This is a genomic window from Parasphingorhabdus sp., from assembly GCF_039982395.1.
Taxonomy (GTDB): domain Bacteria; phylum Pseudomonadota; class Alphaproteobacteria; order Sphingomonadales; family Sphingomonadaceae; genus Parasphingorhabdus.
In genome coordinates, this window is record NZ_JBDWYO010000006.1 from 977,144 (window position 1) to 1,089,824 (window position 112,681).

Annotated in this window: 120 protein-coding genes and 1 pseudogene (2 of these 121 cut by a window edge); 37 read left to right on the plus strand and 84 right to left on the minus strand. The window is 52.7% G+C overall.

What is annotated here, in order from left to right; all coding sequences use genetic code 11:
- The 5 genes from ABJV08_RS14715 to ABJV08_RS14735 form a co-directional block, all read right to left on the minus strand.
- Positions 1–190, minus strand: the start of a protein-coding gene (locus ABJV08_RS14715) for an alkene reductase (RefSeq protein ID WP_348037347.1). Its footprint begins 878 nt before the window's first position; 190 of the gene's 1,068 nt are visible here — the first part of the coding sequence; it begins with the start codon at positions 188–190; its stop codon lies beyond the left edge, outside the window.
- A 90-nt stretch (positions 191–280) separates the two neighbouring features.
- On the minus strand, positions 281–1,360 hold the full coding sequence (locus ABJV08_RS14720) for a Rieske 2Fe-2S domain-containing protein (RefSeq protein WP_348037345.1): 1,080 nt from the start codon (positions 1,358–1,360) through the stop codon (positions 281–283).
- A 167-nt stretch (positions 1,361–1,527) separates the two neighbouring features.
- Positions 1,528–1,995, minus strand: coding sequence for an Lrp/AsnC family transcriptional regulator (locus tag ABJV08_RS14725; protein WP_348037343.1), 468 nt, complete (start codon positions 1,993–1,995; stop codon positions 1,528–1,530).
- Complete coding sequence (locus tag ABJV08_RS14730; protein ID WP_348037341.1) at positions 1,992–2,471, minus strand: Lrp/AsnC family transcriptional regulator; 480 nt, start codon at positions 2,469–2,471, stop codon at positions 1,992–1,994. The genes ABJV08_RS14725 and ABJV08_RS14730 overlap by 4 nt, the downstream gene beginning before the upstream one ends.
- A 10-nt stretch (positions 2,472–2,481) precedes the next feature.
- A complete protein-coding gene (locus ABJV08_RS14735) occupies positions 2,482–3,252 on the minus strand; it encodes an SDR family oxidoreductase (protein WP_348037339.1) in 771 nt (256 codons plus the stop codon).
- Positions 3,253–3,354: 102 nt separating this feature from the next.
- Between ABJV08_RS14735 and ABJV08_RS14740 the strand changes: the two genes are divergently transcribed.
- Positions 3,355–4,143 carry an SDR family NAD(P)-dependent oxidoreductase gene (locus ABJV08_RS14740; RefSeq protein ID WP_348037337.1) on the plus strand — a complete coding sequence of 263 codons (789 nt, stop codon included), beginning with the start codon at positions 3,355–3,357 and terminating at the stop codon, positions 4,141–4,143.
- Here the strand turns inward: ABJV08_RS14740 and ABJV08_RS14745 are convergent.
- The 10 genes from ABJV08_RS14745 to ABJV08_RS14790 form a co-directional block, all read right to left on the minus strand.
- Positions 4,140–5,405: an MFS transporter gene (locus ABJV08_RS14745; RefSeq protein ID WP_348037335.1), complete on the minus strand. Its 1,266-nt coding sequence runs from the start codon at positions 5,403–5,405 to the stop codon at positions 4,140–4,142. The two genes, ABJV08_RS14740 and ABJV08_RS14745, sit on opposite strands and share 4 nt — an antisense overlap.
- Complete coding sequence (locus ABJV08_RS14750; RefSeq protein WP_348037333.1) at positions 5,405–6,163, minus strand: SDR family oxidoreductase; 759 nt, start codon at positions 6,161–6,163, stop codon at positions 5,405–5,407. Before ABJV08_RS14750 ends, ABJV08_RS14745 begins: the two co-directional genes overlap by 1 nt.
- Positions 6,164–7,300, minus strand: a complete 1,137-nt coding sequence (locus ABJV08_RS14755; RefSeq protein ID WP_348037331.1) for a dienelactone hydrolase family protein — start codon at positions 7,298–7,300, stop codon at positions 6,164–6,166.
- 3 nt (positions 7,301–7,303) lie between these two features.
- Positions 7,304–8,971 carry an amidohydrolase gene (locus ABJV08_RS14760; protein ID WP_348037329.1) on the minus strand — a complete coding sequence of 556 codons (1,668 nt, stop codon included), beginning with the start codon at positions 8,969–8,971 and terminating at the stop codon, positions 7,304–7,306.
- A complete protein-coding gene (locus ABJV08_RS14765; protein ID WP_348037327.1) occupies positions 8,968–10,056 on the minus strand; it encodes a Rieske 2Fe-2S domain-containing protein in 1,089 nt (362 codons plus the stop codon). The genes ABJV08_RS14760 and ABJV08_RS14765 overlap by 4 nt, the downstream gene beginning before the upstream one ends.
- Before the next feature lie 112 nt (positions 10,057–10,168).
- Positions 10,169–11,029 carry an amidohydrolase family protein gene (locus ABJV08_RS14770; protein WP_348037325.1) on the minus strand — a complete coding sequence of 287 codons (861 nt, stop codon included), beginning with the start codon at positions 11,027–11,029 and terminating at the stop codon, positions 10,169–10,171.
- A 5-nt stretch (positions 11,030–11,034) separates the two neighbouring features.
- The gene (locus ABJV08_RS14775; protein ID WP_348037323.1) at positions 11,035–12,669 is read right to left on the minus strand and encodes a class I adenylate-forming enzyme family protein; all 1,635 of its coding nucleotides are present in this window, start codon (positions 12,667–12,669) and stop codon (positions 11,035–11,037) included.
- 9 nt (positions 12,670–12,678) lie between these two features.
- The gene (locus tag ABJV08_RS14780; protein ID WP_348037321.1) at positions 12,679–13,551 is read right to left on the minus strand and encodes an SDR family NAD(P)-dependent oxidoreductase; all 873 of its coding nucleotides are present in this window, start codon (positions 13,549–13,551) and stop codon (positions 12,679–12,681) included.
- A gap of 99 nt (positions 13,552–13,650) precedes the next feature.
- Positions 13,651–14,334 (minus strand): EthD domain-containing protein, encoded by a 684-nt coding sequence (locus tag ABJV08_RS14785; RefSeq protein ID WP_348037319.1) that lies wholly within the window; start codon positions 14,332–14,334, stop codon positions 13,651–13,653.
- 9 nt (positions 14,335–14,343) lie between these two features.
- Entirely contained in the window at positions 14,344–15,105 is a 762-nt protein-coding gene (locus tag ABJV08_RS14790; protein WP_348037317.1) for an SDR family oxidoreductase, read from the minus strand.
- 118 nt (positions 15,106–15,223) lie between these two features.
- On the opposite strand from ABJV08_RS14790, the gene ABJV08_RS14795 reads away from it, so the two are divergent.
- From ABJV08_RS14795 to ABJV08_RS14810, 4 genes are read left to right on the plus strand one after another with little or no spacing between them, the layout of a single operon-like run.
- The gene (locus ABJV08_RS14795; RefSeq protein ID WP_348037315.1) at positions 15,224–16,441 is read left to right on the plus strand and encodes an NADH:flavin oxidoreductase; all 1,218 of its coding nucleotides are present in this window, start codon (positions 15,224–15,226) and stop codon (positions 16,439–16,441) included.
- Entirely contained in the window at positions 16,438–17,211 is a 774-nt protein-coding gene (locus ABJV08_RS14800) for an SDR family NAD(P)-dependent oxidoreductase (protein WP_348037313.1), read from the plus strand. The genes ABJV08_RS14795 and ABJV08_RS14800 overlap by 4 nt, the downstream gene beginning before the upstream one ends.
- A 6-nt stretch (positions 17,212–17,217) precedes the next feature.
- Positions 17,218–18,033: an SDR family NAD(P)-dependent oxidoreductase gene (locus tag ABJV08_RS14805; RefSeq protein WP_348037311.1), complete on the plus strand. Its 816-nt coding sequence runs from the start codon at positions 17,218–17,220 to the stop codon at positions 18,031–18,033.
- Positions 18,033–19,721: an FAD-dependent oxidoreductase gene (locus ABJV08_RS14810; RefSeq protein WP_348037309.1), complete on the plus strand. Its 1,689-nt coding sequence runs from the start codon at positions 18,033–18,035 to the stop codon at positions 19,719–19,721. The genes ABJV08_RS14805 and ABJV08_RS14810 overlap by 1 nt, the downstream gene beginning before the upstream one ends.
- 48 nt (positions 19,722–19,769) lie before the next feature.
- On the opposite strand, the gene ABJV08_RS14815 is transcribed toward ABJV08_RS14810, so the two are convergent.
- The 4 genes from ABJV08_RS14815 to ABJV08_RS14830 form a co-directional block, all read right to left on the minus strand.
- Entirely contained in the window at positions 19,770–20,684 is a 915-nt protein-coding gene (locus ABJV08_RS14815) for an alpha/beta hydrolase (protein WP_348037307.1), read from the minus strand.
- 39 nt (positions 20,685–20,723) lie between these two features.
- Complete coding sequence (locus ABJV08_RS14820) at positions 20,724–22,316, minus strand: NAD(P)/FAD-dependent oxidoreductase (protein ID WP_348037305.1); 1,593 nt, start codon at positions 22,314–22,316, stop codon at positions 20,724–20,726.
- A gap of 79 nt (positions 22,317–22,395) precedes the next feature.
- Complete coding sequence (locus ABJV08_RS14825; RefSeq protein WP_348037303.1) at positions 22,396–23,199, minus strand: SDR family NAD(P)-dependent oxidoreductase; 804 nt, start codon at positions 23,197–23,199, stop codon at positions 22,396–22,398.
- Positions 23,196–24,002, minus strand: coding sequence for a class II aldolase/adducin family protein (locus tag ABJV08_RS14830; RefSeq protein ID WP_348037301.1), 807 nt, complete (start codon positions 24,000–24,002; stop codon positions 23,196–23,198). The genes ABJV08_RS14825 and ABJV08_RS14830 overlap by 4 nt, the downstream gene beginning before the upstream one ends.
- A 160-nt stretch (positions 24,003–24,162) precedes the next feature.
- Between ABJV08_RS14830 and ABJV08_RS14835 the strand changes: the two genes are divergently transcribed.
- Positions 24,163–25,884 carry an acyclic terpene utilization AtuA family protein gene (locus ABJV08_RS14835; RefSeq protein WP_348037299.1) on the plus strand — a complete coding sequence of 574 codons (1,722 nt, stop codon included), beginning with the start codon at positions 24,163–24,165 and terminating at the stop codon, positions 25,882–25,884.
- Position 25,885: 1 nt separating this feature from the next.
- Here the strand turns inward: ABJV08_RS14835 and ABJV08_RS14840 are convergent, their stop codons facing one another.
- The gene (locus ABJV08_RS14840) at positions 25,886–26,710 is read right to left on the minus strand and encodes a Coq4 family protein (RefSeq protein ID WP_348037297.1); all 825 of its coding nucleotides are present in this window, start codon (positions 26,708–26,710) and stop codon (positions 25,886–25,888) included.
- Positions 26,711–26,922: 212 nt separating this feature from the next.
- Between ABJV08_RS14840 and ABJV08_RS14845 the strand changes: the two genes are divergently transcribed.
- Entirely contained in the window at positions 26,923–29,499 is a 2,577-nt protein-coding gene (locus ABJV08_RS14845) for a TonB-dependent receptor (protein ID WP_348037295.1), read from the plus strand.
- Positions 29,500–29,571: 72 nt separating this feature from the next.
- Here the strand turns inward: ABJV08_RS14845 and ABJV08_RS14850 are convergent, their stop codons facing one another.
- The 4 genes from ABJV08_RS14850 to ABJV08_RS14865 all read right to left on the minus strand — a co-directional run bounded on the left by ABJV08_RS14850 (position 29,572) and on the right by ABJV08_RS14865 (position 35,088).
- Complete coding sequence (locus ABJV08_RS14850; protein WP_348037293.1) at positions 29,572–30,324, minus strand: glucose 1-dehydrogenase; 753 nt, start codon at positions 30,322–30,324, stop codon at positions 29,572–29,574.
- 163 nt (positions 30,325–30,487) lie between these two features.
- Positions 30,488–32,557, minus strand: a complete 2,070-nt coding sequence (locus ABJV08_RS14855; RefSeq protein ID WP_348037291.1) for a DUF3604 domain-containing protein — start codon at positions 32,555–32,557, stop codon at positions 30,488–30,490.
- A 3-nt stretch (positions 32,558–32,560) separates the two neighbouring features.
- On the minus strand, positions 32,561–33,184 hold the full coding sequence (locus tag ABJV08_RS14860) for a nuclear transport factor 2 family protein (protein WP_348037289.1): 624 nt from the start codon (positions 33,182–33,184) through the stop codon (positions 32,561–32,563).
- Positions 33,181–35,088, minus strand: a complete 1,908-nt coding sequence (locus ABJV08_RS14865; protein WP_348037287.1) for a DUF3604 domain-containing protein — start codon at positions 35,086–35,088, stop codon at positions 33,181–33,183. Before ABJV08_RS14865 ends, ABJV08_RS14860 begins: the two co-directional genes overlap by 4 nt.
- Positions 35,089–35,197: 109 nt before the next feature.
- On the opposite strand from ABJV08_RS14865, the gene ABJV08_RS14870 reads away from it, so the two are divergent.
- Complete coding sequence (locus ABJV08_RS14870) at positions 35,198–36,820, plus strand: GMC family oxidoreductase N-terminal domain-containing protein (protein ID WP_348037285.1); 1,623 nt, start codon at positions 35,198–35,200, stop codon at positions 36,818–36,820.
- An 18-nt stretch (positions 36,821–36,838) separates the two neighbouring features.
- Here ABJV08_RS14870 and ABJV08_RS14875 read toward each other — a convergent pair whose 3' ends face one another.
- Complete coding sequence (locus ABJV08_RS14875) at positions 36,839–37,330, minus strand: nuclear transport factor 2 family protein (protein WP_348037283.1); 492 nt, start codon at positions 37,328–37,330, stop codon at positions 36,839–36,841.
- Positions 37,331–37,397: 67 nt separating this feature from the next.
- On the opposite strand from ABJV08_RS14875, the gene ABJV08_RS14880 reads away from it, so the two are divergent.
- Positions 37,398–38,141, plus strand: a complete 744-nt coding sequence (locus ABJV08_RS14880; RefSeq protein WP_348037281.1) for an SDR family NAD(P)-dependent oxidoreductase — start codon at positions 37,398–37,400, stop codon at positions 38,139–38,141.
- Here the strand turns inward: ABJV08_RS14880 and ABJV08_RS14885 are convergent.
- Genes ABJV08_RS14885 through ABJV08_RS14940 form a run of 12 tightly spaced genes read right to left on the minus strand, consistent with a single transcriptional unit; the run spans position 38,138 to position 48,898 of the window.
- A complete protein-coding gene (locus tag ABJV08_RS14885; protein WP_348037279.1) occupies positions 38,138–38,584 on the minus strand; it encodes a nuclear transport factor 2 family protein in 447 nt (148 codons plus the stop codon). The genes ABJV08_RS14880 and ABJV08_RS14885 overlap by 4 nt on opposite strands.
- Complete coding sequence (locus ABJV08_RS14890; protein WP_348037277.1) at positions 38,577–39,116, minus strand: SRPBCC domain-containing protein; 540 nt, start codon at positions 39,114–39,116, stop codon at positions 38,577–38,579. The genes ABJV08_RS14885 and ABJV08_RS14890 overlap by 8 nt, the downstream gene beginning before the upstream one ends.
- Positions 39,113–40,195 carry a DUF1214 domain-containing protein gene (locus tag ABJV08_RS14895; RefSeq protein WP_348037275.1) on the minus strand — a complete coding sequence of 361 codons (1,083 nt, stop codon included), beginning with the start codon at positions 40,193–40,195 and terminating at the stop codon, positions 39,113–39,115. The genes ABJV08_RS14890 and ABJV08_RS14895 overlap by 4 nt, the downstream gene beginning before the upstream one ends.
- Positions 40,192–40,962: an SDR family oxidoreductase gene (locus ABJV08_RS14900; RefSeq protein ID WP_348037273.1), complete on the minus strand. Its 771-nt coding sequence runs from the start codon at positions 40,960–40,962 to the stop codon at positions 40,192–40,194. Before ABJV08_RS14900 ends, ABJV08_RS14895 begins: the two co-directional genes overlap by 4 nt.
- An 11-nt stretch (positions 40,963–40,973) precedes the next feature.
- Positions 40,974–42,131: a sulfotransferase gene (locus tag ABJV08_RS14905; protein WP_348037271.1), complete on the minus strand. Its 1,158-nt coding sequence runs from the start codon at positions 42,129–42,131 to the stop codon at positions 40,974–40,976.
- Positions 42,128–42,646, minus strand: coding sequence for a nuclear transport factor 2 family protein (locus tag ABJV08_RS14910; protein WP_348037269.1), 519 nt, complete (start codon positions 42,644–42,646; stop codon positions 42,128–42,130). The genes ABJV08_RS14905 and ABJV08_RS14910 overlap by 4 nt, the downstream gene beginning before the upstream one ends.
- Positions 42,643–44,100, minus strand: coding sequence for an FAD-dependent oxidoreductase (locus ABJV08_RS14915; RefSeq protein ID WP_348037267.1), 1,458 nt, complete (start codon positions 44,098–44,100; stop codon positions 42,643–42,645). The genes ABJV08_RS14910 and ABJV08_RS14915 overlap by 4 nt, the downstream gene beginning before the upstream one ends.
- Before the next feature lie 2 nt (positions 44,101–44,102).
- Positions 44,103–45,134, minus strand: coding sequence for a 4-hydroxy-2-oxovalerate aldolase (dmpG, locus tag ABJV08_RS14920; protein ID WP_348037265.1), 1,032 nt, complete (start codon positions 45,132–45,134; stop codon positions 44,103–44,105).
- Entirely contained in the window at positions 45,131–46,060 is a 930-nt protein-coding gene (locus ABJV08_RS14925; RefSeq protein WP_348037263.1) for an acetaldehyde dehydrogenase (acetylating), read from the minus strand. The genes dmpG and ABJV08_RS14925 overlap by 4 nt, the downstream gene beginning before the upstream one ends.
- A 9-nt stretch (positions 46,061–46,069) precedes the next feature.
- Complete coding sequence (locus ABJV08_RS14930) at positions 46,070–46,858, minus strand: fumarylacetoacetate hydrolase family protein (RefSeq protein ID WP_348037261.1); 789 nt, start codon at positions 46,856–46,858, stop codon at positions 46,070–46,072.
- Complete coding sequence (locus ABJV08_RS14935; RefSeq protein ID WP_348037259.1) at positions 46,845–47,669, minus strand: alpha/beta hydrolase; 825 nt, start codon at positions 47,667–47,669, stop codon at positions 46,845–46,847. The genes ABJV08_RS14930 and ABJV08_RS14935 overlap by 14 nt, the downstream gene beginning before the upstream one ends.
- Before the next feature lie 14 nt (positions 47,670–47,683).
- Positions 47,684–48,898: an acyl-CoA dehydrogenase family protein gene (locus ABJV08_RS14940; RefSeq protein ID WP_348037257.1), complete on the minus strand. Its 1,215-nt coding sequence runs from the start codon at positions 48,896–48,898 to the stop codon at positions 47,684–47,686.
- Positions 48,899–49,080: 182 nt separating this feature from the next.
- Here ABJV08_RS14940 and ABJV08_RS14945 point away from each other — a divergent pair, with 182 nt between their 5' ends.
- The 17 genes from ABJV08_RS14945 to ABJV08_RS15025 are packed head-to-tail and all read left to right on the plus strand — an operon-like array spanning position 49,081 to position 64,758.
- Positions 49,081–49,836: an SDR family oxidoreductase gene (locus tag ABJV08_RS14945; protein WP_348037255.1), complete on the plus strand. Its 756-nt coding sequence runs from the start codon at positions 49,081–49,083 to the stop codon at positions 49,834–49,836.
- 1 nt (position 49,837) lies between these two features.
- Complete coding sequence (locus tag ABJV08_RS14950) at positions 49,838–50,776, plus strand: VOC family protein (protein WP_348037253.1); 939 nt, start codon at positions 49,838–49,840, stop codon at positions 50,774–50,776.
- Positions 50,776–51,654, plus strand: a complete 879-nt coding sequence (locus ABJV08_RS14955) for a CoA-transferase (protein ID WP_348037251.1) — start codon at positions 50,776–50,778, stop codon at positions 51,652–51,654. The genes ABJV08_RS14950 and ABJV08_RS14955 overlap by 1 nt, the downstream gene beginning before the upstream one ends.
- A complete protein-coding gene (locus ABJV08_RS14960) occupies positions 51,654–52,448 on the plus strand; it encodes a ketoacid CoA transferase (protein WP_348037249.1) in 795 nt (264 codons plus the stop codon). Before ABJV08_RS14955 ends, ABJV08_RS14960 begins: the two co-directional genes overlap by 1 nt.
- Positions 52,445–53,344: an enoyl-CoA hydratase gene (locus tag ABJV08_RS14965; protein ID WP_348037247.1), complete on the plus strand. Its 900-nt coding sequence runs from the start codon at positions 52,445–52,447 to the stop codon at positions 53,342–53,344. Before ABJV08_RS14960 ends, ABJV08_RS14965 begins: the two co-directional genes overlap by 4 nt.
- 2 nt (positions 53,345–53,346) lie before the next feature.
- Positions 53,347–54,435, plus strand: coding sequence for a nitronate monooxygenase (locus ABJV08_RS14970; protein ID WP_348037245.1), 1,089 nt, complete (start codon positions 53,347–53,349; stop codon positions 54,433–54,435).
- Positions 54,435–55,184 carry an enoyl-CoA hydratase family protein gene (locus ABJV08_RS14975; protein WP_348037243.1) on the plus strand — a complete coding sequence of 250 codons (750 nt, stop codon included), beginning with the start codon at positions 54,435–54,437 and terminating at the stop codon, positions 55,182–55,184. Before ABJV08_RS14970 ends, ABJV08_RS14975 begins: the two co-directional genes overlap by 1 nt.
- Complete coding sequence (locus ABJV08_RS14980) at positions 55,184–56,347, plus strand: acyl-CoA dehydrogenase family protein (RefSeq protein WP_348037241.1); 1,164 nt, start codon at positions 55,184–55,186, stop codon at positions 56,345–56,347. The genes ABJV08_RS14975 and ABJV08_RS14980 overlap by 1 nt, the downstream gene beginning before the upstream one ends.
- Positions 56,347–57,279: an acyl-CoA dehydrogenase family protein gene (locus ABJV08_RS14985; RefSeq protein ID WP_348037239.1), complete on the plus strand. Its 933-nt coding sequence runs from the start codon at positions 56,347–56,349 to the stop codon at positions 57,277–57,279. Before ABJV08_RS14980 ends, ABJV08_RS14985 begins: the two co-directional genes overlap by 1 nt.
- A gap of 9 nt (positions 57,280–57,288) precedes the next feature.
- Positions 57,289–58,440 (plus strand): acetyl-CoA C-acetyltransferase, encoded by a 1,152-nt coding sequence (locus ABJV08_RS14990; protein ID WP_348037237.1) that lies wholly within the window; start codon positions 57,289–57,291, stop codon positions 58,438–58,440.
- Entirely contained in the window at positions 58,440–59,345 is a 906-nt protein-coding gene (locus ABJV08_RS14995) for an SDR family oxidoreductase (RefSeq protein WP_348037235.1), read from the plus strand. The genes ABJV08_RS14990 and ABJV08_RS14995 overlap by 1 nt, the downstream gene beginning before the upstream one ends.
- Positions 59,345–60,400, plus strand: a complete 1,056-nt coding sequence (locus tag ABJV08_RS15000; protein ID WP_348037233.1) for an acyl-CoA dehydrogenase family protein — start codon at positions 59,345–59,347, stop codon at positions 60,398–60,400. The genes ABJV08_RS14995 and ABJV08_RS15000 overlap by 1 nt, the downstream gene beginning before the upstream one ends.
- Positions 60,397–61,575, plus strand: coding sequence for an acyl-CoA dehydrogenase family protein (locus tag ABJV08_RS15005; RefSeq protein WP_348037232.1), 1,179 nt, complete (start codon positions 60,397–60,399; stop codon positions 61,573–61,575). The genes ABJV08_RS15000 and ABJV08_RS15005 overlap by 4 nt, the downstream gene beginning before the upstream one ends.
- Entirely contained in the window at positions 61,572–62,351 is a 780-nt protein-coding gene (locus ABJV08_RS15010) for an SDR family oxidoreductase (protein ID WP_348037231.1), read from the plus strand. Before ABJV08_RS15005 ends, ABJV08_RS15010 begins: the two co-directional genes overlap by 4 nt.
- Position 62,352: 1 nt before the next feature.
- Positions 62,353–62,814 carry a MaoC family dehydratase gene (locus ABJV08_RS15015; RefSeq protein ID WP_348037230.1) on the plus strand — a complete coding sequence of 154 codons (462 nt, stop codon included), beginning with the start codon at positions 62,353–62,355 and terminating at the stop codon, positions 62,812–62,814.
- A 2-nt stretch (positions 62,815–62,816) separates the two neighbouring features.
- Positions 62,817–63,194, plus strand: a complete 378-nt coding sequence (locus ABJV08_RS15020) for a nuclear transport factor 2 family protein (RefSeq protein ID WP_348037228.1) — start codon at positions 62,817–62,819, stop codon at positions 63,192–63,194.
- 4 nt (positions 63,195–63,198) lie between these two features.
- Positions 63,199–64,758 carry a FadD3 family acyl-CoA ligase gene (locus ABJV08_RS15025; RefSeq protein ID WP_348037226.1) on the plus strand — a complete coding sequence of 520 codons (1,560 nt, stop codon included), beginning with the start codon at positions 63,199–63,201 and terminating at the stop codon, positions 64,756–64,758.
- Between the two features lies 1 nt (position 64,759).
- On the opposite strand, the gene ABJV08_RS15030 is transcribed toward ABJV08_RS15025, so the two are convergent.
- The 3 genes from ABJV08_RS15030 to ABJV08_RS15040 form a co-directional block, all read right to left on the minus strand.
- Positions 64,760–65,710: a flavin reductase gene (locus ABJV08_RS15030; RefSeq protein WP_348037225.1), complete on the minus strand. Its 951-nt coding sequence runs from the start codon at positions 65,708–65,710 to the stop codon at positions 64,760–64,762.
- Positions 65,711–65,850: 140 nt separating this feature from the next.
- Complete coding sequence (locus tag ABJV08_RS15035) at positions 65,851–66,639, minus strand: SDR family oxidoreductase (protein ID WP_348037224.1); 789 nt, start codon at positions 66,637–66,639, stop codon at positions 65,851–65,853.
- Positions 66,640–66,690: 51 nt separating this feature from the next.
- Positions 66,691–68,160 carry a sodium/solute symporter gene (locus ABJV08_RS15040; RefSeq protein WP_348037223.1) on the minus strand — a complete coding sequence of 490 codons (1,470 nt, stop codon included), beginning with the start codon at positions 68,158–68,160 and terminating at the stop codon, positions 66,691–66,693.
- 203 nt (positions 68,161–68,363) lie between these two features.
- On the opposite strand from ABJV08_RS15040, the gene ABJV08_RS15045 reads away from it, so the two are divergent.
- Complete coding sequence (locus tag ABJV08_RS15045; protein WP_348037221.1) at positions 68,364–70,307, plus strand: beta-galactosidase; 1,944 nt, start codon at positions 68,364–68,366, stop codon at positions 70,305–70,307.
- Here ABJV08_RS15045 and ABJV08_RS15050 read toward each other — a convergent pair.
- The 4 genes from ABJV08_RS15050 to ABJV08_RS15065 form a co-directional block, all read right to left on the minus strand.
- A complete protein-coding gene (locus ABJV08_RS15050) occupies positions 70,304–70,951 on the minus strand; it encodes a hypothetical protein (protein ID WP_348037219.1) in 648 nt (215 codons plus the stop codon). The two genes, ABJV08_RS15045 and ABJV08_RS15050, sit on opposite strands and share 4 nt — an antisense overlap.
- A 43-nt stretch (positions 70,952–70,994) precedes the next feature.
- The gene (locus ABJV08_RS15055) at positions 70,995–71,549 is read right to left on the minus strand and encodes a hypothetical protein (protein WP_348037217.1); all 555 of its coding nucleotides are present in this window, start codon (positions 71,547–71,549) and stop codon (positions 70,995–70,997) included.
- Positions 71,550–71,689: 140 nt separating this feature from the next.
- Complete coding sequence (gene fghA / locus ABJV08_RS15060; protein WP_348037215.1) at positions 71,690–72,517, minus strand: S-formylglutathione hydrolase; 828 nt, start codon at positions 72,515–72,517, stop codon at positions 71,690–71,692.
- A complete protein-coding gene (locus ABJV08_RS15065; protein ID WP_348037213.1) occupies positions 72,517–73,626 on the minus strand; it encodes an S-(hydroxymethyl)glutathione dehydrogenase/class III alcohol dehydrogenase in 1,110 nt (369 codons plus the stop codon). The genes fghA and ABJV08_RS15065 overlap by 1 nt, the downstream gene beginning before the upstream one ends.
- A 401-nt stretch (positions 73,627–74,027) precedes the next feature.
- Between ABJV08_RS15065 and ABJV08_RS15070 the strand changes: the two genes are divergently transcribed.
- Positions 74,028–75,176 (plus strand): acyl-CoA dehydrogenase family protein, encoded by a 1,149-nt coding sequence (locus tag ABJV08_RS15070; protein ID WP_348037211.1) that lies wholly within the window; start codon positions 74,028–74,030, stop codon positions 75,174–75,176.
- Positions 75,176–76,000, plus strand: a complete 825-nt coding sequence (locus ABJV08_RS15075; protein WP_348037209.1) for a MaoC family dehydratase N-terminal domain-containing protein — start codon at positions 75,176–75,178, stop codon at positions 75,998–76,000. Before ABJV08_RS15070 ends, ABJV08_RS15075 begins: the two co-directional genes overlap by 1 nt.
- A 1,167-nt stretch (positions 76,001–77,167) precedes the next feature.
- Here ABJV08_RS15075 and ABJV08_RS15080 read toward each other — a convergent pair.
- The 5 genes from ABJV08_RS15080 to ABJV08_RS15100 form a co-directional block, all read right to left on the minus strand.
- Positions 77,168–77,854, minus strand: coding sequence for a DUF4197 domain-containing protein (locus ABJV08_RS15080; RefSeq protein WP_348037207.1), 687 nt, complete (start codon positions 77,852–77,854; stop codon positions 77,168–77,170).
- 109 nt (positions 77,855–77,963) lie between these two features.
- On the minus strand, positions 77,964–78,482 hold the full coding sequence (locus tag ABJV08_RS15085; RefSeq protein WP_348037205.1) for a hypothetical protein: 519 nt from the start codon (positions 78,480–78,482) through the stop codon (positions 77,964–77,966).
- Positions 78,483–78,551: 69 nt separating this feature from the next.
- Positions 78,552–79,343, minus strand: a complete 792-nt coding sequence (locus ABJV08_RS15090; RefSeq protein ID WP_348037203.1) for an SDR family oxidoreductase — start codon at positions 79,341–79,343, stop codon at positions 78,552–78,554.
- A gap of 12 nt (positions 79,344–79,355) precedes the next feature.
- Positions 79,356–80,492 carry an acyl-CoA dehydrogenase family protein gene (locus ABJV08_RS15095; RefSeq protein WP_348037201.1) on the minus strand — a complete coding sequence of 379 codons (1,137 nt, stop codon included), beginning with the start codon at positions 80,490–80,492 and terminating at the stop codon, positions 79,356–79,358.
- A 45-nt stretch (positions 80,493–80,537) separates the two neighbouring features.
- Positions 80,538–81,731, minus strand: coding sequence for an acyl-CoA dehydrogenase family protein (locus ABJV08_RS15100; protein ID WP_348037199.1), 1,194 nt, complete (start codon positions 81,729–81,731; stop codon positions 80,538–80,540).
- A gap of 207 nt (positions 81,732–81,938) precedes the next feature.
- Between ABJV08_RS15100 and ABJV08_RS15105 the strand changes: the two genes are divergently transcribed.
- The 6 genes from ABJV08_RS15105 (at position 81,939) to ABJV08_RS15130 (ending at position 88,570) form a co-directional block, all read left to right on the plus strand.
- On the plus strand, positions 81,939–82,775 hold the full coding sequence (locus ABJV08_RS15105) for an SDR family NAD(P)-dependent oxidoreductase (protein WP_348037197.1): 837 nt from the start codon (positions 81,939–81,941) through the stop codon (positions 82,773–82,775).
- The gene (locus tag ABJV08_RS15110) at positions 82,772–84,202 is read left to right on the plus strand and encodes an MFS transporter (RefSeq protein WP_348037195.1); all 1,431 of its coding nucleotides are present in this window, start codon (positions 82,772–82,774) and stop codon (positions 84,200–84,202) included. The genes ABJV08_RS15105 and ABJV08_RS15110 overlap by 4 nt, the downstream gene beginning before the upstream one ends.
- Before the next feature lie 87 nt (positions 84,203–84,289).
- The gene (locus ABJV08_RS15115) at positions 84,290–85,591 is read left to right on the plus strand and encodes an acyl-CoA dehydrogenase family protein (protein WP_348037193.1); all 1,302 of its coding nucleotides are present in this window, start codon (positions 84,290–84,292) and stop codon (positions 85,589–85,591) included.
- 15 nt (positions 85,592–85,606) lie between these two features.
- Positions 85,607–86,692, plus strand: coding sequence for a Zn-dependent alcohol dehydrogenase (locus ABJV08_RS15120; protein ID WP_348037191.1), 1,086 nt, complete (start codon positions 85,607–85,609; stop codon positions 86,690–86,692).
- Positions 86,693–86,715: 23 nt separating this feature from the next.
- Entirely contained in the window at positions 86,716–87,777 is a 1,062-nt protein-coding gene (locus ABJV08_RS15125; protein ID WP_348037189.1) for a phosphotransferase family protein, read from the plus strand.
- Between the two features lies 1 nt (position 87,778).
- Positions 87,779–88,570 (plus strand): SDR family oxidoreductase, encoded by a 792-nt coding sequence (locus tag ABJV08_RS15130; RefSeq protein ID WP_348037187.1) that lies wholly within the window; start codon positions 87,779–87,781, stop codon positions 88,568–88,570.
- Here ABJV08_RS15130 and ABJV08_RS15135 read toward each other — a convergent pair.
- The 8 genes from ABJV08_RS15135 to rpsM form a co-directional block, all read right to left on the minus strand.
- Complete coding sequence (locus ABJV08_RS15135; protein ID WP_348037185.1) at positions 88,567–89,187, minus strand: hypothetical protein; 621 nt, start codon at positions 89,185–89,187, stop codon at positions 88,567–88,569. The two genes, ABJV08_RS15130 and ABJV08_RS15135, sit on opposite strands and share 4 nt — an antisense overlap.
- A gap of 114 nt (positions 89,188–89,301) precedes the next feature.
- Positions 89,302–89,832, minus strand: coding sequence for a hypothetical protein (locus ABJV08_RS15140; protein ID WP_348037183.1), 531 nt, complete (start codon positions 89,830–89,832; stop codon positions 89,302–89,304).
- Positions 89,833–89,963: 131 nt separating this feature from the next.
- Positions 89,964–90,626 carry an agenet domain-containing protein gene (locus tag ABJV08_RS15145; protein ID WP_348037181.1) on the minus strand — a complete coding sequence of 221 codons (663 nt, stop codon included), beginning with the start codon at positions 90,624–90,626 and terminating at the stop codon, positions 89,964–89,966.
- Between the two features lie 37 nt (positions 90,627–90,663).
- Positions 90,664–92,808 (minus strand): prolyl oligopeptidase family serine peptidase, encoded by a 2,145-nt coding sequence (locus tag ABJV08_RS15150; protein WP_348037179.1) that lies wholly within the window; start codon positions 92,806–92,808, stop codon positions 90,664–90,666.
- Positions 92,809–92,893: 85 nt separating this feature from the next.
- Positions 92,894–93,316: a 50S ribosomal protein L17 gene (rplQ, locus tag ABJV08_RS15155; protein ID WP_348037177.1), complete on the minus strand. Its 423-nt coding sequence runs from the start codon at positions 93,314–93,316 to the stop codon at positions 92,894–92,896.
- A 116-nt stretch (positions 93,317–93,432) separates the two neighbouring features.
- The gene (locus ABJV08_RS15160; RefSeq protein WP_348037175.1) at positions 93,433–94,491 is read right to left on the minus strand and encodes a DNA-directed RNA polymerase subunit alpha; all 1,059 of its coding nucleotides are present in this window, start codon (positions 94,489–94,491) and stop codon (positions 93,433–93,435) included.
- Between the two features lie 103 nt (positions 94,492–94,594).
- On the minus strand, positions 94,595–94,984 hold the full coding sequence (gene rpsK, locus ABJV08_RS15165; protein WP_067198370.1) for a 30S ribosomal protein S11: 390 nt from the start codon (positions 94,982–94,984) through the stop codon (positions 94,595–94,597).
- 50 nt (positions 94,985–95,034) lie between these two features.
- Positions 95,035–95,403, minus strand: a complete 369-nt coding sequence (rpsM, locus tag ABJV08_RS15170) for a 30S ribosomal protein S13 (protein ID WP_348037173.1) — start codon at positions 95,401–95,403, stop codon at positions 95,035–95,037.
- Between the two features lie 317 nt (positions 95,404–95,720).
- Here rpsM and ABJV08_RS15175 point away from each other — a divergent pair, with 317 nt between their 5' ends.
- The gene (locus ABJV08_RS15175; protein WP_348037171.1) at positions 95,721–97,139 is read left to right on the plus strand and encodes a hypothetical protein; all 1,419 of its coding nucleotides are present in this window, start codon (positions 95,721–95,723) and stop codon (positions 97,137–97,139) included.
- Here the strand turns inward: ABJV08_RS15175 and ABJV08_RS15180 are convergent.
- Positions 97,108–97,452, minus strand: coding sequence for a hypothetical protein (locus ABJV08_RS15180; protein ID WP_348037478.1), 345 nt, complete (start codon positions 97,450–97,452; stop codon positions 97,108–97,110). The two genes, ABJV08_RS15175 and ABJV08_RS15180, sit on opposite strands and share 32 nt — an antisense overlap.
- Before the next feature lie 18 nt (positions 97,453–97,470).
- Between ABJV08_RS15180 and ABJV08_RS15185 the strand changes: the two genes are divergently transcribed.
- Complete coding sequence (locus ABJV08_RS15185) at positions 97,471–97,713, plus strand: hypothetical protein (protein ID WP_348037482.1); 243 nt, start codon at positions 97,471–97,473, stop codon at positions 97,711–97,713.
- Here ABJV08_RS15185 and gdhA read toward each other — a convergent pair.
- The 26 genes and pseudogenes from gdhA to tuf form a co-directional block, all read right to left on the minus strand.
- Positions 97,710–99,065 (minus strand): NADP-specific glutamate dehydrogenase, encoded by a 1,356-nt coding sequence (gene gdhA, locus ABJV08_RS15190; RefSeq protein ID WP_348037169.1) that lies wholly within the window; start codon positions 99,063–99,065, stop codon positions 97,710–97,712. The genes ABJV08_RS15185 and gdhA overlap by 4 nt on opposite strands.
- 137 nt (positions 99,066–99,202) lie before the next feature.
- Positions 99,203–99,841 carry a hypothetical protein gene (locus ABJV08_RS15195; protein ID WP_348037167.1) on the minus strand — a complete coding sequence of 213 codons (639 nt, stop codon included), beginning with the start codon at positions 99,839–99,841 and terminating at the stop codon, positions 99,203–99,205.
- A 23-nt stretch (positions 99,842–99,864) separates the two neighbouring features.
- Positions 99,865–100,512: an adenylate kinase gene (locus ABJV08_RS15200; RefSeq protein WP_348037165.1), complete on the minus strand. Its 648-nt coding sequence runs from the start codon at positions 100,510–100,512 to the stop codon at positions 99,865–99,867.
- A 56-nt stretch (positions 100,513–100,568) separates the two neighbouring features.
- Positions 100,569–101,942 (minus strand): preprotein translocase subunit SecY, encoded by a 1,374-nt coding sequence (gene secY / locus ABJV08_RS15205; protein WP_348037163.1) that lies wholly within the window; start codon positions 101,940–101,942, stop codon positions 100,569–100,571.
- A gap of 201 nt (positions 101,943–102,143) precedes the next feature.
- A complete protein-coding gene (rplO, locus tag ABJV08_RS15210; protein ID WP_348037161.1) occupies positions 102,144–102,698 on the minus strand; it encodes a 50S ribosomal protein L15 in 555 nt (184 codons plus the stop codon).
- A 45-nt stretch (positions 102,699–102,743) separates the two neighbouring features.
- The gene (gene rpmD / locus ABJV08_RS15215) at positions 102,744–102,923 is read right to left on the minus strand and encodes a 50S ribosomal protein L30 (RefSeq protein WP_348037159.1); all 180 of its coding nucleotides are present in this window, start codon (positions 102,921–102,923) and stop codon (positions 102,744–102,746) included.
- Positions 102,924–102,928: 5 nt separating this feature from the next.
- A complete protein-coding gene (gene rpsE, locus ABJV08_RS15220; RefSeq protein ID WP_348037157.1) occupies positions 102,929–103,657 on the minus strand; it encodes a 30S ribosomal protein S5 in 729 nt (242 codons plus the stop codon).
- 1 nt (position 103,658) lies between these two features.
- Positions 103,659–104,012, minus strand: a complete 354-nt coding sequence (gene rplR / locus ABJV08_RS15225; RefSeq protein ID WP_348037155.1) for a 50S ribosomal protein L18 — start codon at positions 104,010–104,012, stop codon at positions 103,659–103,661.
- Positions 104,013–104,015: 3 nt separating this feature from the next.
- Positions 104,016–104,549 carry a 50S ribosomal protein L6 gene (rplF, locus tag ABJV08_RS15230; protein ID WP_348037153.1) on the minus strand — a complete coding sequence of 178 codons (534 nt, stop codon included), beginning with the start codon at positions 104,547–104,549 and terminating at the stop codon, positions 104,016–104,018.
- A gap of 2 nt (positions 104,550–104,551) precedes the next feature.
- Positions 104,552–104,947, minus strand: a complete 396-nt coding sequence (rpsH, locus tag ABJV08_RS15235) for a 30S ribosomal protein S8 (protein WP_348037151.1) — start codon at positions 104,945–104,947, stop codon at positions 104,552–104,554.
- A 12-nt stretch (positions 104,948–104,959) separates the two neighbouring features.
- Entirely contained in the window at positions 104,960–105,265 is a 306-nt protein-coding gene (gene rpsN / locus ABJV08_RS15240; protein WP_089132910.1) for a 30S ribosomal protein S14, read from the minus strand.
- Positions 105,266–105,302: 37 nt separating this feature from the next.
- Positions 105,303–105,890, minus strand: coding sequence for a 50S ribosomal protein L5 (gene rplE, locus ABJV08_RS15245; protein ID WP_348037148.1), 588 nt, complete (start codon positions 105,888–105,890; stop codon positions 105,303–105,305).
- The gene (gene rplX, locus ABJV08_RS15250) at positions 105,883–106,206 is read right to left on the minus strand and encodes a 50S ribosomal protein L24 (protein ID WP_348037146.1); all 324 of its coding nucleotides are present in this window, start codon (positions 106,204–106,206) and stop codon (positions 105,883–105,885) included. The genes rplE and rplX overlap by 8 nt, the downstream gene beginning before the upstream one ends.
- Positions 106,207–106,208: 2 nt before the next feature.
- The gene (gene rplN, locus ABJV08_RS15255; RefSeq protein ID WP_067198338.1) at positions 106,209–106,577 is read right to left on the minus strand and encodes a 50S ribosomal protein L14; all 369 of its coding nucleotides are present in this window, start codon (positions 106,575–106,577) and stop codon (positions 106,209–106,211) included.
- A gap of 214 nt (positions 106,578–106,791) precedes the next feature.
- Positions 106,792–107,022: pseudogene (gene rpsQ / locus ABJV08_RS15260) on the minus strand (30S ribosomal protein S17); the annotation flags it as partial.
- A 9-nt stretch (positions 107,023–107,031) separates the two neighbouring features.
- On the minus strand, positions 107,032–107,250 hold the full coding sequence (gene rpmC, locus ABJV08_RS15265) for a 50S ribosomal protein L29 (RefSeq protein WP_348037144.1): 219 nt from the start codon (positions 107,248–107,250) through the stop codon (positions 107,032–107,034).
- 5 nt (positions 107,251–107,255) lie between these two features.
- On the minus strand, positions 107,256–107,687 hold the full coding sequence (rplP, locus tag ABJV08_RS15270) for a 50S ribosomal protein L16 (RefSeq protein ID WP_067198333.1): 432 nt from the start codon (positions 107,685–107,687) through the stop codon (positions 107,256–107,258).
- A gap of 24 nt (positions 107,688–107,711) precedes the next feature.
- Entirely contained in the window at positions 107,712–108,413 is a 702-nt protein-coding gene (rpsC, locus tag ABJV08_RS15275; protein WP_348037141.1) for a 30S ribosomal protein S3, read from the minus strand.
- A gap of 2 nt (positions 108,414–108,415) precedes the next feature.
- Entirely contained in the window at positions 108,416–108,799 is a 384-nt protein-coding gene (gene rplV / locus ABJV08_RS15280; protein ID WP_348037139.1) for a 50S ribosomal protein L22, read from the minus strand.
- On the minus strand, positions 108,799–109,074 hold the full coding sequence (gene rpsS, locus ABJV08_RS15285; RefSeq protein ID WP_348019563.1) for a 30S ribosomal protein S19: 276 nt from the start codon (positions 109,072–109,074) through the stop codon (positions 108,799–108,801). The genes rplV and rpsS overlap by 1 nt, the downstream gene beginning before the upstream one ends.
- Positions 109,075–109,076: 2 nt before the next feature.
- On the minus strand, positions 109,077–109,913 hold the full coding sequence (rplB, locus tag ABJV08_RS15290; protein ID WP_348037137.1) for a 50S ribosomal protein L2: 837 nt from the start codon (positions 109,911–109,913) through the stop codon (positions 109,077–109,079).
- A 6-nt stretch (positions 109,914–109,919) separates the two neighbouring features.
- Entirely contained in the window at positions 109,920–110,228 is a 309-nt protein-coding gene (locus ABJV08_RS15295) for a 50S ribosomal protein L23 (protein ID WP_348037135.1), read from the minus strand.
- Positions 110,221–110,847, minus strand: coding sequence for a 50S ribosomal protein L4 (gene rplD, locus ABJV08_RS15300; RefSeq protein WP_348037133.1), 627 nt, complete (start codon positions 110,845–110,847; stop codon positions 110,221–110,223). The genes ABJV08_RS15295 and rplD overlap by 8 nt, the downstream gene beginning before the upstream one ends.
- A gap of 3 nt (positions 110,848–110,850) precedes the next feature.
- A complete protein-coding gene (rplC, locus tag ABJV08_RS15305; protein WP_348037131.1) occupies positions 110,851–111,702 on the minus strand; it encodes a 50S ribosomal protein L3 in 852 nt (283 codons plus the stop codon).
- 193 nt (positions 111,703–111,895) lie between these two features.
- Positions 111,896–112,207: a 30S ribosomal protein S10 gene (rpsJ, locus tag ABJV08_RS15310; RefSeq protein WP_066744965.1), complete on the minus strand. Its 312-nt coding sequence runs from the start codon at positions 112,205–112,207 to the stop codon at positions 111,896–111,898.
- A 122-nt stretch (positions 112,208–112,329) separates the two neighbouring features.
- Positions 112,330–112,681, minus strand: partial view of an elongation factor Tu gene (gene tuf / locus ABJV08_RS15315; protein WP_348037128.1) — the 3' end only. Its footprint extends 839 nt past the window's final position; 352 of the gene's 1,191 nt are visible here — the last part of the coding sequence; its start codon lies beyond the right edge, outside the window; the stop codon is at positions 112,330–112,332.

The window sequence follows — 112,681 nt, forward strand, 5'->3', positions numbered from 1 at the left end:
CTTCCCGGCTGGGCTGGGTCCCTTCGGTCACAATCAATCCAGCGGATGCCCGCTGCCTATAATATTCGACCATCAGATCGGTCGGCACATCATGCGGCCCTGCCCGGTCGCGGGTCATCGGCGCCATGATGATGCGATTGGCCATTTCCAAGGCGCCCAATGCAATCGGCTCGAACAGTTTTTCAGTCATAAAAACTCCAAAGAAAAAGGGCCAGGGAGGAGTGATCTTCCCTGACCCTTGTCGTGGCCAATCCCCCAATTGGCCAAAACCAGTCTTATCTCAAGCCACCTCGTCCCAAGGGTTGTTCAGAGTTCCCTGAGAAACATATTTGCCATTGGCACGTTTCTGGAATTCGCCGGCACGGACCCGCGGATTGAAAAACTGTTTGTACCAGATCCGCATTTTATCGAACGGACCATCCCCCTTCACCATCATCGGATTGATACAGGCGCGCTTATTTCCCCAGATTTCAAAGTCTTGCGAGAAAGCTGCCAGGCTGGCCGCCTGATAGCCGCGTCCCATTGCGACATCTTCTTCGGTTGGAACTTCATTGACGACCTTCACCATCAATGCATGCCAGACTTTAACCTTGCCATCTTCCACCGGTGTGTGCGCGATCAGCATATGCGAAGGATATTCGCCAACCATGATCGACTGCAAGATGCCCGGCCCGGTATACCAAGTGTCATTGGTCATCGGTTCTCCGCCCGAGGCCGCGAGTGTTTTATGACCAGCGGTCAAAACCTGACGGATCGTATGGTCGCTGAATACATTTTCAAAGAGCACCATATCCATTGAGCCATGAACGGGTCCCAAGTGACCCTTGTCCACCATATTATCGACAATTTCCTGGGGGTGGGATTCCAGCTCACCCAATATGTCGATCTTCCAATTCACCCAATGCGGCTGATCCCACATTTCAAATTCTGGCAGATCATAGTCTGGCGCACCGCCTTCTTCGTCATGCCACATCCAGATACAGCCTGCCCGCTCTTCCACTTTCCAGCTTTTCAGGCACGCCTTCTTGGGTGGCGGTGCTGGTGAATAAGGAATATCATTGCAGCTGCCGTCCGGCCCAAATCGCCAGCCGTGATAAGGACAACGGATATTGTCACCTTCGACATGCTCATTGTCGGTGACCACATAAGATGTCGAATTATTAGCCAAATGCGTACCCATATGCGGGCAATAGGCTTCCACCAGAAACACCCGGCCGGACTCTCCGCGATAGAGCACCATATCTTCGCCAAAAAAGCGAACGCCTGCCGGTTTTGTTGTGGCTTCTTCGGAGGCGCCAACCATGAACCAGCCACGCGGATATGTATATTCGCCCAGACCATATTCTGCAGTTGTCGCCATTGTTCCGAATCCTCTTAAATCCAACAATGGATATACAGAATTATTTTGACAAAATGCAATGCAGTTTATTGCCGAAAGAACAGCGCCTTGATGTTATGCGTATTATATATGGATTATTTTTACGCAAAATCTAAAATTCGCGCCCCGCTGCTGTTGATCACAAACAGCTAGTCTTTCGTGATTTTCACAGTCCGGGAATTATATTTTACGGTCTTTACGGCAATAGATGTTTCCACATGGTGCACACCTTTTATCGCTAGAATCTGGTCAGACGCCACTTCATGGAGCTTATCCAACTCGGTAAAAAGACAAAAGGTTAGAATGTTGAACCGCCCCATGGTGACCATTACGGCATTGACCATGGGCAGCTCTGCAATTTCCGCAGCAACATTTTTCACTTGATCAATGTCAGCCTGCACACCGATGAAGGCCATCCTGGAGCGGTTTGCGAGCCCAAAGCTGGTGATCGCTGTAAAGGCAATCATGCCTTCCTGCTGCAATCGTTTAATCCGGCCACGAACCGTTCCTTCGGTCACACCCAGATCCGCCGCGATCTTGCGGTTGGAAATCCGTGCATCCTTGGACAGGATCTCGATCAACTGATGGTCAAGATCATCAATAAGTGGCTGACTCATAGCGCTTCCCTCGCTTCGATTGGAGCGACATCGAATTTATATTTGATAACATCAACCACAATCGCCGGAACCATTGATCGGATGCCGCGCACTTGAGAAAATTTCTCGAGAAGCAGATCTGCCAAATCATCAAAATCATGCAATGCGACCAACATATCGATATCATAACGGCCGGTGACCAAATGGGCAGCAAAGACCTCTGGGAATTCGGCCAGCTCTTGCGCAACTTCGGATGCCGGCCGACCATCCACTTCGATCGCCACTTCCATCAACACGTTAAACCCGTGTGCAGCAAAGTCCGACACAGCGACAACGCGCAATTTATCTGCTTTTTCCATCCGACGGATACGCGCAGAAACGGTGGCAGCGGTCAGCTCCAGCTTGTCGGCTATTTGCTGATTGGTGGCACGCCCGTTAAGTCGCAATTGCTCAACAATCGCCATGTCCATATCATCTACTGGAAAATCGTCACTCATTCACAATCTCTCATATTCCAAATCCGCCGGATACATTAATCTGCTGCCCGGTTACATAGCCTGCTCGCTTTGATGCCAACCAGCTAACAGCATAGCCAATTTCTTCGGGCTGGCCCCAGCGTTTGATACTGAGCATCTTCTTTGTTTCCTCTTCCCAACCGTCAGGGAAAGCGCCCTTTGTCATCAACTCATGGAACATACCAGCATTTATAACGCCGACAAGCACACTATTCGCCCTGATACCATGCTGGCCTTCTTCTCGCGCAATTCCCTTAATCAGACTTTCATTTGCGGCTTTCGGGACCACCGACAAACCATCGCGTGGTGGCCAACGCAAATGTCCCGCAGAGCCCAGATGAACGATGGAACCGCCCTCTTTCTCTCGCATGTGCGGGAGCAGCAACTGTATCGCAAGGAACAACCCTCGTGATTCCACGGCGAAAGCATGATCCCATTCTTCTTCCGGTGTATCGGCCAAAGCATGTTGTTCCACCAGCGGTCCAGCTGCCCAAACCAACGTATGGATCCGGCCGTGATCCGCGCAGACTTGTTCAATCAGAGTCTCTATTGACTGCTTGTCGGTGACATCCGCTTGGTGACAGGTCGCTTTCGTTTCCACGCTATCGGCAATAGCCTTGATCCGGCCTTCATTGCGATTGCAGACCAACGCCAAATCAGCGCCATCCTGTGCCAATACTTCGGCTACTTTGCCGCCGATTCCACCGCTTGCACCGATAACCAAAGCACAGCCTGATTCAAATATTGCGTTATCTGATGCCATAATTTTTTCGCATTTCGTAACATTTTTCTCTTTGAAACCCATGATTGCGTATTATTAGAGGAAAATCCAGCAAAAGTTGCGGGACAAATAATGGAGCGCTTGATGAAAAGATTGACGGGAAAAACAGCGATGGTCACCGGCGGGGCGCGGGGCATTGGCGAAGGAATCGTCCGGCGCTTTGTCGCAGAAGGCGCCAATGTATTGATCACCGACGTTCTCGAGACTGAAGGACAGCAGCTCGCGAGTGAGCTGGGCGACAAGACTGCCTTTGCGTCGCTTGATGTCACTTCGTCCGAAGCCTGGAATCGTGCGCTCACAATCGCCGAAGAGAAATTTGGTCAGCTAGATATCCTGGTCAACAACGCCGGAATATTGAAATTCGCGCGGCTGGATGACCTGTCCGAAGAGGATATTCGTCAAATCATCAACGTCAATCTAATCGGTACAATCATGGGTTCGCAGGCAGCCATCCCGTTCATTGAACGCGCCGGAGGCGGGTCTATTGTCAATATGAGTTCCGCCGACGGTATATCTGGTGCAAACGGACTAACCGCCTATTGCGCTTCAAAATTCGGGGTTCGCGGATTCACCAAGTCTTTGGCACTGGAACTTGGCCCAAGAGGTATCAGGGTCAACTCGATCCATCCCGGCGGCATACTGACTCCTATGGCAAATCCGACCAATGTCCCCCGTGAAACCTATGACAAAGGCTATTGGATCTACCCTGCTCAGCGATCCGGATCTGTTGACGATATCGGAGCGGCGGCAGCCTATCTCGCTTCTGACGACGGCGCTTACTGCTATGGAACTGAACTATCTGTCGATGGCGGGCTCAACGCCGGCCATTATTATATGTCAGTACCCGGCGCTCCGCAGCCCCCCGAGAGCTAGTCGCCTTCCTTATCTGCTAGAAGACTTTGATCCTGCTCCAATGTTTTGGCACCCAACCAGATAAGCAGCGCACCAACGATGCCGACCGGAACGACGACGGTCAGTCCCTGTCGAATTCCGGTCGCGTCTGCGCCGAAATAGTCGCTTATTCCCCCAGCTATCCAAGGCCCCAAAACAAAGCCTAGGATATTCACAATAAGCATCGCCAAAGCGGTTCCGGTCGCGCGCATTCTGTCGGGAAGTATATACTGCAAGCTCGCATATAGACCGACCGACCAACCTCCGCCCAACAGTCCCGCAGGAATTGCCCAAAGCACCGCATGGTCGACCGATGATGCCCAAATCGCGCCCATGATCGACAAAGTGGCGAACAGCAATGCAATGGCCGATAGCATCAGCGCCCGTCCATAACCATTTTTTGTCAGATAATCGACCAATGCCCCGAACCCGATAACACCCAAGAAAGCAGGGATGGTAAAGGCAACCCCGAATGCGCTGCCTGCTTCGGTTTGGCTCATGTCATAAGCTCTGGAGAACAGCGTTGGCCCCCAAAATCCGAAGGCAATACCGGACATAACACCGAGCCCCATGCCAATTGCCATGTAGCGATAGCTGGATACACGAATTAACTGGCGGAATGTGTCGAATAACGGTGGGTGCTTCACAGAGGTCTTTTCGTGCGGCGGTTCCTTTACCAAAAGCCATGCAAGTGCAACGACCACAAACCCCGCGGAACCCATGACTATAAAAGCCATACGCCAGTCGCTTTGCGCGGCAATCGCCGGCCCGCCACTATAACCCAATATCTGGCCTATATAGACGGATAATGCCATTACCGCGAAGGCCTTACCCCGTTGTTCAGGCTTGAAATACGAGGCGATCAGCGAGAAAGCCGGTGCCTGAAATGCAGCCTCGCCGACACCGACGCCCACGCGAGCCGCCGCTAACGTATATTGACTATCGGCAAAACCACCCAGGACCGTAAAGAGGCTCCAGATAACGCAGCCCGCGCAGATGATATTGATGCGCGAATGCCGGTCTGCGTAAATTGCGAACGGGATGGCCAGAATCGAATAGAAGACAGCAAATGCAGGGCCGAGCAACAGTCCCATAAATCCGTCGGATACGCTAAATTCCGCTTTGATCGGCTCAACAAGGCCGGCCAACAGATATCGGTCTCCATAGTTGAACACAGAAATGCCGAGCAGCAATAACAGAACGATCCACTTGTTCGTCAGACGGGGCTGGGAGGTTGCTTCCATCAATCGCGGAACTGCATGCCGCCATTGACGTGCCAGACTTGCCCGTTGACCCATTCGCCATCTTTCGAGGCTAGAAATGCAACGGCAGCTGCGATGTCCTCAGGCTCACCCAAGCGCGTGTGTGGCATTCGTTTCAAGGAACCGGCCACCTGTTCATCCGTCATGTGAATCTTAACCGCTTCGGTCAGCACCACGCCTGGACATATTACATTGGCGCGAATGCCTTTCTTGCCCCACTTGCTTGCAACATGACGTGCCAAAGCATGGATCGCGTTTTTCGTCATCGGATAGGCAACCTGCCAAGGGCTTCCGCCTGAGGCCGCTCCGGACGAGGTATAAATCATCGCGCCTTCCCCCCGCTCCAACATCACTGGAAGCGCGGCCTGGGTCGCTATGAAATGGCTCTTGGCGTTGATTGCAAAGCTCTTATCGAGCGTTTCGATCGAACAGTTGAGCGCATCAATATCGCCTTCGGTGCCGCCTGCCAGATTGCTGTGATAAAAATCAAGCCCGCCAAACTCCGAGACTGCGGCATCGACAATGGCTTTTTGGGACTCTTCCGAAGTGCCGTCCAAATCCACACCTATGGCTTTCCCGCCTTCAGCGACAATGGCATCGGCGACTTCGCGCGCCCAGTCACCCATGATATCGCCGATTACGATATGCGCACCTTCACTCGCAAGTCGCTTCGCAGTGGCCGCACCAATGCCGCGACCGCCGCCAGCGATGATACCGACCTTGTCAGACAAACCTCTCATTTAGCGCATTCCTTCTTTGGCAAATCCCTGTTTTTTCAGGAATTCTATCATGATAGCCTTAGCTTTTTTGTCGGAGGCCGGATCGTTGCCGATCACATAGCCTTCGCCAATACAATGTGGGGTTTCGATGCTGATAGCCGTTCGCACAAAGGCCCGCTCACCACGGGTCGCATTGACCTTTGCTTTGGACACTGGTTCCCCGTCTACCAATGGATCGCCGGTTTCAGGATGATAAGAAAATTCGCAATCGCGAACATAAGGATTGTCTGACATCGCCCGCTCAACGCTGCTTTCCCACGCGTGACCTGCGCCCTTAAGCATGTGGCTTTCCACCGAAACGCCGTTCGCTTTCAGTGTTTCTTGCACCTTGGCACAGGCCTTTGGATCAACGCTGTTATCCTGATCACCAAAGATAGCGAGATACGCACCGCCCGTGGTCTGGTCTTCGCCGAGCACCTGATGGCAGGGCCCGTAAAAATCCATGTGCAAAGCAAAGGGCGGGACATCAGGAGCGACAATATTCTTGAGACGAGGATCGAGGACATAGCGTGTCACCATCCCGCCATAGGAATATCCAGTCACGCCGATTTTCGCTGCATCGATCGCTGGATGTGTGCCAATCAGTTTGAGTGCCGAGAATGCATCGACGATGATATCACTCTCGGTCGCAGACAGAACTTTGCGAATATAATGTTCTTCCTCTGCATTTCCGCGCGGCGTGTAATAATCTAGCACAAAGGCCGCGATACCCATTTTGTTGAACATGGCAGCATATGCCGTTTCCCGCTCAGCCTTGATGCCACCACTTCCGTGCAATATTATTATCGCTGGCACCGGATTCTCGGCACTGGCATCGTCTGGCAGGGAAAGTTCTCCTACCCCGCTATGCGATGAAAGCTCGTCAAAGCCAGTCAAGAGACGCGAAAAATCATAGGGGCTCTTCGTTGGAAAATAGATTTTTCCTGAACTATCAGCGGTTAACTGAGCGACCGGTTCTGGCAGGTCAGGCATTTCCGCCAAATCAACAGAGTCATTCCAGGGAAGTCCAATGCCAAGATATTTGGACTCAACATAATAAATCCCGGCGCCAGCACCGATTATGATCACCCCCAAAACGATCAGAAGAAGTTTTCTCATTGGCTAATCTTTCAGTGAACCAAAGACGGTTTGCCCATCCTTGATTGTGGCAACGACCTTGATATCCTTCAATTGCATTGCTTCTGTTGTTAAGGGGTTGCCGTCCAAAACGACCAAGTCGGCGCGCTTACCTTTGGCAATGCTGCCCTTGCTGTCATCTTCATGGATCTGCCAGGCGGCGTTAATCGTCACTTGTTGCAATGCCCGATAGGGGGATATCCGCTCGAGCGGCCCCAAAATGTCGCCCGACCGGGTGCGCCGGTTTACCGATGACCAGACCAAACGCATCATGTCTGTTGGTACCACGGGTGAGTCATTATGCGCCGTCGGGCGGAGCCCGGTTTTCCAGGCACTGGCTTGCGGTGAAATGAAGTCAGCCCGTTTCTGGCCGATAGAGACTTCACGGTGCCAGTCGCCCCAGAAAAACGTATGATTTGCAAAAAAGCTCGGATGAATATCCAGTTTCAGCATTTCGGGTAGCTGATCAGCACCGACCACCTGATTGTGAATCGCAACGGTGCGCTTGCCTGACAGTCCGCTCGCTCTGACACCGTCTATCAATGCCTGTGCCGCCGCATCTCCATTGACGTGAGCAAATAATTGCCAGTCATTGTCTGCTACCCATTTCAATTTGGCGGTGAGCGTCTCAGCGCTCATCAAACCATAGCCGTGATAATCGGCCCCCTGTCCTTCCGGTGGAACGGGCACGGGGTCGCGAAGCCAGGCTGTACGTCCTTGTGGACTGCCATCGAGTATAAGTTTGATGCCCGCAATCCGGATGCGACCATTTGACGGTTTGCCGACTTTCGCGAGCACCTCGGCCGACCATTGCTGTTCACCGGCAATCAAAGCAACAATATCAATGGGCAACTGACCCCGTTCATTGGCGATTGCCAGAGAAGCCCATGCCTCAGGCATTACACGGCCATCTTGTGCCGTTGTGATTCCGCTTGCTGCGTAAATCTTTGCCCCAGCCATCAGGGCCGGCAGGCTTGCTTCAGGAGATTTTGGAGCAAGCATCTTTAGATTGTTGAACCAGGCGGTTTCCTCGAGAATTCCGTTCGGGGTTTTCCCATCCTGCTCGCGCCGAATGACACCACCCACCGGATTGGGCGTTTCTGCGGTAATGCCAACCATTTTGAGCATGGCACTGTTCATCACGCCAAGGTGACCGCTCGCGTGCGAGATCATGATCGGGGTAACGGTCGAAACGGCGTCCAATTCTTGCCGCGTCGGATGGCGTTTTTCCGTAATCAATGAATCGTCGTAGCCCCATCCGATGATCACCGGAACTCCCTGGGGCCGCTCATAATTGCGCAATGTTTCCTGCAAATCAGCAATACTGTTCACCTGACCTACAGGAGATGGCGACAGATTTGCCAAACCGGCGGTCGCGCCCACAGCCGAGATATGGCCGTGTGCATCGATAAAGCCCGGTAGCATGGTGCGGCCGGCCAGGTTGACTTGCCTTGCCTTCTTCCCGGCCGCTTTGTTGACAGCCTCCTTCGTGCCGACCGCGATGATAATCCCGTCATCCACAGCAACCGCTTCAACCGTCTGAGGTTCATCACCGGCCATAGTGATAATGGGGCCTCCCATATATATGGTGACCTCGGCGGAGACGGAGGAAGCAAACAGAAGCGATGCCAGTAAAAATGCGATATATTTCATTTGTCTGATTCCACATAAAATTGGGCATAATGTTTACGGAATTTGGCTATCGGCCCGTCACCAGCACATATCAGGGCATCCGGCAGATATTTCTGTCGATCCCAGACTACTTTGTCTTGATCAAATTGTTTGCAAATATCCTTGATTATCGCCCGGGCGATTCCGGCCATCGGTCCTTCGGCCTGCGCCTTTGGCTGCGAGAAACAAAAATGAACCTGGACATGATCTTTCTCAACAGGTGTGATGCAGGAAATCAAGATTGTTTCAGAAATACCGGTGAACCGTGTCCAGCTCTGCCCTGGGCCAATATTCTTGAAAGCAATTCCGCCATCAACTTCACCTTGCGGCGTACCCATTTTCATTTTCAGGCTCGCCGAACGCCAGATATCACCCCATTGGAATTCATAATCGGGCATCGATGCCGCGCCATGAATATATTTGAAATGTGCGGCATCCACGCCATTTTCAGCCATATTTTGTAGACTACCGTAAACATTCCATTCGACGATATCATAATCCGTCCAGTCATCGCTTGTCGCCTCCGGCACATGCTCGACTTCCCATTCGGGGGCTGCACCGGTTGGATGATACCAGAACCATATCCAGCGATTGGCTTCGCTAACCGGCCATTGCTTCTCACACGGTCGCTTAACCTGTGGAGGGATGGATTTGGAATAAGGAATGCTCTCAACAGTGCCTTCGCCATTATAGCTCCAAGCGTGGAAAGGGCATTCGAGATTATTGCCTTCAACCCGACCACCATAGCCCATATGCGCACCCAGATGGCGGCAATAAGCATCGAGCATTCGCACCACACCATCTTCACCGCGCCAAATGACCAGATCGGTTGAAAAATAACGCAACGGCTTAACTTCGCCAACAGCAAGGTCAGATGACAGCATCGCCGGATACCAGCCATAAGCAAAGGGCATATCCAGATTACGATCGGCCAGCGGCGCTCGATTGATCACGTCCGCCTTGCGCCATTCGAGCAATTCTTCCTTGCTCATTTTCTCCAAGACTTGCCAAACAGCAACCGGAGCCGTCCTTGCATCACCCGCAGGACCATGATCTGAACCAGCCATAATTATCTCCTTCAAATTTCATCCACCAGATGGTGGCCTCCGGTTGCTGGGGTTGTCTCAGCAAGCCGGTTGATGGTTAGATAAGGAGCAGACTTCCCAGCCCCCACTTAACTCAAAGCCCGAAAACTTTGATCGCATTTTCACGCAAAAATTTCGGCCAAACTTCATCCTTGAAAGGCACTTTGGGCATGTCGCCGAATATCCGGTCCAGACTCAATCCCATCGGGAAATATCCTGCATATATGATTTTATCGCTACCCCGGGTATTGGCATAATCGATGATTGCCTTGGGATAATGTTTCGGCGCGAAGGCACTCGTGGAATAATAGAGATTTGGCCATTTCAGCATCAGTTTAACCGCCAAAGCTTCCCATGGTTCCGCACCATGTCGCATCACGACTTTCAAATCCGGGAAGAACCAACAGACCTCATCGAGGTGCTCAACCTTTTGGGTTTCCATAGGGATACGCGGCCCAGGAATCCCTGCGTTGATACAGATCGGGATATCCAGCTCCGCAGCCGCCGTATAGAGCGGGAACATATATTTATGATTGATCGCGACTTGCGGGTTCGTCCCAGACGGGAATACACTGATGGCCTTAAGGTCAACTTCTGAATGGATGCGCTTGATCCTCTTGACTTCGTCAATGCCCTTGTTCGGGTCACAAGGAAGCTCGAACGCAAAACGGTCTGGAAATTTCGCAAGCGCTTTCCGGGACGTTTCATTTTCGTTCCACCCGACCAGCGCTTTTTCAATGTTAAACCGGTCCATCTGGTCCACGGTCCAGCTGACATAGTCATCGACTTTGCCCGTCTGCGGAACGTCCTTGAACATATATTGCGCAGGCATGCTGAACATCTTGCGGCTCTCTTCATCCTTGAGCAAAGGCTTGAAGCTCTCGAACCATTCCGAACGGTCTTCCGCTTCTGGAATACCGAGCATACAATCAACAATACCAATATCAGTGGGCATTCCCATCAGGCTTTTTCTCCCGTCATTTCGGGCCAGATGGCCCGTAATTTTGCTTTATCTACTTTTCCAACATGATTGCGTGGCAGCGGCTCAGCGGAGAATCTTACCGCCCCCGGCGCTTTATATTTCGCCAATTTTATACCGACTGTGTCGATGATGGCTTGCTCGCTGATATCCTTGGCTACAACAAAAGCGACCAACAATTCACCAAGTCGTTCATCGGCTATCCCAAATGCCGCGCATTCTGCGACCTCGGGCATCTCGCTCATCACTCGCTCAACCTCGGCGCAATAGATATTTTCACCACCGGAGATCACCATGTCTTTCTTTCGATCAACGATGAAGACATAATCTTCACTATCGACATAACCAATATCGCCAGTGTTAAGCCAGCCGTCTTTGCCAAGCACCTCTTTGGTGGCTTCCGGATTGTTCCAATATTCCTTCATAACCATTGCACCACGCACAACGATCTCACCAGGCTCGCCTTGGGGTAGCGCTTGGCCGTCAGAATCCACGATTTTCATATCAACCAAATTAAGCACTCGGCCAGCCGATGCGCGATTCCGGACGAAATCTTCACCGACCGCCATTGCCACGCTGCCCGAAGTTTCGGTCATGCCATAGCCCGTGCCCATCACCGCTTGGGGGCAAATTTCCCGCACGGCATCGAGCAGGTTGACCGGCAACGCCTGGCCACCCGTGCCAATGTTGCGAAGCGAAGCCAAATCTGCACCTTTGTTTTTGGCCGCGCTTACCATGTCCCACAACATGGTTGGCACTGCGGTAAACTGGGTAATCTGCTCGTCCTGGATGGTCTTCATGGCCTCTGCTGCATTCCAGCGGCGCATGATTACAATTTTCGTGCCCGAGAATAACGGCGAAAGAAACGCTGAACCAAGCCCGGAAATATGGAACAATGGATAAACCTGCAACACCGCCTGCTGCGGCATATTGGCGAGGATGGTTTCCACGGAAACATCCATCTGGTTTGCCATGTTGTGGAGCACCATGAAACCGGACAGCTGCATCGACAAAAGACCGGTAATCAGGTTTTTATGGGTAAGCACTGCGCCTTTTACCCGCCCGGTCGTGCCGGACGTGAACAAAATGACGCAAGGATCATCAGGATTGGCAGGCGTTTGTTCGCTCAATGACGGACCTTCACTGGGAAAATCATCTGCTTCTATGATCCGGCCCGCATAGCCGCCTTCGCGTAGCAATGCTGCGCGCTCGGAATCAGCCAGAACCAACTTAGCATCCACATCACCAACGGCGCTCGCTAATTCTTCAGGCGCACCCCTGCTGTTCACCAAAACCGCCACACCACCGGCGCGTTGGACCGCTAGAAAGGCGATCATCCATTCGGCTCGATTGCGCATACAAATGGCCACATGGTCACCACGTTCGATTTCAAGCGCGCCAACCAAAGCATCACGAAGTTGAAACACATTTTCAAACGACAGGCGTTTCTCACCTTCAACGATAAACGTCTTGTCACCGTGACGTCGTGCCGCATCGATCAACATATTAAGATCGGGCGGAGCCGCTGTGAATTGCTGAATGCCGTCACGTTCGCCGATTTCAAAGGGTGAACCGGGAGCCGTTACGGCTGCAAAGACAGGGTCAATATTGGTCAAAATGCAATCCTAGTAAACAGCAGCCGGGTTTTTCGTAGGAGGTGTACCCAGCATGTCTCGATAGCTGGGACGCTCCTTCCCACGATCGGTTATGCCGAGCTCCTTGGCAATCTCCGCGCCAATCAAGGTCTGCCCCGACAGCTCGGCGCGATTGGGCGCCTTGTCCATGGCATCCAATATATGCGCCGTAAATTCCGGATTCTCTGCCGTTTCAATAAAGCCCTCATATTGCTCGGGATTGGTTTTCTGCGCGATCAACGAACGTTCTGTAACCAGCGGCCCCAACCAGATAGAAACCGCCATCACGCCAGTTTCGCGAAGATCATGCTCCATGTCATGCGCAAATTTGTCGAGCCCCGCCTTCTGGGCACCATAGGCTGGGCCATGCATATAACAGCTGGCACCAAAGGAAGACCCGAATGCGATCACACCGCTGCCCTGCTTCACCATCATCTTGGCGGCATGCCAGCTCGCAACATAGGCAGAACGCAATCCGACATCGAGTATTTTGGCGGCATCCAGTTCCTTTTCCCAAAATGGTTTCTTCTCGATCAACTGATGATGAATATAAGCGGCATTGTTCACCAATACATCCAATTGGCCCTGCTCTTCCTCTATCTGCTTAAAAAGCGCTGCGACCTGCTCATCGTCCCCATGATCGCACATGACCGGGATCCCCTTGCCACCAAGCTCCGTGACCTTGGCCGCAGTTTCCGCAACCGTGCCGGGCAGGACCGTTCCATCCCAACCCCTTGCATCACCTGGGGTTATAGTGCGTCCTGTGACATAGACAGTGTAGCCAAGTTCACCGAAGCCCCGAGCTATGCCAGCCCCCGCTCCGCGACTTGCTCCGGTCACCAGTGCTACTTTGGTTTCAGCCATGCCTATACTCTCCCGATTCGACGCATTTTTGATATCAAACGGATAAATAACCTAGATTTGCGGAATTGAAAGCTATTTTTATTACGCAAATCATCAATATTATCCAAAATTATATTGACTGGTTGGGAATACATCAATTGTACCCGGCGCGATAAACCGCCCACAGCTCTCCATCATTGCCGCAAGATTTTGATCAAATTTTTCCTGATCGCCTGCCGCATCAAAAAATACAAAAGGATCGGTTAGCGCCTCTATCGGAAAACACTCTTCAACAATCGCGACATATGGGACAGCCCCCTTTGTCAGCGGTTCAATCACCAGATTTTGAACATATTCGAAGTTTGATTGCGTATCGATGGCAATCTGGGTGTGATAATCGCGCCAAACATTGCGCCACTCTTGCCAATCCATTCCCGGGGGTAACGTTAGGAAAGCGATCTGAGAGAAGCCTGCGCAACGTTGCTCGGATTGCGGCGGATGCTTCTCATTGGTGATGATCTGTGATTCCGCAACCAGCCAGCTATCGAACCGATCACAATATTCATTCACGATCGCGTCACAAGCATTTCGGAAAATCTCGTTCGAGGACGACAACCAGAATTGCAGGATTGCGTTGGGCAACGGATCGCCGCGACTTTGAATTAGACCAGCGCCATCCTCAACCGCAGCGTCTTGAATATTGATCCGAATGTTCTTCGCACCAGTATTCGCTAGCTTTTTTGTGACTTCTGTCAGCAGTTTTTGCGGGTCAGCACCCCATAATGCACAAAATATTTTTTCCATTTACATCCTCTAGTCGAAATTGGCTTGCCCACCATCCAGCGGAATGGTCGCACCGGTTAAATAGGCCATGTTGGGCGCACAAAGGCTTGCCACAGCGCGACCAATATCCTCTTCGCACTTACCCACCCGGCCGAGTGGAATCGATTTGAAAAACTCTTTTGCTTCGTCCGGATTATTCTCGATCCAATATTTCATCCCAGGCGATTCCGCATGTGGCGCTATCGAAAGAACGCGGATATTGTCACCGCCCCATTCCGAAGCCGCGGCGCGCGTCAGCGGACGCATCGCCTGCTTCACCGATCCATAAGCCCCATATCCTGCCATATCCCATCGGATGCCGGCCGAAGAAACCAGATTGAATATCACCCCGCCTCCAGCTTTTACCATATGAGGCCGGGCAAGTTTCATCAGCCGGAGCGCCGCCAACGGCCCGGATTCAAAACCGGCCGTGAAAGCCTCGTCCGTAACTTTATCAAGCGGACCAAGCGGCACTTCTTGCGCGTTGTTGACCAAAACATCGAGGCCACCCAATTTGGATGCAGTTTCATCGACAATGCGTGCAAGATCATCTGCACTTTTGACGTTGGCTTCCAGTGCAATGGACGAACCGCCCCGTTCTTCAATAAGATTGCACGTGGCTTCAAGCTTTCCCAACGTCCGCCCGGTCACTGCAATCTTTGCCCCTTCAGCGGCCAAAGCCAGCGCGATACCCTGCCCAACACCTTGACCTGCTCCGGTTATAAGTGCGACCTTATCCTTTAAATGGCTCAATTCGCTCTCCGTTCATCATATTCGTAATTTTTCTTATATATTTTTACGCATTCTGTTGACTTAATGCCAGTAAAAACGGCAAATGCGTCAAATTGAACAGGATTTTTGGGATTCGAGTATGACATCAGCTTTTAGCCCCCTGCAAATCGGTCCGCTCAAACTGCGCAACCGTTTTGTCAAAGCCGCCACCAACGAAGGAATGGCCAAAGGCGGAATTGTGACAAAAGGCTTGGCCAATTTCCATGCGCGTATCGCTGAAGGCGGCGCCGCACTATCGACCGTCGCCTATTGCGCAACCTCTCCCGATGGTCGCACCTTTTTGGATCAAGCAGTGCTTGATGACGATTCCATCCCTGATTTCCGTGCCCTTACCGAAGGCGTGCACAAACATGGTGCTGCCGCAAGCGCACAGATAACGCATGCTGGTAGCTTCACCTTTCTCGACAAGGAAACGCTCAAGACAAACCGCCCCCTTTCATCAAGCGGCGGGTTCAACAAAGTCGGCGTCATGTCCGGACGCTATTTCAAGAAAAAGATGGACCGCGATGACCTAAGCACGATGACTGATGAATTTGTCGCCGCCGCCCTCCGCGCAAAAGAAGCAGGCTTTGACGCGGTAGAATTGCATATGGGACACGGTTATCTGCTGAGCCAATTCGTGTCTCCCGTGTATAACAAGCGTCGCGATGACTTTGGTGGTTCAATAGAAAAGCGAATGAATTTTCCGTCTGAGGTTCTCAAAAAAGTGCTCGATGCTGTGGGCAAAGACCTCGCTGTTATCGTAAAATATTCGATGACTGACGGTCCCAAAGGCAATCAGATAGACGATGGTATAGCGGTCGCCAAAAGGCTGGAAGCCGATGGTGCGCATATGGCCGTGCTATCCAATGGGTTGAATGTGGAATCCATCACCGCGATGTTCGGTTCCCCGTTGCCACCGACTGGCAGCGGCGGAAACGCGGTCGTCAAAATCGGCAGCTGGATCCAATCTCTGACAGCGCCAAAAGATGTCGTTTTTCGCGAGAGTTATCTGCGCGAGTTGGCTCAACAAGTGCGCGCCAATGTGAACATGCCCCTCGCATATCTTGGTGGTGTGCAATCACTAGCAGGCGTCGAGGACGCAATGGCAGATGGTTTTGACACAATCGCTATGGGCCGGGCCCTCGTCTTTGATCCCAATTTTGTGAATGATCTGCAAACGGGAGCCATTACGCAATCAGGCTGTACCGCCTGCAATCGTTGCGTAACTATGATGTACACTCCGGGCGGCACAAGCTGTATTGAATCACCGTACAAGCCTGATCCGAAATTGAACAAAGTGGGAGCATCAGTATGAGTCAGGACTTTTCAGGTCAGGTTGCCTTCATAACCGGCGGCAGTGACGGCATCGGTCGGGCAACCGCTGAACTGCTTGCACGGCGCGGCGCGACTGTGATTGTCTGCGCGCGCGGCGAAGAAAAATTGGAAGCAACCCGAGCGGCTATTGAAGCCGCGGGTGGCAAAGTCGAAGCGCATCAACTGGATGTAACCGACAGCGATGCCTTTGCTACATTGATCAGCGATGTCGCCAAACGCCATGGTCGTCTCGATATGATGGTCAACAATGCGATGTCGGTCCACTATGCCCCGATATCCAAACTCAAGCTGGGCCATTGGCGCAAGGACTTTGCAGTCAATGCTGACGCGGTATTTGTCGGCACAAAGGCGGCAATGGAAGTCATGACTGCTGCGGGCAAAGGTTCAATTGTCAATATCAGCTCGACCACAGCCATTCGCGCAGCTCCCTTCATGTCTAGCTATTCTGCATCAAAGGCGGCGCTTATCCAGTTTACCGCGGTAGCCGCGATGGAAGCAGCGCGTTCCGGCGTCCGTATCAACGCCATTGTGCCGGGACAGGTGCAAACCGCGGCCAACGAGGATTTCTCAGCCAAGGCGCCAGAAGTTGCCTCAAAAACAACGGAAGCTATTCCGATGGGACGCGGCGGCCAGCCCCATGAGTTGGCAGAGTCTATCCTGTTCATGCTGTCCGATGCCGCAAGCTATATCACCGGTGTAGCCCTACCGGTGGATGGCGGAAAATCTGCACAACTTTACCTGCCCTCGTGATTGCACGTGAATAGATCCGTAAAAATTGACGGTGGTGTTGCCGTCATAACCGGTGCCGCAAGTGGCATTGGTGCCGGGCTAGCGCGGCATGCAGCGGCAAAAAACATGAATCTCGTGCTCGCGGACTGGGATGAACCGCGCTTAAGAGCCCTCGCATCCGAATTGCCAACCGACACGTTGATCATGTCAGTAGATGTAAGCGACGGGGATCGCATCAATGCTCTCGCCGATGCCGCTTTTGATCGCTTTGGTGATGTAGATATGTTGTTCAACAATGCAGGAATAATGACGTCCGGTCGCAGCTGGGAGATTGACGCCGAAACTTGGCAACAGTCGCTCGACGTCAATATCGGTGGCATTGTAAATGGTATGCGCGCGTTCATTCCCCGCCTTATCGCTGCTGATCGCCCGGCACATATTATCAACACTGCCTCGGTCGGTGGCTTCTATTCCGTTCCCTTATTGGCGCCCTATATGGCCAGCAAAACAGCCGTGGTTGCTATTACCGAGGCTTTGGCCGGGGAATTGGCGTCAATGGGATCAAAAATCCGGACATCGCTGCTCGCGCCGGGCGCCGTCAAAACCGATTTGATGCGGGACGCCGCTCCGAAGGAATCTGAAGAATTCTGGCAATCGTTGCGCGGCGTAGCAGATCGCAAAGGGAAAATGCCCGATGAGTTTGCAGTCATGGTTTTTGATGCGATAGAACATGGCGAGTTTTGGATAATTCCACAACCGGAGTCTCTGGATGGCCGGCTACGCGAGCGGACAGATATGATATTGGAACGGCGGCATCCGGCCGACAAAAGAGGGCATGGATAATGAGTGTATGGGATAAGGAAGTCGATATCTTGGTGGTCGGGTCAGGTGGCGGCGGGCTACTCTCCGCGCTGGTTGCGGCGAACAACAAAGCCGAAGTATTGATCGTAGAAAAAGAGAAGCTTTGGGGAGGCACCTCCGCAACATCTGGTGCTGGCATTTGGATTCCCAACAGCGACAATGCCAAGGCTGAAGGCTTTGAGGACAATAGCGAGGAGGCCTTCCAATATGTCAGGGCGCTGTCTGCCGACAATGTACCGGACGAGAATATCCGCGCCTATGTGGAAAATGGTGCGGACATGCTCCGCTGGATGCAAGCCAATGCGCCTGTGCAATATATCGCCTTTCCATATCCCGATTATCATGCCGAAAACCCGGGCGGCAGCCCCACCGGTTATCGCACCCATTTGCCGCTTCCCTTGGGCAAGAAATATACAGATCCGTCGATCAGAACTTTGCGCCACCCATCTGCCGCTGCCAGCCTGTTTGGCTATATCAATTGGGATATTGGAGAAGCTTATACGTTCCTATTCCGCCCAAAATTCTGGTGGATGACATTGGCGAAGATGCTCGCCAACTATTGGCTCGACTGGCCTTTCCGTTTCACCTCCGACAAAGATCGCCGCTTGACCCAAGGCAACGCACTCGTCGGTGGTCTCCGCCTGGCATTGAACGAGAAAAATGTCCCCCTCTGGTTGCAAAGCCCGATGCAGGAACTGATCGAAACCAAGGGCAAGGTTGAAGGTGCGGTCATCAATCACCAAGGACGCAATATTCGGGTTAAGGCACGGAAAGGGGTTATTTTGGCGGCGGGTGGCTTCGACAAAAACCAAAAAATGCGAGAAGAAAACGCGCCACTTTATCGGAATGCAATTTATTCAGGCGGCACGTCCGGCAATACCGGTGATTCTATTGTTGCTGGGAAAGCCATTGGTGCTGGTACGATGAACATGCAATCTACGTGGGCGGCCCCCGTATGGTACGTGCCTGGCGAAGTGGGCGGGAGGCTCTGTACCATGGAGCGCGCGCTGCCCGGCGGGATCATGGTCAACCAGAAGGGTGAGCGCTATCTCAACGAGGCAGCTTCCTACCATATCACTGGCCAGAAAATGGCCCAGCGGGAGGCGGAGCATGGCGATGCAAGTCCAACATGGTTTGTTTTCGATGCGGACTATCGCCGCAAATATCCCGCTGGCCCGCTATTGCCTGTGATACCCGACTGGTTTCAAGAAGGGGCGGTACAGGCGATCATGAAAAAGGCTAAAACTATTGGGGAACTGGCCGAGCAGATCGGAATGGAACCAGCTGCGCTGGACACCACAATCTCCCGCTTCAATGAATATGCGGCCAAAGGCGAAGACCCCGACTTCCATCGAGGCGACGCCGCCTATGACAAAATGTATGGAGATCCAAGCGTCACCCCAAACCCCTGCCTGGCGACGATCGACAAAGGTCCGTTTTACGCCATGCCCATCTATCCGGGCGATATCGGTACAAACGGTGGTTTGCAAACCGATGCTCGTGCCCGGGTGTTGAATGAAAAAGGCAAGCCGATCGCTGGGCTTTACGCTGTGGGCAACAACGCTGCTTCATCGATGGGCGAGAGCTATCCGGGCGCCGGCGTCACCATTGGACCGGCACTAACATTCGGATATATTGCAGCAAGAGACGCTTTGGGAGTGAATGATTGAGCGATTGAACAGTTGAAAGCCCGTCTTCAAAATCCGGGCTTTCAAATGTTATTGCTGAGCGAAAGCGGCTTTCAGTGCGGCCGTTCCATTAGCAACCGCTTCGTCGGCCAATGGTATCATGCCGAACAGACTGGCAAATCCGTGAATAGCACCTTCATATGCTTGAAGATTGACGGGAATGCCCGCAGCCTCGAGCTTGGCAGCATAAGCAACCCCTTCGTCATGTAGCGGGTCATTCCCAGCCACTATGATTGTCGCTGGCGGCGTGCCGGGTGCGATAGGTGCTGCCGCGGGAGATGCCCGTGCGTCGGAGCGCAAATCACCGGGCGCATATTGATCCCAATACCAGCGCATCTGTGTGGATGAGAGAAACCCGAGGTGGTCATCATCAAAGGATGGCCCACTGCAACTTCCGTCTAGCACAGGATAGAAAAGCAATTGGTGCGCGATCGTTGGATCGCCTGCCACCGCTTGCGCCAATGCGGCGGCCAGATTGCCGCCGGCACTGTCACCAGCAAAAGCAATTCGGCTCGCATCAATTCCCAGTTCGCTGTGATGGTCTTTTATCCAGCGTAGCGACGTTCGAGCATCATCCCATGCTGCCGGAAACGGATTTTCTGGTGCTAATCTGTAGTCAATGGAGACCACCGCACATCCCCCTTGTTCCGCCAATATAGCCGCCAATCGATCATGGGTATCCAAGCTACCATGAACCCAGCCGCCGCCATGAAAGAACAGGACCACGGGAAGAATCTCTTCTGGCGCGGGATGGTATAACCGCCCGGCAATGACTGCACCGTCTGCATCGATTGATATGTCTCGTCGCTCAGCTATCTCGACCGGTGGCGCAGGAATTGGGGCGTCGAGCATGAGACGAAGAGATGCAGGTTCAAGTGGATCCGGCAATTGAAAGCCGCTTTCGGCCATTGCTTCCAGCATTGCTTGAATATGCGGATCAATCATAAGTTTCAGCGCTCCAGTATTGACGAAGGCACAACATGTCTAGCTTCTCAAAAAGCCTTCATAATCGTTGCGTACCGCAGTTTCACTGAGATCGCGATATCTTGGAAAACCGCCAACATAGACCATGAAGCCACCTTTCTTCCCTTCGATATTCTTGCCATTGTACCAGGATTCAGCGAGATGATGGACGGTTTGGGACGCAGCGCCATTCACTTCCGCCGCCCAGCCCTCTTCGGCTTCTTCTGTGGTGTCGATCCGCGAATAACCATCCTTTTCAAGGTCATCGATAACACCTGCAACGAAATCGACCTGCCACTCGCCCGCTGTAATCATTTGGGCCAGCGCACCAGGTGATAGCGGGCCATGGATCATGAACAAATTAGGAAATCCAGCGACCATGAATCCGAAAGCGCTGGTAGGTCCATCCTGCCACTTTTCCTTGAGCTTAAGTCCATCTACGCCTTCAACATCAATCCGGGTCAGAGCCCCTGTAAGAGCGTCAAACCCTGTGGCCGTCACGATGACGTCCAGATCATATTCAGCATTGGCCGTTTTCAGTCCGGTTTCTGTAAACTCGGTGATCGGAGCGTTCTTCACATCCACTAACGTTACGTTGTCGCGATTATACATGTCGAAATAGCCGTTATCGATGCACAGTCTCTTGGCGCCAATCGGGTAGGTTGTCGGGCAAAGCTTTTCGGCTGTTTCAGGGTCCTTAACGATTTCACGGATTTTGCCGCGCGCAAATTCGCAGACCACTTCATTGGACTCACGGTTCGTCATTACGTCGGTAAACGCGACCATCAGCTGAAAGGCGCTTTTGGATTGCCAGCCTTCTTCGAGGATTGCCTTTTGCTCCTCGGGCGTACATTCCTGTGCAGCCTTGGTAGGATATTCAATCAAAGACACACCGTAAGTATCGAGCAATTGGGCGCGCCGTTCGCTATAATTCTCTTTCCATTCGCGCTCATGTTCCTCGTCCAGAGGCCGGTTTCCGGAAGGCATGCTGAACGCTGGTGTACGCTGAAAAACGGTCAGATGTTTGCTGCGTTCCGCCAGAATCGGGGACGCCTGAATGCTAGTCGAGCCTGTGCCGATGATACCTACGCGCTTGTCCTGCAGGTCCAGTGGTTCGTCCGGCCACTGCGTTGTATGATAGATCTCGCCCTGATATTTGTCCCGGCCCGGCCAATCTGGCATGTTCGGCGCCGAAAGGGCTCCCGTCGCGGCCACGATATATTTGCAGATGACATGATCACCATTAGCCGAATGCACGTGCCAGCGATTGCTTTCTTGGTCGAAATGGAGAGACTTTACAGCAGTCGATAGACGAATATCTTTACGCAAATCAAAACGGTCAGCGACGTGGTTGGCATATCGTTCTAAATCGGGCTGTGCCGAGAAATATTCCGGCCATTTCCATTCCTGCTGGAGTTCCTCATCAAAACCGTAGGAATATTCGACGCTTTCGATGTCGACGCGCGCGCCAGGATAGCGATTCCAATACCAGGTGCCACCAACACCATCGCCAGCCTCAAAACATATCAAATCATATGTCTCACGAAGCTTGTGAACCGCGTAGAGCCCTGAAAAGCCGGCTCCGATGATGACTATATCAGTGTTTTCGGTCATGGGCTTAGATACTTTCCTGATCCAATATGATCATATTGATCAACGATCCTTCAATATAGTCCAACATGCGCATCAATCGTTATTCTCCGTCACCGCTTGTGAAGTCAAAACTTGAGGGTGGTCTTCTTTCCAAAATCATATCCGTCCGATCCTGAAGGGCTGAATCCAATATTTCGGGCTGCGGTACAATCCAGTAATCACCGCGTTCAATCGCAGCAAAAACCAACGGAGCGAATTCGTCTGGCGTCATGCCATGCTCGTCATTCATACCGCGCATAACGGTCATAAACTTCGCCGTTTGCGCTGGCGCATGTTCGTCCATAATCGCGCTCTTCACCGGGCCGGGTGCCAACAAAGAGACCTGAACTTTGCTATCAAGCGCAGCCAGTTCCCCGACCATCGCTTCTGTGATGGCGACAATCGCAAATTTGGTCGCTGAATAAGGAGCCATGAACGGCGATGTCAGAAATCCTCCCACCGATGACGTATTGATTATACGGGCCGGGCGGTCCGCAGCGATCAGACGCGGGACAAACGACCGCATAACATTGACAACGCCGCCGATGTTAATGTCGACCGAGCGCTGCCAAGTTGTGCTATCAATTTCCCAGCTTAATCCGCTGGAGAGAACGCCGGCATTATTGAACAGCAAGTCGATTTCGCCAAACTGGTCATAAGCGGACAAAGCAAGAGCTTGAACAGCGGCCTCATCGCGCACGTCAGTCGGAACAGCTATAGCTTCGGTCGAGAGATTATCCGCCACCTCTTTCAGCGCCCCCTCGTCCCAATCGGCCAACACCAATTTCATGCCAAGCGATGCCGCATGGCGTGCAAGCCCTGCCCCAATACCGCTGGCCGCACCCGTGATCACCGCAACAGTCATTTTGCTTTTCCCTTGATTGCGCTCGTTGGATCACCTTGCAGAACGCGCGGATCCAGGCGGATTTCCTTGCGCGCCATGGCTTCCCAAAGAAACGGAAAACCAAGATCATCAGACATTTGGGCCACACGGAGGGTTTCGGGATCAGTGATTGGCTGCCCTTCGCCCAATGTTTCAACGTGCCACGCCAGTCGACAGCGATGCTCTAAGGTGATCGCGCGCAAATGTGCTTGGCGAATATCTTTACCAACAACGAACACGCCGTGATTTTTCAACAGCGCCCATTTTTCTTGCCCCAGTGCCTCGGCTGCAGCTTCGGCCTCGGAAGCGCCATCGACCGAGCCCGCATATTCGTCATAGAAAACCGGATCGCCTTCGACCTGACCCGATGTCTGATCATAGACCGGCGGCACGCGGCCTGATGCCGACCACACGAGCCCCCAACGCGAATGATTGTGGAGAACAACCTTCAGGTCATGGCGTTTCTTATGCACCGCCAAATGTAAGCCAACCGCTGGCGTGACATTCCATTGCCCCTCAATCACTATGCCATCCCCATCGACCCGGATGATGTCTGCGGCCGTCACTTCATCCCACGCCAGTTCCCACGGATTGATCAGAAATGTTCCATCCGGCTCAGCGACCGTGATATGCCCGGCGATATGATCATCATATCCCTCGCGATGCAGAGCCCTGCAGAACAGCGCCAGTTCCTGACGCGCTGTGAGCTCCGGAAGCAGTGCGAAACGGCCAGGCCGCGGGGCCAGCTTTTCGAGCATAGGATTGCTGCGAATCGGAGCTTTCATTGCACGGTTCCCTTTCCTGACATTGCCTGCCTCTAAAAACGGCAGATCTTCTCAATTTTATATCTTTCGTCAACGCATTTGATGATTATATTGGCTTTTAGGCATCTAAATGCGTAACAATCAAGCTTAGAAATTACGAATTTGATGTTTGGAGGGAAAGTTGGAACAATCGCAGGGCAAGATCATCCGCATAGGCGGCGGCAGCGCATTTTTCATCGACAGCGCCTTGGCAGTGCCGCAACTTCTTGCGGCCAATGTCGACTACATCATGTTCGATTATCTCGCCGAAGGCGCGATGGGGCTTTTTGGCCGCATGCGGCAGGCGGATGAACAAGGTGGCTATCCAAGCGACTTCATGGATGTGCATGTTGGTCCGTTTTTACAGCAGATTGCCGATAAGAACGTGCGCATCATTGCCAATGCCGGTGCAGTCAATCCAGCTGGCTTGGCTAGCGATATCCGCAAAAGAATTGGAGAACTCGGTCTGGATTTGAAAGTGGCCTGCATCTCCGGTGATGATCTGATCGACCGCGTCGCGGAACTTTCCGGGACACCCGATATGTTCACTGGCGCACCTCTGCCTTCGTCGGGCTACACCAGCATCAACGCCTATCTAGGCGCTATGCCGATCGCAGCGGCACTGGCCGATGGAGCGGATATCATCATTACCGGCCGAGCGGTGGATTCCGCCCTGACACTTGGCCCTTTAATATACGAATTTGGTTGGCAAAATGATGACTGGGATCGGCTAGCCGCTGGCACGGTTGCCGGTCATCTAATCGAGTGCAGCGGACAAGCAACCGGCGGCACCTTTACCGATTGGCGGGATGTTGAGGGATGGGCCAATATAGGCTCGCCGATTGCTGAATGTTCTTCGGACGGCAGCTGCGTCATTACAAAACCGGAGAATAGCGGCGGACTGGTATCGATCGGAACCGTCGCCGAACAATTGCTATATGAAGTCGGCGACCCACAAACCTATTTCGTTCCCGATGTAACATGCGATTTTACGCAGGTTCGATTGGAGCAGATTGCGAAAGACCGGGTGCGAGTAACCGGCGCGAAGGGTTATCCAGCAACCGATAGCTTGAAGGCCTGCGCAACCTGGGACGAAGGCTGGCGAGCAATAGCCTATCAGCCCATCATTGGCTCCAACGCCCGGCCCAAGGCAAAAAAGCAGGCTGCAGCAATGTTCGAACGGGGCAACATGATGGCCCGCGGACATGGATTTGCAGATTGGCGAAGGACCGAAGCCATTTCAATTGGCAACGATGAAGAGATAGTGCTGAAACTTGTCGTCGAACATGATGAAATGCTACCCTGTCAAATGTTTGCCCGCGAACAATTTTCAGCCATATCCGCTATGTCACCGGGAACCAGCGTCAGTTTCGGCGTGCAAGTACAACCCGTCATGAATCTCGGATCATTCCTCATTCCAAAAAGCGACGTGATCACCAAGATCGATGGCGCAACATTCTCGGAGACAATAGAAACCGGCTTCATTCCAGCAATGATCTCACGCCCCGCGGTGCCAACGCTCAGCGTTGATGCCACTGGGTCGATCCCGCTCGAACAACTGGCGTTCGCCCGCAGTGGAGAGAAAGGAGAAATGATCAATATTGCCATCATCGCCCGCGATCCAGAATATCTGGGTGCGTTGCGTACATCGCTGACTGAGGCAGCGCTCACGAAATGGTTCATTGATCTAGGTGCATTTACAATCACCACCTACGATGTTCCGGGTATCAACGCGTTTAACATAACGCTCGACGGTGCTTTGCCGGGCGGAATAAACCAAAGTCAAAGACTTGACCCCGCAGCGAAATCCATTGCTCAGCGGCTAATGAATTTTCCGGTTTCCAGGCCAGCCGGCTATGCCTAGACTAGCCGCTCTTTAATCCCGACCAGATGTCACCCTCTGCCGCCGTGTCCAAATCGACGGCACCGCGAACGCCCAAATGTTCGCGCGCTTCTTCAAGCGGCATATTCCAGACATCCTCTATTTTCGCCATCCAGAAAGGGTCCGAATGGCGGCCAATGGATATGCCTTGCTCGATACATTTAAGGGCAGCGCCCCATGTTTCCGGATAGTGCAGCACAGTCCGGATCAGATAGCGGGTTGTCCCCAATATCCCCATGACGTTCATCTCGCCCGCGAGTTCTTTATTTTGAATATGCGTATCGATGGTCGCAAGCCGGAACCAATAAGGGAGCAGCTCACCGATATAGTTGAAGCCGGCACCCGTTAATATATGCTCGTAATCATGTGTCTGCCCGGCGCGCAATGAATAATATTGCCATTGGTTTTGTGGTTTAAAATTCGGGACAATCTGAACCTCGTAACTGCCCTGGGTTGCCGCCTGATAATAGATGCCGCCTACCGTCCCCGATGCACAGTCCTTCAAATCTTCTATGACATATTCCGAGCAATGCCATTCCTCAAACCATCTATCGAACTGGGCATTGTTCTTCCTTTCATCGGCAATCAACGCCTCCAATCGCTCATAATCGCGCAGATCATCCAAGATATTGATCAATTCATACATCTCTGCGGCGGGTGGATAGTCGGCGCCGTTTTTCTTCAACGCAATTTTGGCGACCCATTCCCGCAGCCGCGGATCATTCAAATATTTTGAAGATGAAACCAATATCGAGGAATCGGTTCCAAGTAGCTCAACACCGCGAGCGAGATAGGGAATGTCGTCCATTTTTTCCTCCTGAGTGATCAAATCACGCAAAAAACTCAACCGGCATCACAAATGCGGATTATTGTTGCAAACATGCTACGCATTTGATCGCTTTCAATCAATTTAATAAGTGAATTGCGGAATTCGAGTTGACATAACTTACGATTTTTGGGACGACAAACGCAATAAGAAACTGTCGTCGAACAGACACAAAATTTGGGAGGATGTATTCAATGGTAAAATACCGGATCACAAAAACGCTTTTGGCTGGCGCGGCTCTTGGGGCCCTATGTTCACCAGCATATGCGCAAGATTCTGACGGCGCGGACGAAAATGTCATCATCGTGACGGCGAACAAGCGCGAACAGAACCTGCAGGAAATTCCGGTAGCAATATCTGCACTCTCGAGCGAAACCATTGAATTGCAAGGCATTACACAAACACAAGACTTGAGCGGCCTGGCTCCGAATGTTGCCGTAAACGGGGGCACGACCAATGCGACCGCTTCAGTGATCACCATCCGTGGCATTCCAACGAACGCCGATGAGACTCAAGGATTTGATTCTCCCATTGGCCTGTATCTGGACGGCGTCTATTTGGCGCGTTCATCAGCCTCTTCCTTTGAAGTTGCAGATATCGAACGGATCGAAGTGCTACGTGGTCCTCAAGGAACGCTCTTTGGACGGAACACAACTGGCGGTGCTGTGAACTTCATCACCAAAGCGCCAAGCGAAGACGCAAGCGCCAAGGTGAAATTGGGCTATGGCAACTATAACCAAAAACAAGCCCGACTGATTTTGAACAGCGGAACGATCTTCGATTCCGGCCGTATTTCTTTGGGTTATCTTTATAAGAAGCGGAACGGTGTCGTTGACAATCTGCTGCAACCCAACAAAAGTCTCGATCCAGGCGGAAATGAAACACATGCTGCTCGACTTGCCATAGAGCTGGACATTACAGACAATCTAAAACTCACCAACATTACCGACTGGTCGAAAATTGATGGCGTGCCTCATGCAAACCAGCTGTCTGCCGTTGGTGATGGCGTTTTCCGCCCGAATATCACCATCGATGGGAATACTTTTGCGCAGGTGCAACCTGCCAATGTTGGAGGCTATCTCGCCAATGCAGCGGGGCTCGAGGCACAATGTGGTACACCGCTAGCCAATGTGCAGCGCGCACGTCTTGATCCAATTTGCTTGGAAGGCGCTGGCCTCTCCACCGATACGCTTCGCGGAAACATGACTCGCTTGGAACTCGATCTTGATACGGTAACCGTGCGTTCAACGACCGCATTTCGTGGGTGGAAAAACACGATCCGCGGCAGTGATCTTGATGGCCTCGGAACAATTTCCGGTCCAATTTTTGCTCAAACAAGCACATTCAATGGCTTGCCAGCAGCAATTACGGGATTCCTGCTTCCACCCTTTAGTGGAGCCGCTAACCCGACCGCACAATTTTTGCAGAGTCAGGGTGTTCCAACCACCAATCAGCCATTGTTTCAGGCTCGAAATGATCGGGAACAAAGCCAGTTCAGTCAGGAAATTGAAATTGTCGGTGGCTCCGGAACAAATTTTGAGTGGGTCGTGGGTGGCTTCTACTTCCGGGAAACCGGTAGTGAAACAAACCCACAAACTTTTGCCTTCGTTCTGGATACCAACCAAGCTGTATTTAGCGATGCAAACTTCGGTCCGAACTTTGGCCCTGGCTTAAGAGCGGCCAACACGGCAAACGGAACACAATTCCGTGCCGTGGTTCAACAATCAACCTTAGCATATAATGTTAAGGGGGAATCCTACGCTATCTACGGCCAAGGCACTTTCCGCCCAGGCGGTGAAGATGGCGCTTTGGGCGTCACACTGGGTTTACGCTATTCATGGGATAAGAAAGAGATGACGGTCTCCCAAAACGGCGCAGTTCCTTTCGGCACTCCGGCCGAGCTCGCTTTGAACAGCGGATCGGCGAAGTTTTCTGAGCCCACCGGACATCTAACGGTCGACTATCGCGCCAGTGATGATGTCAATCTCTATGCGCGGGCGGCGCGAGGCTATCGCACAGGCGGTTTCAATGCGCGGCAATCCACCAGTGTTGCTAACAATATTGGCTTGCTACCGTTCAATGAAGAGAAAATTACCTCTTATGAGTTCGGTGCCAAGACCCAGCTAATCCCTGGACTGACATTGAATGGTGCGATTTTCTACAATATCTATGAAGATCAGCAGGCGACAGTTCCCATTCCTATCGTTGGTGGTGGCAGCTTCGGTACGCAGATTGTGAACGCTGGTAAGACCAAATATCTTGGTGCGGAACTCGAAGCGCGCTGGCAGATTACTGATGCCTTCTCGATCGATGGCTCCTTTGGCTATGTAGATAGCAAAACAAAGGAATTCCCCTCCGCTGACATCAACGGGGTCATTCAAAATATTGCTTCGGAGTTTAGGCCGGGCAATTCCCCATCGACCACTGCCAATGCAGGCATAACCTATAGCGCGCCTATCGGGAGCGGAGACACCCGACTGACCGCTCGTGTCGGCGCCAGCCACGTCTCATCCATAGTGTTTTTTGGCAACCCACTGACTTCGCCGTTTCAGCAGGAAACCAAAGGCGGAGCCCGTACATTGGTAGATGCACAGTTGAGACTGGATGATGTTAATCTTGGTGGCGCAGAATTTTCTGTGCAGCTTTGGGGTAAGAATATCCTCAACAAGAAATATGTCTCGCGCGGCATTGACTTTGGCCAACTGGGCTTTGGATCGGTCATTTACGGTGATCCAGCGACCTATGGCTTGAGCTTAGAATTCGAATTTTGATCAACCTCCCATTTGATCAAAAAAGCGGGCCGGAGAGTTTCTTACTCTCCGGCCTTTGTTTTTTCGGATAGGTTAAACCGCTGTCGCGCCGCCATCGATGACCATAGGATGGCCCGTGACAAAACTAGCCTGATCGGAACAGAGCCAAACAATCGCACTGGCAATTTCCTCAGGCTGCCCTAAGCGCCTCATCGGCGTCATGGCTTCCATGGTCTTTTTAATTTCCGGATTTTGAGAAATGACATCGGTCATTGGTGTCTCGATCACTCCGGGGCAAACACAATTGACGCGGATACCAGCCTCCGCCCATCGCAGCGCACCATGGCGAGTCAATCCCACAACACCGTGCTTGCCGGCTGTATAGGCACCCTGCATAGGATTGCCGACCAAGCCGTTGATTGATGATGTATTGACGATCGCACCGCCACCAGTGGCCAACATTGCTTCCGCTTCAGCCTTCATACACAACATAACACCAGTCAGATTGACGCTGAGGCTTCGCTCCCATACATCCAAATCATATTCGTCTTTCTGAATGTCGTTGATCCCAGCATTGTTGCAGGCATAATCAAGCCGGCCATAGTCTGAGACAGCCTTTCCAATGAGCGCCTTTACGTCTGCTTCATCCGCGACGTTGCATCTTTGAAAAACAGCTGTGCCACCCTGCTCCTCGATCAATGTCACAGTCTCGTGTCCTTTTTCATCTTGTACGTCGGACACAAGAACAGACGCCCCTGACGCTGCAAAAGCCAAGGCCGTTGCACGACCAATTCCGCCGCTGGCACCCGTCACGATCGCCACTTTTCCAGCCATTCCATAATTCATTATTTCTCTCCAATTTTTATCGAGCTAGTTTTTTAAAATTTCCTGCCAGCCTTCAAGTGGCGCTTGATGATGCGGACAAAAAGGGAATGGCCGTGTTCTTAATCGCTACCCTTGGTGCATTTTCTGTCTTGGCGGCCAACCAAATATTTCATTGTCCTGAGCGTCAGTCGCTATGCCCTGACATTCCATTGGCCGCTAAAGGCGCCTTTTGGTCAGGCGTAAACCAGATCGGTGAAGCCCATGCCATTTCGGAGATGTTCGTGGGCATATTGTTTTCACATTCAACTGGCCGCTGGTTTGCTGGCAAAGCCGAACATTGAGCCTCGCTCCACCGCTCAGTCGGGGTCTCCACAGCGCGCATATAATAATAAGTTGATACGCCTGCATCATAGTCGGGATCATTATAGACTACGCACAGATTGTCTCCGCTTCCGGTCGCGTTGAGATCGATCACTCTATTATGCTTCTGGCCATCGCGATCGATCCAACCCTTGATCAACTGCAGCTTCTGCAAAGGATTGGACAAAGGATCGCGCTTTGCCTGCACGAGCAATTGAAATGGTTGCATTTGCCCCGCCAGTTTGGAGCCCATTGGTGTGCCGCCAGCATAAGCCAGCGCCAACCAATTTGCATTCGAGCAAAGATCTTGCGGATAGCGTCCAGCAAAAAAGCGCGGTTCAATGCGGGGCCCAGTCGTGGCAAAGGCTTCACGCCTTTTCATCGACTGGAAGATTGCGTCGCGCGAATTTTCCACAGCATAAACACCAGCCAGCCCGCCCGGATTGCTGACCAGCCGGTTAAATCTCCCGATACCAGCCTGTCCGAGACGCCCTTTCAGGTTGGTCTCGTAAGCGATATGCCCGCCCCACTGCGCCTCTCCGGTGCCACCAGCGGCGCTGATATGGGTGTCGGTACTGCCAATGAAACCAAATTCGAACGGATTGGGACCGCCTTTCGCTTCTTTTTCCATGCCATAGAGCAATGCACCACGCGCGAAATCCCATGAGGAAAGGCAGAACCCCTTGTAGAGATTGTCTTTGGGATCCAGATATTGCCCTGTGCATTGCGGGCTATCAGAGTCATTAAGCGCCGGAAGCCAAGCGGTTATCTCCGGCGCTTGTTCCGTTTTTCCAAACTGCCGCAATTGCTCCACATCGCAAAGCTCATCATTGTCGCTCAATATGTCGGTGATGCCATTTATACATTCCGACGTTCCTTTGTGCTGGGTGATCTCCATCAACCGGTCATAGGCGTTGCGCAGCAACCAATATGCACTTTGCGAACGTTCAGAAAAACCGTCCATATAATTTGGATTGAAGCTATTCCCACCTGAGATATTCGAGTTGTGCGGGATTGAAATTACATCACAAGCGTCGATGCCCAAACGACATTCTTTCTCGAAACTGGTGAGCAGTTCATAATTGGTGATGTGCGAGAAGAAAGTCGCTGGGCGCGCAGGTACTTCCGCGTTCCGGAAAATTGTATTGCGATGCATATGCTGCGCATTGGGCGCCCGCGTATATTCATATCCAACGAAACTGGTAAAACCGCATGAAGGCGAACGATCATAAGCCTCCTCCGCCGAGCGTTTCATATCGTCCCAGACCAGCTTATCCGCCGCTTCACAATCTCTATTGTCTTTGCCGCAAACGCTCTCGTCACGCTTGGGCCGGGTAACACCATTCTGTCCCATAAACTCGCGGACACCGTCTTCACCGCCAGCACGAAACCGCTGGCAGGCATCACTATCATAGCCCGGGAACGCGCCCCTGGTGCGACAAATATAGCCTTCACCATAGGTCTCTGCATGGTCGGTAACAGCAGCAAAGTCTAACGGTTGGGTAAGTTGCATCGTACGTTTGCCGGAACCATCCTGAACCGGCACATCAATCGCCTGGCCCTTTGCAAACCGATAGACATCATCCGGGAATGTCCGCGTTCCATCGGGGAAGGCGTCAGCGGAAATTGCTGTGTGAATGTGCAAATCACCAAACATCGCTTGTTTGGTCGATACACGCTCGCTGCATTGGCTGCGCTTTTCGGTATAGATCAGCTCTGGTTGGTAGCCAAAAGCATAATATTCCGGCACGGATTTGGGCGAACTCGGAGGTTCGACGACCACTGTCTTGTCGATGGAATAGCGCGTAATGTTAGAGAGAATTTTATAGCCGCCCCAGAGCAAAGCTAGCAGGATCACCAAACCAATTGCTGCTTTTTTCGCTACGCCAACCATGATCTAATCTGCCCGTACTTTAACCTTGGGTGCCGACTGTCCACGCCGCATTGCATTGATAAAACCTTCGAGCGGAGCAGGCTCTGGCACAGGGCCTTCATGATCGCCTCCACGCGCCCAATATTCTGCGAAGCTCGGAAAGAGTTTGTGAAAATTCCCTTCCGCCGGTTCACTATCTGGCCAACGCATTTTTTTGTCCCCAATGGGCGGTTTATTAAGGTCGGTTGCATACCAATAGAGCGGCAAACGGCGTGCGAAGAACCAGTGACCATCTTGCCGGACATAGTCATCCACATACATCATCTGCATGATGACCCATTCGTCGCCTGTCTCATGTTCGTTCTTGGAATAGACTATGCCGTGAGCATGATCAGGATCATCAAACTCGATTATATGCCCTCCGATATGATGCGAAGTACCGGTAAACGGTGACCGCAAGGTTCGATCCATATATACGCGCAAGGCTTTACGACCGGACGCCTCTTTTCCCACTCGGACATCTGCCGGAAACAAGGTGACCATCATATCGATGTCACGCATGTCCAATGTCAGCGCATATTTTGCGGGTAGCTGGCGAATGGCATCTAGCGATTCCAACCGGTCGATGCGGGTTTCTATATCACTCATGCCTTTGGATTATACCAGATTGGAGACGTATAGGCCCGTTCTTGGGCAATCTTGGTCACATCATCAGACAGCGCGGTCTTGTAACGCAGAGCATCGAATACCACCCATCGCGGTGTCGGAATTTCCAGAACGCGAACATAATAAAAGGCCTTAATCGCGGAATCGAATTCAGGATCAGTCCAAACCGTCTGCAATTCGGTGGCTCCAATGCTGTTGCTATATTCTGCCGTGGCAAGATCAACCGTGTTACCAACAGCTGGCACCTTGCCGTTTTCCAGCTTGCGCGTCTCGGCGTCACTCCAGGCGATATCAAAGACCTTTTCCTGCGTTTTCCCGTTGCTATCAATCCAGCCTTTGATGACTTGCACGCGATCCAAATTCGCGCCGTCTGGGTCCTTCAACGCAGATACTATGAAACGGGGTGCCGATTTGTCGTCGCCCTGAAGATCTCCACCCATGGGAACGCCCCGATCATAGCCAGCCTTCACCCAATCCTTGGAAAAATCATCAGCGGTAAAATCAAACCCGCCAAAGAATCTTACAGACATTCGTGGGCCGGTGGTTGCATAGACTTCGCGCCGGGCCATCGCATCAAAAATGGCCTCGCGTGTGTTGGCTGTCGCCCAGACCGCTGCATAGCCGCCCGCCAGATAATGCCAATTGAACCGGTTGCCACGAGACCCCAGGTTCATTCGCTTGTTCACCCTATCCCGACCATCGGCTGTGGGTTCATTGAACGTGTGCTTGCCGAAGAAATTATCCTCATCGCCCGTGGCCAATGCCGTATGCGAATCTGTGGAGCCAATCTGGCCCAATTTATAGGGATTAATGCCTGTCTTGCTTTCGATCTCTAGTCCGCGCTTCAGGGCTTCGCGAACATAATTGCCCGCTTGCATTTCTGGTGTTGTTTTGGATTTTGCGCTCAGATTTTCATCGTCCCAACCGGCAATACCGAATCCGGCAAACTCGTCATTGGCCGAAAGAAACGGATGCGCCTCGCTATCACCCTTGATTTGAGTGGTCTCAACAATAGGCTCCATTCGCGCGCGAAGCGTCGCTTCTTCCTCAGTCATCGGGCCGCCGCTTGCTCCGGTCAACTCGAACATTAAACCATTGGAAACATTGCTATTGTGCGGAATGGCCAAAACCCGGCCCCCGGTGCTCTTTTCGTAGGTATCCATATATTTCCACAAATCCTGCGGTGTTTCTCCACTCGCTGAGGGGAAAGGCACAATTTTACTGACCCGGTCCGCAGCATCGCGAAACATGACCACGCGATGCAAATTGCTGCCGCCAGGCATAGACGTATATTCAAACCCGTTAAACGCGGTGAACTTGCCTGGTGCATTATAGTCATCAACAACTTTAATGTGATCGTTCCAGATTTCTGCGCCTTGCTTATTGGCTTCGTCTGCATCGGCAACTTCAGCAGAAGCTTCCGGATCGCCGGCCAAATCGATCATCTCGTTCATTGCCTTGGTGGACTCTTCAGGGCCCGCATTGAACATGTCATGCCAACGCTTCAATTGCTCGCTTGGCAAAAGAAATCGCGGCGCTTCGGCGATCATTTTGGTAAATCCCAAGCCATCGCTATGATCCGAAATGACCAAAAAATCGAGCGGGCGAGCAAGCTGCGCCTTGATGCCCATCGTTGAAGTGACCTCTTCGCCACTCGCAAAACGCAAGGCTGCTTCCGCGTCAAGACGGACGCCCCAACCAAATGCATCTGGCGAATTGGCGGTATGCAGATGCGTGTCGCCCCAGAGCACTTTTTCTGGATAAGCGGTTTCCTTGACCTCAACCTTCTCACCACCAAAAATACCGCCTGAGCCGCCGTCGCAAGCAGATAGAGTCAGCATTGAAAGGCCCGCGCTCATGGTGATCAGAATACGGTTTTTGGTCATTTGGATTCCCTCCCAGAATTCTTATCCGATATTCCGCATATTGCGGCTCAATTCAAGTTTTTCTTTGCAATTGCGTAATTATTTGAGCAAATGATTGCGAAGGACGAGGATGCAGACTGAATTTGACTATATCATCATTGGCGCTGGATCGGCCGGATGCGTTCTGGCCAATCGCCTGTCTGCTGACCCCGATATATCCGTCGCGCTGATCGAAGCGGGCAAGCGCGATACAAACCCAATGATCCATATGCCAATCGGCTATGGCAAGACCACCAGTGAACCCGGCGAAAGCTGGCACTATTTCTCCCAACCCGAACCACATATCAACAATCGGAGAATGTTGCTGCCACGTGGCAAAGGCCTTGGTGGTTCTTCGAACATTAACGGCATGATCTACATTCGTGGCCAAAGAGAAGATTTTGATGGCTGGAGCCAATTGGGAGCAATTGGTTGGGGGTGGCAGGATGTACACCCCTATTTCCGCAAGTCCGCGCGTCATGCATCTGGCGCGCGAGAGGATTTTGGCGACGGGCCTCTATGGGTCGAAAAAGCTCAGTTTAGCGACCCCACAAGCGATGCGATGATTAATGCGTTCAACAGCATCGGTGTCCCACGCAATGATGATTTCAACGGCGATGATCAATGGGGTGCAGGCTATTTTGATGCCAATATTAAAGATGGAAAACGCTGGTCTGCAGCAATGGCCTATCTGCGGCCAGCAGAGAAACGCAGCAATCTAACAATAGTCACCGATGCCCATGTTAAAGAGATCACCTTTGAAGGAAAGCAGGCAACTGGCATCATATATCATCGCAAATCCGGTGAGCATATCGTCACCGCAAAACGCGAAACCATTTTGTCGGCAGGCGCCTATCACAGTCCACAACTATTGCAGCTTTCGGGCATCGGCGCGGCAGAGCATCTTCGGTCATTGGGGATAGGGATACGAGCGGATAATTCAGAGGTCGGCGCAAACCTCCAAGATCATATCATCCCTCCTCTCGCTTGGCGGGTTAAGCCAGGAGTCTATAGTCAGAATGACGAACTGAGAGCGCCTAAGGTTATCTGGAATTTCATGCGCTACCTCGTCACCAAAAAGGGACCGATGACAAACCCGGCAGCTCCGGTTGGAGCATTTGTCAAAAGTGATCCAGCCTTGGAGCAGCCTGACATCCAGTTCCACTGCCTACCTCTAACCGGCGACCTAGAAGTTGCATCGCGGGGCGAAAAATCAAAACTGAGCCCGCATTCTGGGTTCACTCTTGGGCCATATTTTCTACGTCCGGAATCGCGCGGTACCGCAATGGCTGCAAGCAAGGATCCGTTCCAGACTCCTGCGATCATCCACAATTATCTTGCCGCAGCCTATGACCGCAAAGTCACCTTAGAGGCTATTAAAATTGCACGCCAGATAGCGGCAACGCCATATCTTGCGCCCCTTATTGCCGAAGAGACTGATCCTGGCAAAGAGGTGCAGAGCGATGATGAATTGATCGCCTTTGCGCGCGAATACGGCATGACCGGCTTTCATCCCGTCGGAACCTGCCGGATGGGTATCGACGAGGATGCGGTAGTCGACCCTCAGCTGCGGGTTAATGGAGTTAAGTGCCTACGTGTCGTAGATGCCTCCATCATGCCACGCCTGATATCAGGCAATACCCACGCTACAACCGTGATGATCGCGGAGAAAGCTGCTGATATGATATTGAAGGACAAACAAAGAAGCGATTGAGCCTTAAAACCCTTATTATCATCCAAAATTTTCCGGCGGCTTGCCCATCACCTGTACGCTTGACTGCCCGGCCTCATCAACCGAGTGAATAAGACAACTTTTGCGGGATGAGCGCGTCTCAGCAATCCACCAGCGACCATCCTGTTTCACATAAATGTCCTGATATTCGACGCCCATCTGTGTAAGCGTGCGCTGTTCCAAATTGATATTGTGAAAGAACAATGGCCACCAGCCGGTTGCCTTGATTTCATTTTCAAACTCAACAATCCCGGTGCCACCCTGATGAATGTCAAAAATATGCGCGCCGCAGCCCATCTGCTGGTAGATTTCTATAAACGGATCACGGCTGTCAAACGGCGGAAAACCATCGAACATAATTTTTGCGCTCGGTATAAAACAGTCGCGCATACTCTCTGGATCCTTCGCATCCGAAGCCCGCAAATAGCGCATCTTCAGATCACGAATATTGCGGTCTTCTTCCAGACGTTGAAGGCGTGCTTCTATATCCATTTCACTTTCCCTTTGCGTAATATGTGCGCTACTATATTACGCAAATCAAGGTTCAAAGGAGTGAAAAATGCGATTTGCGGATAAAAATATCATTGTCACCGGTGCGGCATCCGGCATTGGCCGAGCGACAGCGATCCTGATGGCAAACGAAGGTGCGCATGTCAGCATTGGCGACGTCAACGAGGCCGGTTTGAAGGAAACCGCTAACATGATGACGGGCGACCCGCAGGTTATCCCTTATGATGCAACCGATCATGATAGTTGCAAAAATTTGGTCGCGAAGGCCACCGACGGTCGCCCTCTAGACGTTATCTGCAATATCGCAGGCCTGCTGGATTGGGGGCCCGTCGATCATTTTGACGAAGCACGCTTCGCTCGGGTGCTAGCGATCAATCTGACCAGCGTTTATACATTGTGCCGGGCCGCGCTGCCGCATTTGGTCGAAACAAAGGGAACCATTATCAACACTAGTTCGACCGCTGGGGTGGCGGGAATTGCCTATTCCAGTGCCTATTCCGCTTCAAAACATGGAGTCATCGGGCTGACCAAATCATTGGCGATAGAATATGCATCACGCGGTGTCCGCGTGAACGCCATCTGTCCTGGTCATGTCGATACGCCCATGGGCAACCAAACGCCGCCGGAAGGCGAAATCGACTGGGCGTTGGTGATGCGCAATGTCAACAAGTTGGAAGGCGGCTCCTGCGCTCCAGAAGATATTGCCAACGCTTTTGCCTATCTCGCCAGCACCGATGCCCGAAAAGTTAGCGGTACAACATTGACCGTCGATGGAGCCATGCAGGCGGGTTAGCCTAGATGCTTCAAAGGCGCCCCCCGGACCGGCCGATTAACGCGCATATCGACAAGCCAGCTGCCGTCCGTTTGTCGGGATAGTTCCCAACGATTATAGGATACTCTCCAGGCTTCATAGGCATCACCGATTTTGCGAAACACAATACTGTAGCCGGTCGCAATCGCGGTGGCTCCATTGAGCATTATTTGATGGGGCGACAGGATGTGCGCGCACCCTTGAGCCATAAGCGATTGATGTGTGTCCCCAGAAATAAGTGCAGCGATTGCCGGACGCCCCACGGAAACCCCAAAGCCTCCCACGTCATAGGTACCATTCACTGACCAAAGAGCCGCAACCCCATCCGCATCACCGCTATCCGCAAGCGGCCCATAGCTGGCAATCAGATTGCGGATCGCCTCCAAATCTTCGAGACGCTGTAACCGGTTTTGCGCGTCAACCATTGTCCGCCGCATATAACGTTTCAGCCCTTACCTTTAACGCCCGGGCGGTGTCGTTAAACGCTCGCGTAACCCATGGCCCACAGAAGATCATCACATGCCAGCCATGTTCGCCAAGAAACGCATCGGACGAGACATAGGTGCAGCGCTTTGGGCCCACTTCCTCAATAATCTGGTCGCGCCGTGCCGGATAAGGAAATTCCTCTACCCATCGTGCCCCCCAAGAAAGCAGATGCGGTTCGACAATCTCGCAAACATATTCGACATTAGGCTGAAGCTGACCCGGCATGGTGTAGCTGTTCAATTGCATCATGACCGGCGCATCCATTTCGAGCTTTGATTCTGCGCGAATGCAAAATGGGTTCCATGCATTGTAATTTTCTAGGTCCGTCAGGATCCCCCATACGACGCTGGCGGGCGCATTGATTTCGATCTTGTCCGAGACAACCATCCAGTCCTTGTCAAAGCCACTAATCGGATCCTCCGAGATGGTTTTTGCTGTTTCCATCCAAGGCATGTTCCAAGGGTCCATCATGTCATCTCCTCCAATTTTATCACCCGCGCTCTCGGTAACGGGTTTTCCTGTGCATCCTGCCAACGCAGTAGCGCTGTGCCCTCGCTATGCCCGCAGGTGTCTATCCAATTGCCCGTTCCGGGATTCTCCGCCGCAACTATAATCCGCAAGCTGCCGTCCGCTTCAAGGCGCGCGCTATGTTTGTTCACCGTCACCTGCGCAAAACGATAATCAAGGCTTTCCATCCACCAGTTGTTGAGTTGGAAATTCCAATAGTCGCATTCGGGTGGCACTACTTCGATGAGCCAAGCTTCATCAGGCTCCAACTTCCAGTAGGCATGGGCGTAGAACAAGTCTTTTGCACCACCGGCCTTCTGATAAATCTGCTGATCAAACGGGTGAAAGCTATTCGGATATTCGGCAAACATCCGTGTCCAGTCAGCAAAGGTGGAAGCCACCCCTTTTACAAATTGAGCCGTTGTCGCGAGCCCACGCTCCAATGCTTCCGCCGCGATGGGCATAGGGCTGTCTGGCCCGTTGATGCGCTCGATGGAGAACTGGCCAGCCTCTTCTGCCACCCTATCGAGCGAATTTTGACGAACAATGATTATATTGGCATCGGGTTCCAGCCGCAGCCAGTTTCCCGGCTGCTCATCGCAACTAGCGATGATCTCCAACTCACCATCCGGTCCCCAATTGATCTCATCGTCCATTAGCGAGCCGGTGGCCTGTGCCGTGCCATCGCTGTCGTAACGCATGGCATTGGCGACGATCGAGAAATATTTCATCGATCCGCGTTTTCCAGTGATCCGGTAGCTTTTGGATCCGTCAATCTGCGCGTTGAGATAAGCGCTATCTGGATTGTCTGCTCCGATTTTCGCGGTATCATGGCTGAGCTTATAGAAGAACGGAAAGTCCGTGTCCGTCGCCTCGACATATTGTTCCAGCGCTAATTTTGTCAGCCTCGAAAGATACCGAAATCCCTCCGTTCGATTTAGCGGATCATCGGGTGCATTGTCCGCAAGAATCGTCTCGCCCGCTGATTTGAGTTGATCGCAAAAATCAGCCCAAGCCTTCCCACTGACGATGTTCTCGCTCATGGCGCCACCCAGTCACCGCCATTAACATCTAGCGCTGCGCCGGTAACTTCGCTGGCATAGTCGGAGAGGAGGAAATAAACCGCTTTGGCGCAATCTTTATCCGGCGGAATATGGCCAACCGGAACTTCGCTCGCGCGCTGTTTCCTATAAGCGGCACCTTCCTCACCCATGCTTGCAAAAAAGCCATCGAGGGGCACGCCGTCCATCCAACCCATCAGCGCGGTATTGGCTCTGATACCTGTCCCTCCAAGCTCGATAGCGAGCTGCCTGCTGAGCTGATTGAGCGCAGCTTTGCACATTGCGTACCCACCTTCTCCCGGCATCGGTTTCCGTGAAGCCAAAGTAGAAATATTGACGATGGACCCGCCGCCCTGCTCCTTCATTGCAGGGATTACTGCTTGCGCCATGCGCAGACCACCCAGCGCAATGACGTCAAAAGCCTGCGCCAGTTGATCGACCGAAGCCACATCCAGATTGGCCCAATCAGGGTGGAAATAAGCAGAATGTACCAACCCGTCGATCCGTCCCCATTTGTCGAGCGTTGCCTTGGCAAGATTCTGGCATTGCGCCGTATCCGAAACATCGGTCGGGATCGCAATCACATCGCCGCCGTTGGCGGTAATTTCGTCGTGCAATTTTTCAATAAACTCAGTCGAACGCGCAGAAATAGCGACTTTCGCTCCTTCCATCGCGGCCCCGCGACACATGGCCTGCCCCATGCCCGGCCCCGCTCCAGTAATGATGATGACCTTATCTTTGAGTATCATTGTCGCTCTCCTCAATTGCTAAGATATTGATCGTGATAAAACGCAAAGTCCTGCGCAATCTTATTGGCCGTCAGACCAAATTGCTCGGCGGAATATTTGTGTTTTGGTCGATTTTCACGGGCGTTTTCCGCCATGCAAGCCTCCATGGCCAGTTGCTCGGCCTTGTCGAAATCAAGCCCCATGGCTTTGATCACCTTCTCCACTGTTCCAATTGGATCCGTGACAGTATCGCGATATTTCACATCGATCACCCGGCCCGCAGGCAAGGCCTGGCGCAGTTCTTCAAATCGCTGAAGCCCGTTGCGAAACCGGTCAGTCCAATATCGTCCTTGTTTCATCGGATCATAAGTCGTTGATGCGCCAACGCTCAGCGACGCACACATGCTGCAATAGCTGGGCAAGACATCGCCAACATCACGGTGGGTCATGACCAAGTTGATATCTGGGAACACCGCCAGAAGGCCCTTCATACCCCCCAGCAAGTGATGCGGAGTTTTCAGCACCCATTTCTTCTGCTCGCCACCACGCCGATGCTGGATGACTTGCATGAACTTCACAAGGTCTCGATACGCAGCTTCGTGATCCTGCTCCGATTGCCAAAAACCATAAGATGGCACTGGCATCATCGAGTCATAGGTCGTCGAAAGAAAGGTTCGGTCGAGCAATATTACTTCTTCAGCGACAGCCTCTGCTTCAATCGGATCAATACTCTCAAAATCGGGCCATTCGGTAAGCAGTTGCTCGACAATCTGATGCGCCATTGCAATGCGTGGCGCAGGATCGCCGGGCTTTTCGTCGGGGAAAGGCAACGGGAAACAGGCTTCCCACCAGAATAGCGAGGTCATATCCGGCGCGCTCGCAAGCAGACGGTGCATCACCGTCGATCCCGTACGCGGCAACCCGATAATAGCGCAGGCCGGCTCAATGATCTCATCCGCTGCTTCGGGATGATCCTTAAAATATTGCACCAATCCCAGGCGATCCATCAGGGCGCCCTGTATTCGTTGCCCTGCGCCTGCATCGGGTGCGACCAGCCCCGCATCGGCATTTGCTTCTGCAACCAAGCGGGCGAGCGGATTCAAAAACCACTCGTTTCCGAAATCATGCAACCCGGTTGCGGACCGCGCATTGGCCAGCAACACATCCACAGACAATTCCGTACCGCTCATTTGCCTAGTCCCGCCAACAATTCAAATTCCCAGGACGGATCGTTTTTGTCATCCGTGCCCCAAACCGGGTTGGGATCTGCCGCCAACAGTCCTTGCTCATCTACCGGCCGTGTATATCCATGATCGAAGATGATCCGGCGAAAGCTGAATTTCCAGATCCCGTCGCGCTTCTCATAGCGATCAAGATAACGCCCATGGATTATGATTTCTTGGCGATCAGGCGCTCTGGAGCGGTGGAAAGCCGTTACCTGGTGCTCCCCTTCTGCGCGGTGACCGTCGACTACCAACAGCGAATTGTGGATCGCGTGAATCGTACTATCCAGTCCCTGCATCGCTGTGGGCAGCCAGGCCACATAGTCATCAGGTGAACCTTTAAAATAGGCTCCGTGATCATCAATCGCATCATCGTGGTAAAGAGAGCGAACCAGACTAAAGTCGCGACGATCAATACCGCGACAGTAACGCATCACCAGGTCGGTGATTTCGAGACGGTCTATGACTTCACTGTTGTTCAACCCGCAGCCTTGCGTCCAGCTTGCCGGCCAAAGAAAGTGCAATCGGCAAGGCTCATACCCGAAGAATATCCATGACCCCACGCCGGTAGTCCGCTTGTACAGCGTCCTGCTGCGTAAAGCCCCCCGACCGGTGAACCGGTTCGGTCCAGAACTTCTCCGTCTATCGAGGTCTTCAAGCCACCCAGAGTGAAGAAACTAAAATAGCTGGTTTCAAAATTTAATTCGAGGGCAACAAAGGGCCCTTGATCCAGCGGCGTCAATATTGGCTCGCGTTTGTCGAATAGAGGGTCAACACCATTTTTTGCATGTTTGTTATAGAATGCCATGGTTGCGGAAAGCGTGCCTTTGGACATCTCCAACTCAGCTTCAACCTCTTCCCAGCTATCGCCAGTGCCGACAATATCTGTGCGCGCCAGTTCCAATGGCTCCGCAAAATGCGCACTGTCGAGCAACAGATAGACCCTGCCACCCGGCTGATCGACCATCGTCCGAGAGACCCGTCCGTGATAGCAATCTTCATTGATGAAGCGTTGGCCAGCGACATTCACAAACACACCATTGGCTTGTGGTTCGGGGATAGTCCAAGGACAGGTCGTGAAAAACTGATCCATGTGGATAGCGTCGCCACCCGCGCTAACCCCCAAATTGATGCCCGTACCGTCATCCTGGTCCCCGATGGGATCATTGACTTTGAAGGTTTCAGGGCAATATTTGCGACGCATTTCCTCGTTCATCACAAATCCGCCGGTGGCCAAAACGACCCCCTTTTCTGCTTTCACAAAATGCGGCTTGTTGTCGATATTCAAAACAACGCCGACGATCCGATCACCGTCTTGCACAAGCGCCAGAGCGCGCGCATCGGTGACCAGCTCAACACCCAGATCACGGGCCCGTTTATCTAAGATATCCATCAACGGTCGACCGCCGCCCCATCCCATATGCTGGATCACATGACCACGCGGTGCCGGCTTCGCTTCGTTGCAAAAAGGCGCTGCTGCTTCGCTGCCAGACCATATCAACGTGCTATCATCCATCGGCTCTATCTGTTTGCCCGGAAGATAATTACCCCGATAAGGAATGCCCTGTGCCTTCAACCAGTCAAAATGCTTCAGTGCCTGTTTGGCATAAAGATCACATTTAGCCTCATCCGCGCAGGGACCGCCCGCCATTTTCAAATAGCGTGCAAAATCTTCGGTTGAATCGCTGAACCCGGCTTCGCGCTGAGCTTCTGTCCCGCCGTTGCCGCCAATATAGATTTCACCGCCAGAGAGACCAGAGGCGCCCCCGCTTCCCGAACCACGTTCAAAAAGCATGACCTTTGCACCCGCTGCCGATGCCTCGATCGCAGCACATGCGCCTGCTGCGCCGAAGCCTATGACCGCAACGTCAGTTTTGAAATCCCACGCTTCAACCGCCGACGCCGGATAAGGTCTATGCAGAGAAATCTCTGCCATGATTAGGCTTCCTTGGCTTTGACAAGGTCGAGAGCAACGTCGACGATCATATCTTCCTGCCCGCCAACCATTTTGCGTCGGCCCAATTCAATGAGAATTTCCCGCGTGTCCAGACCATGATCTTCGGCTGCTTTTTCGGCATGTCGCAAGAAACTAGAATAGACGCCGGCATATCCCAGCGCCAAAGTTTCGCGATCCACCCGGACGGGACGGTCCTGCAACGGCCGCACCAAATCCTCTGCAGCATCCATCAACATCATGACATCGGTTCCATGATTCCATCCCTTACGGTCAGCGGCCGCAACAAACACTTCGAGCGGTGCATTGCCGGCTCCGGCCCCCATACCAGCAAGAGAAGCATCAATGCGCACAGCACCTTCTTGCGCCGCGACGATGCTATTCGCGACGCCCAAAGACAAATTATGGTGAGCATGCATGCCGCGTTGGGTCTCTGGTTTCAGAACCTTGTCATAGGCGCGAAAACGGTCACGGACTCCGTCCATATCAAGCGCGCCACCACTGTCGGTGACATAGACACAATGCGCACCATAGCTCTCCATCAGCAACGCCTGTTGGGCTAGTGCATCTGCCTCAATCATGTGGCTCATCATCAAGAAGCCGGAAACATCCATGCCCAAGTCACGGGCTATGCCAATATGCTGCTTCGAGACATCCGCCTCTGTGCAATGGGTCGCAACACGAACCGAACGCACACCCAGATCATAGGCTCGTTTCAATTCTTCAACCGTGCCAAGGCCGGGAAGAATGAGCGTGGTCAGAACGCATTTATCCAACACCTCAGCAACCGCCTCTAACCATTCCCAATCGGTATGGGCGCCAAAGCCATAATTGAAACTGGTGCCTGAAAGTCCATCACCATGCGCCACTTCAATGGCGTCAACGCCAGAGGCCTCAATGGCTTTGGCAATATCCCGCACATGGTCGAGACCATACATATGACGGATGGCGTGCATGCCATCGCGCAAGGTTACGTCTTGAATGTAGAGCTTGTCTTTTTCTACGTCGAAACTCACGCTGCCATCCTCCGCTGGGCTAACAATTCACCCGTTGCCTTTGCAGCCGCTGTCATAATGTCGAGATTTCCAGAATAAGGCGGCAAATAGTCGCCGGCCCCTTCCACTTCGAGAAAGATGCTTGTTTTAATGCCTCTGAACTCACCCAAGCCCGGAATTTTAAGAGGGTTGTTATCGCCGAACCGTTCAAACTGAACTTCTTGTTTCAACCGATAGCCCGGCACATATTTCTGGACCTCTTTCACCATGTCTTGGATGGAGTTTCGGATATCCTCTTCCTCTGCGCCTTCGGACAAGGTGAACACGGTATCACGCATGATCATCGGCGGTTCTGCAGGGTTTAGGATGATAATCGCCTTGCCTTTTGCAGCACCGCCAACCTCCTCGATCCCGCGCGCGGTCGTGCGGGTAAACTCGTCAATATTGGCGCGCGTACCGGGGCCGGCGGAACGTGAGGACACCGAAGCCACGATCTCGGCATAATGAACTGTGCCAACTTGACTGACCGCTGCAACCATTGGAATTGTCGCTTGTCCACCGCAGGTGACCATATTGACATTTTGTGCGTCGAGGTTCGCGTGCATATTCACTGGCGGGATAGTGAACGGCCCAATAGCCGCCGGCGTCAGGTCAACCACCTGTATCCCATCAGCACGCAAAGCTTCGTCATGCAACTTGTGCGCATAGGCAGAGGTCGCATCAAAGGCGATGCCGATATCCTGGTAGCAATCCAGTTTTTTAAGTCCCTCAATTCCTTCATATGTGGTCGCGATACCGCGCTCTTTTGCCATCGCAAGGCCTTCGCTATCCGGATCGATTCCGACGACAGCGACGAGCTCCATATTCTCAGGATATTTGATCATTTTGATCATCAAATCCGTGCCTATGTTGCCCGATCCGATAATCACTGCTTTAACTCTACTCATATTGGTCCTTTAGACAAATTTTGCGGTACAGTTGCCGATGCCGTGCAGGGTCATCTCAAAGACATCGCCTTTTACGGCGGGCTCCAGCGGAACAACAGAACCCGACAGAATAACGTCGCCAGCATCAAGAGTGACCCCATATTGCCCCAATGTATTGGCAAGCCACGCTACCGCCTGAGCTGGATTGCCCTGAACAGCAGATCCCATGCCTTCTGAGAGCGGTGCGCCATTCTTAGTTACGGTGACTCTCAGATTGGGGAGATCATGATCGCGAGGATCGGCCTTGTCTTCGCCCACTATGAATACACCGCAAGAGGCATTGTCGGACACAGTATCCACAATCCCGATTTTCCAGTCTTCAATCCGGCTGTCAACGATCTCGAAACACGGTGCGATGCTCTCGGTCGCAGCTATGACATCTTCAGCGGTCACCCCTGGACCAACGAGACTATCTTTCAAAATGAACGCAATTTCGGCTTCTGCGCGGGGCGCAATCAAAGCCTTGGCATCACAATCAATATCACCGACAATATGCATCCAGTCGGTCAGAAAACCGAAGTCCGGTTGATGGACGCCAAGCATATCCTGCACCGCTTTGGACGTGACGCCGATTTTCTTGCCGACAACGATTTCACCATCGGCTTGCCTCCGCTTCAAAAAGTCGAGCGAAATTGCATAGGCATCGTCGATTGTCAGCGCAGGATCGCGTTCGATCAATGGTGCGACCGTTTTTCGACCGCGAAGCGCGGAGTAAAGTTCCGCGCTATATCTTTTAGAGTTCTTACTATCTGAATTCATTAAGAAATTCGATCGAATAGCGGTTAAATTCTGATGTCCTCTCCAGTTGGACCCAATGGCCAACATGGTTGAAGGTCATACAACGCGCATTGTCACACTGGTCCAAAAATAACCGCGCCCCACTTTCTGGACAAAACTCATCGTTCAACCCCCACATAACAAAAATCGGCGGTTTCAGTTTTCCCAGATGCGGTCCGAGATTCGGTGTGATCATACGGGCAAGCACATCCTTTGGCTGCTTTTTGGCTACCGCAAAGCGTTCCTCCACCAAAGCGTCCGTGATTTTGGGCGCAAAGTCGGGGTGAACAAGGTTGCAAATCAACCGGCGCTGGTCTTCCTTGCTAAATTCATCACTGCCAAAGCTGCTCTTCATTTTGGCAATACCCGGCATGGTGAAATAGCTCGCCTGCTCCTGAATACAGCCCGGAGCCATGAAGACGAAAGAGGTAGCAATTTCAGGATGGTCCAACGTCATCTGGATCGCGATGCCACCGCCCAAAGAATTCCCCACCAACGCAGCTTTTGTGACACCATGTTGTTGCAACGCATCATAAAGCGTGTCGGTAAACAGCTGCAATGTGTAATCAATGCCCTCTGGCTTTGAGGAAGCACCATAGCCGATCAAATCAGGCAAGATAACGCGGTACCCCGCATCAACAAATGCGTCGATGTTTTCGCGAAAATTGGATCCACCGGATGCCCCGGGCCCGCTTCCATGGATAAACACCACGGCCGGGCCGGATCCCTTTTCCTGTATGTGAATATCATATCCGCCCGTGACGGAATATGTTGCCTGCAATAAATCTGCCAACGCGTAATTCCTTGTTACATGAAGGTGAAGACAGGAGGCTGACCAAGCATCGTGCCGACCACATCAGCGGTGCGGTTGCTCGGATCATTCGCGACATGCGCCCGCGCGGCATTGAGATCGAGCCAAGGCTGGATTATGTCGCTCGACGTATAAATAGCGCGCCCGCCAAGAAGTTGCATCATATCATCCACCAAACGTGCAAGACGGCGCACGACAGTGGAGCTTTGATAAGCAAATAAAGAACGCTTCTCCATCGGAATTTCTTTGCCGCTTTCGGCCAGCTCCATCAATTCATCAAACGATGCCTTCTGCGTCAATTCCATTTCCAGCATCTGGCTGTGCGCCGCAGCAATCGCGCCGTGCAGCATCGGGTCTTCTTTCGAAGCCTTGCCAGTGTTCGTCGAAATACGGCTTTCCATGATTGCCATTGCAGCGTTTACGGCAGCCCTCGCCCCACCGAATGCGGCGGTCGAGACAGAACGGACAAAGACCTGCGCCCATGGGAGCGAATATAATGGTCCTTCGTTCACTTTCTGACCCGGGTTGTCACACATGAACCCCTCAACCGCACGGTGTGTTCGATATTCAGGGACAAACACCCGATCCACAATGATATCATGACTGCCGGTGCCTTGCAGGCCAAAAACCTGCCAGCTGTCCCGATCAATCTCATAATCTTCACGAGGCAAAAGGAAGGTCCGCATATCAGGTGGCCCCTGCCCGTCTTCTGGAAAGACCAGTGCGCCGAGAAGCACCCAGCCGCAATGCACTGAACCAGATGAAAAGCCCCAATGCCCACTCAGATAAAAACCGCCTTCAGCATGTTCAACTTTACCGACTGGCTGATAGGTTGATGAGACCAGCATTGATGGGTTATCGCCCCAAACTTCTTGCTGCGCCTTGTCGTCAAACAACGCCATTTCATATGGATGACAACCGAGAACTCCGTAGACCCAGCCGGTAGACATGCAGCCCTCTGCCAATAATTTTTGTATGGAAAAGAAGACATTGGGATGCATTTCATATCCACCCATGCGCTTCGGTTGGAGGACTTTGAAAAATCCTGCCTCCTGCATTTCGGAAATAGTCTCTGCAGGAACATTGCGCTCGGCGGTGCATTGTTTGGCACGCGATTTCAAAGCCGGGATCATCGCCCGCGCACGATCGACCAGCTCCTCCGCAGTCGGAATTTCACCCGCCTGATTTTGCATGTTTACAACTGTAGCCATAATCTTCTGTCTCCGCTGCCTGCTCCGACTCAATAGTCGATTAGCTGAATTCGTAAAAATTTTTGTCATAAAATACGCAAATCGTCAATTGAAAACCTATTTTGCTTTCGTTATTGTCATTTTCAGGCATATTGATCATCTGATTCTATCAATTCATGTCTTTGAGCCTTGAGGGAGTATTTGTGCAGTTCGATTTAACCGGAAAAGTGGCGTTGGTTACCGGGGGGACGCGAGGTCTTGGCCGAATTATCGCAGCAGCCTTGGTTGAACAGGGATGTAAGGTAATGGTGACCGCGCGAAATACTCCGGACGTCCTGGATGACGGCATCAGCTTTTGCCAATCCGATATCCGCGATCCGCAGGCGATAGAAGAACTGGTCGGCGAAACGGTCCGGTCATTTGGTGGCATCGACATATTGGTGAACAATGCGGGCGGATCTCCTGCGTCCGACGCAGCGACAGCCAGTCCACGATTTGCAGACGCCATAATGGACCTTAATCTAATGGCGCCTTATTATCTTTCGCGCGCTTGTCATCCATATCTCGTAAAATCAGGCAGTGGCAATATTGTAAATATTGGCAGTGTCGCAGGCATTCGTCCGTCACCAGGCACGGCCATTTATGGGGCAGCCAAGGCTGGGCTAATGAGCCTGACCCAAAGCCTTGCCCAAGAATGGGGCCAAGACGGAATTCGCGTCAATGGAATCATTGTCGGCTTGGCCGAAACCGAAAATGCCGAAGCGACATATGGTGACGCTAGCGCTCAAGCGGCCGTCGCCGCGTCTTTACCGCTGGGTCGCATGTGCAATGGCAAGGATGTCGCTAACGCCGTTTGCTATCTTGCATCGCCTGCGGCTGAATATGTTTCAGGCGCGCGACTGAACGTCGACGGCGGGGGCGAAAGGCCCTATTTTTTAGACTTGGTAAAAGGGGATTAAAGTGGCTGGAGTTCAATCACTGGGCTATATCGTAATCGAAACGACCAACATGACAGGCTGGGAGTCTTATCTAACGAATATAGTCGGCGCGATGCCCGGTGGTTCCGGTGAAGATGGTGCCACGCTTTACAGATTGGATAATCGTGCCGCGCGGATCCGGGTCATTCAAAGCGATGTGGATCGCTTCGCTGTCGCTGGCTGGGAGTTGGCCGATGCCGACGCTTTTAACGCTATGGTCGAAGAACTGCAGGCTGCGGGCTGCGAAGTAACAATGGGCGATGCAGCATCAAGGGATGTCACGGCCATAGCCCATTCAACCGATCCTGCTGGACATGATTTTGAGATATTTTACGGAGCGAAAGACGCGAACGAACCATTCTTGTCTCCGGCAGGTGTCAGCAAATTCATCACTGGTGAACTTGGCATGGGGCACGTCGTTTACGGCACGCTCGCTTTTGATGAAGCTCTGAAATTCTATGAAGAAGTGATGGGTTTTGGTAGAAGCGATGCACCCGAAATTGAAGTTGGCCCGCCAGGCACTCCCAAAATGGGCACATGTTTCATGCATGCCGCAACCGGACGCCACCATAGCGTCGCGTTGCTGCAGATGCCTGCCCCGCCACCAGGTTGCGTTCACATCATGATCGAGGCTGCTGAATTGACCGACGTCGAAGCCGCCTATGCACGAATGCAAGAAGCGGGAGTCCCGGTCTCGGCGACGCTCGGAAAACACACCAATGACCAAGTAACGAGCTTTTATATGCAATCCCCTGCCGGTTTCGATTTCGAATTTGGCTGGGGCAGCATGGTGGTCGACCCCGCGACATGGGAACCTACAGCTCATACACAAATGGACGAATGGGGTCATGAATGGGCCTGGCAAAAAGCGGCAGAAGAAGCCGCAGCAGCAGAAGCCGCAGCAGAAGAGGCAAATAATTGATGCTCGACAAACGTATGACACCTGCCGAGATTGTCGGCACTTTATCCGATGGCATGACCATTGGCATCGGTGGCTGGGGCCCTCGACGCAAACCGATGGCGTTGGTGCGCGAGATAATGCGCAGCGACCTTAAGGACCTCACTCTTGTTGCTTATGGCGGAGCCGATGTTGGCATGCTGTGCGCCGCCGGCAAGGTGAAGAAGTTGGTTTTTGCCTTTGTGTCACTCGATGCCATTCCTCTCGAACCATGGTTCCGTAAAGCGCGAGAAGCAGGACAAATTGAAGTTTTGGAACTGGACGAAGGCATGTTTCAATGGGGACTGAAGGCTGCGGCGTTCGGGCTTCCTTTTCTCCCCACGCGGGTTGGCCTTGGTACTGATCTTGCGGCGCTTGGTGGACTAAAAACCGTCCAATCACCCTATGATGATGGCGAGACATTAATCGCCATGCCCGCGCTGAAACTTGATGCCGCGTTGCTCCACGTCAATCGCTGCGACCACCGCGGCAATGTGCAATTGCTTGGGCCGGACGCCTATTATGACGAATGGTTCGCCAAGGCAGCAACCAAAACCTACGTGTCTTGCGAAGAGCTGGTCGACAAAATGGAAGACCATTATCATGATGATGCGCAGGCCAATATATTCGAGCGCTGCTTTGTCACTGGCGTCACTGAAATAGCTGGAGGAGCCCATCCTTCTTCAATGCCGCCATTATACGGCCCAGACATGAAAGCGTTCAAGGCCTATGCCGGCGCAGCCAAAGATCCAGGCGAATGGTCCGCTGTCGCGGGTCAATTTGTTGGCGCGGACGAAGCAACCTATCTCGACTCTGTTGGCGGAAAGGAAGCGGTCATAAATGCGCCGCTGGCGATATATTGATGACTGATATTACACTTGCTGAGCTCTGCATTTTTGCATGTTCCGAAACCTTCCGGACCGATCGTGAGATTATCGCAACCGGAATAGGCCCCGTTCCGCGTATTGGCGCCGGCCTGGCCAAGCTAACGCACTCGCCCGGCCTGATGATGACCGACGGCGAAGCCTATCTGGTGGAGCAGCCGGTGCCAATGGGCCCACGCGGGGACTATAAACCGAAATTTGCAGGCCACCTTCCCTTTTCGCGTTTCTTTGACAGCGCTGTATGGACCGGTCGTCGCCATGCTATGGTTACACCGACGCAGATCGACCGCTTTGGCCAAACAAACCTGTCTCAACTCGGTGGGACTCACCATCAACCCAAGACACAGATGCTTGGTGTACGCGGTTTTCCAGGCAACTCTATCTATCACGCCAATTCGATGTTCATTCCATTTCATTCCGCCCGCACTTTTGTAGCCGGCGAAGTCGATATGGTATCAAGCGCAGGGTATAATCCCTCCAAGCGTGTTGCCGGCGGAAATTACGATCATATCGATCTGCAAAAGATGATCACAAATCTGTGCGTCATGGATTTTGGCGGACCCGACAATGCGGTTCGTGTCGTAACCCTTCATCCCGGCGTGACGTTTGACAAAGTACAGGAAGCGACGGGCTTTGATTTGATTGAAGCCGTTGAAAGCGAAACCGCTATGCCCAATGCAGAAGCGCTGGCCATTATCAACCAACTCGACCCCCATAATTATCGCGCGCACGTCATCCGTGACAACCCGCCAGCCATAAGGATAGCAGCATGAGCGACGATCTTGTTCCTCTAGAGGACGTAAAGCCAGAATATGAGACAGGTGAACCGATCCTATATGAAGCCAAAGATGGCATTGCCTGGATCACTCTGAACCGGCCTGATTTTCATAATGTCCAGAATAGCCAGATGACATATGCATTGGATGATGCCTTTATGAAGGCTGTCGATGATGACGCGGTAAAATGTATCGTTCTCAAATCCGATGCCAAACATTTCAGCGCCGGCCATGATATCGGCTCACCCGGCCGCGATTTTCACAGCAGCTTTGACCGCCGCTTGATGTGGTATGACCATGCCAATAAGCCAGGCGCTGAAAAGGCTTATATTCGCGAACAAGAAGTCTATCTGGGCATGTGCAAGCGCTGGCGGAACATTCCCAAGCCCACAATCGCGCAGGTCCACAAAGGCTGTATTGCCGGTGGACTGATGCTTGCATGGGTATGCGATATGATCGTGGCTTCTGATGATGCGTTCTTCCAGGATCCTGTCCTTCAGATGGGATTCCCGGGGCTTGAATATTTTGCGCATACTTTTGAGTTAAACACCCGCATTGCAAAAGAATTTCTGTTTCTTGGTGAACGGATGAGCGCCCAACGCGCCTATGAGATGGGCATGCTCAATCGTGTGGTTCCGCGTGAACAATTGGCAGATGAGGTGTTAAAAATCGCACAACGTATTGCCGAACAGCCGCGACTGGCATTGCAGCTCGCCAAGCAAGCTTGCAACCATATGGACACACTCGCCGGCAAAGAAGCCGGTATCGAGGCATCCTTCGGCTATCACCATTTCGCCCACGCGCAGAACCAGCTAACAAAGGGCGATTATATCGCCGGGTTCGACGGCAAAAAAATGGCTGAGAAAAACAAAGCGCAAGAAGCGAAGGGATAGCCTTGTCCAATCCGCTTTCTACTCCACTGACCCAGATGTTGGGCTGCCGCCTGCCGGTGGTGCAGACCGCTATGGGCTGGATCGCGACGCCGCAACTGGTGGCAGCTTCTAGCAATGCCGGTGCTTTCGGGTTTCTGGCTGGCGCCGTTATGCGACCAAAGGAATTGGCCTCAGAAATTGGCAAGCTTAAGGACCTTACTTCCCATAATTTCGGAGTAAACTTTCACAGCTTTCAACCGGGGGCGAAAGAAATTGTCGAGGTTATCCTGGCCAATTCCGATCGGGTGCGCGCGGTCAGTTTCGGGCGCGGGCCGGATGCGGAAATGATTGGCAAGTTCCGCGAAGCAAATATCATCTGCATGCCCACCGTTGGCGCACAGAAACATGCAGAGAAGATGGTAGCCCTGGGCTGTCAAGCGATCACGATTCAGGGCGGCGAAGGCGGCGGTCATACCGGCTCCGTGGCGACTACGGTACTTCTGCCGCAAGTTCTGGATGCCGTTCACGTTCCGGTAGTCGCTGCCGGTGGCTTTGCTGATGGACGCGGATTGGCAGCGGCGCTGGCCTATGGTGCATCGGGAATCGCGATGGGCACGCGCTTCATGATGACCAGCGATAGTCCTGTCCCGCAAGGCCCTAAGTCTGCATATACGGGAGCAACAACGAATGACATCACCGTAACCACCAAAGTCGACGGCATTCCGCAACGTATGATCGTCAATCCGATGCTCCGCAAAATTGAAAAGTCGGGCGCTCTATCCAAGTGGCAACGCGGCCTGATGGCGGGCCTAGCAATGAAGAAACAAACCGGTGCCAGCTGGGGTGATCTCATCAAGACCGCCCGTGGCATGACAGCCCATGGCGCCATGTCTCTGCCCGAAGCGATGATGGCTGCCGCGGCCCCGATGCTGCTTCAGAAAGCGGTCGTTGAAGGCGATGCGGACAATGGGCTTATGGCGACCGGATTAGTAGCAGGTCGATTGAATAGTCTGCCAAGCTGCGCAGAACTGATGACCGCGATTGAACAAGACGCGCGCGACCGCATCGCTTCTTTTACCACAACAAATCCGACATCAAAGGGAGTCGCCTGATGCCCATCACCTGCACGATAAAAGACAAAATTGCGGAAATTGTTTTTGATGTCCCGCCCGTCAACGCGTTTGATAGCGAAACATGGATGTCCCTTCCCGCCATCATTACCGAAGCGAGCCGCAATCCAGACGTAAATTGCGTGCTCATCCGCGCTGAAGGCAAAGGATTTTGCGGCGGCGTCGACATTAAAGAGATGCAGGCACATCCCGAACGCATCACCTTGCTGAATCGCGGAAACTATCTGACATTCAAGGCCATTCGCGATGCCGAAGTTCCGGTCGTCAGCGCCGTACATAAATTTGTTATCGGCGGCGGCATTGGCGTCTGTGGCGCCAGCGATACGATCATCGCGGCCGACGATGCCTATTTTTCTCTGCCCGAAGTTGATCGCGGCGCAATGGGCGGCGCAAGTCATCTGTCCCGCATGCTGCCTCTACACAAAGTACGGGCAGCCTTTTTTACCGGCGGAACGGTGCCGGCCGAAGAGGCCTATCGCTTGGGTGCTGTGGAAAAAGTTGTTCCTCGCGCAGAGCTGGAAAGCACAGCGAGAGAATTTTGCGCGATCATTGCATCCAAATCCCGCAAGGCCCTGGTTATCGCAAAAGAAGCCCTCAATGGTCTCGAAGAACGTGATGTGGATCGGGGCTACCGCTGGGAACAGGGCTTTACGTTGGAAATGTATATGCATGAAGACAGTCAGAAATCCCGCGACGAATTTGTCGAAACTGGCAAGGCGGCTAAATTCTGATGGACTTGAACTACACAGCTGAACAGCAAGCCTTCCGCTCCGAGATTCGCAACTGGCTGGCAGACAATGTTCCGGAGAAACCTCTGCTCACGCTAGAGGGCGAAGAAGGCTTTCATCAGCACGTCGAGTGGGAACGAAAGCTAGCAAGCGGCAATTGGGGCATGGTCACTTGGCCCGAGCAATATGGCGGGCGTGGTCTGGATTTGATCCAGTGGTTGATCTTCGAAGAAGAATATTGGGCTGCAGGGGCGCCTCTCCGTGCCAACCAAAACGGGATTTTCCTGCTTGGACCAACCGTCATGGAATATGGCACGGACGAGCAGAAAGCGCGCTTCCTGACGCCGATGGCAAATGGAGAAGTGATGTGGGCGCAGGCATGGTCTGAACCCGGCGCTGGTTCCGACATGGCTGCGATCACGACCAAAGCCGTCAGAGATGGCGACGAATATGTCATCTCCGGCCAAAAGACATGGTCCAGCCGCGCGAGCTTTGCAGATTGGGGCTTTGGCCTCTTCCGCACGGAGGAGGGCAGCAAGCGCCACAAGGGGCTGAGCTTCATCCTTTTCGATTTGAATAGCCCCGGCATTACGCGACGCCCCATCCGGCAATTGCATGGCGAACCGGGCTTTGCCGAACTCTTCTTTGATGAAGTTCGGGTGCCGGCGGCAAATATGTTGGCTGGTGAAGGCCAAGGCTGGAATGTTGCAATGGCAACCGCAGGGTTTGAGCGCGGATTGATGTTGCGATCACCCGGCCGTTTTCAGGCGACGGCAAAGCGATTGGTTGATCTCTATCGCGCCAATGCGGCCAATGCTTCACCCGCAACCCGCGAGGCAGTGACGCAGGCGTGGATGGGAACGCAAGCATATGCCTATAACACCTATTCAGTTGCTGCCAAAATATTGGCGGGCGGAAAGATTGGTGCAGAAGCAAGTCTCAACAAAATTTTTTGGTCCGAACTGGATCGATCGATGAACCGGGCCGCCATGCAGCTGATGGGTGCGGCGGCAGAGCTCGCCAAATTTGCTGACGGTTCTGTAAACCAGTGGCTCGATGGTTATATTTTCTCGCTGTCCGGACCGATCTATGCCGGGTCCAACGAGATTCAACGCAACATAATCGCCGAACGTTTTCTCGGCCTGCCAAGACAGGGAGCCGGCTAATGGAGTTTCTTTTAACCGAAGACCAGTTGACGCTCGCTGAAGGCGTAAAAGACTATCTGACAGGGACACACGGCCCAGATATACTGCGTCGCCTTGATGAAAAAAGCAATCGCGACCCGGCCATTTGGAAGGGTTTGGTCGAAATGGGTTTGCCCGGTCTGCTCGTGCCAGAAGAAAATGGCGGTTTAGGCCTCACGCTTTTGGATGCGGCATTGATTGCGGCCGAATGCGGCCGGGCCTGCCTCGCGGAACCCTTGGTCGACACGGCATTTGTTGCCGTGCCTTGGTTGATCGCCAAAGGCGATAGCGATGATCTAGACGCTATTGCTTCTGGCGAGAAAACGAAGCCGCTGGCTCATAAGGTCAATGGCTGGGTAGCTGATGGTGACGGCACTGCGCTGCACAGCGTCGACCCTCTTCGAAACCTTACCGCCGCATCCACGGACGCCACCGACGATCCACATCTGCTCAACCTCGGGGCGTTAATGTCTGCTGCTCAGCTCGTCGGCATTGCTGATGCGATGTTGGAACAAGCGGTAGAATATGCAAAAGTTCGCAATCAATTCGGCCAACCCATTGGTGCTTTTCAAGCGGTAAAACACCATCTCGCAACGGCGACCGTTGCGCTGGAATTTGCAAAACCCGTTGTCTGGCGCGCCGCGCAGGCGATGGATGATGGCACCGACAGTGCCTCTATCCACGTCAGTCACGCAAAACTGGCCGCGGGCGATGCCGCGCTGCAGATGACGGAAACCGCGATCCAGGTTCATGGCGCAATGGGCTATACTTATGAGGTTGATCTCCATTTCTGGATGAAACGCTGTTGGGCGCTGATCGGCGCATGGGGCAGTCGTGGCTTTCATTCAAAACGGGTTGATGACGCTATAATCGGTGGATCGCTAAATATCGGCCCCGCACAAACATTTACATGAGGAAGTTTAATGGCTGAAGCCTATATTATTGATGCTGTCCGCACGCCGATTGGGCGCAAAAAAGGTTCTCTAGCGGAAGTCCATCCGGCTGATCTGGGCGCGCACCCGATCAAGGCATTGACCGAACGCACCGATTTTGATGCAGGCGCGGTGGATGATGTTGTCTGGGGTTGTTGTGATACGATTGGCCCTCAAGCAGGCGACATCGGCCGCTCGGTCTGGCTCGTCGCAGGACTGCCGCAGCATGTGCCAGGCACCACCGTTGACCGGCAATGTGGATCGTCGCAGCAAGCGCTGCATTTTGCTGCCCAAGGCGTGATGTCAGGTACACAGGATCTGGTCGTCGCGGGCGGTTCGCAAGCGATGAACGCGATCCCGATTAGCGCCGCCATGTACGCCGGACAACCTTATGGATTCGACAATCCGTTCAACACCTCGCCCGGCTGGGTTGCCCGCTATGGCGATGGCCTGCTGAACCAGATCAACTCTGCTGAAATGATAGCCGACAAATGGGACATAAGCCGGGAACAGATGGAAGAGTTCGCCCTCGCCTCTCACCTCCGTGCCCAGACCGCAACTGACAGCGGTTGGTTCACAAATGAAATAGCCGCATTGGAAGGATTGGAGGCTGATGAGACCATCCGACCCACAACCACCCTGGAGGGGCTTTCCCAACTGAGGGTCATACAAGAAGGCGGTAAGGTCACAGCGGGCGTTTCCAGCCAAAATTGTGATGGAGCAGCAGCCATGCTCGTCGCTTCGGAACAGGCCGTCAAAGACCATGGGCTCAAACCCCGCGCGCGCATTCATCATATCTCGGTGCGGGCGGATGATCCGGTCTGGATGCTCACCGCACCGATGCCCGCCACCGAGCATGCGCTTAAAAAAGCCGGCATGACGGTGGACGATATAGACCTGTTCGAGTGCAATGAAGCTTTTGCCAGCGTGCCAATGGCATGGATGAAGGAACTGGGCATCCCGCATGAGAAAGTGAATGTTAACGGCGGAGCCATCGCCCTCGGCCATCCGCTCGGCGGAACTGGTGCGCGGTTGATGACGACATTGCTCAACGCGCTGGAACGCACCGGCGGACGTTATGGCTTGCAGACCATGTGCGAAGGCGGAGGCCAGGCCAATGTTACGATTATTGAGAGGCTATAATGGGAATTTGTGACAACAGAACAGTGATCATCACGGGTGCCGCAGGCGGTTTGGGCAAGAGCTACGCCCTCGCCTTTGCCGCCGAAGGCGCGAATGTCGTCGTCAATGATATCGGTACATCACTGGGCGGCGAAGGTCGCGACACCAGCGCAGCAGATGCGGTGGTTGCGGAAATAGTGGCGGCAGGTGGCAAAGCGATCGCCAACTATGAAGACGTGACCGACTGGGACGCTGGCAAGCGGATCGTCGATGCGGCAGTAACGGCCTTTGGTGATTTACATGCTGTGGTCAACAATGCCGGTATCGTACGCGACCGGATGTTTGTGTCTGCAACACTGGATGAATGGGACGCCACCATGCACGTCCACTTACGCGGGCATTTTTGCATCGCACGCCACGCTGTTGATTACTGGCGCGGACGGGCCAAAGAAGGTCATGAGGTCGATGCGCGGATCATAAACACCACATCTGGCGCGGGCTTGCAGGGATCGATTGCTCAATCCGCCTATTCAACAGCGAAAGGGGGCATTGCATCTTTGACATTGGTTCAGGCTGCTGAATTGGGCCGCTATGGCATCACGGCCAACGCCCTCGCACCATCGGCACGTACGCGGATGACCGAGCAAGCCTTTGCAGAAAAAATGGCAACCGGTGGCGATGAGTTTGATGTCATGCATCCAGACAATATCGCACCGACAGTGGTTTGGCTGGGATCGCCTTTGTCCAAAGATATCACGGGCTGCATCTTCGAACTGGAAGGCGGAAAAATCATGCTGGAGGACGGCTGGCGCGAAGGACCGGTTGTTGACAAAGGTGCAAAATGGGATCCGGCAGATGTCGGTGGAGCCGTTCAAGAACTGCTTGAAAACCGTGTCGAGCCGCGGAAAGTCTGGGGGACGGCTTGATGGATTTTGCCTTCACCGATGAACAGTTGATGATCGCAGAAACCGCGCAAAGCTTCTTCGCGGACAATGCGACCAGCGAACGCACACGCAAAGCGATGGCTTCTGATGGATTGGATCGTGAAACATGGCAGTCTTTTTGTCAGGAACTGGGTCTCAGCGGATTGTTGATCGCTGACGAATTTGGCGGCTCGAATCTGGGCATGGTTGAATTTGCCAATATCGCTGAAGCGGCGGGTACACAGATAGCAGCCATTCCGCTGCTGGGACAAACAATGGTCGGTCAAGCGATCGCTGCCGGCGGAACGCAAGAACAGAAAAGCCATTGGCTGCCCAAATTGGCTGCTGGCGAAATTGTTGCCACCGCTGGAGGCAGCGCGGATCTTCAAGCGGACAACAACAGATTGTCCGGCAAGATCGGTCTCATTCCACATGGCAATATAGCCGAGATCTTCATTCTATCGGATGGCAGCAATGCGTGGATTGTCGAAAGCGGTGCTGACGGTTTCTTTGTCGAAACTCCGACAACAATGGATCAAACCCGACCGCTAGCCACACTCATTCTAGAAGGCGTTGATGGCGAGCCCTTGGGTGATAGCGATGCTGCAATGGAAGCCGGCAAAACCGCTGGCTGGATTTGCTTAGCCGCTGAAGCATTGGGCGGAGCGCAGGCTTGTCTCGACCGCACCGTTGCCTATTCAAAAGAACGTGTTCAATTCGGCCGCGCCATCGGCAGCTTCCAAGCCTATAAGCATAGGGCTGCCGATATGATGATCGAGATCGAGCAAGCACGCTCCGCTGTCTACTGGGCGGCTTGTGCGGTCGATGAAGGCTCCGATGATGCGAAGCTCGCTATTCACGCCGCGAAAGCTTTTTCCGCGGATACATTCTTCAAATGTGCCGGTGATATGATCCAGTTACATGGCGGTATCGGTTTCACATGGGAGCATGATGCCCATATCTTCTTCAAGCGCGCCCGTTCGATACAAACCATGATGCTCGACGGCAATTGGCACCGCGAGAGAATTGCAACCATGCTCTTGGGAGAAGCGGCATGAAACTGGGTTTCTCCAAAGCAGAAGAAGATTTTCGCGCAGAATGCGCAACGTGGTTGAACGGCCAGATGGCGGGTGAATTCTCGGACATCAAAGGCATTTCCACATTAACGGAAAAAGCTGAACGCCGTAAGGAGTGGGAGCAGCAGCTTGCGGCCCACAAATGGTCGTGCATCGGTTGGCCCACCGAATGGGGCGGACGCGGCGCCAGTCTTGCTGAACAGGTTATATTTGCAGAAGAATATGCTCGGGCGGGCGTTCCGGGTCGGGTCAATCACATTGGCATTGAATTGGCCGGGCCGACGATTTTAACCTTCGGAACCGACGCACAGAAAAAACGGTTTTTGCCCGACATTGCGGCTGGCAAAACAGTTTTCTGCCAGGGATTTTCAGAACCCAATGCCGGCTCTGATCTGGCTAGCGTTCGAACCAAAGGCCGTCTCGAAAATGGGCAATGGATCGTCAATGGACAGAAAATCTGGACCAGCCTTGCCCACATTTCCGACTGGATTTTCGTGATCGCACGCAGCGAAGAAGGCACCAAAGGCCCAAGAGGTCTGACGTTCCTGATGATGCCAATCGATCAACCGGGTATCGAAATCAGAGGCATCAAGCAGATTAACGGCGACGCCGAGTTTAACGAAACTTTCTTCACTGACGCGACTTGTGCCGAGGATAGCCTGATTGGCGCTCCTGGCGAAGGTTGGAAGATTGCCATGGGACTACTCGCCTTTGAACGCGGCGTTTCGACGCTCGGCCAACAAATGGGGTTCCGCAATGAACTGGACGAGATTATCGCCGCAGCCAAGGCCAATGGCAGTGCCAATGATCCGCTGATCCGGCAGCGTCTAGCCAAAGCGGAAATTGGATTGAATCTGATGCGCTATGGCGCGCTGCGGATGCTTTCAAACACCGATCACAGCAAAGTGGACGGCGCCGCCCTTACCTATAAAATCCAATGGGCTACTTGGCGCAGGAACCTCGGAGAGCTGTCAATGGATGTGCTGGGTCAAATTGGTGAAACAACGGACAATCCTGACTATGAGTGGGACACTCTGCCCAACTTGTTCCTCTATTCGCGGGCCGATACAATTTACGGCGGTACCAACCAGATCCAACGCAACCTGATTGCCGAACGGGCCCTTGGCATGCCCCGCGAACCCAGAGGTGATACATGAGCTTGATACCAACCTATCCCGAACCAAGGGACTTGCTCAAAGGCAAAACTGTGGTGGTCACCGCTGCCGCCGGAACAGGAATTGGTTTTTCGGCCGCCAAGCGCGCGGCAGAAGAAGGCGCTACAGTCTTGATGAGTGACTTTCATGAGCGACGTCTGGGCGAAGCCGCTGATCGAATTGCAGAAGCGGTTGGACAACGGCCAGAAACCTGCGTTTGTGATGTAACCAATCAAGAGCATATTGATCATCTGCGCGATACTGCGATTGAGAAACTCGGCTGCGTCGATGTGCTCATCAACAATGCGGGTCTCGGTGGCGAAGTCGATGTGATCGATATGGCCGACGAGCAATGGGAGCGCGTTCTCGATGTCACGCTCAACAGCGTATTCAGGATGACGCGGTCCTTTCTCCCGCATATGCAGGAAAGAAAAACCGGGGCTATTATCAACAATGCTTCGGTTCTTGGTTGGCGTGCCCAAAAAGGGCAAGCCCATTATGCCGCTGCAAAGGCGGGTGTGATGGCCTTCACCCGTTGCTCCGCCATCGAAGCAGCGGAATTTGGTGTGCGGATCAATGCGGTCGCGCCAAGCATCGCGATGCACGCCTTTCTCGCCAAAGTTACGACAGATGAACTGCTCGCCGAACTCTCGGCCAAAGAGGCTTTCGGGCGTCCAGCCGAGGTTTGGGAAATTGCCAATGTGATGATGTTCCTGGCCAGCGATCTATCCTCCTACATGACCGGAGAAATTGTCTCCGTATCGAGCCAAAGAGCCTAATATGATCAAGATTTATGAAAGCCCCCGAGACCTTGTCGGCCAAGAAGGTACCATCCTGGGGCCCAGCGACTGGCTGCTGATTGACCAAGAAAGGGTGAACGGCTTTGCCGATGTCACCGGCGATCACCAATGGATTCATGTTGATGAAGAGCGCGCCAAAGACGGCCCATTTGGCGGCACCATAGCCCACGGTTATTTGACGATGAGTCTGGTTAATCTGTTTCTGCCCACATTGGTTGAAGTTCGCGGATTCACCCACGCCGTAAACATTGGTTCCGACAAAATGCGGTTTCTTGCTCCGGTATTGGTTGGCAGCAACATCCGCGCGGTTGGTGAAATTATCAAAGTCGAAGAAGTCAAAGGTGCCATCCAGCAAATCATTCGAGTCACCATCGAGATTGAAGGCAATGAAAAACCGGCCTGCGTCATCGATACAGTCAGCCGCTATTATCCAGAGGATTAGAGATGCCCGTAACAACCGAAGACAAGATCAAAGCCGTTGAAACCTACATCGGTTCTTTTTCAACCGCCGATGTGGAGGCAATTGTCGGGCTCTATGCCGATGACGCAACGGTTGAAGATCCCGTCGGTACACCGATCAAAGAGGGCATTGATGCCATTCGCGACTTTTATACCGGCGCGGTCGCCAATGGAGCGCGATTGGAACTTATGGGAGCACCGCGCTGTGCTGGCGATTGTGTCGCATTCCCCTTTGCAGCCAACGTCAATATGGGAGACAAGAAAGCCCATGTGGAAATCATCGACACCTTCCGTTTCAATGACGACGGCAAGGTTATTGAGATGCGCGCCTTCTGGGGTCCCGAGAATTTTATAACCGGCTAGAAATATGACCAACAACGACCTTCCTTCCACCATACCGCATGTTGCAGAAGACGCTGCACGTCGCTGGGGCGATGCGCCTGCACTCATGGAAAAAGGTCAGACATGGAGCTTCGTTGCCCTTTGGAATGACGCACGGGCTATGGCCTCTGCCTTTATCGCCAGCGGGATCGGCAAAGGCGACCGCATCGCAATCTGGGCTCCCAATTGCCGTGAATGGGTCATCATTGCTTTAGGAGCTCTCACGGCCGGAGCAGCCATTGTGCCGCTCAACACGCGGCTGAAGGGACGCGAAGCCGGCGATATATTGCGCCGCACTCAGTCCCGGATGCTCTTCACCGTGGATGACTTTCTTGACACTGATTATTTGACCCTAATCGCCGACGAAGACTTGCCTGCATTAAAGGACAGGCTGTTGATAGGGCAAGATCTTGCAGGATTTCTTGCAACAGGTTCCGGTGCATCAGACCATCGTGTCGATACTGCCCTTGCCTCGCTCTCGGCGGATGACATCTCGGACATCATGTTCACCAGCGGCACCACTGGCATTCCGAAAGGCGTCATCACGACGCATGGCCGGATTATTCCCATGTTCCGGCATTGGGTCGAAGTCATGGGATTGCAGGCTGGGGAACGCTATTTGATTATCAATCCCTTTTTCCACAGCTTTGGTTTCAAAGCTGGTTGGATCGCCGCACTGATCGCAGGAGCAGTGACCATTCCCGTGCCCAGTTTTGATATAAAGGCGGTAGCCCGCCATATCGAAAAAGACCGGATCAACTTCCTGCCGGGGCCACCCACCATCTATCAGGCGCTTCTCGCGGAGAAAGCGCAGCATCCCTTTGACTGTTCTTCCCTGCGCGGCGCAGCGACCGGAGCGGCGACCGTTCCACCCGAACTGATCAGGCGGATGCGCGAGGAATTGAATCTCGTCGATACCGTCACCGCATATGGCATGACCGAATGCTCGAATATCACGGCTTGTCGCCGGGGGGATCCCGCAGATCTAATCGCCAATAGCTGCGGCAAAGCCATACCCGGCTTGGAGGTCCGCATTGCCGATGATGATGGCAGCGAAGTGGCGCGCGGAAACACCGGCGAAATTCACGTACGCGGATATGGTGTCATGCTCGGCTATCTTGATGATCCCGAGGCCACCGCGGAAGCGATTGATCCTGAAGGCTGGCTGCACACCGGCGATGTCGGCGTGATGGATGAAGCCGGCTATGTCCGGATCACCGACCGCAAGAAGGACATGTATATTTCCGGCGGGTTCAATTGCTATCCAGCAGAAATAGAAAAGCTTCTTTCCGACCATCCCGCAGTAGAAATAGTGGCAGTCATTGGCATCCCCGATGATCATATGGGCGAAATTGGACAAGCATTTATTGTGCCGCGTCCTGGCTCACAGCCTAGCGACACAGAGATACGGGCATGGGCAAAGGAAAATATGGCCAATTACAAAATCCCACGCAATGTGGTCTTTGTTTCAGCGCTTCCCATGAATGCCTCAGGCAAGATCCTGAAAACTGAATTGCGTCAACTGGCGGCAGGTTCGCCGGCTTAGCCTAATCCCAAAGCTGCGGCACATCTTGGCCCGTCAACTCAATCAACTTCTTGAGCACATGTTTGGCATCGGCAACTTCACGCTGTGTGAAATGATCCAGCAGATCATCCTCAAAAGCCTTGGTCACGGAAAGCGTCTCAATCAGACCATTGCGCCCTTTGGCCGCCAGATCAAATCGGCCATTCTGTTTTTCAACCCATCCCTTCTCAACCATGACATCCAACAGATCTTCATCGGGCAAAAACCCGGTATGATCCAGCCGCGCACCGATTTCCTCGGCCGAGGCGTGTCCGTTCATAGACAATACCGACAGCACCATATATTCGGTTTGAGACATCCCCAATTGGGTCAGTTTTTCCCGGGTTGGTCGCGATGATTGAAAATAAGCGCGGGCGACCAGGTAGAATAGGAAGTCTTCTGTAAAACGACCCTCTGTTACATCAACGGCGGAGGCCTTTTCCTCTGCTGACTTTGGCCGCGTCTCTGCATATCGTCCGCCGTGAAACAGTAGCGGGGCCTGGTCTTTCTTGTCATAAGCGACCACTTCTCCCACCAGGATCACATGATCCCCGCCTTCATATTGATGCACGGTCCTACATTCAAACAGCGCTGCATAATTTTCCAATACCGGAGACCCAAGCCCACCAGGGGACCAGGTCACATCAGAAAACTTGTCTACTCCGGAATGTGCAAAGGAGTTCGACAGTTGCTCTTGACTGGCCGCCAATACGTGAATGGCGAAATGCCCGCTGCTGCAAAAGGTCGCGCTGGACAATGATGATTTCGCCAACGACCAAAGCACCAAAGGCGGATCGAGCGATACCGAGTTAAAACTGCTCGCGGTAACTCCGACCGGCTGCCCTTCCGCGTCCACCGATGTCACAATTGTAACCCCAGTCGCAAAAGACCCGAGTGCGGTTCTAAACCCTTGATCCACTGGATTGCCGCTCATGGCTATTCTCCGATTTGAAAGTGCTTTTTCTAGCCTGCGTAACATAGCAGACTGTCGCGAATAAGGAATAGAAACCAACGCGTTAGATGCCTGTACGTTGCGACTATATACAGCCGAGCCCGTTCATTGATCGTGAGATTCTATACCAACAAAATTCCGCCATCGACCGTGATGATTTCACCCGTCATATACGCCCCGGCATTGCTCGCCAACAAAAGCGCCGGCCCCATTATATCCTCGTCATGGCCCCAACGATGCAGCGGTATCATTCTGATTTCCTGATCATATTGCTTTTTATCTTGCTCGACCGAGCTGGTCATTTTTGAATGAAAGCGGCCTGGTGCGATGGCATTCACCCGGATGTTATCATCGGCAAGAAGGCTAGCGAGATTGCGGGTAAGTTGGTGAATGGCGGCTTTGGATGTCCCATAGCTAACGCCGCTTCCGGCACTTCCCATGATTCCAGCTACCGAACCAATATTGATCACGGAAGCGCCATTTGTGGCTGTCGCATTCGCTTTGAGCAATGGCAAAAGCTGCTGTGTGAGGAAGAATGGCGTCTTCACATTCAGGTCCATGACCTTGTCCCAGCCAATTTCAGGAAATTCTTCAACCGGCGCTAGCCAGCCCGTGCCAGCATTGTTCACCAGCACGTCAATATGGCCTTCCCTCTCAGTCAGCGCCTTTGCGAAGCCGACAATGCCTTCTCCGCTGCTCATATCACCGGGAAGCGCGACACATTCACCATGCTCGGTCAACTGGGACAGTTCTTCCGCAGTCTGCTGGCATTCTTCGATTTTGCGAGCCGTAACATATACGCGTTTTGCCCCGGCATGCAGAAAAACACGCGCCATAGCTTTTCCCAATCCTCTGGATCCTCCGGTGATAACGCAGATCTTGTCGTACATGGAGAATAGATTGTTTTGCATAGGAATGAGTCTTTCAAATAGGTGGGAAGGTTTAGAGATTCCGTTTGTTGATCAATCTTGCGTCATGGCTGCCCGAAACCCGACAAATACCGAGCGTTTGCCGAGCATGCGATTGACAGTCAGCGATGCCATCACTGACGTTACCAGGGTGACCACCATGAAATCGATATAGTGCATGGTGATGATACCCGCTGGCTGCAATTGGAAAGTATAGACGCCATAGAGCAATACGCCCCAGATCACTCCGCCGATCGCTGCTGGTGCAACAACGCCGCGGAACAGAAGCCCTGCGATGAAGGCCGAAAGAATCGGCATAGACAACAGACCATTGAGTTGCTGCAGCAGATTGATGATACTCTCCGCATTCTGATAAAGCGGCACCAACATGATCGCCAAAATGGTGAACAGAATAGACATTCCGGCCGCCAGCTTCCAGTGATCCTTGACTTCACCGATAAATTGCTCGTGAAAATCGACTGAATAAAGCGCAACCGAACTGTTGAGAACGGCACTGAACGTGGTGATCACCGCAGCAGCGACCATCGCCGCAAACGCACCCGAGAGCCAAGGCGGCAGGACGTGCGCGACCAACATGCCATAAGCCGCATCATTGACATCGCCGAACAGCTTAAAGGCAACGATGCCGGGAATGACGACGATTGCCGGTACAATCAAAATGCGAATGCCGGCAGCGACCATCACGCCTTTTTGCGCTTCTTTTACGGTCGGTGCAGCCATCGCCCTTTGGGTAATATTTTGGTTGGTAGACCAATAGAAAATCTGAATAAAAATCATGCCGGTGAACAATGTATGAAACGGGATCGGAGAATCTGCGCCCCCAATCATCGTGAGCCGTTCTGCCGGAACGCCGGACGATAGATCAAAATCCACAGCTGCCAGCGCAAGGAAAACGATCAACATTGCCAGCCCCAATATACCGACACCGGAATAAGTATCCATCACGGCGACAGCTCGTAAGCCGCCAAAAATTGTGTAGGCTGCGGATATGATCGCCAAAAGCGAGGCGAAATATATCAAGCTGATGTCGGAACCGAATAGGGACTGCATGAACAGCGCTCCTGAATAGAGCGCGGCAGGCAAATAGATCAATATATTGCCTATCAGGAACAAGGCGGAGATCAGCGTTCTGATGCTCTTGCCCTTATAGCGTTTCTCCAGCAGCTCGGTCACGGTGGTGCAATTGTTTCGATAATAAATCGGGACGAAAACAAAAGCGAGAATGAGCAATCCGAAGAAACCGCAGATTTCCCACCAAGCAAGAAGTGCCATTTGGTTGCCGTTCATCCCGACCAGTTGGTCCGTCGACAAATTGGTCAAGGTGATTGAACCCGCAACAAACAACCAACTCAGACCGCCGCCGGCCAAAAACACATCTTTGCTGGAACCATCATGGGTTTTGGCTTGCCGAACTTTCAGCCAGGTAGCGAAACCAATCAGAGCTGTGATGAAGACGCAAACCAATATTTGCACGCCGCTTGCAGTCGGTAGATTCGCTAACATTGACTTCCCCTAAGTCCCTCAATTGCCTTGCTTCAGCCAGGACATTTTCAAGCCTAGACAAGGCGTGATCAAATGCAAGCTTAGGCCTGAGATGGATTGATTTTGCGTTTGACAGCACGCCTTGCACAGCCGCAAATGCGCTCCATGAAATATCAACGAGAAGTGATCGCCTTGATGGCAACCCTCGAACAGAAAGCCAGCGGATGAAATTGGGTTGTTGCTATTATCCAGAGCACTGGCCTGAAGAAATATGGGCAGATGACGCACAACGAATGGCGGAAATGGGACTCGAGCTGGTGCGTATCGGAGAGTTTTCTTGGAGCCGGATAGAACCAGAACCCGGACAATATGATTGGGACTGGCTTGACCGGGCCATCGATACGCTTAGCCAAGCTGGATTGAAGGTCATTCTGGGAACCCCGACAGCAACACCGCCCAAATGGCTGGTCGATCAAATGCCGGATATGATTGCGATCGATGCCAGCGGCAATGCGCGCAAATTTGGGTCACGGCGTCACTATTGTTTCTCCCACCGTCCCTATCGTGATGAATGCGCGCGGATCGTGACCGCCATGGCCGAGCGTTTTGGCAAGCACCCCGCTATCTCAGCATGGCAGACCGACAATGAATATGGCTGTCATGAAACCACTATAAGCTACTCCCATGCCGCCGCTGCCGCGTTTCGTGTCTGGCTGGCGCAGAAATATGATGATGATGTGCAGCGGTTGAACGCGGCCTGGGGTAATGTTTTCTGGAGCATGGAATATCGCTCTTTCGATGAGATCGATCCACCCAATCTTACGGTTACGGAAGCAAATCCATCGCATGTGCTCGACTATCGCAGATTTGCTTCGGATGAAGTGGTATCATTCAATCGGTTACAAGCAGAAATTCTCCGTGCCCATTCTCCGGGGAGAGATATCACCCATAATTTCATGGGATTTGTGACCGACTTTGATCATCATGATGTGGGCGCAGATTGTGACGTCGCCACATGGGATAGCTACCCTCTCGGATTTCTCGAACAATTCTGGTTCACCGACGATGAGAAAAACCGATATGCAAGGCAAGGCCATCCCGACATCGCGGCATTCCATCATGATCTATACCGGGGCTGTTCCAACGGTCGCTGGGCGGTCATGGAGCAACAACCCGGTCCGGTAAATTGGGCACGATATAATCCAGCGCCTCTACCGGGCATGGTCAGATTGTGGACATTGGAAGCGATGGCTCATGGTGCCGAATTCTGTTCCTTCTTCCGGTGGCGCCAAGCGCCGATAGCGCAAGAACAGATGCATGCTGGCCTGCTGCGTCCCGACAGCGTTGAAGATCAGGGCGGACAAGAAGCGCGTCAGGCTGCCGATGATATTGCGGCGATCGGACCGCTGACAGATACAACTAAATCCGTGGCTCTGCTCTTTTCCTATGAAGCCGCCTGGCTGTTTGAAGCACAACCACAAGGGCAAAATTTCCGATATATTGAACTGGTATTTGAGACCTACAGCGCGTTGCGGCAATTGGGCCTCAATGTTGATATCCTCTCACCAGACGCACGGTTTGAAGATCATCAGATGATCATCGCCCCAAGCCTGCCGATCCTGACTGATGATTTGGTTTCCCGCCTTTCAGATACAAATGTGCCTATACTTATTGGTCCCAGAAGCGGCAGCAAAACGGCGGACTTTCAAATACCACCGGAACTTGCGCCGGGACCTCTGCAGAGTAAATTGCCTATCAAAGTAACCCGCGTTGAGAGCTTACGACCGGGTCTTGCAGAAGAATCCCATGGTGAAGGAAAAATCCGGTGGTTTGAGCACATAGCGACAAGCCTGACACCGGAAAGAATGTTGAAAGACAACACGCCAATGGTCTTTCAAAGTCGCAATATCCGATACCTGGCAGCATGGCCTGATGCTGAATATATGAAAGAAATCTTCCACAAAATGGCGATGGAAGCGAAGTTGGATCTCACAACGCTGCCGCAAGACATTCGCATTCGTACAGCAGATAACGTCCGTTACGCATTTAACTATGGGCAGGAATCCGTTGATTTAACGACGATATTCTCGGGTGCTGATAATTTTAAATTCATCGTAGGGTCTAGCAACATAGCCGCTGCAAGTGTCTCCATCTGGGAGCAGATTTAAATCTTGGCCAGCACCACATTGAACAAAAATGGTGCACTATCGTCCTCGCGCTTTGCAATAACCCGGCTCTGTTGATCTTTGGGAATCTCTCCAAGAATCTGATCGATCTTGTTTAGCGGTTCTGCATCAAAATACATTTGCGTCGTTAATTCCCGATAACCGCGGCGCGATATTTTGAAGTGGATATGTGGCGGCCTTACCCAGCCTCTCTGAACCGGGTAAGGCCCCGGCTTCACCGTTTTAAAGCGATAGGATCCATCACCCTTGGTCTTCATGATTGCCCAGCCTTGGAAGTTGAGGTCAACCGGTGTCGAACTGGTGTCGGCTTCATGGGCGTAGCGGCCAGCCGCATTGGCTTGCCAGATATCAACCACCGCATCTGCAATGGTAAGACCGTCATCGTCGAGTATCTTGCCTTCGACGATAATGACTTCGCCAACCGCGATCTTGTCGCTTCCCTTCAACATCGTCAAATCGGCATCTTTGTCGGCTTGGTCTGCGACCGGGTAGAATGGCCCTTCAATCTGGGCTGGTGTCGCGTTGGCGCTTGCCTGACTTTCGCTGCAACCGGTTAGGACCAGACCAGTCCCCACGGCAGCCGTTGCTCCGAGCATGTCCCGGCGTGAAAATTTCGTTTCACTCATCGGCTACCCCTATCTCCGCCCACGTTAGATCGAGCGGAAAATTCTAAGCGACAAATGCTGCGCCAACGAACAATACCGAGCCAATGAGCGTCGCAACAATCGTTTTCCCGCGGTAGGCTTTTGACAGCAAACCAACGACCAAACCGCCTATGACGACGAGAAACAAGGCTATTCCCGCCAATATCTGAAAATACCGAAATGCCACGGGCCCGTGACCTTTGTGCAGTTCGGTTAGAGAGTAGAGCAAGCCGGGCTCTTTCAATGTTGCGGCCCAACCGTCCTCTGTCTTTTCAAATTGTGCATAAGTCCGCGACGTCGGACGGGTCGTGAAAGAATCTCCTCGGCTCCGAATATATTCGAAGTCCAGCGCAACGCCCTGTTCGCTAAGAATATTTTCTACATCCTCTTTGATAGTCGGACTATTGGGATCGATCGTGATATCTTTGGGCAAGCTTATCGCTGTTTCCTCGACCGGCTTGTCTGCATCCAAAAGATATAGGGCGCCTGTACCGCCCACCAAGAGAAAGGATGGAGCAAGAAATGCCGCCAGATAAAGATGCACCAGCACCAGAAAATTGCGCGTTTTTACCTTATTCATAATTTCACTTTCTCAAGATTGTTTGGCTTCTTATTACCGCTGAGCTTTAGATGACATTTGTCGCAGGTTTGTCGCAGGTTTGTCGCAATATCCGAGAAAATTGTCGCAATCGGAACATTCTCAAAAGCGCTACCAATGCATCACAGCCTTTCAGCGTGCCAGCGGAGATGGTCTTCCATGAACGTAGAGATGAAAAAATAACTATGATCATAACCATCTTGGATGTTCAGCGTCAAAGGGATGGACGCTTTCTCGCATGCATCAACCAACAACTGCGGTTTAAGCTGTTCTTCGAGAAAATCATCCCCAGCACCTTGGTCCACCAGTAGGTCAGGAAAACGCGCGCCGTCTTCGATCAACGCACAGGCATCATAGTCACGCCAAGCTGCCTGATCTTCGCCCAGATAGCGGCCAAGAGCCTTTTTGCCCCAAGGGCATTCTATCGGGGCAACAATAGGCGAAAAGGCTGAAGCGGATTTGAAGCGGTCGGGATTTCGCAACGCGATTGTGAGCGCGCCATGGCCTCCCATGCTATGCCCAAATATTCCTTGTCGCTCCATATCTGCCGGAAAATTATCCGCGATCAGCGCGGGCAATTCCTGCTCGATATAGCTGCGCATCTGGAAGTGATCGTTCCAGGGCTCCTGTGTTGCGTCGACATAAAAGCCCGCTCCCTGCCCCATATCATAGCTCGGATCGTCAGGAACGCCTTCACCCCGCGGAGAAGTATCAGGCGCGACGATAATGAGCCCCAACTCACTTGCTAGCCTTCGATATTCACCCTTTTCCATAACATTGGCATGGGTGCAGGTAAGGCCCGACAAATACCAGACCACCGGAAGCTTCGCATCTTGCGCATGATCAGGAACATAGACTGCAAAGGCCATGTCCGTTCCTGTCATAGACGACGCGTGGGAATATACTCCCTGTGTTCCGGAGAAGCTTCTGTTGGTGGAAATCGTCTCCATTAAAACACCACCACGCTGCGGATGCTTTCGCCGGCATGCATCAAGTCAAAGCCCTTGTTGATGTCTTCGAGCGACAATGTGTGGGTGATCATGGGATCGATCTCGATCTTGCCGTTCACATACCAGTCGACGATTTTGGGAACGTCCGTCCGTCCGCGCGCGCCACCAAAGGCTGTGCCTTTCCAGACGCGGCCTGTGACCAACTGGAAGGGACGCGTTGCGATTTCCTTGCCGGCTTCTGCAACGCCGATAATGATGCTTTCGCCCCAGCCGCGATGACAAGCTTCAAGAGCCTGGCGCATCACTTCGGTATTGCCGGTGCAATCAAAGGTATAATCCGCGCCGCCATCGGTGAGCGCCACCAGATGTTCGACAATATCGCCGCTGATCTTTGTCGGGTTGACGAAATGGGTCATGCCGAATTTCTTGCCCCATGCTTCGCGGTCGTCATTAATATCCACACCGATGATCTTGTCTGCGCCAACCATCCGCGCGCCTTGCAGAACGTTGAGACCGATACCGCCAAGACCGAACACGATCACGTTGGAGCCAGGCTCGACCTTTGCTGTGTTGGTCACTGCGCCAACACCGGTGGTAACCCCGCAACCGATATAGCAGCTCTTGTCAAACGGCGCGTCAGTCCGGATCTTGGCAACCGCGATTTCCGGTACAACAACGAAGTTGGAAAAGGTCGAACAGCCCATATAATGATAGATGGCTTCACCCTTGTAGGACATCCGGCTCGTGCCGTCAGGCATCAGCCCCTGCCCTTGGGTTGCGCGAATGGCCGTACACAGATTGGTCTTGCCAGACAGGCAGCTTTTGCACTGGCGGCATTCCGGCGTGTAGAGTGGAATCACATGATCATCTGGAACGACCGAGGTAACACCGGCACCGACTTCGCGCACGATACCGGCGCCTTCATGGCCCAATACACTTGGAAATTTGCCTTCGCTGTCTAGGCCATCGAGCGTGTAAGCGTCAGTATGACAAATCCCTGTCGCCATAATTTCGACCAGCACTTCGCCGGCTTTTGGGCCTTCAAGGTCCAATTCAACAATCTCAAGCGGCTTTTTGGCTTCAAATGCAACGGCGGCGCGGGTCTTCATAGTGGTTCATTCCTTCTACTGACTGGTTGGTCATTATATTATGCCATATATTCCAATATCGTGAGATAAACAGCTTTGTTGGCAACCAACCCAAAAAAGCACCTCATATCGGCAAGAGATAGCACCGTAAACGCTTGGGAATCGATAGCTGCAACCAGACCCCGTGATAGCCAAGATCAGCATGTACGACTCATTGAGTCGTTTCCCCTCGTTGATCTTTAGAATTCCGCGAAAAATTGGCGGAACTCACGGACAACATGATTGTCAGTTGATCTTCAAGCCGAGTTCGTTTCAATGATAGCGAAGTCCACCGCCAGGGTGTGATCCAAGCGTTGCGCGCTTTTCGGAAAGCCGCTTCAGGCGCAGATAGCAATGAGCGAAGTTTTAAAGGGTTAGTTTAAATGCAGGAATATAATGCGATACGTGAAGAAGTCGCCAAACTTTGCCAGAAATTTCCCGGTGAATATTGGCGCGCCCGGGACAAGGCACGAGAATATCCCACCGCATTTGTCGCCGCCTTGGGTGAAGCCGGATATCTAGCAGCCTTGATCCCAGAGGAATTTGGCGGAGCCGGATTGCCGATCTCCGCCGCTGCTGCGATCCTCGAGGAAATTCAAGCACAAGGCTGCAATGGCGGCGCGGTGCATGCGCAAATGTATATCATGGGAACGATGCTGCGGCATGGTTCGGATGAACAGAAAGCGCAATATCTCCCCAAAATTGCAACCGGCGATTTGCGTCTGCAGGCTTTTGGCGTGACCGAACCGACCAGCGGCACCGATACTCTCGCACTAAAAACCACCGCAAAGCGTGATGGAGATAACTACATAATCAATGGTCAAAAATTGTGGACCAGTAGGGCAGAGCATAGCGATTTGATGCTGTTACTCGCCCGTACAACACCACGCGATCAAGTCAGCAAACGGACCGACGGCTTATCCGTCTTTCTCGTCGACATGAATGCGGCACTGGGCAACGGGCTGACCATTCGCCCGATCGATACCATGATGAACCACAGCACGACCGAGCTATTCTTTGACAATATGCATGTGCCTGCCGCCAATCTGATTGGCGAAGAGGGCAAGGGCTTCCGGTACATCCTCTCCGGGATGAATGCCGAACGACTGCTGATCGCCGCGGAATGTATTGGTGATGCAAAATGGTTCATTGAAAAGGCCACCGCTTATGCCAAAGAACGGGTTTTGTTCGGACGCCCTATCGGCCAAAATCAAGGCGTCCAATTCCCGATTGCCCGTGCCTATGCACAAATGCGCGCCGCAGAACTGCTGGTCCACGAAGGCCTGCGCAAATATGAAGCAGGCGAAAATTGTGGCGAGGAAGCCAATATGGCTAAGATGCTGGCAGCAGATGTCAGTTGGGCAGCCGGAGAAGCCTGCGTCCAGACCCATGGCGGTTTCGGTTTTGCGGCTGAATATGATATCGAGCGCAAGTTTCGCGAAACCCGACTCTATCAAGTCGCTCCGATCAGCACCAACATGATCCTTTCCTATGTGGCAGAACATGTTCTGGGCTTACCAAGGAGCTATTGATGAGCACTTGGGCCAACTGGATCGGCAAGAGCGAAACCCGCCACGATGTGATCACGCCGGGCTTGCTGCAACGGTTTTGCGCTACCATCGACACACCAGTCACCGACGAAATTCCACAAGGGTTACACTGGTGCCTCTGTTTGCCGGAGTCACCGACCAAAGAACTGGCGCTAGATGGGCATCCAGAGAAAGGCGGCTTTCTTCCTCCCATCCCTTTGCCCCGCCGAATGTGGGCGTCGAGCAGCGTTTCTTTCAAACATCCGCTAAAGCTGGGTGATGAAGTGGCACGCGTCTCGTCTATCGCCTCTATCGAAAATAAGTCCGGCAAGTCGGGCGATTTGGTTTTTGTGGCAATCGATCATGACACATTTGTCGGCAATCGCGTTATGATAAGCGAACGGCAAAATATCGTGTACCGCGAGCCCGCCACTAAAACGACGAATGCCGAGCCTGCAAAAGCCCAACCACCTGATTTTCAAGACTGGGATTGGCAGCAAGAGATCATAGCTTGCGAAAAGATGCTGTTCCGATTTTCGGCACTGACATTCAACAGTCACCGCATCCATTACGATCGACCTTATGCAATGCAGAAAGAAGGCTATCCTGGTCTCGTCGTACACGGACCACTCATGGCGACATTGTTGCTGAACCTTGCGGCAAGCCAACTGGGTCCAAACAGACTTTCTAGCTTTTCTTTCCGAGGACAGTCTCCGGCTTTTGCGGGCTTATCCTTACAGTTGGTTGGAAAACGCAATGGCGAGGATGTTTCCCTTGCCGTTCTTGGTCGCGATAATGAGATCATGACTGCTCAAGCGGCGATCTAGAGGCCTTTTCAGCGAAGCCAAGAGAAGCCCGACGGCTGGGTCGCATTAACCGCCGAACTTCTCCTGGATACCCAAAAGGGTTTGGTGCGGCACCGTTGTAGAGCGGGATAAACTGCTCCAGCGGATCGGCGCCGCAAGAGTTTGTTAGACGAGTCTATTCACGACCACTGTGATTACCATCACTGTTCACTAGAAAAATACGCAGGAAAATCGATTGTTGGAGATGGTTTTGACCAAAAATCGGACGAGACCGTCCTGAAGTCACCGCAGAACGAAAAACGGGAACTTATCCGAAGATAAGCTCCCGCTGCGCCTCTATTGGGGTCGCCATCCTCTTGCGATTCCGGCAGCCGCTTGTTTGGCGTCTGGTTTCCGGGCCAAATGCGTTAATGGTCGGTGGTTGTCCACGTGTCCGCTTGCGCTTCTTCGCTTCGGTTCCCAACCCGCATTTGGTCCAGTCACCTGACGATCCTTGTTCATCCGATCCGTTCCGGCTTGCGCCTTCCCTTTTCACACGTTCTCCGATCATCCATCGAGAGATCAATTTTCTATTCTTGCGAAAAGCAAATAGGTCGTCTCGACCATCTTCTGGCCTTCGTCCTGTCCTGCGGGTCATTGCTGACTGGTCGCTGGTTCGTCCGATCGCCTTCCGATGACTGTTATATGATACTCGGTTCCGAGTCGGTCCTAGTGAAAATAAGCGAGTTATCCACAGGGCCTGATATTAGCAGTGGAAAACCTCTGCCAAAGCGGTGGATAACGTTTCTTTCGGGAATGGGGGATCAATGGCGGTAAATTTGTCCGCTGGTCCGGCCTTTCTCTTGGGAGGGGATGAAGAAAGGGCCGGACCTTTGGACCAATCCCGGTGCCTCTATCGGGAGGAAGAGGAGGCAACCGGGACTGTAACTTTTTGCCTTAGACCTGAACCGTTGAGAACAGCAATATGCTGCTAACGGAAAGGGCGGCGACAATATTGAAAAGCGTTCTCATGGATTTTCTCCTTATTCCAACGCCCGTCAAACATCTCTTTTCCTGCGTAACTTACAGGCTCGAAATGGTCGCAATCCGACTAAGTTTCAATTGAAAACGGAGCTTATTCAGTTGCAAGAAACGCAACTGAATAAGCTCCGTTTTTACCGAAACACAGAAGCTATTGCACTGAAATTACTAGAAAATACCTTTTAAAAGCTTCTTGCCCTTACCGAGAGGATTGCTTCGGAAGTTCGCTTCTTCCTTCCCAATATAGGAAAAGATTCCATCCAATGCTTGATCGGTAACACTGTCAGTCAAACCATCCCTCGATAGATCTGTCCCACCCAATCGAGCCAAGGAAGAGATCGAACCAAGTTTTTCAACTTGCTTGTAAGCGCCTAGATCGCTCAACGCCTTTTCTACAAGCGGGCGAACTTTCATCGCTAGCTCCTCGCCCGATGTACGCCGCAGATAACTAGAACCAGCCGCATCGCCGCCCGTTACAATACCAACACCATCCTGGAGCGTCAGACCGTCAATCGCGGAGCGAAACACAGGCTTGGCTTCCAGAGCCGCCCGACCAGCGGCATCATTCAGAGTTTTTGTAATATCTTTGGTCAATCCAGCCTTGCTCGTAAAACGCAAGATGCTTGACGCTTTTTGCAGCGGGCCAGGCAACAAGACCCGCACCGCTTTATCGGCGTAAAATGCTCCCGGCTCTGAGAGCTTGTCCAACGCATTGTCGGAAGCATTGCCGAGAAGGCTCTTCATACCTGTGCTTTGTGCCATCGCCGGTGCCGCCGCGAAGGGCATTAACCCGAGCGGAGCCGTCGCTAAGGCAAAAGTGGCGAGTAATCTACGAGAGGTTTTTCCGTTACGCATGGCTAGATCTCCTGATTTATTCCAAGATATCATAGCACATTTCATTCGCCCAACGCTGAACAACGCGGGTTAACCGGTAAATTTGTGCAAATTTTTAGCCGAAAGTGGGCTATTTTTGTTCAGAGAATGCCAGAACACCTTTTGTTTCTTCAGCGGAGATGGCGCTAAGTGACAGTGAGAACGGATCCCCTTCATCAGTTTTTCCTGAGAGGTTGGTTCCGCTCCGCGCAACCTCAAAATCATGTCCGGTGAGCTGCGTTTCATACCAGTCGGCGAGATCGTTCACGCCAGAAGGGGCCTTGAAGCTGATCTGAACCTTGCCACTGTCGCCATCCACGTCCTGAATATCAAAACTGGTCACGCGGCTGCCAGGGTAGAGGTCGACATTGTTCATGTCGAAATCATCGCTGTCTAGCGTGATCGCCGGCAGGTCAACTTCCATCGAGAAACCATCGGCCTTGATCGAGAATTTGCTATCTTCCTCACCACCGCCGATTTTGACTTTCTCGGCATCCGACTTGCTCTCATCGCTAAAGTCTACGGACACACCCGAACCATCGTCAGCCTTGTTACAAGCCGACAAGGCAAGCGGCAGCGCGGTTAGCAAAAGCAGGTATTTCGGGGTCATGCAAATTCTCCATACTGTATTGCTATATTAATACAGTATGGAGTTTATCACGTCAAGCAACGATCCCGATCACGGTTCTATCGTCGCATCTGGATTGGCAGCATTAACGACGCCGCCATCAACGGGGATCGTTGTTCCGACAACATAATCTCCGGCTGGACTGGCAAGGAAGACTGCAGCTGATGCCATATCTTCTGGTCGACCGATGCGTTTGGCAGGGATGCCTTTCTCGACCGTGTCTTCAAAATCGCGCGCCGCCTTGTTCATCGACGAGGCAAAGGCGCCGGGCGCGATTCCCGTCACAATGATATCTTCCTGTACAAGCTTGGAGGCCATTTTACGGGTCAAGTGGATGACCGCTGCCTTGGAAGCCTGATAGCTATATGTCTCCCAGGGGTTAACCTTCAAACCGTCAATCGATGCAATGTTGATGACTTTGGCTGGACGTTCAAAGCTTGCAGCAGCCTTTAATTGTGGATGCAGCGCCTGAGTCAGGAAGAACAAACCCTTGACGTTAGTATCCATCACCTTGTCCCAACCAGCTTCTGGAAAATCGACATATTCTGCTCCCCAAGCCACGCCGGCATTGTTCACAAGAATGTCGAGTTTCTCTTCGCGGGAAGCGATTTCTGCGGCCAAGGCCTTGCAACCTTCATAGGTTGAAATATCGCCCTGAATATATGTGCAATTTTCACCAAATTCGGCAGCAGCGGCTTCGCCCTGATCTGCCTTACGGCCCGAAATATAGACTTTCGCACCCTGCGCCAAAAATCCTTCGGTGATCATCGCGCCGATACCGCGCTGACCGCCGGTGATTAAGGCTACACGGCCCTCTAGCGAGAAAAGTTTGTTAAAGTCCATCATCATTATCCCTTAATAGCCATGCATCTCAGCAACGAGATTCGTGTGATAATTTGCATCACCCATGAACTCTTGCAGCCCGCGATCGCGTTTCATGTAAAGTCCGATGTCATATTCGTCCGTCATGCCGACGCCGCCATGCATCTGAACTCCTTCTTTGACAGAAAGTGCCGTTGCACGCCCCGCTTTCGCTTTGGCCACCGATACCATCAATTCGGCTTTGGAAGAGCCTTCATCGAGCATTTGTTGGGCTTTCAAGACCGTTGCCCGCGCAATTTCCATCTCGCTATAAAGGTGAGATATCCGATGTTGCAGCGACTGGAAGGTCGCAATTATTTTATCGAACTGTTTGCGGCCTTTGACATAGTCGACGGTAATATCCATCGCCCCTGCACCGACGCCCAAAATTTCAGCAGCGGAACCGGCACGGCCGGCATTGAGCATGCGTTTGAGCACAACATCGCCATCATCCACTTCGCCGATCACAGCATCCGCATCCACGAGGACACCATCGAATTCGACATGAGCAGCCATCGCGCTGTCAACCAAGCGCACAGAGTTTCTGGTCAGGCCAGCGGCGTCTGTATCGACCGCAAATAGGGTCAGTCCTTTTTCATCACCTGCGCTGCCGCTCGTCCGGGCCGCGACGATCAAAGTATCCGCAGATCCTCCTTGCACGACAAATTGCTTCTTGCCGTCCAGCTTGAAACCATTTCCTTCCCGGCTGGCTGCCATGGTGATTTGATCCGGGCGATGTTTTGCGCCTTCATCGATCGCCAGCGCCAATACGCTGTCGCCGGACAATATGCCGGGGAAATATTTGTCGCGAAGCGTTTTGCCGCCCCCGTTGAGCGCCTCGACCCCGGCAACGGCCGTAGCGAGAAACGGTGAAGGCGTGAGATTGCGGCCAATTTGCTCCAAAACCACACCGGCGTCGACATGGCCGAGACCAAGGCCACCTTCTTCTTCCGAGATCATGATTCCGGTAAAGCCCATTTCTGCAAATTTTTTCCACAAATCATGGGAAAAACCGTCCTTGCAATTCATATCGCGGAACTTGCGGAAGTGGGCGACATCACCTTCGCCTTTCATAAAATCAGCGGCGCTGTCTTGCAGCATTTGTTGGTCGTCGTTTAGATAAAGCGGCATCGCTTTCTATCCTCTCAAAAAATTTCTAGATCTGGGTCTGTTGATTTACGCGCCGGGCAATCGCAGGATTTGCTTGGAAACAACATTCAACATCACCTCGCTGGTGCCGCCTTCAATGCTGTTCGCCTTCGTCCGCAGCCAGCTTCGCGCGGTTAGTCCGCCATTGGTGGCCTCACTTTCCCACTCCAGAACTTCGCTACCGCCAGCCGACATGATCAATTCATGCCGGCGCTTGTTAATCTCGGTACCGGCATATTTCATCATATTGGGCTGTGCAGGATGGCAAAGACCGGCCTTAAACGTATCACCAAAACGTTCCGCCATGGCCCGGAATGCCAATACTTCAATATCCATATCCGCCATTTGGGCACGGAGCATCGGATCGTCGAGACGACCCATTTCATCGCGGCCATATTGGTCGGCAAATTTTGCTCCGAGCGATGTTGCGCCCTCGGATCCGCCTCCGGCAATCATGCTGCGTTCGTGGCCGAGTAGATATTTTGCAACATCCCAGCCTTTGTTCACTTCGTAAACCACGGAAGAGACGCCCTCGCCGTAGCTTTTTGGTACTTTGACATCATCAAAAAAGGTTTCGCAGAATGCGGACTGGCCTGAGATCAGAACAATAGGCTTGGTCGCAACACCTTCGCTGGCCATGTCGAAGAGCATGAAGGAAATGCCCTTATGCTTTTCATTCTTGTCGGTGCGCGTCAGGCAAAAAATCCAGTCAGCCTTGTCGGCATAGCTGGTCCAGATTTTCTGACCGTTGATGACGAAATGGTCGCCTTCGTCAACTGCACTGGTTTGGAGCGAAGCCAAATCTGAACCCGACCCTGGCTCAGAATAACCCTGACACCAACGAATTTCGCCGCGCGCGATGGGCGGCAAGAAATGTTTCTTCTGCTCCTCGGTGCCAAAGTGCAGCAACGCGGGGCCAAGCATCCAGATGCCAAAGCTCGACAAAGGCGAACGACACCTCAGCCGCGCCATTTCCTGGCCCAATATTTTGGCTTCCGCCCGAGACAGTCCACCACCGCCATATTCTTTAGGCCAATCGGGAACGGTCCAACCCTTTGCGGCCATGATATCCAACCACTCTTTCTGGCCCGGCTTAAAGGTCGGATTACGACCGCCCCAGCAAGCATCGCTTTCATCAACCAGTGGTTGACGCATTTCAGGTGGGCAATTGGCTTCCAGCCAAGCAGCCGTCTCTGCGCGGAATGTTTCCAGATCGGACATCACGATTTTCCTTTTAATTGCTCAATTAAAGTTGGACTATCATAAATGCGCTGATCGATTCAATGATTCCCTGAACCGAAATCGCAAAAAATTACCGACGACAAGTCGCCTTTACGGTTTCCGTAGCGGCAGATTGTCGGATCGCCAGAAGCGATTGACGTACAAATTGCGCGTCGCTTATGTTGAACAAAAAAGGAGCGGGTGGACATGCGTTTTCAAGGCAAGACTGCGGTTGTAACGGGCGGCTCATCGGGCATTGGACGAGGCACAGTAGATCTGTTTCTCCGCGAAGGCGCAACAGTTGTCATGGGCGATATTGATGAGGCCGAAGGCACAGCCATGATGTCCGCGCTAGGCGAAAAATTCTATTTCAAGACATGCGATGTCACGCAAGAAGATCAAATCAAAGCCCTTATGGATCATGCTGCAGAGCAAACCGGTGGCATAGATATTGTATTCAATAACGCCGGCGCAGGTGGACCGCGGGATGCGATTGACGAGATCAGCGGTGACGACTGGGACTTTGCGATGGCATTGCTGCTTAAATCTGTGGCCATGGGTATTCGCCATGCCATGCCCCATTTAAAGAAGCGCGGCGGTGGAGCAATTGTGAACACCAGTTCAATTTGCGCCTTTCACGCGGGCTATGGTCCGATTGCTTATTCCGTTGCAAAAGCCGGCGTATTGCATCTGACCAAAGTCGCAGCGGCGGAACTGGCGCAATATAAAATTCGTGTGAACGCGATCTGCCCCGGCTTCATTCAGACCAATATTTTTGCTGCTACTCTTGGTGCGAACGAAGAGGAAAAAGCACAGATCAACACCCTAATCGGTCAACTGGGGGCAACGACACAGCCCGTCGCTCGGCCCGGCATTCCGGATGATATCGCTGAAGCCGCCGCGTATCTGGCGAGCGATGCGGCAGGTTTTGTAACCGGCACCCATATTTTGGTGGATGGTGGCATATTGACCGGACCGCAAAGCAGCTGGGATCCGGAAACGCCCGGTATGCTCGATGCCATGATCGCGGATGATGCTAAATGAGTCTCTTGAATGCCGTCGCGGGAAAGCTGCCTCTGCGATCGAAACTTCTCTATGGCTCCGGGTCCATCGGCTACGGAATCAAAGATAACGGCTTCGCGACATTTCTGCTCTTTTACTACGAACAGGTCATAGGCCTCGATGCCGGATTGGTGGGCCTTGCTATTGCTCTGGCCTTGGTCGCTGATGCCTTCATCGACCCCGCAGTCGGTCAATTCAGCGACCGCACAAGAACACCCATCGGTAGACGCCATCCATGGCTATATGGCGCTGCGATCCCGATCATCGTGGCTTGGCTACTCTTATGGCAACCACCAGAGCTAGGACAAACCGGCTTGTTCTTCTATCTTTTTGGCACCGCATTGCTCGTGCGCATGGCGTTCTCAGCATATGAAGTGCCCGCGCTCGCTCTGCTGCCGGAACTCAGCAGCGACTATCATGATCGCACCGCAATCATGCGTTACCGCTTCCTGTTCGGATGGGCGGGCGGTCTGTTCATCATGTTCCTCGCTTATGCGATTTTCTTTGTACCTTCAGAGAAATATCCGATCGGGTTGCTCAACCGAGATGGCTATGAGGGATATGCGATCTTCGGCGCCTGCGTAATGTTTGCGGCTGTGGTCATCTCTGCATTGGGCACGCATAAGCGTGTCGTCGCCACATATCGAAAAGCAAAATCCTTTCCCGAAGCAGCGGAATCACTCTCGCAAATCATGGCAACATTTCGGTATCGGCCGTTTATGCTGTTGATGTTGGCTGGCGTTTTTGCATTCACCAACCAGTGGCTGGTGTTTGCGCTGTCACCTTACCTGTTTACCCATGTCTGGGAGTTTAGACAGCCTGACTTCACCGCATATGCCATATTGCTATTTGGCGCTGCGGTTCTGGCATTTGTCATGGTCACACCGGTCTCGATGAAACTTGGCAAGGCTCGGGCCGCGTCCATTCTCACCCTGATCGCCTTGGCCATCGGCACAGCACCCTATTGGCTCCGCATCTTCAATATCTTCCCGACACCCGGTGAAGCCTTAATGATCCCGGTCCTTTTTGCATTGCTCCTCGTCGCAACAGCAAGCAGCATCGCGGCGATGATCCTGACGATGTCGATGATTGCCGATGTTACCGATCAATATGAACATGACACTGGCAAGCGCACAGAAGGCCTTTTTTCATCCGGCATGTTCTTCATGCAGAAAGTTGTGAACGGCTTGGGCATTTTGCTGGCCAGCCAGATTATCGCATTTATCGGCCTGCCTCGGGGGGCCGAACCGGGCGCGGTTGATGGCGGTATCGTAGACAATCTCGCTTTCATCTATCTGATCATTGCCACGATTTTGGCACTGACTGGCGCATGGGCCTACACGAAATTTCCCTTGGGAGAGGCCGATCATCAGAAGCGAATGGCGGCCCGCACGGGTACTGACGAATAATATGGTTGGGCGCCCCGTTTCAGGGTGGAAAGCCCGGCGCTCGTCTGATAAGTTAATCGCATAGTTAAAACAAAGAAGGGCTTGGACATGGATTTTGATCTCACCGAAAAGCAAGAATATTGGCGCAACCGGGTGCGCGATCATATTGAAAATCATGTCCGCCCCCGCGTTGCTGATTTTCAAGAAGAAGATGCAAGCGGCGACCGATGGAAAGTTCTTCAAGTTGTTCAGGAAGAGAAAAAGAAAGCCAAAGAAGCAGGTATCTGGAACCTGTTCATGCCGCCTCCCAATCCAAATCTCACTCATATTGATGACGTTTTTGAATTTGAAGGCCCTGGTCTGACCAACCTCGAATATGCGCTTTGTGCCGAAGAAATGGGACGCGTTGGCTTCTCCTCCGAAGTATTCAATTGCTCGGCACCAGACACCGGCAATATGGAAGTGTTCCACCGCTACGGCACGCTGGAACAGAAAGAGCAATATCTGCGCCCGTTGATGAATGGTGAAATTCGCTCCGCCTTTTTGATGACAGAGCCAGCCGTTGCATCATCCGACGCAACCAATATCGAGACCGCGATTGTTCGCGATGGCAATGAATATGTCATCAACGGACGCAAATGGTGGTCTTCCGGCCTCGGTGACCCGCGCTGCAAAATTGCCATCGTCATGGGCAAGACGACGTTCGAGGGCAGCCGTTATACGCAACAGTCCCAGATCCTGATGCCAACCGATGCGCCAGGCGTGAACATCATCCGTCACCTACCCGTCTTCGGCTATGACGATGCGCCGCACGGCCATATGGAAGTCGAAATGAAGGACGTTCGCGTCCCTGCGGAGAATATCTTGCTCGGAGAAGGGCGCGGTTTTGAAATTGCACAGGGCCGCCTTGGACCCGGCCGGATCCATCACTGTATGCGGACCATCGGTGTCGCTGAAGAAGCGCTTGAAAAAATGGTCAAGCGGCTGCAATCACGCATCGCTTTCGGCAAGCGCATCTCTGAACATAGTGTCTGGGATGAACGCGTTGCGCGCGCTCGGATCGATATCGACATGAGCCGCCTGCTCTGCCTGAAAGCTGCGGACATGATGGACAAAGTCGGCAACAAATATGCTAAAGCTGAAATAGCGATGATCAAGGTTCAGGCCCCGAATATGGCGCTAAAAATCATCGATGATGCCATTCAGGCCCATGGCGGCGGCGGCGTTTCGAACGATTATGGCCTCGCAAGCGCTTATGCCCATCAACGCACTCTGAGGCTTGCCGATGGTCCAGATGAAGTTCACAATCGGACCGTTGCCAAAATGGAGTATGGCAAATATGCCGAAACAGCCGATGGTAGCAAAATGAAAGAGGAGTTTTCCTCAGGTGATCTTGCCGTCACTCGGTAAAAAGGAAATATGTCGATGAAAGCTGCTGTACTGATTGAAGCGGGGAAACCGCTTGAAATAGAAGACGTGGTGATGTCCAATCCAGGACCGCACGAAGTGCTCATTCGAACGGCAGCATGCGGGATCTGCCATTCGGACTTGCATTTTGTCGATGGCAGCTACCCGCATGCCTTGCCCGCCATTCCAGGTCACGAGGCCGCAGGGATTGTCGAGGCGATCGGGAGCGAAGTTCGCACCGTAGCGGTTGGTGATGCCGTAGTGTCTTGCCTGTCGGCTTTTTGCGGACATTGCGAATTTTGTGTATCCGGACGAATGTCTCTGTGTCTTGGCGCAGACACCCGGCGCGGCGGCGACCAGCCACCTCGCATAACCAGACCCGACGGAACCACGGTCGGGCAAATGCTCAATCTTTCCGCCTTTGCCGAACAGATGCTGATCCATGAACATGCTTGCGTTCGAATTGACCCGGACATGCCCTTGGATCGCGCTGCCGTTATTGGTTGTGCCGTGACAACCGGTGCGGGGACGATCTTCAACTCCTGTGACTTGACGCCTGGCGAAACCGTTGCGGTTGTCGGTTGCGGCGGTGTCGGTCTGGCAACGATCAATGCCGCAAAAATTGCAGGCGCCGGTCGTATTATTGCAGCTGACCCGATCCAGGAGAAACGCGATCTTGCCATCAAGCTTGGTGCAACCGATGTCATCGATGCATCAGCAGATGATGCGGCGGGACAGATTGTCGAGCTAACAAAAGGTGGCGTCGACCATGCGATTGAAGCCGTTGGACGGCCGGCATCTGGTGATCTGGCAGTTGGTTCGCTCAAGCGTGGCGGCACGGCGACCATTCTCGGCATGATGCCACTCGATCATAAAGTGGGTTTGAGCGCGATGGACCTGCTCTCCGGCAAGAAATTGCAAGGCGTGCTAATGGGAGCCAATCGTTTCCCGGTTGATATCCCGCGTTTGGTAGACTTTTATCTGCGAGGATTGCTCGATTTAGACAGTATTGTTGCGGAAACAATTCCGCTTGAGCAGATCAACGAAGGTTTTGAGAAAATGAGAAAAGGCGATGCAGCCCGCTCTGTGATCACTTTCGCATAACATAATAGGAAGAGGGACTTCCCATGAATCCACAGGAAGACATGACTGGCACAATGGACGTGCCGGACAAGGACAAGCTCGATGAAGCGAACCTAACAAACTGGATGGAGGCCAATGTTGAAGGCTTTTCCGGCCCGTTAAGTTTAAGCAAATTCAAAGGCGGCCAATCCAATCCGACTTATAAGATTGATACGCCCGGCACCTCCTATGTGCTGCGCAAGAAACCGTTCGGAAAGCTCTTACCATCGGCACATGCCGTCGATCGTGAGTTCCGGGTAATAGCAGGACTCTATCCTACCGGCTTTCCTGTCGCCAAACCTTACGGCCTTTGCGACGATGACAGTGTCATCGGTACGATGTTCTACATCATGGGTATGGCAGACGGTCGTACGCTTTGGGACGGCACCCTGCCCGACAGCAATCCTCAGGAGCGTACAGCCATCTACCATCAGATGATCGATACATTAGCGCAGCTTCATAGCTATGATCCGGCTGAATTGGGGTTGGAGAAGCACGGCAAGCCTGGCAATTATTGTGAACGCCAAATCTCCCGATGGACGCAGCAATATCGACTGTCCGAACTTCAGGTCATTCCCGAAATGGACAAGTTGATAGAATGGCTCAGCAAAACGATCCCAGAACAGAAAAGCTTTGGTATTGTTCACGGTGATTACCGGTTGGACAATATGATCTTTGCCCATGACGAACCGAAAGTTATCGCCGTTCTTGACTGGGAGCTCTCGACGCTCGGTGATCCAATCGCAGATTTCGCTTATTGGCTCATGGCCTATGAAATGGAGCCGGAAGGCCGCAGCGGGTTGAAGGGCTTCGACCTTGCATCGCTGGGCATTCCATCCCGCGAAGAAGCCATCGCACGCTATTGCGAAAAATCCGGCATGGCGGAACTGCCGCCGATGGACTGGTATCTCGCCTATAATCTTTTCCGCCTCGCGGCTATTTTGCAGGGCATTCAAAAAAGAGTCGCCGATGGCACGGCCAATAGCGCCGCTGCGGCAGAAATGTCGGATCGGGTGACTCCCTTGGCGCAAGCCGGGTGGGAAGCAGCCAAGCGAGCAGGAGCTTAATATGGACCTTAAAGACAAAGTTGCGATCATCACCGGCGCCGGCAGCGGGATTGGCCGTGCCGCAGCCCTTTTATTTGCAGAACATGGCGCAAAAGTCATAGCTAGCGACGTCACCGATGACGTGAACGAAACCGCAAAAGGCTCTGAAGGCAAGATCATCGCAATCAAGGCTGATGCAGGATCAGAGGGCGATGTTGAAATGCTCGTAGAAGCTGCTCAGCAGCGGTTTGGCGATCTCAACATATTCTTCGCCAACGCTGGGATTGGTGGCGGATTTGAAGGCATTTTCGACAGCAGTGTCGCCGAATGGCAAGAGGTGTTGCGGGTCAATCTGATTGGTCCGTTTCTGGCGTGCAAATATGCCGGCAAAGTCATCGCAGAAAGCAAACATGGTGGTTCGATCATCTGCACCGCCAGCGTCGCCGGCATTAGATCCGGCGCAGGCGGACCGGCCTATTCGGCCTCCAAGGCTGGCGTGATCAACCTCGTTAAGGTCGCAGCGCAACAATTTGCCACTTCAAATGTGCGTTGCAACGCAATCTGTCCGGGCATTACCGAGACCGGCATGACACAATTTATCTACGACAAGGCGCGCGAAAAGGGCAAGGAAGACCGGTTGGGCTATCTGAATCCGCTACGCCGCGGAGCGGCCCCGTCCGAGATGGCGGAAGTCGCCTTATTTCTAGCCTCCAACCGGTCATCTTACGTCAATGGACAAGCCATAGCCGTTGATGGTGGATTGAGCGCATCACACCCGGTGACCCGTCAGGAATTTGGCCGGACCGCAGTCTAGTTCGCAAAGGCGAGATCGCCCGCCCCGATCTGCACGAAATCGACTCGACCTTCAGTGGCACCGCACAGGAATGTGCGTTGATCACTATTGGATAGCTCGCCTTCTACTCTCCAGCCTGCACCATCACGGGTCACAGATTGGATCGCAGATACCCGGGCATCGTTGCCGACTTTGCGTTCAGCCGCTGTGGCACAAGCATTGATGGCCGATTCCATGGCACCGGTTCCGCGGTTGTATCTGCTATCATTGCGCGTGTCAGCGCGCCGATCATCATAGCGTTGATTTCGACTGCGATAGTCACGGTTTTCATCCCGCCGGTCACGGTTACTCTTTGATGCTGCACTGGCAATGGCGGCAATCCCGCCGATCACGAGAATACCCGCCAAGATGTCACCACCATCTACCCGGCCGCGATGGCGACGATGCCCACGGTTTCCTCGATAGCCCCGCCAGCCTTCTGCTGTCTCATTGTCCGCACTCCAACCCAGCGAACTGGCATCTATCGGTGCCGTAACCGCCATCTCCGGTTGAATGGGTGCGGCTATAGCGGGAGAGAATCCAGAAAAAATCAACGCGGTCGACGCTGCGAGAGCGGAAAATCTTGTGATCTTGGTCATTTGAAATACCCCAGTTTTGCACAGATTTCCTATCCCAAAATCTGCTATTTTTTAGAATATAGCTGGTCCAGCCTGTCACCAGGCTGAACCATTTTCTTCATTCGGCGATGCTCATCAATAGCGCCGGGCGTAATTTAGACCCTTGAACTGCACGTCGCTCACGCGATTGCCTTCAATAAAGCAAGTGAACTTGCCTTTGTCGGCATAACCGTTTCTCTGGTAGCGACCCCGGCCTTTCTCAACCAAAATCTTGCCTTTGACCCGATAGCCATAGCGCGTCCGGTCGATATCCCGAATGTCGGTTACGCTTGCATGGCCGCGGCGTGTCGCCCTATTTTCAGCGGCTCGTACACATTTGTTCACAGCCTTGCGCTGACTGATATGATACCGTCCATTATAGTGGCGGGAATCTCTGTAGCGCTGATCATTGTAGCGATCACCACGATAGCTTGCATCTCGATAGCCACGATCCTTGTTGCCGGAGCTCGCGATTGCTGCAATGGCGCCGATAATTGCCACACCGGCAACAATCTCGCCAGCGCTCGGACCATTGTGACGGCCGTCCTTGGCCATTGCGGGGGTTACAGAAACGGCCATTGCAGCAGCAGCAGCGGTTCCAACGAGAGCTTTGTTTAGCTTGTTCATGTCCACTTTCCTTTCACACTGCCCGAAACCAATTCCCGAGCTTGCAAAGCCCTTTTAGGCGAGTCAGGTTGAGTAAAGACTGAACTGCCTCGACAGGTGGCGTTCATGTTAATAGCTATTTTTATGAACAGCTATTTTTCGGCCTTTACGGCATGTGCTATATCCAAACGGATGCGACGCAACGGACTGTTCTCCTTAAAACCATCATCGAATTGGACATTAAACATATCCCCCTCGAAAGACTCGACATAGCCGGGATACCATCGCCCTTGCCCCTTCCAGTTAACCTCCACGCGCGCTCCCGGAGGTATCTGCAAATCGGCAATGTAGCGCGGTTCTATTTGAACGAGGAGACCGTTATCAATCCGTACCCTAGGGCTGTCCGCTGACACATTTACCACAGTGGCGGGATACCAGAAGCGATCAGCCCCCCAGTTCACCAACACCCGGTCCAACCGATTCCAGCTTTGAACAGGGACGCTTTGCTTGACGAAAGATATCGCACAGGTCTTCATCTCAGCGCGGGTTATTTCAATCCGGTAACTGTCGCTAAAGTTCCGTTTCAGACAAATCGGCAGTTCAAATGCGCCAGCTTCGAAAACACGGACATCAAAAGCCCCTTCGCCTTCGCTCCGTCGCCATTGGGCGCTCCGCCCTGGCTTCATCATCCAGCATTTGCGAGCGCGAACCAGACTTTTATCATCGGTTCGGTAGGTGCAGACTTTGACTTTGTCACTGCGCTGATTGCTAATCTCGACCGTTTCGGCATTCGCAACAGATGCGACGAAGAACATCGCGATAATTAAGCCTATGAAAGAAACGAAGCGCAAATTATTTGTCCAGTTTGAGCCCAATCGCATGCGCTAGAAAAGCATATATATCGGAATATTCTTCAATCACCTTGTCCGTCGGCTTCCCGCTACCATGACCAGCCCGCGTCTCAATGCGGATCAGATGAGGTGCATTTCCTGTATTGAGAGCCTGCAGCCTCGCGGTATATTTGAAACTATGCCCCGGAACCACCCTATCGTCGGTATCCGCGGTCGATACGATCAAAGACGGATAATCAACGCCGTCAACAAGATTGTGGTAAGGAGAATAGCCCAACAGGGTCCGGAAATCCTGCTCCTTATTCGGGTAGCCATAATCATCGACCCAATAGCGACCGGCTGTGAATCGGTCGAAACGTAGCATGTCCATCACTCCAACAGCCGCATGGCCAGCAGCGAACAGATCCGGTCGCTGATTGGCAACCGCACCGACAAGCAAACCGCCATTCGAGCGCCCTTCAATGGCCAGACCATCGGCCGGCGTAATGTCTTCCTTGATCAGATATTCGCCCGCGGCAATGAAATCATCAAAGACATTCTGTTTGTTTTGCAGGCGTCCACCGTCGTGCCACTCTTTGCCATATTCACCTCCACCTCGGAGATTGGCGGAGGCGAACACGCCGCCCGCCTTTATCCAGGCCATCCAAGCGGGTTTATATTGCGGCAGTACCGAAATATTGAATCCACCATAGCCATAAAGCAATGTCGGGGCGCCCTCAGACAGATCCTGACCTTTCTTGTGCACCAGAAACATTGGTATTTTTGTGCCATCTTTGCTCGCGTAGAAACGTTGCGTCACTTCGACCGTGTCTGGATCAAACGGCAAGGTCGGTTCCGCCCAAATAGTCGGTGCCGACTTTGAGTCATAACGAAACACCGTTGTTGGCCGATTGAAGCTCTCAAAAGTGAAAAAACCTTCGCTGCCCTTGATGGAACCGCTGAGCTGCTCCACTTGCCCCAGACCCGGAAGGGCCAGAGTGCCTTGCGCCTTGCCGTCGAGATCAAAAATTGACAGCTGACTTTTGGCATCGACCAAATAGCTGACAACCATCGTGTCATTCACGATCATCGCGCCATCCACAACCGCATCACTCTCTGAAACCACTTCGGTAAATTCCGGAACTTCCGCGCTTACATCGGTTTTAACGATACGCAGCCGCGGTGCGTCTTTGTTCGTCGCAAAGTAGAGCGTATCCCCAATACCGTCGATCAAGCGCCAGTCATTTTCAAAACCGCTGACCAGTTTCCGCGTTTCAAGCTTCGGTGCATCCACCTTGATGAGCGTGATCTCATAGCGTTCATCCGTCCCCGAGGATGACGTGACAGCCACCCATTCCTTATCGGATGTCAACTCCGCTGTATGATTGAGTTCAGGCTGGTCGGGCGTGGCATAGACCTTGATATCCTTTGACTGATCCCAACCGATAATATGCAAGTAAACCGCATGGTCAGCATTCAGAGACTGAAAGGCAGCACCTTCCTCCGGCTCTGGAAAGCGGGAATAGAGAAAACCGGAATTTTTCGGCATCCATGCCAGGTCGGTGAATTTGGCCCATTCAACTGTGTCCGGCTTCACCTCACCAGTTGTCACATCAAGGACCTTGAGGGTTCGCCAGTCCGATCCACCGTCTTGCACTGCATATACCAAAAGACTGCCGTCACCCGAAGGTTTCCAATATGCCAGCGCTGTTGCGCCGTCATCTGACCAGCCTGCCGGGTCGATCAACACCCGCTCTTCACCATCTGCGCCATCACGAACATAGAGCACAGCTTGATTTTGTCCGCCGCTTTTCCGCTCGTAGAAATATTTGCCGCCCGCCTCGACAGGGATGCCGAGGTCATCGAAATCAAACAATTCTTCCATCGACTGCGCGAGGACTTCTCGTCCCTCTAGTTTTTCGAGATAAGCATCGGTGACCGCGTTCTGCGCATTCACCCAATCGGCAACTTCAGCGTCTTCCCGAACATCATTCTCTAACCAACGATAGGGATCAGAAATATATTCGCCAAATTGCTCTTCGACGACATCAACGGTTTTGCTGCCTGGGTATGTCAGGGGGTTTTCCTTATTATCATGGTTTTCGGCAAGCGCTGGAGAAGCGACGGCCAGTCCCAAGGCCAATGTCAAAACGGATAGACTGCGCATATTCACCCCAGCAAAAGAAAAGAGGCCGCAAGCTTATCGCTCACGGCCCCTCATATCAATTGAAACTGTATCTTAAGTGAAGCGCTTAGGCGTCCTCATACTCATCCTGAGCACTTTGGTCCGGCCCGCTATCCTGGCCTTTGGCATCCACATCACGATCAATCAACTCGATTACCGCCATCGGAGCAGCATCAGAACCACGGAAACCGGCGCGAACGATGCGAGTGTACCCGCCACTGCGTTCGCTGTAACGATCAGCAAGAACTTCAAAAAGTTTCTTTTCCTGCGTCTCATCCATCAAACGCGCATGTGCGAGACGACGGTTGGACAAGCCACCTCTTTTGCCAAGCGTGATCAATTTTTCAACATAAGGACGCAATTCTTTGGCCTTAGGCAGAGTGGTCATGATCTGTTCGTGCTTGATCAATGCCGCCGAAAGGTTCTTTAGGAGAGCCTGACGGTGAGCACCGGTCCGCTGCATACGGCGGCCCTTCATTCTATGACGCATATTCTATACTCCGTTCGTTATGGGGCCGTATCAGGTACCCCGCAGCAGGTGATTTTATTGGGGCATCACCAGTTTACCCCTGTATCATTCCGGCCTGAGCCGGGATGATGGAAGGCTTAGCCCAGCAGCTCTTGTTCAAGCTTCTTGGCCATTTCTTCGATATTTTCAGGTGGCCATCCGGGAATGTCCATGCCGAGACGCAGACCCATGCTGGAAAGCACTTCCTTGATCTCGTTCAACGATTTACGCCCGAAGTTTGGAGTGCGCAGCATTTCCGCTTCCGTCTTCTGCACGAGATCGCCAATATAGATGATATTGTCGTTCTTGAGGCAGTTGGCGGAGCGAACGCTGAGTTCCAATTCGTCGACCTTCTTGAGAAGATAGCGATTGAGCTGGTTGGCATCGCTTTCTGCCTGGCTTTGTTGAGCGGCCATGCCGATTGGCGATGACACTTGCTCCAAAGCTTCTTCGAAATGAACGAAAAGCTGCAACTGGTCTTGCAAAATGCGCGCTGCATAAGCAATCGCATCTTCCGGCGTGACCGTTCCATCGGTTTCTATGGTCAGGTTCAGCTTGTCAAAATCCAGTTCCTGGCCAACGCGTGCGTTGTCGACTTTATACGACACCTGACGAACCGGCGAGTAGAGCGAGTCAATCGGGATCAAGCCAATCGGTGCATCAGCCGGACGGTTTGCAACGGCAGGAACATAGCCTTTGCCGACATTGACAGTCAGCTCCATGTTCAACGAAGCGCCTTCGTCGAGATGGCAGATTATCATGTCTGGGTTCATGATTTCAATATCGCCGGAAACAGCAATGTCGCCAGCTTTAACCTGCGCAGGGCCGGTTGCTGAGAGCTGCAAGCGTTTCGCATCTTCGCTTTCCATCTTCAAAGCGATCTGCTTGATGTTCAAGACAATGTCGGTGACATCTTCGCGAACGCCGGGAAGTGAAGAAAATTCATGCAGGGCATTTTCGATCTTGATCGAGGTCACCGCTGCGCCTTGAAGCGACGACAAAAGCACGCGACGTAGCGCATTGCCCATCGTTAGGCCGAAACCGCGTTCCAAAGGCTCTGCAACGAATGTCGCTTTGCGCTTCGGGTCTCCGCCGGGTTTGATGTCGAGGACGTTGGGCTTCTTCAGTTCTTGCCAGTTCTTCATATTGACAGTCATGGACTTCCCCTAATGGTTCAAAGAGCGGGTTTGGACGTCGTTTCCGCTCTGAATGTAAAAATGTGAGACTGGCCAGCCTGCCTGTCTCGAAAACTCAGCCGTGTTAAACGCGGCGTCTTTTTGATGGACGAACACCGTTATGCGGAATTGGCGTGACATCACGGATCGATGTGATCGTGAAGCCAACGGCCTGAAGCGCACGAAGGGCAGATTCACGACCTGAGCCGGGACCTTTCACTTCGACTTCAAGAGTCCGGACACCGTGGTCAGCCGCTTTTTTGCCTGCGTCTTCCGCTGCAACCTGAGCGGCATATGGTGTCGATTTACGAGAGCCTTTAAAGCCCATCATACCAGCAGAAGACCAGCTTATCGCATTGCCCTGTGCATCGGTGATGGTGACCATCGTGTTGTTAAAAGTGGCGTTGACGTGCGCTACGCCTGCCGAAATGTTTTTGCGCGCGCTTTTCTTTATGCGCTGCGGTTCGCGTGCCATGTGATCAATTCCTACCTAATATCTTGAAGATACTTATCCAAAGATAAGTCCTATTTCTTTTTGCCAGCAATCGCCTTGGGCTTGCCTTTACGGGTGCGCGCATTGGTATGCGTGCGCTGACCACGAACTGGCAGGCCTTTACGGTGACGCAGGCCGCGATAGCAGGCCAGATCCATCAAACGCTTGATGTTCATTGCAACTTCACGCCGCAAATCGCCTTCAACCGTATGTTCGGCATCAATCGTTTCACGAATGTGCAGAACTTCCTGATCGGTAAGGTCCTGAACCCGGCGAGCCGGATCAATCTTCAATTTTTCAACAATTTCAGCCGCTCTTGTGCGTCCGATGCCGTGAATATAAGTAAGCGCAATGATTACGCGCTTGTTAGTGGGGATATTTACCCCAGCAATACGTGCCAATATTTTTCTCCATGCTCCACAGAGGCCGATTCGTCGGGCCCTATCTCATAGCCAAGTCGTTAAAAACACACCCAAAACGCACAAAACCAGCGGACGCACTGAGGGCGCTGCCGGTTGTGTTGGATTTCGGATAAATGGGAAATAGGCAGAGTCGGCGCCGGTGTCAACAAAGGAATAGCCTACAAATCACCAATCTCCGCCGGACAGAGCCGTCAGTAGAATTTACAGGAAAACATAAATTTCTAATAATACCGTTAACCCCTCTAGCCTATAGTCGGTTGATGCGCTTTTTTGTTGAATTTGCAACGCTAAGACAGATGGTAGCAAGGTCCGCCCTTATCGGCGCTGCCTTGCTGTGCGCATTTTCTTCAGCTCATGCTGGGCGATTTGAAGCAGGAAGCTTCACCGCTCATGATACAAGCGCCAATGGCAACCCAGTTCGCGTCAATTTTCAACAGACTTTTGATACCGTCCCGATTGTCGTGGCGCTGATCGGAAACACCGGTACAGACGCGGCAAAAATTCGCATTACCAACGTAACCACGACAGGCTTTGACGAGTTAATTCTCGAACCGGACGATTTCGATGGCCCCCATAGCGCCGAAACCATCCACTATTTGGCGGTCGAACCGGGCCGTCACGTGCTCCCCGGTGGTGGAATCGTGGAGGCTGGTACAGAGACCGTTTCTGCCATACAGCATGGTTCGGGCGTCGGTGGGGCGGAAAGCTGGGCCAACCCGACCTATTCAGCCAGCTTGCCGGCGATCCCGGGTGTCATCGCTCACATTCAAACTGCGAACAACGAACCATTGGCTTCCGGAAGCTCGCCATCCCAACCTTTTCTAACCGCAACCACTAGAAACCTGACCGCGTCTGGCTTTGATCTTGCGCTCGAACGCAGCGAAGCCAGCGCCGGATCAATTGTCGCCAGCGAGACGATCGGCTGGATAGCCTTTCCTGCCGGGAGCAGCGGTAGCTTTCTTGACGTGAGCAACGCATCCGTCACCTGGAGTGGCGTAAATACAGCGAGCAACATTCGCGGTTGGAACAATGGCTGCTTCTCCAATCCGTTTGGGCTGACCAGCGCTAGTGCGATTGTCATCGCCAAGAAAAATTCTCACTTCGGCGGAGATGGAGGCTGGATTAGGCGATGTAGCCTCAGCAGTTCTGCCATTGGCCTGACGGTTGACGAAGATACATCCAGAGACAACGAGCGGGGTCATATCGTCGAGTCGACTTCTATCATCGCATTTTCGAGAGCCTTTCATGCATTATTGTCTCCTTCGATGTCAGTGACCAAGACCAGCGTAAGCTTCACCGATCAGCTGGGTAGCAGCTTTGCTTTGCCGCAAGCGCAAATAGAATATTTGATTTCTGTGCAAAATGCCGGGAATTCGCCTCCCAATTACGACAGCATCGCACTTGTCGAGGCCCTGCCTTCCCAGGTGGCTCTTGTTGTCACAGATTTCGGTGCTCCTGCGTCGGGACCGGTGCAATATCTGGACGGCTCCCCGGCGACCGGACTGACATGCTCTTTTGCCGGCTTTGCCAGCACCACCGATTGCTATAGTTTTTCGACGGATGGGACAGATTTCACATATCAGCCTACCGACAGCGGTGATGGGACGGATCCGCTTGTCTCACACGTTCGTATTGTTCCATCCGGTTTTATGCAGGCTGACGGCGTCACCAGCCCAACGGCGTTCACGCTTCGCTTTCATGCAAAAATAAAATAGCATTTCCAGCAAGAGTCTCACCATCATATAGAATGAAAGGGCGATGCGACCTGATGGTCATCGTGCAGCGAAGCGCGTTGAGAATACGATAAACGTGCCCGCGCTCTTCCGCTGCTTCCGCAAGCCTTCTGCGGAATAGAACTTTGGATTGCGGGCAAGCATCGCGATTTTTATCAATTATCTTTCGTGGTATCGGCCCAACATCCAGCGCCTGGCGCCGTTCACGAGGAAGCCCCGTTTTAGCGCCTGACGATCTATCAAGGCCGCGAATTTCATCGATTATCAGTTGGCAAGCGTCATATGCCCTGCCCACTCTAGAGGCCCGAGCTTCATGACCGTCTTTTTCGAACGGTTTAATCCGCTTGGCATGGAGAGAGGATGCAGCGACACCGGTATCGATCTTGGCGTGAAGATTTTGAACACTCTTCCCGGCAAATCGAACAGCTCGCACCATCCGATTTCACAAGATTCCTTCAGCTTCCTGGGAAGGCGTTTTTCTTGGGGATTTCAGTTTGCGCCATCGGCCAATGATCTGGCCGATGGCGCATTTTTAGGTGAGATAATTATAATCTAAACAACACCGTAAGCCAGCATGGCATCAGCAACTTTTTTGAAGCCCGCGATATTTGCGCCCTTCACATAGTCGACATAGCCATCGCCTTGATCGCCATATTCGACACATTTGCCATGAATGCCTTCCATCAGTTCGGTGAGCATTTCACCGAGCCGCTCGTGGTTCCAACTGATACGCTCTGCATTCTGGCTCATTTCCAGACCGGAGACGGCAACGCCACCGGCATTGGCCGCCTTGCCTGGACCGTACATGATCTTGGCATCGTGGAAGACGTGAACGCCATCCAATGTGGTCGGCATGTTCGCGCCTTCCGACACAGCAATCACGCCGTTCTGGACCAACTCTTTGGCTTCTTCAGCATTGAGCTCGTTCTGCGTCGCGCATGGCAATGCCAGGTCACATGGCACATTCCATGGGCGTTTGCCTTCATGATAAGAAGCGCCTGTGAAATGATCGGCATATTCACTGATCCGGCCACGCTTGTTATTCTTGAGATCTTTGATCCAATCGATCTTGTCCTGATCAATGCCGTCAGGATCATGAATGAAGCCACCGCTGTCCGAAAGCGTCAGAACTTTACCGCCTTGCTTGGTGATCTGCTCCGCTGCGTGGGTTGCCACATTGCCAGAACCGGACACAACCGCAGTCTTGCCAGCGATGGCATCATTTCTATGCTTGAGCATATTTTCCATGAAATAGACCGCGCCATAGCCAGTCGCTTCGGGCCGCATCTGCGATCCGCCATATTCCATACCTTTGCCGGTCAAAACACCTTCCCAGCGGTTGGTTATGCGCTTGTACTGACCAAACATATAACCAATTTCACGTCCGCCCACACCAATGTCACCAGCAGGAACATCTGTGTCTGGGCCAATGTGACGATATAATTCGGTCATGAATGACTGGCAGAAGCGCATAACCTCTGCATCGGACTTACCCTTAGGGTTGAAGTTCGCTCCGCCTTTGCCGCCACCCATTGGCAGTCCGGTCAACGAGTTTTTGAAAGTCTGTTCAAAAGCCAAGAATTTCAGAACGCTTTCCGTAACGCTAGGGTGGAAACGGATGCCGCCCTTATAGGGGCCAATCGCATTGTTGTTCTGGATGCGATAACCGCGCTGGACGCGAACATTGTGATTGTCATCTTCCCAACAGACACGGAATGAGATCACCCGGTCAGGCTCAGCGATACGCCGTAAAATCTGTGCGGTATGATAAGCTTCTTTGTCTTGGATAAAGTCAAAAATATCCATCGCGACTTCTTGCACAGCCTGAACAAATTCAGGTTGCCCCGGATTGCGTTTTTTGACGCCTTCCATGAATGTCGGAAAATCTACATGATCGGAAACGGCCATCGTCTAACCCCTCTAAAGTGAATATCGGTACGACCCGTTTTTTGTTGCAAACCTCCTCGAGTCGGCAACAACTATCAAACTATCATAGAACTATTCAAAAGCAATGGTAAAGCCTTGAGATTGAGCAGAAATCGGCTCTAGCTCTCGCCTTCGTCAGCACCGCCTGTTTCGCCGTCTTCAGACTCGGAAGCTCCATCCTCGGAACTGGCATCGTCCCCTTCCGCGCTGTCAAACAAGGCAGAAAGACGGGTCAGTTGCTCTCCGATCACATTATCCACTCCAGGCGCGATTTGATCGACCGGGAATTCCATATAGCCGCCCACTTTATAAGTGAACCGAACCACTGTACTATCGCCTTGCTGCTTCAGCAGCATCGTCAGCGTACCAGTCACAGCCTCACTCTGTAGTGGTCCTAACGCCCCCGAAAGGCGCAAAACCTTATTGTTACGAGCGAAGATAACCCGCATGTGCTGAACGCTACCATCCGATGACCTTATATTGTCATCAGACGTTTTCCGGATAAGCTCGCAGAAACAGCCGCCTGCCTGCGGGATGAGATAGAGATTTTCCGCATTGCCCGTCCAGCTGTGATCGCTGCTCCAATAGCGGGACGGTGCGATTATTGCTTTCCACACCGACTCAGCATCGCCAGCAATCTCCGTTTGATGCTGCACAGTGAAACCATTGTCGGCGGTGTTGGTCACCTCGGCATGAGCCGTGCCGAAGCTAAAAAATACTGCTATTGCTAATAATGCACGAATTGCCTGATTAGCCATCACCGTCTCTCCTCTGGAATTATTCAGATCGAGAGAACCGCCTCGATCGCGTCGTTCACTTCTGCCATGCTGCCCATGCCATTCACTTTGCGGACAATTCCGCGCGCTTCGTAGATCGGTAGAATGGGTGCCGTCTTGGCGCGATATTCGGTCATCCGGGTCCGCACAGTCTCTTCATTGTCATCGGGACGCCGTTTGAACTGGCTTTCGCCACAAGCGTCGCAGACGCCTTCTTTGACTGGCTGCTTGAATGTATCGTGATAACCTTCGCCGCAATTGCCACAAGTGAATCTGCCGACGATACGCTCAACAAGCGCATCTTCGTCGACAGCAAGCTCGATTACATAAGCCAAGGCCCGGTTTCTAGCAGTCAAAATCTCGTCGAGCGAAGCTGCTTGCGCTGCCGTCCGCGGATAACCATCAAAGATAACGCCTTTTTCCGCACCCAATTCGTCTAGCTTGTCACCGATTATACCTGAGACAACCTCATCGGGTACCAGCTCTCCAGCATCCATCAATGCTTTGGCTTTCATGCCAACTTTAGTGCCCGCTTTTACAGCGGCCCGCAGCATGTCGCCCGTGGATAACTGAACCATGCCATGCTCATCTTCAAGACGGCTGGCCTGAGTCCCCTTCCCGGCACCCGGTGGTCCCAACAAGATGATGTCCATGCGATTACCCCCGTGATGACAGAATGCGTCTTATCAAAAACTAATGCGTCCGGTGTTTAGCGCTTCCGCCGTCCACCCTTAAGTTTGGCCTTTTTCAACAAATCACCATATTGCAACGCCAGTAGATGGCTTTGAATCTGGGTCACCGTATCGACAGTCACGTTAACGACAATCAACAGACTTGTACCGCCAAGGAAGAAAATCGGCAAGCTTGTCTGAGCCATAACATATTCTGGCAAGACACAGACAAAGGCCAGATAAGCGGCGCCAACGACGGTGATCCGCGTCAACACATAATCAAGATAGTCCGCGGTGTTCTTACCCGGACGGATGCCTGGAATGAAGCCGCCATTTTTCTTCAAATTCTCTGAGGTTTCTTCCGGATTGAAGACAACCGCCGTGTAGAAGAAACAGAAGAATATAATACCCGCCGCATAGAGCGCCATATATAGCGGCTGACCATGGGCTAGATACTGGTTCAACATGATGACAAAGTCACCAAAAGCAGTCTCTCCTGCGGTCGCGTTGCCAGCAAACTGACTAACCGTCAGCGGCATCAACAATAGCGAAGATGCAAAAATTGGTGGAATAACGCCCGCCGTATTCACTTTCAAAGGAAGATGGCTGCGATCGGCCTGCATGACACCATGTTGGGTGGCACGCTTCGGATATTGAATCAAAACCCGTCGTTGAGCCCGCTCCATGAAACTGATGAACAACACCAGGCCAGCAACCATGGCAATCAGACCGACAATGGTCATCGCGCCAATCGAGCCAGTGCGGCTACCTTCCATCAGGTTTCCGACAAAGGTAGGCATCTGGGCGACAATGCCGGCCATGATGATAAGAGAGATACCGTTACCAATACCGCGACTGGTGATCTGTTCGCCCAACCACATCAGGAACAAAGTACCACCAACCAGACTGATAACCGCGCCAACCCGGAACATATAGCCCGGCTCTACAACCGCCTGCAGACCCGATTGGGAGGCGAAGCTTTCTAGGCCAACGGCAATGAAATAGCCCTGGACAGCGGTAAGACCAACCGTACCATAGCGGGTATATTGATTGAGCTTTTTACGGCCAGACTCGCCTTCTTTTTTGACCGCTGCCAATGTCGGCGACAAAGCCGCTGCAAGCTGGACCACAATCGAAGCGGTAATATAGGGCATCACGCCCAATGCAATCAGGCTCATCCGCTCTAGCGAGCCGCCTGAAAATGTATTGAAAATATCGAGAACACCGCCACGGGTCTGATCATAAAGATCCGCCAACACGACAGGGTCGACGCCCGGCAGTGGAACAAAACTTAGCAAGCGGAAAATCACTAGCGCTCCGAGAGTGAACCAGATGCGTTTACGCAGTTCGGTAGCTTCACCAAATTTTGCTAGGCTTAAATTGGCTGCGACCTGATCGGCTCTTGATGCCATGCTTGACTTCCCTGCCCCACTATAATTTTGCAACGCACCTCTGCGGAGGCAGAGGCCCATCTCCAAACTATTGCGTATCGTTGCAATCCTCGGAGATGAATACCCGCCTGTGCAGGTATGCAACCCGCCCCATATCGGATGTTAATGCATCAAAAACAAGGGGCCAGAAAAAGAGGCGCTAAAACTAGCGCCTCTCGAAGATCAATCTTTCTTTTTCGCCCTGTTAGCGGCTTTTTTCTCGCTAGCGGGTTTGGAAGGCACTGCCTTCTTTTCGCCCTTGGGACGGCGTTCACCACCAGCGGCAAGAATTTCAACTTTTCCGCCCGCTTTTTCAACAGCGGCAACAGCGGCTTTAGAAGCCCCGGCAACGGCAATTGTAATTTTGGCTTTCAATTCGCCTTTAGCCAGCAAACGGACGCCGTCTTTGCCACCGCGCGCCAAGCCAGCGGCTTTTAGCGTTGCGTGATCGAGAGTGCCTTTGTTCGCGAGGCTTTTGCTATCGATGAATTTCTGGATCATGCCCAGGTTCACTTCAGCATAGTCCGTACCGAACGGGTTGTTAAAGCCACGTTTCGGAAGACGCATGTGAAGCGGCATCTGGCCACCTTCAAATCCGTTGATCGACACACCGGAACGAGACTTCTGACCTTTTTGGCCACGTCCGCCGGTTTTGCCTTTGCCCGAGCCAATGCCGCGGCCAATGCGCGTACGCGATTTGCGTGCGCCTTCGTTGTCTCTAATTTCGTTTAATTTCATGTCGTGTACTCGCTTTCGCTTTTATTCGCACGGAAGTGTCAGGTTTTACCCTTCAACAACTTCCACCAGATGGTGAACTTTGCGGATCATACCGCGGACTTCCGCTGTATCTTCCAATTCGGAAACACGGTGCATCTTGTTGAGACCGAGACCGATCAGCGTTTTGCGCTGAATGTCAGGACGACGGATCGGAGATCCGATCTGCTTGATTTTAACTTTGGCCATCAAAATTACTCCGTAACTGCCGCGGCATCTGCTGCCACTTCAGCAGCCGAACCACCAGCACGTGCAAGCAGGTCAGTCACTTTCTTACCGCGACGCTGGGACACGGCTTTCGGACTGGACTGGTCTGCCAATGCGGCAAAGGTTGCCCGGATCATGTTATAAGGGTTTGCTGTGCCGTTAGACTTGGTCACAACGTCGGAAACGCCGAGACTTTCAAATACTGCACGCATCGGACCACCAGCAATAATACCGGTACCGGCAGGAGCCGAGCGAACGGTTACATTGCCCGCGCCAAATTGACCGGTGCCATCATGGTGCAACGTCCGGCCTTCGCGAAGGGGAACCCGAACCATAGATTTTTTAGCAGCTGCAGTTGCTTTGGTAATAGCTTCAGGCACTTCCCGCGCCTTACCTTTACCGAAGCCAGCCCGGCCTTTGCCGTCGCCTACAACAACCAAAGCAGCAAAACCAAAGCGCTTACCGCCTTTTACGGTTTTGGAAACGCGGTTGATGTGGACCAATTTCTCGATCAGCTCTTCGCCGCCGTCATTGTTGCCACGGCCACCGCGTCCACGGCCTCCGCCACGGTTATCACGACCACCGCCACGATTGTTGCCACCGCGGTTACCACCACGCCCTTGGCGTTCTTGCGGTTTGTTATCGCCTGCTGGAGCAGCTTCTGCTGGAGCAGCTGCGGCTGGCGTGCTTTCTGCTGTTTTTTGTTCATCAGCCATATTAAAACTCCAATCCGCCTTCACGTGCTGCGTTGGCCAAAGCCTTCACACGTCCGTGAAACAGGAACCCGCCACGGTCAAAAATTACTTCTTTGATACCAGCCTTTTTGGCTGCTTCGGCGACGCGCTTGCCAACATCGGCAGCGGCATTGCTATCCGCACCGGTTTTGACTTTTGACGCCTTATCAAGAGTCGAAGCCGAAGCCAGCGTTTTGCCCTCTGCATCGTCAATAACCTGCGCATAAATATGCCGGCTTGTACGATGTACGGACAAACGAGGCTTTGAGAGCCCGCGCTTCCGCAATTTGCTGCGTACGCGTTGCTGGCGCCGTTTGAACTGAGAAATATTCGCCATGGCTTATTTCTTCTTCCCTTCTTTGCGGAAAATATATTCTCCGCGATATTTGATACCCTTGCCTTTATAAGGCTCCGGCTTCCGCCAGCGCCGTATTTCGGCAGCAACCTGGCCAACTTGCTGTTTGTTCATGCCAGAAATTTCGATGGTGGTCTGGTCCGGTGTCTTGATGACGATACCTTCCGGAATCGGAAAGTTCACATCGTGACTGTAACCAAGCTGCAGGTTGAGGGTCTTGCCCTGAACCGCGGCACGATAACCAACGCCATTAATCTCTAGCACTTTGGTGAATCCGTCGGTGACGCCTTCCACCAAATTTTGAACCAAGGTCCGTTGCATACCCCAAAACGCGCGAGCGGTTTTGGATTTGTTTGCCGGCATGACCTGCAAACCGCCGTCGCCCAATTCATAGGTCAGGTCATCAACCATCGGGGTCGACAATTCGCCCTTCGGTCCTTTGACCTTGACCAGACCATCTTCCATGACAGCGGTAACGCCGTCAGGAATAGCCACTGATTTTTTGCCAATACGGGACATGATTAGAATACCTCAGCCAGTACTTCGCCGCCGACCTTCGCCTGACGCGCTTCCGCGTCAGAGAGAACACCTTGTGGCGTCGATACGATTGTTATGCCCAAACCATTGCGTACCCGTGGCAGTTCATCCGAACCACTATAGACACGACGGCCAGGCTTTGAAACACGAGCCACGTGGCGAATTGCCGGCTGTCCTTCAAAATATTTCAGTTCGATCCGCAAACCGGGGTGCTTGTTGACCTCTTCTTCGCTGTAGCCACGAATATAACCTTCGCGCTGCAACACTTCGAGGACGGCACCACGCAATTTGGACGCAGGAGTCAAAACGCTGTCTTTGCGTGCCTGTTGTCCGTTACGGATACGGGTGAGCATGTCACCCAAGGGATCGGTAAAAGCCATATTATCTCTCCCTTACCAGCTTGATTTCGTTACGCCGGGGATTAGGCCTTTATTGGCCATATCACGCAGCTCGATGCGACATAGACGGAACTTGCGGTAATAGCCGCGCGGACGCCCTGTCGTTTCACAGCGGTTGCGTACGCGGGTTGGGTTCGCGTTCCGCGGAATTTCCGCCATTTTCAGGCGCGCCATCAGACGTTCGGTCTCATCAAGAGACTCGTCTGCTGCCATTGCCTTCAATTTCGCATAACGACCGGCGTATTTCTTCACCATCCGCTTGCGTTTTTCGTTTCTGTTAATGGAACTCAGTTTCGCCATGACTTAAGTTCTCGTCCTTCCGTATTATGAAACACGCTTACGCGGCTTCTTTTTCTTCCGATTGTTCCTCTTTCGGGAACGGGAAACCGAACAATGCCAGAAGCGCACGCGCTTCGTCGTCTGTTTTTGCTGTAGTCGTTACGATCACGTCCATGCCGCGAACAACGTCAATGTTGTCATAAGCGATCTCAGGGAAAATGATCTGCTCTTTCAAGCCCATGGCAAAATTGCCACGACCATCAAAACTTTTTGGGTTCAAGCCTCTGAAATCCCGAATACGCGGCATCGCAACCGTAACCAAACGATCGATGAATTCGTACATCCGTTCCCGGCGCAAGTTTACTTTGCAGCCGATAGGCATGCCCTCACGCAGCTTGAACGTTGCGATCGAGTTTTTCGCTTTGGTGATCACCGGCTTTTGGCCAGCAATCAATTCCATTTCCTTTGCAGCGGTCGCGACTTTTTTCTTGTCCTGACTGCCTTCACCCACACCCATATTGACTGTGACCATGGTAATCCGTGGGACTTCCATAGGATTGGAATAGTTAAACTGCTCCTGCATCGCTTTGACGATTTCTTCGTCATATTTTGTGCGCATGCGCGGGATATATTTTTTATCAGCCATCGACTTTCTCCCCGGATTTTACAGCGATACGCTGCATCTTTCCGTCTTTTGTCTTTTCAAAGCGAACCCGCGTCGGCGTGCCATCTTTGGGGTCAGCCAAAGCCACTTTGCTGATATGCATCGCTGCTTCACGTCGCTCCAGGCCACCCTGAGGGCTGGCTTGGGTTGGTTTGCGATGGCGGACAGCAATGTTAATTCCGGAAACGATGAGCTTACCATCTTTCGGCATCACTTTGCTGACTTCACCCGACTTGCCTTTGTCCTTACCGGACAGAACGACGACGGTATCGCCTTTTTTGATTTTTGCATTGGCCATGATTAAATTACCTCCGGCGCAAGGCTGATGATTTTCATATGCTTTTTCGCACGCAGTTCACGAACCACGGGGCCAAAAATACGGGTGCCAATTGGCTCCTGGTTATTGTTCACCAAGACCGCTGCATTGCTGTCGAACCGAATGACCGATCCGTCCTTGCGGCGAATGTCTTTCTTGGTACGCACGATCACCGCCCGGTGAACGTCGCCCTTCTTGACCTTGCCGCGCGGTGCTGCTTCCTTAATCGAAACGACAATGATGTCGCCGACGCCGGCAAAGCGACGCTTTGAGCCGCCCAGCACCTTGATGCACTGCACACGTTTGGCGCCGCTATTGTCAGCGACCTCCAGGTTCGATTGCATCTGGATCATGGATCCAATTCCTTCTTCATAACCCCAGTAAACCGGGCGTTTCCTACTTCGTCACCCCGGCAAATTCCGGGATATTCTAAACTTATTCGCCGGCTGGTGCGGCTTCTGCCGCTGGCTCAGCTTCTGGCTTCACCGGCGCCTTGACTTTTTCGTCTTTTGGATCGCTAGCAGTGATTTCATCCACCGTTGGCGTTGCGACACCGGCTGCTGCACCGACCCGCTCCAAAACTATCCAGGTCTTCAACTTGGAAATCGGCCGCGTTTCTTCGATACGCACGGTTTCGCCCAAGCTGATTTCATTTTTCTCATCATGCGCATGATATTTTTTCGAGCGCCGGATAATCTTTCCGTAAAGCGGGTGCTTCACCTTGCGTTCGACATTAACGACAACAGTTTTGTCGCCCTTGTCTGACACAACCGTGCCGGTGAGAATACGTTTTGGCATATCGGTTCCTTACGCCTTAGCTTCTGCGGTCGCCGCGCTTGCGCGCTCGGCCTGCAATGTTTTGATCCGGGCGATCGTGCGACGCACTTCCCGCGTCCGGCTTGGTTTTTCGAGCTGATTGGTCGCAGCCTGAAAGCGCAGGTTAAATGCCTCGCGCTTCAGTTCGCCCAGTTCAGTCTCGAGCTGATCGTCGGTTTTGGTCCGCAAATCTTCTGTTTTAATGCTCATCTCGCTTAACCTTCCAGATGTGAAGTATCGCCGAGGCGAGCCACAACCTTTGTCTTGATCGGGAGCTTCATCGCTGCCCGCTCGAAAGCGATCGCTGCAATTGGTCCAGGAACGCCGTCCAGTTCGAACAAAATCCGACCTGGCTTAACCCGGGCAGCCCAATATTCAACTGAGCCCTTACCCTTACCCTGACGAACTTCGGCAGGTTTTTTAGATACTGGAACATCTGGGAAGATGCGGATCCACAACCGGCCCTGACGCTTGATGTGACGCGTAATCGCACGGCGAGCCGCTTCGATCTGACGCGCGGTAATCCGGTCAGGTTCCATGGCTTTCAGGCCATAGCTTCCGAAATTCAGGCTTGAACCACCTGGCGCTTTTCCTTTAATCCGGCCTTTGAAAGCCTTGCGGAATTTATGTTTCTTGGGTTGCAGCATGATGCTCTACCTATTCCTCAAAAATCAACGTTGGTGCTGCGGACGGACGCCGGAAGTTTGTGCTTCCACGTTTAACCGGTCCTGAGCCATTGGGTCGTGACCCAAAATTTCGCCTTTGAAAATCCAGACCTTGATACCGATAATGCCATAAGCGGTTAGCGCTTCATATTCAGCATAATCGATATTGGCGCGCAGCGTATGGAGCGGCACGCGGCCTTCACGGTACCATTCAACGCGGGCAATTTCTGCTCCGCCCAAACGACCACCACAAACAATCTTAATTCCTTCAGCACCAAGGCGCAGCGCAGATTGCACCGCACGCTTCATGGCACGACGGAATGCAACACGGCGGATCAGCTGATCGCCGATGCCCTGTGCTACCAGTTGCGCGTCAACTTCCGGCTTGCGGATTTCGACGATGTTCAAAGACACGTCACCGGATGACATGTCGCTGAGCTTCCGGCGCAGCTTTTCAATATCCGCGCCTTTCTTGCCGATGATAACGCCAGGACGCGCAGCATAGATAGAAACGCGGCAGGTTTTGGCCGGACGTTCAATCACCACCTTAGAAATCGCTGCCTGTGGCAAGGATGAGATGATGAATTTGCGCATCTTGATGTCTTCCATCAAGAGATCGCCGTAGTTGGAACCTTCCGCATACCAGCGACTGTCCCAGGTCCGGTTGATCTGCAGGCGAAGCCCGATAGGATTACTCTTTTGACCCATGGTTACGCCTCTTCCTCTTCATGCTCGCGCACAACAATGCGAACGCGGCTAAATGGCTTGATAATCTTGGCTGAACGACCACGAGCGCGCGCTTTCCAGCGCTTCATCGTGATTGATTTACCGACGCTTGCTTCGTGAACGATCAAAGCGTCGACATCCAGATTGTGATTATTTTCGGCATTTGCAATTGCCGAAGCCAGAACCTTGCTGACATCCTTAGCCATCGACTTTTTAGAAAAGGACAGGATGTTCAAAGCGTCTTCGGCTTTCTTGCCGCGGATCAGCTGTGCAACCAAGTTAAGCTTCTGAGCTGAACCACGGATGGAGTTGCCCATAGCCAAAGCTTCATTGTCGCCAACACGGCGGGGTGATGATGCCTTACCCATTATTTCTTGCCTTTTTTGTCAGCGCCATGACCATAGTAGTTACGCGTTGGAGCGAACTCGCCAAGCTTGTGACCGACCATGTCTTCATTCACGGACACCGGAATGAATTTCATTCCGTTGTAAACGTTGAACGTCAGACCGACGAAATCAGGAAGGACTGTAGAACGACGCGACCAGGTCTTGATCGGCGAGCGCTTGCTTGCTTCCTGTGCTTCCTGCGCTTTTTTAAGCAGGTGGAGGTCAACAAACGGACCTTTCTTGATGGAACGAGCCATGCTTACCTCTTCTTCTTAGAATGACGCGACCGGATAATCATCTTGTCGGTCGTTTTATTCTTGCGGGTACGAGCACCCTTGGTTGGCTTGCCCCATGGTGTAACGGGATGACGACCACCGGAAGTCCGGCCTTCACCACCACCATGCGGGTGATCTACAGGGTTTTTCGCAACACCGCGCGTAAGAGGACGACGCCCCTTCCAACGGGTACGGCCTGCTTTACCGAAATTCTGGTTCGAGTTGTCAGGGTTTGAAACCGCACCAACCGTTGCCATGCAATCGCTGCGCAAGTAACGCTGCTCGCCTGACTTCATGCGAACGATAACCATTCCGCGGTCACGACCAACAATCTGAACATAAGCACCGGCGGAGCGAGCGATCTGGCCGCCCTTGCCTGGCTTCATTTCAACATTGTGAACAATCGTACCAACCGGCATCTGCGACAAAAGCATCGCATTGCCTGGCTTCACATCAGTCTTCTCACCGGCAATAACAGTATCGCCAACGTCGAGACGCTGTGGAGCGATAATATAAGCCAGTTCGCCGTCTTCATATTTGAGCAACGCGATAAAGGCTGTCCGGTTTGGATCATATTCGATCCGCTCTACGGTTGCAGCCATATCCCATTTGCGCCGCTTGAAATCGACGAGACGATATTTTTGCTTATGACCACCAGCGATGCCGCGTGAAGTGACATGCCCTTTGTTGTTCCGGCCACCGGTCTTGTTCTTGCCTTCGACAAGCTTTTTGACTGGCTTGCCTTTCCAAAGGCCGCTCTTATCAACCAAGATAAGGCCACGCCGGGCGGGGCTAGTCGGTTTATAGGATTTTAATGCCATGTGCCCTTAAACTCCCGTGGTGATGTCAATGGTTTGGCCTTCGGCCAAAGTGACAACAGCCTTCTTAATGTCGTTGCGTGTGTAGGGACGACCCTTCCACTTTTTGGTCTTGCCCTTTTGCACCAGCGTATTGACGTTTTTGACTTGAACATCAAACAACGCCTCGATGGCAGCCTTGATCTGCGGCTTGGTTGCGGTGTTCGCAACTTTAAAGACCACAGCATTATGCTCGCTGAGCAAAGTTGATTTCTCGGTGATGTGCGGGCCAACAATCACGTCATAGTGACGGATATCGACAGCTTCTTTTTTAGCCATTGAAGCGCGCCTCCAGCTTTTCTACCGCTGCGCGCGTTAGCACCAGGGTTTCATGGTTCAGGATGTCATAAACATTGGCACCAGCTGCTGGCATCACATTGACACGTGGAATGTTGTTCGAAGCCTTCGAGAAAGCATCGTTTACAGCATCACCGTCCATGACCAGCGCCGACTTACCGAAACCGAGCTTGGTGATATTGGCCAAAAGCGCCTGTGTTTTTGCTTCTTTCAGGTCAATATTTTCAAGCACGATCAAATTGTCGTTTTTGACTTTATCGCTCAGCGCCATTTTCAGACCCAATGCACGAACCTTTTTGTTCAGCGAAGGATTGAAATCACGCTTGCGAGCACCGTGGGCTTTACCACCACCGATGAAGATAGGAGCACGACGATCACCATGACGAGCAGTACCGCCGCCTTTTTGATTGCCGAACTTCTTACCGGTGCGAGCAACGTCTGAACGCTCACGGGTCGGACGAGCCGTACCACGCGCCTTTTCCCGCTGCCAGTTGACGACACGGTGAAGAATATCTGCACGCGCTTCCACGCCGAACACGTCATCGTTCAATTCGATGTCGCCCTTGGCTTTAGCGTCGAGGGTTTTCACTTTCAATTTCATGGCTTAGCCCTCCTTCCCTGCATCATCTGCAGCATCAGATTTCTCTTCTGCCGGCTTTTCCGCTGGAGCGTCGGCTGCTGCCGCTACTTCTGCATCGGTCGGAGTTGCTGGCGCTTCGATCGCCGCATCTGCCTCGACCATTCCTGCCGGAGCATCTTCCGTTGCTGTTTCGTCCGCATTGCGGCGCATAGCACCCGGGAACGGAACGCCTTCAGGAAGCGCAACCTTGACCGCATCCTTCACCAGCAACCAGCCACCCTTTGAACCAGGGACGCTGCCGCGGACAAAGATCAAACCGCGAGCGGCGTCTGTGCGGACAATTTCAAGATTTTGTTGAGTGCGATTTCGCGCACCCATGTGACCGGCCATCTTCTTACCCTTGAAGACCTTGCCCGGATCCTGGTTTTGACCAGTAGAACCATGCGCACGGTGAGAGATAGAAACACCGTGAGTTGCACGCATACCGCCGAAGCCCCAGCGCTTCATCGCACCAGCAAAGCCTTTACCCTGGGTCACGCCCTGGATATCAACCATTTGACCAGCAACGAAGTGGTCAGCTGTTACGGTAGCACCGACGGGGAGCAAAGCATCTTCGCTATCGACCCGGAATTCGGCAACACGAGCCTTTGGTTCAACTTCTGCCTTGGCAAAAGCTTCACGCTGCGGCTTATTCACATTTTTCGCTTTACGGGCACCAGCACCAAGTTGAACGGCAAAATAGCCATCACGTTCTTGATTGCGGGCTCCAACAACCTGACATTCTTCCAAGGAAAGAACAGTAACCGGCACATGCCGACCATCTTCCTGAAATAAGCGGGTCATCCCCATTTTTTTCGCGATCACGCCTGTACGCACGATCAATCTCCTTCACAGAGGCCGAACGAACCATTTCGTCCGGCTTGCCAACCCCAATTGTAATGCATCACCCCGTCCGGGCTGTATTGTTCCGGAAAGTCCGGAACGAGACGGAGGACGCTGCCCGGTAAAAACCGGCGGTATCCTGTCGTTCGTCTGATCTCGGCCTAGACCAAGATCGCAATCAATTGGCTCAGGCCAGCTTGATTTCGACGTTCACGCCAGCAGCAAGATCAAGCTTCATCAAAGCATCGACTGTCTGTGGCGTCGGCTGCACAATATCGAGCAACCTTTTATAAGTCCGCACCTCGAACTGCTCACGAGACTTTTTGTCTACGTGAGGCCCGCGGTTTACGGTGAATTTTTCAATATGCGTTGGCAATGGTATCGGGCCACGGATAAGCGCGCCAGTGCGGCGTGCAGTGTCAGCGATATCGCCAGTTGCTTGATCTAAAACCCGATGGTCAAATGCCTTCAAGCGGATGCGAATATTCTGCGTTTCCATGTACCTGTTACCAATGTCAAAGAGCCAAAAATAAACCGCCCCGATTTTCTAACGAAAAAAGCCGGAGCGGCGAAATAACTGGCTGCCCGAATCACCGATCCGGGCAGCGAGGCGTTCCTATATTACTTAGTTACGTTGCTGACAACCCCTGATCCAACAGTCCGGCCACCTTCGCGAATAGCGAAGCGAAGACCTGGATCCATAGCAATCGGTGCAATCAACTTTACGCCGATAGTGACGTTGTCACCAGGCATAACCATTTCAGTGCCTTCAGGAAGGATCACTTCGCCGGTTACGTCCGTTGTACGGAAGTAGAACTGTGGACGGTAGTTGGCGAAGAATGGCGTGTGACGGCCGCCTTCGTCTTTCGACAACACATAAACTTCAGCCGAGAACTCGGTGTGTGGCGTGATCGAACCAGGCTTACAAAGAACCTGACCGCGCTCAACCGCTTCACGGTCAACGCCACGGATC

What these genes read in the sequence shown, in the direction of transcription:
- ABJV08_RS14720 (WP_348037345.1), bottom strand. Translation starts at nt 1,360, where the DNA reads ATGGCGACAACTGCAGAATATGGTCTGGGCGAATATACATATCCGCGT.
- ABJV08_RS14725 (WP_348037343.1), bottom strand. Translation starts at nt 1,995, where the DNA reads ATGAGTCAGCCACTTATTGATGATCTTGACCATCAGTTGATCGAGATC.
- ABJV08_RS14730 (WP_348037341.1), bottom strand. Translation starts at nt 2,471, where the DNA reads ATGAGTGACGATTTTCCAGTAGATGATATGGACATGGCGATTGTTGAG.
- ABJV08_RS14735 (WP_348037339.1), bottom strand. Translation starts at nt 3,252, where the DNA reads ATGGCATCAGATAACGCAATATTTGAATCAGGCTGTGCTTTGGTTATC.
- ABJV08_RS14740 (WP_348037337.1), top strand. Translation starts at nt 3,355, where the DNA reads ATGAAAAGATTGACGGGAAAAACAGCGATGGTCACCGGCGGGGCGCGG.
- ABJV08_RS14745 (WP_348037335.1), bottom strand. Translation starts at nt 5,405, where the DNA reads ATGGAAGCAACCTCCCAGCCCCGTCTGACGAACAAGTGGATCGTTCTG.
- ABJV08_RS14750 (WP_348037333.1), bottom strand. Translation starts at nt 6,163, where the DNA reads ATGAGAGGTTTGTCTGACAAGGTCGGTATCATCGCTGGCGGCGGTCGC.
- ABJV08_RS14755 (WP_348037331.1), bottom strand. Translation starts at nt 7,300, where the DNA reads ATGAGAAAACTTCTTCTGATCGTTTTGGGGGTGATCATAATCGGTGCT.
- ABJV08_RS14760 (WP_348037329.1), bottom strand. Translation starts at nt 8,971, where the DNA reads ATGAAATATATCGCATTTTTACTGGCATCGCTTCTGTTTGCTTCCTCC.
- ABJV08_RS14765 (WP_348037327.1), bottom strand. Translation starts at nt 10,056, where the DNA reads ATGGCTGGTTCAGATCATGGTCCTGCGGGTGATGCAAGGACGGCTCCG.
- ABJV08_RS14770 (WP_348037325.1), bottom strand. Translation starts at nt 11,029, where the DNA reads ATGCCCACTGATATTGGTATTGTTGATTGTATGCTCGGTATTCCAGAA.
- ABJV08_RS14780 (WP_348037321.1), bottom strand. Translation starts at nt 13,551, where the DNA reads ATGGCTGAAACCAAAGTAGCACTGGTGACCGGAGCAAGTCGCGGAGCG.
- ABJV08_RS14785 (WP_348037319.1), bottom strand. Translation starts at nt 14,334, where the DNA reads ATGGAAAAAATATTTTGTGCATTATGGGGTGCTGACCCGCAAAAACTG.
- ABJV08_RS14795 (WP_348037315.1), top strand. Translation starts at nt 15,224, where the DNA reads ATGACATCAGCTTTTAGCCCCCTGCAAATCGGTCCGCTCAAACTGCGC.
- ABJV08_RS14800 (WP_348037313.1), top strand. Translation starts at nt 16,438, where the DNA reads ATGAGTCAGGACTTTTCAGGTCAGGTTGCCTTCATAACCGGCGGCAGT.
- ABJV08_RS14810 (WP_348037309.1), top strand. Translation starts at nt 18,033, where the DNA reads ATGAGTGTATGGGATAAGGAAGTCGATATCTTGGTGGTCGGGTCAGGT.
- ABJV08_RS14815 (WP_348037307.1), bottom strand. Translation starts at nt 20,684, where the DNA reads ATGATTGATCCGCATATTCAAGCAATGCTGGAAGCAATGGCCGAAAGC.
- ABJV08_RS14820 (WP_348037305.1), bottom strand. Translation starts at nt 22,316, where the DNA reads ATGACCGAAAACACTGATATAGTCATCATCGGAGCCGGCTTTTCAGGG.
- ABJV08_RS14825 (WP_348037303.1), bottom strand. Translation starts at nt 23,199, where the DNA reads ATGACTGTTGCGGTGATCACGGGTGCGGCCAGCGGTATTGGGGCAGGG.
- ABJV08_RS14830 (WP_348037301.1), bottom strand. Translation starts at nt 24,002, where the DNA reads ATGAAAGCTCCGATTCGCAGCAATCCTATGCTCGAAAAGCTGGCCCCG.
- ABJV08_RS14840 (WP_348037297.1), bottom strand. Translation starts at nt 26,710, where the DNA reads ATGGACGACATTCCCTATCTCGCTCGCGGTGTTGAGCTACTTGGAACC.
- ABJV08_RS14845 (WP_348037295.1), top strand. Translation starts at nt 26,923, where the DNA reads ATGGTAAAATACCGGATCACAAAAACGCTTTTGGCTGGCGCGGCTCTT.
- ABJV08_RS14850 (WP_348037293.1), bottom strand. Translation starts at nt 30,324, where the DNA reads ATGAATTATGGAATGGCTGGAAAAGTGGCGATCGTGACGGGTGCCAGC.
- ABJV08_RS14855 (WP_348037291.1), bottom strand. Translation starts at nt 32,557, where the DNA reads ATGGTTGGCGTAGCGAAAAAAGCAGCAATTGGTTTGGTGATCCTGCTA.
- ABJV08_RS14860 (WP_348037289.1), bottom strand. Translation starts at nt 33,184, where the DNA reads ATGAGTGATATAGAAACCCGCATCGACCGGTTGGAATCGCTAGATGCC.
- ABJV08_RS14865 (WP_348037287.1), bottom strand. Translation starts at nt 35,088, where the DNA reads ATGACCAAAAACCGTATTCTGATCACCATGAGCGCGGGCCTTTCAATG.
- ABJV08_RS14870 (WP_348037285.1), top strand. Translation starts at nt 35,198, where the DNA reads ATGCAGACTGAATTTGACTATATCATCATTGGCGCTGGATCGGCCGGA.
- ABJV08_RS14875 (WP_348037283.1), bottom strand. Translation starts at nt 37,330, where the DNA reads ATGGATATAGAAGCACGCCTTCAACGTCTGGAAGAAGACCGCAATATT.
- ABJV08_RS14880 (WP_348037281.1), top strand. Translation starts at nt 37,398, where the DNA reads ATGCGATTTGCGGATAAAAATATCATTGTCACCGGTGCGGCATCCGGC.
- ABJV08_RS14885 (WP_348037279.1), bottom strand. Translation starts at nt 38,584, where the DNA reads ATGGTTGACGCGCAAAACCGGTTACAGCGTCTCGAAGATTTGGAGGCG.
- ABJV08_RS14890 (WP_348037277.1), bottom strand. Translation starts at nt 39,116, where the DNA reads ATGATGGACCCTTGGAACATGCCTTGGATGGAAACAGCAAAAACCATC.
- ABJV08_RS14895 (WP_348037275.1), bottom strand. Translation starts at nt 40,195, where the DNA reads ATGAGCGAGAACATCGTCAGTGGGAAGGCTTGGGCTGATTTTTGCGAT.
- ABJV08_RS14900 (WP_348037273.1), bottom strand. Translation starts at nt 40,962, where the DNA reads ATGATACTCAAAGATAAGGTCATCATCATTACTGGAGCGGGGCCGGGC.
- ABJV08_RS14905 (WP_348037271.1), bottom strand. Translation starts at nt 42,131, where the DNA reads ATGAGCGGTACGGAATTGTCTGTGGATGTGTTGCTGGCCAATGCGCGG.
- ABJV08_RS14915 (WP_348037267.1), bottom strand. Translation starts at nt 44,100, where the DNA reads ATGGCAGAGATTTCTCTGCATAGACCTTATCCGGCGTCGGCGGTTGAA.
- ABJV08_RS14925 (WP_348037263.1), bottom strand. Translation starts at nt 46,060, where the DNA reads ATGAGTAGAGTTAAAGCAGTGATTATCGGATCGGGCAACATAGGCACG.
- ABJV08_RS14930 (WP_348037261.1), bottom strand. Translation starts at nt 46,858, where the DNA reads ATGAATTCAGATAGTAAGAACTCTAAAAGATATAGCGCGGAACTTTAC.
- ABJV08_RS14940 (WP_348037257.1), bottom strand. Translation starts at nt 48,898, where the DNA reads ATGGCTACAGTTGTAAACATGCAAAATCAGGCGGGTGAAATTCCGACT.
- ABJV08_RS14955 (WP_348037251.1), top strand. Translation starts at nt 50,776, where the DNA reads ATGCTCGACAAACGTATGACACCTGCCGAGATTGTCGGCACTTTATCC.
- ABJV08_RS14960 (WP_348037249.1), top strand. Translation starts at nt 51,654, where the DNA reads ATGACTGATATTACACTTGCTGAGCTCTGCATTTTTGCATGTTCCGAA.
- ABJV08_RS14965 (WP_348037247.1), top strand. Translation starts at nt 52,445, where the DNA reads ATGAGCGACGATCTTGTTCCTCTAGAGGACGTAAAGCCAGAATATGAG.
- ABJV08_RS14975 (WP_348037243.1), top strand. Translation starts at nt 54,435, where the DNA reads ATGCCCATCACCTGCACGATAAAAGACAAAATTGCGGAAATTGTTTTT.
- ABJV08_RS14980 (WP_348037241.1), top strand. Translation starts at nt 55,184, where the DNA reads ATGGACTTGAACTACACAGCTGAACAGCAAGCCTTCCGCTCCGAGATT.
- ABJV08_RS14985 (WP_348037239.1), top strand. Translation starts at nt 56,347, where the DNA reads ATGGAGTTTCTTTTAACCGAAGACCAGTTGACGCTCGCTGAAGGCGTA.
- ABJV08_RS14990 (WP_348037237.1), top strand. Translation starts at nt 57,289, where the DNA reads ATGGCTGAAGCCTATATTATTGATGCTGTCCGCACGCCGATTGGGCGC.
- ABJV08_RS14995 (WP_348037235.1), top strand. Translation starts at nt 58,440, where the DNA reads ATGGGAATTTGTGACAACAGAACAGTGATCATCACGGGTGCCGCAGGC.
- ABJV08_RS15000 (WP_348037233.1), top strand. Translation starts at nt 59,345, where the DNA reads ATGGATTTTGCCTTCACCGATGAACAGTTGATGATCGCAGAAACCGCG.
- ABJV08_RS15005 (WP_348037232.1), top strand. Translation starts at nt 60,397, where the DNA reads ATGAAACTGGGTTTCTCCAAAGCAGAAGAAGATTTTCGCGCAGAATGC.
- ABJV08_RS15010 (WP_348037231.1), top strand. Translation starts at nt 61,572, where the DNA reads ATGAGCTTGATACCAACCTATCCCGAACCAAGGGACTTGCTCAAAGGC.
- ABJV08_RS15015 (WP_348037230.1), top strand. Translation starts at nt 62,353, where the DNA reads ATGATCAAGATTTATGAAAGCCCCCGAGACCTTGTCGGCCAAGAAGGT.
- ABJV08_RS15020 (WP_348037228.1), top strand. Translation starts at nt 62,817, where the DNA reads ATGCCCGTAACAACCGAAGACAAGATCAAAGCCGTTGAAACCTACATC.
- ABJV08_RS15025 (WP_348037226.1), top strand. Translation starts at nt 63,199, where the DNA reads ATGACCAACAACGACCTTCCTTCCACCATACCGCATGTTGCAGAAGAC.
- ABJV08_RS15030 (WP_348037225.1), bottom strand. Translation starts at nt 65,710, where the DNA reads ATGAGCGGCAATCCAGTGGATCAAGGGTTTAGAACCGCACTCGGGTCT.
- ABJV08_RS15035 (WP_348037224.1), bottom strand. Translation starts at nt 66,639, where the DNA reads ATGCAAAACAATCTATTCTCCATGTACGACAAGATCTGCGTTATCACC.
- ABJV08_RS15040 (WP_348037223.1), bottom strand. Translation starts at nt 68,160, where the DNA reads ATGTTAGCGAATCTACCGACTGCAAGCGGCGTGCAAATATTGGTTTGC.
- ABJV08_RS15045 (WP_348037221.1), top strand. Translation starts at nt 68,364, where the DNA reads ATGAAATTGGGTTGTTGCTATTATCCAGAGCACTGGCCTGAAGAAATA.
- ABJV08_RS15050 (WP_348037219.1), bottom strand. Translation starts at nt 70,951, where the DNA reads ATGAGTGAAACGAAATTTTCACGCCGGGACATGCTCGGAGCAACGGCT.
- ABJV08_RS15055 (WP_348037217.1), bottom strand. Translation starts at nt 71,549, where the DNA reads ATGAATAAGGTAAAAACGCGCAATTTTCTGGTGCTGGTGCATCTTTAT.
- fghA (WP_348037215.1), bottom strand. Translation starts at nt 72,517, where the DNA reads ATGGAGACGATTTCCACCAACAGAAGCTTCTCCGGAACACAGGGAGTA.
- ABJV08_RS15065 (WP_348037213.1), bottom strand. Translation starts at nt 73,626, where the DNA reads ATGAAGACCCGCGCCGCCGTTGCATTTGAAGCCAAAAAGCCGCTTGAG.
- ABJV08_RS15070 (WP_348037211.1), top strand. Translation starts at nt 74,028, where the DNA reads ATGCAGGAATATAATGCGATACGTGAAGAAGTCGCCAAACTTTGCCAG.
- ABJV08_RS15075 (WP_348037209.1), top strand. Translation starts at nt 75,176, where the DNA reads ATGAGCACTTGGGCCAACTGGATCGGCAAGAGCGAAACCCGCCACGAT.
- ABJV08_RS15080 (WP_348037207.1), bottom strand. Translation starts at nt 77,854, where the DNA reads ATGCGTAACGGAAAAACCTCTCGTAGATTACTCGCCACTTTTGCCTTA.
- ABJV08_RS15085 (WP_348037205.1), bottom strand. Translation starts at nt 78,482, where the DNA reads ATGACCCCGAAATACCTGCTTTTGCTAACCGCGCTGCCGCTTGCCTTG.
- ABJV08_RS15090 (WP_348037203.1), bottom strand. Translation starts at nt 79,343, where the DNA reads ATGGACTTTAACAAACTTTTCTCGCTAGAGGGCCGTGTAGCCTTAATC.
- ABJV08_RS15095 (WP_348037201.1), bottom strand. Translation starts at nt 80,492, where the DNA reads ATGCCGCTTTATCTAAACGACGACCAACAAATGCTGCAAGACAGCGCC.
- ABJV08_RS15100 (WP_348037199.1), bottom strand. Translation starts at nt 81,731, where the DNA reads ATGTCCGATCTGGAAACATTCCGCGCAGAGACGGCTGCTTGGCTGGAA.
- ABJV08_RS15105 (WP_348037197.1), top strand. Translation starts at nt 81,939, where the DNA reads ATGCGTTTTCAAGGCAAGACTGCGGTTGTAACGGGCGGCTCATCGGGC.
- ABJV08_RS15110 (WP_348037195.1), top strand. Translation starts at nt 82,772, where the DNA reads ATGAGTCTCTTGAATGCCGTCGCGGGAAAGCTGCCTCTGCGATCGAAA.
- ABJV08_RS15115 (WP_348037193.1), top strand. Translation starts at nt 84,290, where the DNA reads ATGGATTTTGATCTCACCGAAAAGCAAGAATATTGGCGCAACCGGGTG.
- ABJV08_RS15120 (WP_348037191.1), top strand. Translation starts at nt 85,607, where the DNA reads ATGAAAGCTGCTGTACTGATTGAAGCGGGGAAACCGCTTGAAATAGAA.
- ABJV08_RS15125 (WP_348037189.1), top strand. Translation starts at nt 86,716, where the DNA reads ATGAATCCACAGGAAGACATGACTGGCACAATGGACGTGCCGGACAAG.
- ABJV08_RS15130 (WP_348037187.1), top strand. Translation starts at nt 87,779, where the DNA reads ATGGACCTTAAAGACAAAGTTGCGATCATCACCGGCGCCGGCAGCGGG.
- ABJV08_RS15135 (WP_348037185.1), bottom strand. Translation starts at nt 89,187, where the DNA reads ATGACCAAGATCACAAGATTTTCCGCTCTCGCAGCGTCGACCGCGTTG.
- ABJV08_RS15140 (WP_348037183.1), bottom strand. Translation starts at nt 89,832, where the DNA reads ATGAACAAGCTAAACAAAGCTCTCGTTGGAACCGCTGCTGCTGCTGCA.
- ABJV08_RS15145 (WP_348037181.1), bottom strand. Translation starts at nt 90,626, where the DNA reads ATGTTCTTCGTCGCATCTGTTGCGAATGCCGAAACGGTCGAGATTAGC.
- ABJV08_RS15150 (WP_348037179.1), bottom strand. Translation starts at nt 92,808, where the DNA reads ATGCGCAGTCTATCCGTTTTGACATTGGCCTTGGGACTGGCCGTCGCT.
- rplQ (WP_348037177.1), bottom strand. Translation starts at nt 93,316, where the DNA reads ATGCGTCATAGAATGAAGGGCCGCCGTATGCAGCGGACCGGTGCTCAC.
- ABJV08_RS15160 (WP_348037175.1), bottom strand. Translation starts at nt 94,491, where the DNA reads ATGACTGTCAATATGAAGAACTGGCAAGAACTGAAGAAGCCCAACGTC.
- rpsK (WP_067198370.1), bottom strand. Translation starts at nt 94,984, where the DNA reads ATGGCACGCGAACCGCAGCGCATAAAGAAAAGCGCGCGCAAAAACATT.
- ABJV08_RS15175 (WP_348037171.1), top strand. Translation starts at nt 95,721, where the DNA reads ATGGTAGCAAGGTCCGCCCTTATCGGCGCTGCCTTGCTGTGCGCATTT.
- ABJV08_RS15185 (WP_348037482.1), top strand. Translation starts at nt 97,471, where the DNA reads ATGACCGTCTTTTTCGAACGGTTTAATCCGCTTGGCATGGAGAGAGGA.
- gdhA (WP_348037169.1), bottom strand. Translation starts at nt 99,065, where the DNA reads ATGGCCGTTTCCGATCATGTAGATTTTCCGACATTCATGGAAGGCGTC.
- ABJV08_RS15195 (WP_348037167.1), bottom strand. Translation starts at nt 99,841, where the DNA reads ATGGCTAATCAGGCAATTCGTGCATTATTAGCAATAGCAGTATTTTTT.
- ABJV08_RS15200 (WP_348037165.1), bottom strand. Translation starts at nt 100,512, where the DNA reads ATGGACATCATCTTGTTGGGACCACCGGGTGCCGGGAAGGGGACTCAG.
- secY (WP_348037163.1), bottom strand. Translation starts at nt 101,942, where the DNA reads ATGGCATCAAGAGCCGATCAGGTCGCAGCCAATTTAAGCCTAGCAAAA.
- rplO (WP_348037161.1), bottom strand. Translation starts at nt 102,698, where the DNA reads ATGAAATTAAACGAAATTAGAGACAACGAAGGCGCACGCAAATCGCGT.
- rpmD (WP_348037159.1), bottom strand. Translation starts at nt 102,923, where the DNA reads ATGGCCAAAGTTAAAATCAAGCAGATCGGATCTCCGATCCGTCGTCCT.
- rpsE (WP_348037157.1), bottom strand. Translation starts at nt 103,657, where the DNA reads ATGGCTGATGAACAAAAAACAGCAGAAAGCACGCCAGCCGCAGCTGCT.
- rplR (WP_348037155.1), bottom strand. Translation starts at nt 104,012, where the DNA reads ATGGCGAATATTTCTCAGTTCAAACGGCGCCAGCAACGCGTACGCAGC.
- rplF (WP_348037153.1), bottom strand. Translation starts at nt 104,549, where the DNA reads ATGTCCCGTATTGGCAAAAAATCAGTGGCTATTCCTGACGGCGTTACC.
- rpsH (WP_348037151.1), bottom strand. Translation starts at nt 104,947, where the DNA reads ATGGCTTTTACCGATCCCTTGGGTGACATGCTCACCCGTATCCGTAAC.
- rpsN (WP_089132910.1), bottom strand. Translation starts at nt 105,265, where the DNA reads ATGGCGAAACTGAGTTCCATTAACAGAAACGAAAAACGCAAGCGGATG.
- rplE (WP_348037148.1), bottom strand. Translation starts at nt 105,890, where the DNA reads ATGGCTGATAAAAAATATATCCCGCGCATGCGCACAAAATATGACGAA.
- rplX (WP_348037146.1), bottom strand. Translation starts at nt 106,206, where the DNA reads ATGGCCAATGCAAAAATCAAAAAAGGCGATACCGTCGTCGTTCTGTCC.
- rplN (WP_067198338.1), bottom strand. Translation starts at nt 106,577, where the DNA reads ATGATCCAGATGCAATCGAACCTGGAGGTCGCTGACAATAGCGGCGCC.
- rpmC (WP_348037144.1), bottom strand. Translation starts at nt 107,250, where the DNA reads ATGAGCATTAAAACAGAAGATTTGCGGACCAAAACCGACGATCAGCTC.
- rplP (WP_067198333.1), bottom strand. Translation starts at nt 107,687, where the DNA reads ATGCTGCAACCCAAGAAACATAAATTCCGCAAGGCTTTCAAAGGCCGG.
- rpsC (WP_348037141.1), bottom strand. Translation starts at nt 108,413, where the DNA reads ATGGGTCAAAAGAGTAATCCTATCGGGCTTCGCCTGCAGATCAACCGG.
- rplV (WP_348037139.1), bottom strand. Translation starts at nt 108,799, where the DNA reads ATGGGTAAGGCATCATCACCCCGCCGTGTTGGCGACAATGAAGCTTTG.
- rpsS (WP_348019563.1), bottom strand. Translation starts at nt 109,074, where the DNA reads ATGGCTCGTTCCATCAAGAAAGGTCCGTTTGTTGACCTCCACCTGCTT.
- rplB (WP_348037137.1), bottom strand. Translation starts at nt 109,913, where the DNA reads ATGGCATTAAAATCCTATAAACCGACTAGCCCCGCCCGGCGTGGCCTT.
- ABJV08_RS15295 (WP_348037135.1), bottom strand. Translation starts at nt 110,228, where the DNA reads ATGGCTAAAAAAGAAGCTGTCGATATCCGTCACTATGACGTGATTGTT.
- rplD (WP_348037133.1), bottom strand. Translation starts at nt 110,847, where the DNA reads ATGAAATTGAAAGTGAAAACCCTCGACGCTAAAGCCAAGGGCGACATC.
- rpsJ (WP_066744965.1), bottom strand. Translation starts at nt 112,207, where the DNA reads ATGGAAACGCAGAATATTCGCATCCGCTTGAAGGCATTTGACCATCGG.